This window comes from Microbacterium sp. T2.11-28 (genome assembly GCF_950097975.1).
GTDB lineage: Bacteria > Actinomycetota > Actinomycetes > Actinomycetales > Microbacteriaceae > Microbacterium.
This window is the reverse complement of record NZ_CATNHF010000028.1, coordinates 1-112,091: the sequence shown is the minus strand read 5'-3', so window position 1 is coordinate 112,091 and position 112,091 is coordinate 1. Positions and strand designations below refer to the sequence as shown.

Below are 112,091 nucleotides of genomic sequence, written 5' to 3'. Positions count from 1 at the left end.
GACGCTCGGCAGGGACTCACCCGATGCGGATCCGTGGAGGTCGTTCTGCTCCTGCGTGGTGAAGCCGAACGACGGCGTCTCGACGAATCCGGCAGCCGCGAGGGCGTTCGCGACGCGGCGGCGCGCCGCCTGCGCGGTGGTGAAGCCCCGACCCGACGGCGGGACGGGCAGGACCGAGGGGATGCGATCGTATCCGGTGATCCGGGCGACCTCCTCGACGAGGGTCCACTTGTCGGTCAGGTCCGGGCGCCACGACGGCGGGATGACGAGCCACGTTCCCGGCACCGCCTCCGACTCGGTCACCTCGGCGCCGATGGTCTCGAGGGCGCCGACGACCTCGGCGTCGGTGTAGTCGACGCCGATGAGGCCCGAAGCGAAGCCGCGCGGCAGGTCGATCCCCTCCACGAAGACCTCGGTGAACAGTGCGCCGCCGGTCTCGGTGTCGAGCGTGCCGCCGGCGTACTCGACCATGAGGTCGGCGACGCGACGAGCAGCGACGAAGGGCACGAGCGGGTCGACGCCGCGCTCGAACCGCTTGGACGCCTCACTGGGCAGCTTGTGCCGCCGCGCCGTGCGGGCGATCGTCACCGTGTCGAAGATCGCGGCCTCGATGAGCACGTTCCGCGTCGACGAGGTCATCTCGGTCGTGCCGCCGCCCATGACGCCGGCCAGGCCGATCGGCCCCGACTCGTCGGTGATGAGCAGGTCCTCGGTGTGGAGTGCGCGCTCCTTGCCGTCGAGCGTCGTGAGCTTCTCGCCCGCACGGGCGCGCCGCACGGTGATCCCGCCCGAGAGCGTGTCGAGGTCGTAGCCGTGGATGGGGTTGCCGAGCTCGAGCATCACGTAGTTGGTGATGTCGATGAGGATGCCGAGCGAGCGGATTCCGGCGAGCGTAAGGCGCGCGACCATCCACGCGGGGGTCGGCTTGGTCGGGTCGACGTCACGGACGACCCGCACGACGAACTCGCTCGCGCCCACGCGTCCGCGGACGGGCGCGTCGTCGACGACGGCCACCGGGAAGCCGCCCACGGGCTGTTGGAGCTCCTCGAACGGCCGATCGGCGGGGTCGCGGAAGACCGCTCCGGTGGCGTGCGCATACTCGCGGGCGACGCCGCGCAGGCTGAGCGCGTAGCCGCGATCGGGCGTCACGTTGATCTCGACGGCCACGTCGTCGAGTCCGAGGAGGGCGATCGCATCGGCGCCCACCTCCGGGTCGAGGCCCAGCTCCACCAGACGCAGGATTCCGCCGTGCTCCTCGCCGAGCCCGAGCTCCTTCGCCGACGCGATCATGCCGTCCGACACATGCCCGTAGGTCTTGCGCGCCGCGATCGGGAACGGACCGGGCAGCACCGCGCCCGGGAGGGTCACGACGACCTTGTCGCCCGCGAAGAAGTTCCGGGCACCGCAGACGATCCCGCGCACTCCTCCATGGGCCGGGCCCACATCGACCTGGCACCAGCGGATCGTCTTGCCGTTGGACTGCGGCTCCTCGACGAACTCCACGACCTGGCCCACGACGATCGGCCCGACGAGGCCGAAGCCGTGGACATCCTCCTCCTCGAAGCCGACCGAGACGAGCGAGGCCAGCACGTCCTCAGGGGTGGCGCCGGGCGCCACGTCGACGTACTCGCGGAGCCACGAAAGCGGGACGCGCATCAGACCACCATTCCGAACTGCTCGCTGAAGCGCACATCGCCCTCGGCCATGTCGCGCATGTCCTTCACATCGGAGCGGAACATCAGCGTCCGCTCGATCCCCATGCCGAAGGCGAAGCCCGAGTACTCCTCGGGGTCGATGCCGGCCGCGCGCAGCACGTTGGGGTTGACCATGCCGCAGCCGCCCCACTCGATCCATCGCGCGCCCCCCTTGAAGGTCGGGTGCCAGAGATCGAGCTCTGCGGAGGGCTCGGTGAAGGGGAAGTAGTTGGCGCGCAGACGCGTCTTCGCCTCGGCGCCGAACAGCGCGCGGGCGACATGGTCGAGGGTGCCGCGGAGGTTCGCCATCGTGATGCCCTTGTCGATCACGAGGCCCTCGAACTGGCTGAACACCGGCAGGTGCGTGGCGTCGAACTCGTCGGTGCGGTACACGCGGCCCGGGGAGACGATGTAGATCGGCAGGTCGCGCGTCAGCATCGAGCGCATCTGCACAGGGCTGGTCTGCGTGCGCAGCAGCAGGTGCGACGCGACCGGGTCGACGTAGAACGTGTCCTGCATCTGACGTGCGGGGTGGTCGGCGTCGAGGTTCAGCGCGTCGAAGTTGTACCACTCGTGCTCGAGCTCGGGCCCCTCGGCGACCTCCCATCCCATGCCGACGAAGATGTCGCCGATCTGGTCCTGCAGGAGTGTCAGCGGGTGGCGCGCACCGACACGGGCGCGCTGGGGCAGCGCGGTGATGTCGATGCGCTCGGCGTCCAGCTGCGCAGCCGTCTCCGCCTCGGCGAGGGCGGTCTCGCGAGCGGCGAGCGCCTGCGTCACGCGTCCCCGCGCCTGGCCGACGAGCTTGCCGAACTCGGCCTTCTTCTCGTTCGGCACGTGCCGAAGCTGCGCGTTGAGCTGGGCGAGGGGCGACCCCTCCGCCGTGTGGGCGGCGCGGGCGGCCTTGAGCTCGGCCGTCGTCGACGCGGCATCGATGGCCGCGAGGGCGGCGGCGACCGCCGCTTCGACGGCCTCGGGCGTGATCTCGGCCGGCTGGTTCTCGGGTGCGTCAGACACGAGAGACGAGTCTACCGGCGGGCGGTGTCCCGCCCGCGCCGCGTCAGACCGCGCCGCCCCCGCTCGTGCCGTCGTACTTCCCGAGGCCCCTCCGCGCCGCCGCGATGTCTGCTGCGCTCTGCGCGCCGATCACCTGTGTGTCGGTGATCTGGTGGGCGGCGACATCGGCGCGCGTCACACCCGGAGTCCGCGGCGACCGGCGCAGCCGGCGCTCCACCATGGTCGCGATCAGCGAGAGGAGGAGGCACAGCGCGATGTAGATCGTTCCGACGACGATCGTCATCGGGACGATCGGCGAGCCGTAGGTCGACTGCGAGCCCAGGTAGCGCGCGTAGAACAGCAGTTCGGGGTAGGTGATGATGAAGCCGAGCGCGGTGTCCTTCAGCGTGACGACCAGCTGAGCGATGATCACGGGCATCATCGCGCGGATGGCCTGAGGCAGGAGCACCAGACGCATGACGCCGGCTTTGCGGAGGCCGATCGCATACCCCGCCTCGGACTGCCCGCGCGGGAGCGACTCCACGCCGGCGCGGATCACCTCGGCCAGCACCGAGCCGTTGTAGGCCACGAGGGCGATCACCACGGCCCAGTACGACTCCATCCGGATGCCGAGGACCGGGAGGCCGTAGTACAGCAGGAACATGAAGATGAGGACGGGGACCGCCCGGAGGACCTCGACGACCGCGCCCACCGGGATCCGGATCCAGGCGTGATCGGAGAGCCGGCCGATGGCGAGCACGAAGCCGAGGGCGAGCGCGCCGATGGCGGCGACGCCGAACGCGGCGAGGGTGCGCCACGCCGAGAGCGCGATCTGGATCCAGACGTTCGTGTAGGTGAAGGCCTGCCACTTCTCGGCGGAGAACTGACCGGTCTCGATGAGCCGCCAGACGATGAAGCCGATGATGGCGGCGACCACCAGGACGGTCAGCACTCCCAGCACGCGGTTGCGCGCGATCGCACGGGGTCCAGGGACGTCGTACAGGACGGAGGTCATCGCGCCACCTTCCATCGGTTCTCGAGCGTTCGCTGGACGAAGGACAGCACCAGCACCAGGGCGACGAAGATCGCCATCACCCACAGGATGACGATGAACTGGTTCTCGCCGCGCTCGCTGAGGTAGTTGCGGATCGAACCGAGGTTGACGACCGAGAACCCGGCCGCCACGGTCGTGTTCTTCAGCAGCGCGATGAACACGCTCATCATCGGCGGGATGACGGAGCGGAACGCTTGCGGCATCACCACGAAGCCCATGACCTGCCCGAAGGTCATACCCAGCGCCCGTGCTGCCTCGGCCTGCCCGACGGGAACGGTGTTGATGCCCGAGCGGATGGTCTCGGCGACGTACGTCGCCGTGTAGATCCCGAGCGCGCTGATCGCGAGAGTGAGCGACACGTCGCCCGTCAGGCGGAGACCGAGGATCGGCGGAAGGGCGAACGCGAAGGCGAAGAAGACGAGGGTGAGCGGCGTGTTGCGGATGATGTTGACGTAGATCGTGCCGACCGCCCGCGCGACCGGGATCGGAGAGACGCGCATGGCGCCGACGATCGTGCCGAGGATCAGCGCCACCAGCCCGCCCCCGAAGAACAGGATGAGCGTGCCCACCAAGACCTCGCCCCACAGGTCGAGGTTGTTGGTGATGACGTCCATGCGCGCGCCTCTCGTTCGTCTTCGTCAGGGATGAGGTGCCGGGGCGGCTGCGCAGCCGCCCCGGCACGGGGATCAGTCGACCGCGGGCTGCTCGCCCGTGATGCCGGCAGGGGCGAGGTGCTCGTCGAAGAGCGCCTGCCACACGTCGCCGCCATCGGTGAACAGCGCGTTGATGTGGTCGAGCAGGGCCGTGTCGCCCTTCTCGAGACCCACGCCGTAGCGCTCCTCGCTGAAGACCTCTCCCGCGATCTTCAGCTCGTCGGGCTGCTGCGCGACGTACCCCGCCAGGATCGCCTGGTCGGTGGTGATCGCGTCGACGGAGCCGGCCAGCAACTGGTCGATGCACTGCGAGTAGGTGTCGTACTCGACGGTGTCTCCCGGGCTGTACTCGTCGCGGATCCGCTGCAGCGGCGTCGAACCCGTCACCGAGCAGACGATCTTCCCGGCGAGGTCGTCGGGACCCTCGATGTCGGTGTTGTCGGCGGCGACGAGCAGACCCTGACCGGTGATGAAGTACGGACCGGCGAAGTCGATCAGCTCCTTGCGGCTGTCGGTGATCGAGTAGGTGCCGACGTAGTAGTCGATGTTGCCGTTGACGATCTCCTGCTCGCGGTTCGCGGACGGGATCGTCTGATAGGTGATCTGGTCCTCGCTGAAGCCGAGCGACGCGGCGATCCACCGGGCGATGTCGACGTCGAAGCCGGTGCGCTCACCGGTCGCGGCGTCCTCGTAGCCGAGACCGGGCTGGTCGTTCTTGACGCCGACGATGACGCCGTCGCGGCCGGTCATGCGCTCGAAGGTGGGGCTGCCGTCCAGGCTCACGTCGGTCGCGACCTCCCACAGGGCGTCGCCGCCGTCGCCTTCGCTCTCCCCGCCCGGGCTGGTCGGGCTGCCGCTGTTGCACGCCGTCAGGGCGAGCGCGGTCATCGCGATCCCGGCGATGACGCCGGCGATGCGTGTCTTGCGCATGTGATCCTCCTGGTTTCGTATCTACGGGTGACCGCGCTGGTGCTGCGCGGACGTCTCAATGGGTCGGGTGTCAGTGCGTGATGAGCTTGGAGAGGAAGTCCTTGGCGCGGTCGCTCTTCGCGTTCGTGAAGAACTCGTCGGGGGCGGCCTCCTCGACGATCCGCCCGTCGGCCATGAACACGACGCGGTCGGCCGCCTTGCGCGCGAAGCCCATCTCGTGGGTGACGACGATCATCGTCATGCCGTCCTGCGCGAGACCGACCATGACGTCGAGGACCTCGTTGATCATCTCGGGGTCGAGCGCACTCGTGGGCTCGTCGAAGAGCATGACCTTCGGCTTCATCGCCAGGGCGCGCGCGATCGCGACGCGCTGCTGCTGTCCGCCGGAGAGCTGGGCCGGCAGCTTGTCGGCCTGGTGGGCGACGCCGACGCGGTCGAGCAGCTCCCTCGCGAGCTTCTCCGCCTCCGCCCGCTTCATGCCCTTGACCTTGATGGGTCCGATCGTGACGTTGTCGAGGATCGTGAGGTGCGCGAACAGGTTGAACGACTGGAAGACCATGCCCACGTCGGCGCGCAGCGCTGCGAGCGACTTCCCCTCCTTGGGCAGCTCCTTGCCGTCGACCGAGATCGTGCCGCTCGTGATGGTCTCGAGCCGGTTGATCGTGCGGCACAGCGTCGACTTGCCCGAGCCCGACGGTCCGATGACCACGACCACCTCGCCGCGGTTGACGGTGAGGTCGATGTCGCTGAGTGCCTGGAAGTCGCCGTAGTGCTTCTGCACGTTCTCGATGACCACCAGCGGGTCGCCGCGGCGGACGGAGATGTTGGACGTGGCCGGTGCTGCGTCGTGCTCAGAAGCCGTCATCCGGCCAGCGTATGCGGTCCGGGGTATCCCCACCGGGGTTTTCCGCAGCACCTTTACCGATCTGTAACAGGCCCGGAACGTGCGCAAGCGACGGCGGGGCTCCGTGTCACGAACGCCGGAAGAGCGACGCCACCCACGTGGCGAGTCGCCGCCACCACGGCGGGCGGGGCCCCTCGGTGCGCGCGTTGGACCGCGAGAAGGGGCTCATGAGCCGGCACCGGACCGCTGCGCGAACGCGCTCTCGTAGAGGCACACGCTCGCCGCCGTGGCGAGGTTCAGCGACTCGGCACGTCCGTAGATCGGCAGGCGCAGCGTGAGATCGACCAGTCCCAGAGCCTCGTCGTCGAGCCCGCGCGCCTCGTTCCCGAAGAGCCACGCCGTCGGCTCGGCGAGGGTGGGGCGGTGACCGAGGAAGTCCTGCCCGCCGACGTCCGCGGCCACGACCCGCAGGCCCGCGGCGTGCGCGCGCTCCACGACCTCAGCGAGGTCGGCGCCGACCGCGATCGGCAGATGGAAGAGCGACCCGGTGGTCGCCCGGACGACCTTCGGGTTGTAGGGATCGACCGTGCGACCGGTGAGGATGACGGCGTCCGCTCCCGCAGCGTCGGCGGCGCGGATGATGGTGCCGAGGTTGCCGGGGTCGCGGACCTCCTCGCACACGGCCACCAGCGCCGGAGCCGAGGCGAACACGTCCTTCAGCGCCGTCGGCGACTGGCGCGCGACGGCGACGATGCCCTGCGGCGTGACGGTGTCGGCCATCGCGTCGAGCACCGGCTCCGTGGTGAACTCGACCTCGATGCCGGCCTCCCGTGCCGCGTCACGCACGTCCTGATGCTTCTCCATGGCCGTCGGCGTCGCGAAGATCTCGACGATCGAGTCGGGACGGTAGGCGAGCGCCTCGCGCGCGGCCTGGGGCCCCTCCAGCAGGAACAGACCGGTCTCCTGCCGAGCGCTGCGCTTGGTCAGCTTGGCGACGGCGCGCACACGCGGCGAACGGGGGTTCTCGAGCACGGTCTCAGTGTAGGGGGACGGCGCGGCCGCGACCGGGAACGACGACAGGGCGCCCTCCGGATGGAGAGCGCCCTGTCGGAGAGCGTGCGACGCGCTTACGCCTTGGGGGCGTTGACGTCGGCCGGGAGCGCCGTGCGCGCGGTCTCGACCAGCGACGCGAAGACGGCCGGCTCGTTCACGGCGAGCTCGGCGAGCATGCGACGGTCGACCTGCACACCCGCGAGGCCGAGGCCCTGGATGAAGCGGTTGTACGTCAGGCCGTTCTGGCGGCTCGCGGCGTTGATGCGCTGGATCCACAGACGACGGAAGTCGCCCTTGCGCTTGCGACGGTCACGGTACGCGTAGACGAGCGAGTGGGTGACCTGCTCCTTCGCCTTGCGGTACAGGCGCGAACGCTGTCCGCGGTAACCGGAGGCGCGCTCGAGGATGACGCGACGCTTCTTGTGGGCGTTGACGGCCCGCTTGACTCTAGCCATTTCTTCTACTTATTCCTTACGTGCGGCGGCGTCAGATGCCGAGGAGCTTCTTGGCGACCTTCGCGTCGCCCGGGGCCAGGATCTTGTCGGCCGACAGACGGCGCGTGCGCTTGGTCGGCTTGCCCTCGAAGTTGTGGCGGAGGTTCGCCTGCTGCTTCTTGATCTTTCCGCTTCCGGTGACCTTGAAGCGCTTCTTGGCACCCGAGTGGGTCTTCTGCTTCGGCATGGTTCTTCCTTCGTTGTGGTTCCCGCAGGGCGGGAGTCTGTGGGGCGTCGCAGTCCGGAGGACTACTCGGCGGGTGCGGTCTCCGCGCCGGAAGCGGGAGCCTGTCCGCTGCGGGCCTCACGAGCGGCCTGCTTGGTCGCGGCGCGAGCAGCGTTCTGCTCCGTCTTGACCTCGGACTTGTTCTTGTGGGGCGCGATCACCATCACCATGTTGCGGCCGTCGATCGTGGGGTTGGACTCCACGGTGCCGAACTCGGCGACGTCCTCGGCGAACTTGCGCAACAGGCGCACACCCTGCTCGGGACGCGACTGCTCGCGACCACGGAAGAGGATCATCGCCTTGACCTTGTCGCCCGCCTGGAGGAAGCCCTCCGCGCGCTTGAGCTTGGTCGTGTAGTCGTGCGCCTCGATCTTCAGACGGAAGCGCACCTCCTTGAGGATCGTGTTGGCCTGGTTGCGACGTGCTTCCTTGGCCTTCTGCGCCGCCTCGTACTTGAACTTCCCGTAGTCCATGATCTTGACCACGGGAGGCTTCGAGTTGGGGGCCACCTCGACCAGATCGAGATCGGCCTCCTGAGCCAGACGCAGCGCCACCTCGATACGGACGACGCCGACCTGCTCACCCGCGGGTCCGACGAGGCGGACCTCGGGGACGCGGATGCGGTCGTTGGTGCGGGGATCGCTGATGTGCGGAACTCCTGTTCGTGCGGGGACTGCCACCGCGACACAGGGCTGTGTCGCGGGCGGAAGCTGATCACGTCCACCCGCACGATGCGCACATCGGCTGTCAGTGTTTCTGCACCCTGATCCACGGGGGACGACCCTGCGTGAGCGGGGCGGAGTGCGTGACCCGGTAGCCTGGAACGGCAAGCGCGGGTGGGATGTGATCCTCTTTCGATCCGGAGCAGAACACTCCGGTGCGCACCAAGTCTAGCAGAGAGCAGCACGTGGATACGATTCCGGGCGACCAGGCCGACCAGCGGAGCGATCGGGGCGACGATCCCCACGAGAACGCCCGGCACCAGCGGTGGGAAGAGCAGGAGCGTGCCGCCCAGGCCGCCACCCGCGACATCGCCGACGTGCCGGCGGTCGAGGTCATCACGACCGCGGCCGTGCACCTGATGAGCGCCGCCGCCGTGAAGGTGGGCCTCGCCGACTCCCCCGAGACGCAGACCGACCTCGACGAGGCGCGCAAGCTCATCAACGCCCTCGCGGGGCTGATCACCGCCGGCGCCCCCGAGATCAGCGACATGCACGCCCGCTCGCTGCGCGACGGCCTGCGCTCGCTCCAGCTCGCCTTCCGGGAGACCTCGACGATCCCCGATCCGATCGGCAAGGGCCCGGGCGAGAAGTACACCGGTCCCGTCACCTGACCGGCATCTCCTCCCCCGAGCTGCGCCGCCGTCAGGCCCGGAGCCGGCCCTCAGGAACTGCGGCGCAGCTTGACGGTCAGCGAGTCGGCGAGCACGGCGATCCGGTCGTCGGCCGCCCACCGCTGCGCGAGACGCGCGAGCACGGCGTCCAGCGCCTGCCGCTCCAGCCCGTCCATCAGCTCCAGCATGACGACGAGCTCGGGGCCGCGCAGCCGCGCGTCGGGATCACCCGCGGCGACGGCCACGTCGATCACGGCCAGCTCCGACGCCACGCTCTCCTGCAGGGCGGAGAAGACCTCGGGCGAGAGGAAGCTCGGCTCCCACGGCAGACCCTGGGCGATCGCCCACACCGCCGGACGGCGCACCACGAACTCGGTCGCGGCCGTCGGGTCCAGCACGATCAGGTCGGTGTCCTCCGCCGACGCGGACAGCGCCACGCGCACCGCGTCGACCGGGATCGGTCGCGCCGCGGCGTCCCACGACGCCATCGTCGAGACCGACGAGAAGACCGGCTGCACGCGGCGGCCGTCGGGGGCGGCGACCGTCACGATCGACAGCTCCTGCGTCTTGTCGACCGCCAGGCCGCTCGGGGCGATGCCCTCCTCGCCCTTCTCCGCGATCAGAGGGATCAGCACGCGCGCACCGCGGAGCGCATCGATCACCTCGACCTGACTGCCCTCGCCCGCACGGAAGCGCTGCAGGGCCGCGAGGAGCGCGGGATCGGCGGATCCGTCGTCGCCGGAGTGCGGGTTGTCCTCGAAGCGGCGCCCCGCCCAGGGGACGCCGGCCGAATCGCCCGCCGGGTGGCTGGCGTCGTCAGCCTGCGGCGACATCCAGCGCCTCGGCGAGCGTGAACGCCCCCGCGTAGAGGGCCTTGCCGACGATCGCACCCTCGACGCCGAGCGGGACGAGCGCGCGCAGCGCGGCGATGTCGTCGAGGCTCGAGACGCCGCCCGAGGCGACCACCGGCTTCGGGGTGCGGGCCACCATCTCGCGGAGGAGTTCGATGTTGGGGCCGCGGAGCGTGCCGTCCTTCGTGACGTCCGTGACGACGTAGCGGCTGCAGCCGGCGTCCTCGAGGCGGTCGAGGACCTCCCACAGATCGCCGCCCTCGCGGGTCCAGCCGCGCGCAGCCAGGGTCGTGCCGCGCACGTCGAGTCCCACGGCGATCGCGTCTCCGTAGCGGCCGATGACGTCGGCGGCCCACTCGGGGTTCTCCAGCGCGGCGGTGCCGAGGTTGATGCGGGTCGCCCCGGACTCCAGTGCGGCCTCGAGGGTGGCGTCGTCGCGGATGCCGCCGGACAGCTCCACCTGCACCCCGCGCAGCTGCTTGATGACCTTGCGCAGCACGGGAGTGTTGCTGCCGCGACCGAACGCCGCATCCAGGTCGACGAGGTGCACCCACTGCGCGCCCTGGTGTGCCCACTGCAGGGCAGCGTCGACGGGGTCGCCGTAGCTCGTCTCGGTGCCCGCCTCGCCCTGGGTCAGGCGGACCGCCTTGCCGTCGGCGACGTCGACGGCCGGGAGGAGGATCAGTTCAGGGGTGGACGCGAAATCGTTCATGGCTCCGGATGGTTCGTCGGGGCGCACGTCTTGCGCGCACGCACAAGGAGAGAGATTAGCCCCGCGGCAGCGATTCGACCCAATTCGCGAGGAGGCGGATACCCGCGGCTCCGCTCTTCTCCGGGTGGAACTGCGTCGCCGAGAGCGGTCCGTTCTCCACCGCCGCCAGGAACGGCGCTCCGTAGTCGCACCAGGTCACCGCCGGCTCACGGAAGGGCCGCATGACCTCGAGGGACCAGTGCTGGACGCCATAGGAGTGCACGAAGTAGAAGCGCTCGTCCTCGATCCCGCGGAAGAGGGTCGACCCCTCCCCCGGCCGCACGGTGTTCCATCCCATGTGGGGAAGCACCGGAGCGTCGAGCTCGAGCACGACCCCCGGCCATTGACCGAGGCCCTCGGTCGCATCGCCGCGTTCGACGCCCTGGTCGAAGAGGACCTGCATGCCCACGCAGATGCCGAGCACGGGCAGTCCGCCCGCCAGGCGGCGCTCGATCGCCTCGTCTCCGCGACTGGCGCGGAGCGCCTCCATCACGGCGCGGAAGGCACCCACCCCGGGCACGAGCAGTCCGGCCGCGTCCTGGATGAGCCCGCGGTCGGAGGTGAGCCGCGCGTCGGCGCCCGCCGCCACGAGCGCCTTGACGGCGGAGTGGACGTTGCCCGAACCGTAGTCGAGCACCGCGACCAGGGGCGCGTCGGTCACAGGGCGCCCTTCGTGCTCGGGATGCCGCGCACCAGCGGGTCGAGGCTCTTCGCCTGCCGGAACGCGCGCGCGAGCGCCTTGTACTCCGCCTCGGCGATGTGGTGCGGGTCGCGACCGCCCAGCACGGTGACGTGCATCGTCAGCCCGCCGTTGAAGGCGATCGCCTCGAACGTGTGCCGCACGAGCGACCCGGTGAAGTGGCCGCCGATGAGGTGGTGCTCGAAGCCCGCCGGTTCGCCGGCGTGCACCAGGTAGGGTCGGCCGCTGATGTCGACGACCGCCTGCGCGAGCGCCTCGTCGAGGGGGACCAGGGCGTCGCCGTAGCGGGAGATCCCCGCCTTGTCGCCCAGCGCCTGGCGGATCGCCTGACCCAGGACGATCGACACGTCCTCGACCGTGTGGTGCGCGTCGATGTCGGTGTCGCCGGAGGCGCGCACCGTGAGGTCGGTCAGGGAGTGCTTGGCGAACGCCGTCAGAAGGTGGTCGAAGAAGGGCACCGTCGTGTCGATGTGGCTCGTGCCGGTGCCGTCGAGGTCGAGCTCGAGCTCGACGGTGGACTCGCTCGTCGCGCGACGCAGCGTCGCCGTACGGGGGGTGCTCATGGCCCGATTCTACCGAGCGCCGCCCTCGGGACCGGCCACGGTGACGCCCCCGCGGTCGTGGGTGCTCTCAGAGCGCCGCCAGGGCCTCGAGGAAGGCCGTCGACTCCTCCTCGGTGCCGGCGGTGACCCGCAGGCTGTGCGGGATGCCGACGTCGCGGATCAGCACGCCGCGATCGTAGAGGCCCTGCCAGGTCGCCCCCGGGTCGTCCACGCCCGAGAAGAGGACGAAGTTCGTCCAGCTCTCGAACGGCGTGTACCCGAGCGCGTCGAGCGTCGCCGAGATCCGATCGCGCTGGGCGACGATCTCGTCGACCATGCCGAGCATCGTGGGGGCGTGCCGGAGGGCGGCCGTGGCGGCAGCCTGCGTGAGCGCGCTCAGGTGATACGGCAGCCGCACCAGACGCAGGGCGTCGATGACGCCGGGATCCGCCGCGAGGTAGCCCACGCGCGCCCCCGCGAAGGCGAAGGCCTTGCTCATCGTCCGCGAGACGACCAGCCGCTCGCGGCCCGGCAGCAGCGTGAGGGCGGACCTCTCCTCGCGCGGTGCGAACTCCTGGTAGGCCTCGTCCACGATCACGATGCCGCGGGCGGCCTCGTACACCGACTCGATGACCTCCAGCGACAGGGGCGTGCCGGTCGGGTTGTTGGGGGCGCAGAGGAACACGACGTCGGGGTCGGCGTCCGCGATCTGCGATGCCGCCGACTCCGGCGACACCGTGTAGTCGGGCTCTCGCGTGCCCGAGACGTACTCGGCACCCGTGGCACGCGTCAGCAGGGGGTACATCGAGTAGGTCGGCCCGAAGCCGAACGCACGACGCCCCGGCCCCGCGAACGCCTGCAGCAGGTGCTGCAGCACCTCGTTCGACCCGTTGGCGGCCCAGATCTGGTCACGTTCGAGGCCGTGTCCGAGGTAGTCGGCGAACCCCTCGCGCAGCGCGGTGAACTCCCGATCGGGGTACCGGTTGACCTCGCGCAGAGCGAGGGCGATGCCGTCGAGGATGTCGTCCGCGACCTCCTCGGGGACGGGGTGCGTGTTCTCGTTGACGTTGAGCGCCACCGGAAGGGGCGCCTGCGGAGCGCCGTACGGCGTCAGTCCGCGCAGATCCTCGCGCAGGGGCAGGTCCTCGAGACGGACGCGGCCGTCGATGGGTGAACTCACGCCTCCATGCTAGGACCGCTCACTCCTGCGTCGCGTACTCCGCGGGGATCGAGAGCTCCTGGCCGGCGTCGAGCTGTGCGGTGCCGAGGGCGTTCAGACGGACGATCGCGTCGACCACGTCGCGGGGGTCGGCCGCCGGTGCGACCTCCTGGGCGATGGACCACAGGCTGTCGCCTGGAAGGACGGTCACGGTCGCGAACTCGGTCGACGCCGCCTCGCGGTCGGCGGACGCGAGGGCGGCGCCCCCGGAGACGATCGCGATGCCCAGCGCGGCGACCGCCGGCAGGGCTGCGAGGAAAGCGACCACGCGCCGACCGCGCGTCGTCAGGCGCAGGCGGGTCGCCGGAGTCAGCGCGGATGCTGCGGCGATGTCGATGGTGGTCATGATTCCTCCCGGGGATCCGAGTTCGGAGTTCGGAACTTCGCACCCGACTCTCGGCCGGGAGGGCCGGGTGCGAAGTTCTCTTCCGAATCTATCTTCGATACAAGTATGGTGTCAAGGGCATCCGACATCGCAGATGAATCGAACGCGACACGCGATCGCCTCACGCTCGGCTGCGACGAGACCGGATACGGTTTCGATATCTAGACCCCATCACCCACCTCCGACATTCGAAGGCGCTGACCTTCCGGAGGACTCGAGAGGAGCGCGGCCATGGACGAGATCCGGTCGGCCAGGGACAAGCCCCAGACCCGTCGACGCAAGTCGCTCAGCGACAAGCAGCTGGCGATCCTCGAGGTCATCCAGCGATCGATCGCGCGTCACGGCTATCCGCCGAGCATGCGCGAGATCGGCGACGCCGTCGGACTCAAGTCGCTCTCCAGCGTCACGCACCAGCTCAACCAGCTCGAGCTCAGCGGCTACCTGCGCCGCGACCCCGGCAAGACCCGCGCGATGGAGGTGCTGATCGACCTGCCCGGCAGCGCCGCCGAGAACCCCGCAGACGAGGCGCCCGCGGTCGGCGACGCCGCGATGGTCCCCCTGGTCGGGCGCATCGCCGCCGGCGTCCCCATCACCGCAGACCAGCAGGTCGAGGAGATCTTCCCCCTCCCCCGTCAGCTCGTCGGCAAGGGCGACCTGTTCATGCTCCGGGTGAGCGGCGAGTCGATGATCGACGCGGCGATCTGCGACGGCGACTGGGTGGTCGTGCGCTCGCAGCCCGTCGCCGACAACGGCGACATCGTCGCGGCGATGCTCGACGGCGAGGCGACCGTCAAGACCTTCCGCCAGCGCGACGGGCACACCTGGCTGCTCCCCCGCAACACGGCCTTCGAGCCCATCCTCGGCGACGACGCCGTCGTCCTCGGCAAGGTCGTCGCCGTCCTGCGCGCGGTCTGACCGGGCCGGGCTCGGGCACGCGCCTCCCCGGCCGCGTCAGCTCAGCGCCGCCACCTTCGCGCGGACGCGCTCGGTCGCGACGACCACATTGCGCAGCGACTCCACGGTCTCGTCGTAGCCGCGCGTCTTCAGACCGCAGTCGGGGTTGACCCACACCTGCCGCAGCGGCAGCGCATCGGCCGCCCGCTCCAGGAGCTCGGCGACCTCGTCGACGGACGGCACGCGCGGGGCGTGGATGTCGTAGACCCCCGGACCGACGCCATGGGAGAACCCCGCCGCGGCGATGTCGTCGATCACCTCCCCGCGGCTGCGCGCCGCCTCGATCGAGGTCACATCGGCATCGAGGGCCGCGATCGCGTCGATCACGACGTCGAACTCCGAGTAGCAGAGATGCGTGTGCACCTGGGTGCGCGCGGCCGCCCCGCCCGTCGCGAGCCGGAAGGCAGCCACCGACCACGCCAGGTACGACGGCTGCTGCGCCGCCTTCAGGGGCAGGAGCTCGCGGAGGGCGGGCTCGTCGACCTGGATGATGCGGATCCCCGCATCCTCGAGATCGGCGATCTCGTCGCGCAGCGCGAGCGCGACCTGGTCGGCCGTCTCCGCGAGGGGCTGGTCGTCGCGGACGAACGACCAGGCCAGGATCGTCACCGGCCCCGTCAGCATTCCCTTCATGGGACGGGCGGTCAGGGACTGGGCGAAGCTCGACCATCCCACGGTGATCGGTGCCGGCCGCGAGACGTCGCCCCACAGGATCGAGGGCCGCGTGGCGCGCGATCCGTAGGACTGGACCCAGCCGTTGCGGGTGACCGCGAAGCCCTGGAGGTGCTCAGCGAAGTACTGCACCATGTCGTTGCGCTCCGCCTCTCCGTGCACGAGGACGTCGAGGCCGAGCTCCTCCTGCAGCTCCACGACGCGGGAGATCTCGTCCCGCAGGTAGCTTTCGTAGGCGGACGTGCCGAGCTCCCCACGCCCATGGCGGGCGCGCGCCCGGCGGATCTCCGCGGTCTGCGGGAACGAGCCGATCGTCGTCGTCGGAAGCAGCGGCAGTCCGAGGTCCTGCTGCGCCGCGGCCCGTTCTGCGTCGGAGGGCCGGGCGAGGTCGCCGGGCGACAGTCGGCCAAGGCGCGTCCGCACCTGTCCGTCGCGCACGCCCGGCGCCTCCCGGCGATCCGCCAGTGCGGCGTCGGCGTCGGCGATGTCGGCGGCGATCGCCTCCGCACCGAGCGTCAGGCCCCGGCCGAGCGTCGCCGCCTGCGCGGTCTTCTGGTCGGCGAACGCTAGCCAGGATCGCAGGCGCGGCGCCAGGTCCGGCTCGTCGGCGACGTCGTGCGGCACGTGCTGCAGCGACGTCGAGGTGCCTGCCGCCACCTGGCGCGCACCGAGCGAGCGCAGCTCCTGCAGCCGCTCCCACGCCGCGCGGAGGTCGCCTCGCCAGATGTTCCGCCCGTCGACGACACCGCCGACGAGGACCTTCTCGGCCAGGCCCGGCACCGGTGCGGGAACCGGGCCGCGATGCAGATCGAGGGCGAGGGCCTCGATCGGCGCGGCTGCCAGCGCGGCCCACGCCTCGTCGGACAGCGACGCGTAACCGGCGGCGACGAGCACACGCGGGCGGGAAGGGGCCGCACCCAGCGCCTCGTAGGCGCGCTCGGCGGCGCGGGTGAGCTCGGCGTCGGACGCTCCCAGCGCCTGGCTCACCAGAGCGTGCTCGTCCAGCTGCACCCACTCCGCACCGGCCTCGGCGAGGTCGGCGAGGATCTCCGCGTAGACGGGGAGGAGGTCGTCCAGCCGGTCCAGCGGCCGGAACCCCTCCGGCGCATCGGAGGACGGCTTGGCCAGGGCGAGGAAGGTCACCGGGCCCACGAGCACCGGCCGGGTGACGAACCCGGCGCTCCGGGCCTCGCGCACCTGCGCCGCGAACCGGTCGCCGGACGGGGAGAAGACCGTCTCGGGGCCGATCTCGGGCACGAGGTAGTGGTAGTTGGTGTCGAACCACTTGGTCATCTCCAACGGCGGTCGCTCGTCGTCGCCCCGGGCGATCGCGAAGTATGCGGCCAGCGGAATGCTGCCGTCGCGCTCGCGGAGGGCCTCGAACCGGTGCGGGATCGCTCCGACCGCGACGGCGAGATCGAGCACCTGGTCGTAGTACGAGAAGGACTCGGGGATCGACGAGTCGCCGGCGCCGAGGCCGAGCTCCACCAGGCGCGCCCGCGTCCGTCCGCGCAGCTCGGCCGCGGCAGCCTCGAGGTCCGGTTCGGAGAGACGACCCGCCCAGTGCGCCTCGACGGCCTGCTTGAGCTCGCGGCGGCGGCCGATGCGCGGGTAGCCGAGGATCGTGGCGGCGGGGAACGTCATGCGGGGGTCTCCTGTCGGTCGTCGAGGATGCCGGCCTCACGGAGGACCGTCAGCACCGTCTGGTGGTTGTTGAACGCGTAGAGGTGCACGCCCGGCGCGCCGCCCTCGATCACGGCGCGTGCCAGCGCAGCGGCGTGCGCGATCCCGATCGCGCGCTGCTCCTCGGCCGAGGTGGCGGCGTCGAGCGCATCGGCGAACGCGGCCGGGCGCGCCTCGCCGGTGAGCTCGAGCACGCGGGCGAGCCTCCCGGGCGAGGTCAGCGGCATGAGGCCCGGCAGGATCGGGATGTGCACGCCTGCGCGGCGGGCACGCGCGACGAAGCCGAGGTAGTCGTCGGCCTCGAAGAACAGCTGGGTGATGGCGAGGGTCGCCCCCGCCGCCTGCTTCGCCAGGAGCGCGTCGATGTGCTCGTGCGGATGCCGCGACCGCGGGTGCCCGTTGGGGAAGGCGGCGACGGAGATCTGCACGCGCTCGCGGGGCGCGACCGTGGCAGCGCCCGGCAGCCCCGGCACGTCCGCCTCGCTGTAGGGCGCACGCTCGGCCTGGACGCGGTCGATCAGCTGCACGAGCTGGGCGGCGCTCTCGAGGTCGCCGAGGAAGGCGTCTCCCTCCTGCGCCCCGGCGGGCGGATCGCCACGAAGGGCGAGGAAGCGCGTGATGCCCGCGTCGAGGAACTCGCGGATGAGGGCTCCCGCGTCGGCGTACGTGCTTCCGACGCAGGTCAAGTGCGCGAGCGGCGGCACCGCGGTCTCGCGGAGGATGTGCGTGAGGACCTCGAGGGACCGTCCTCCCGTGGAACCGCCCGCTCCGAAGGTCACCGAGATGAACTGGGGCCGGGCTTCTGCCAGACGCCGGATGGTCTCGTGCAGCGCCGGCATGCCGGCGGCGGTCCGGGGCGGGTAGACCTCGAAGGAGATCGGCACGGAAGGCGATGCAGACGCCTCGACGGCATTCGACATGACAGCTCTCGGTTCAGGCAGGCGGTGGATCAGGGGGCCGGTCGGCCGCGGCCGCACGCGGGTGCGGTCTGCGGGCGGGTGCCGGGCTCGGCTGTCGCTCCTGCCCGGAGCCGCACGGGGTGCGGTGGTCCGAGCCGTCCGTCCCCGTGAGGTTCCGGATCGTTGGCACCACTCTAGGACGCGGGAGCACGGCCGCTCGATCTGTGACGCCCTGTTTCACCGTCGCCCGGCACCGCTCGGCGTAGCGTGGGAGACATGGTCGTCACCCTTCCCTACGGATCCTGGCCCTCCCCCCTCTCCGCCTCGGCTGCGGCGGCATCCGCTCCCCGCTTCGAGGGCGCCGCCTTCGTGGGCGACGAGGTCTGGTGGGGCGAGTCGATCGCCGCGGAGGGCGGCCGCACGGCCGTGCGCCGTCGTTCGGGTGCCGGAGAGGTGGCCGATGTGCTCCCCGCTCCGTGGAACGCGCGCTCCCGGGTGCACGAGTACGGCGGCGGCGCGTGGACTGCGGACCCGGGCGGCCGGCTCTTCTTCGTCGAGAAGGCGGACCAGCGCATCTGGGCGCTTCAGCCCGGGGCGGAGCCGGTGCCGCTCACCTCCGACGCCGGCGACGTGCGCTACGGCGGATTGCGCTGGCAGGCGGGCACCCTGCTGGCGGTGCGTGAGGAGCACGCAGAGGCGGGGGGATCCACGCCGCGCCGATCGATCGTCTCGGTGTCGCCGGAGGGCCAGGTCAGGGAACTCGCGGCAGGCAGCGACTTCGTGGCCCAGCCCGCGCTGTCGCCGGACGGCCGCCACCTCGCCTGGATCGCGTGGAACCATCCCGACATGCCCTGGGATCGCACCGAGCTGCGGGTGGGACGGATCGGCGACGGCGCCGTCGCCGAGTGGACCGTCGTCTCGTCGGGCGCCACCGCCGCGCTGCAGCCCGAGTGGGAGGACGAGCGGACGCTGCTCTACGTGGACGACCCCTCGGGCCGCTGGAATGTCTTCCGCGTCACGCTCGGGAGCGACCCGGTGGTCGTCTCCGCGGCGCCCGCGGATACGGGCGGTCCCCTCTGGGTGCTCGGATCCCGCTGGTACGCGCCCGTGGGCGACGGCCGGCTGGTCGCGCTGCGCACGCAGGGTTCGGACGAGGCGGTCGTGCTGGACGCCGACGGCACCGCACACGCCCTGGACGTTCCGGTGCGCAGTCGTGCGCTGATCGAGGACGCGGCACGCGGCCACGTGCTCATCTCCGGGAGCGCCCCGGGCGTGACGGGGATCTGGTCGGTCGACGTGGCGTCGGGCGCGGTCGAGCTCGTGCGTGGGGGCGGCTTCGAGGGCGGGACACACTGGCTTCCCGACGGCCGCGCGGTGACCTTCGCCGGGCCCCACGGCCCGGTGCACGCGTTCGACTTCCCGCCCACCCATCCGGACGCCGTCGCCCCTGACGGCGAGCTCCCCCCGTACCTGGTCTGGGTCCACGGCGGCCCCACGGCACACGTCGGCGGGGTCGCCGACGCGAAGATCGCGTACTTCACCAGTCGCGGTATCGGGGTGCTCGACGTCAACTACGGCGGTTCCACGGGCTACGGCCGGGACTACCGCGAGCGCCTGCGGGGCCAGTGGGGCGTGGTCGACGTCGACGATGTCGTGGCCGCAGCGTCGGGCCTCGTCGCCGAGGGCGGCGCCGATCCCGCCCGCCTCGCGATCGAAGGCGGGTCCGCGGGCGGATGGACGGTGCTGGCCGCGCTGGTGGCCAGCGACGTGTTCGCCGCAGGGGTCTCGCGGTACGGCGTCGGGGACGCGCGCGCCCTCGCCGCCGACACGCACGATTTCGAGGCGCGCTATCTGGACGGGCTCATCGGTCCCCTGCCGGAGGCCGAGGAGCTGTACCTCCAGCGCTCCCCTCTCGGACGCGCCGACCGGTTCCGTGCGCCGCTGCTCCTTCTCCAGGGCGCGGAGGACGCCGTCGTCCCGCCGGCGCAGTCCGAGGCCATCCGCAGTGCCCTCGCCTCCCGCGGCGTGCCCCACGCGTACGTGCTGTACGAGGGCGAGGGGCACGGGTTCCGCCGGGCCGAGACGATCGTGCACGCGCTGGAGACCGAGCTGGCCTTCCTCGGCCGGGTCTTCGGCTTCGAGACCCCCGACGTGCCGGCGATCGACCTCGACTGACCTCTGCGGTCAGGCGAGGGCGTAGGGCGCGAGTTCTGCCGCGAGCCGCGGGTTGACGTGGGCGTGGACCGAGGTGCCGCCCTCCTCGTGCGAGGTCGAGACGATGTGACCCGACTCGTGCACGGCGTTGACGAGGTCGCCGCGGTCGTACGGCACGAGCGCGCGCACCTCCACGGCCGGAAGCGGGAGCGCCGCCTCGATCGCCTCGCGCAGCTCCGCGATCCCCTCGCCCGTCCGCGACGACGCGAACATCGCCTCCGGCTCGAGCCCCCGCAGCACCAGACGCGTGTCGGGGTCGACGAGATCCGCCTTGTTGAAGACGACGATCTCACGCGCCGAGCGCGCGCCGACGTCCGCCATCACATCGCGGACCGTCGCCAGCTGTGCGGCCGGGTCCGGATGCGAGCCGTCCACGACATGGACGATCACGTCGGCGTCGGCGACCTCCTCGAGCGTGGAACGGAACGCCTCCACCAGCTGGTGCGGGAGGTTGCGGACGAATCCGACCGTGTCGGTGAGCGTGTAGACGCGGCCGTCGGCCGCCTGCGCGCGGCGGACCGTGGCGTCCAGCGTGGCGAACAGGGCGTTCTCGACGAGCACGCCGGCGCTGGTCAGCCGGTTGAGCAGGCTGGACTTGCCGGCGTTGGTGTAGCCGGCGATGGCCACCGACGGGATCGTGTGCCGTTTGCGCTCGGCGCGCTTCGCCTCGCGGGCGGGCGCGAAGTCGCGGATCTGACGGCGCAGCTGCGCCATGCGGGTGCGGATGCGGCGGCGGTCGAGTTCGATCTTCGTCTCACCGGGTCCGCGCGATCCCATGCCGGCGCCGCCGGCGCCGACCTGTCCACCGGCCTGACGGGACATCGACTCGCCCCAGCCCCGGAGGCGGGGCAGCAGGTACTCGAGCTGAGCGAGCTCGACCTGCGCCTTGCCCTCCCGGCTCTTGGCGTGCTGGCTGAAGATGTCCAGGATCACCGTGGTGCGGTCGATGACCTTCACCTTCACGACGTCCTCCAGCGCGCGACGCTGGCTGGAAGCGAGCTCGGTGTCGGCGATCACCGTGTCGGCGCCGACCGCGGCGACCAGGTCGCGCAGCTCGGCCGCCTTGCCGCGGCCGATGTAGGTCGCCGGGTCCGGGTGCGGGCGCCGCTGCAGCACACCGTCGAGGACCACCGCGCCGGCGGTCTCGGCGAGCGCGGCGAGTTCCCGGAGGGAGTTCTCGGCGTCCTCGTGCGAGCCCTGCGCGTACACGCCGACGAGCACCACGTTCTCGAGTCGCAGCTGGCGATACTCGACCTCGGTGACGTCCTCGAGCTCGGTCGACAGGCCGGCGACCCGGCGCAGTGCCGCGCGGTCCTCGCGATCCCACTGGTCGCCGTCACCGTCGCCGTAGGCCACGGTCGCGGCGTCCTGGAGGGCCTGCGCCGACCCGAGCGCCTGCCCGGATCCGAAGACGCGCACCCCGGACCGCCCGTCGGCGTGTGCGAGCACGCGATCCACCGGGTCCACCGGCGTCTCGTCGGCGCTCTTCGGGGTGGTGGTGTCCGTCATGTGTTCCTTTCCTGTGGCGACCGCCTGTGGCAGGCGGCCCCCGTGCACTCTAGCCTCCCGCACTGGGAGGTCCTCCGCTACGCTCGAAGGCCATGGCGAGTGATCATTACTTCAGCGCGACCCCCGCCAGTCCCGAGAACCTCCGCCGCATCCGCGTCACGCTGGCCGGGCGCGACGTCGAGGTGACGACGGCGGGAGGGGTCTTCAGCCCGGATCACGTCGACTCGGGCACCGCGGTGCTCCTCGCCAACACGCCGCCCCCGCCGCCCGGTGGTCATCTGCTCGACCTGGGCAGCGGCTGGGGACCGATCGCCCTGTCGTTGGCGATCGAATCGCCTCGGTCCACGGTGTGGGCCGTCGACGTCAACGAGCGTGCTCTGGACCTCGTGCGGCGAAACGCCGACGCACTCGGTCTCCCCAATGTCAACGCCGTCCTGCCCGGGGATGTTCCCGCCGACGTCACCTTCCGCACGATCCGCTCGAACCCGCCGATCCGCGTCGGCAAGAACGAACTGCACGGCCTGCTGGAGCGCTGGATCCCGCGCCTGGACGAGCGCAGCGACGCGTGGCTCGTCGTGCAGCGCAACCTCGGCTCCGACTCCCTGCAGCGCTGGCTCGCCGCCACCCTCGACAAGGGGTACACGGTCACACGGGCCGCGACCGGCCGCGGCTTCCGCGTGCTCAAGGTGCGACGGCACGGGAGCCCGGCCACCGAGGCCATCCCACTGCCGGGCAGCGTCTGAGCGCGCCGGGGCCTCGCGCGCGCCGCGTCAGGCCAGGGCGACCTCTCCGGAGTACACGAGGGTCGCAGGGCCCGACAGGAGGACGTGCTCGCCGTCCTCGTGATGGGTGATGCGCACGCCGAGACGCCCGCCGGGCACGTCGACACGCCAGCGCTCCGGCGCCCGCTCGCCGGCCCACAGCCTCACGGCGAGAGCCGTTGCGGCGACCCCGGTCCCGCACGAGAGCGTCTCGCCGACGCCGCGCTCGAACACGCGCATGGTGACCGCGCCGACGCCGGCTTCGACGAGCGGGTCGGACGGGACGACGAACTCGACGTTCGCCCCGGACGGCGGCTCGGGCGCGAGCAGCGGCTGCACGGTCAGGTCGAGCCCGTCGAGCTCGGCCGTGCTGGAGAGGGCCACGACGACGTGCGGGTTGCCGACGTCGATGCCCTGCCCGGGCCGGGGGACGTCGAGACCGCGTGCCCGGACGGTGACGTCGTCGCCCTCCGGGTGCCACCGGCCGAGGTCGACCTCGAACCCGTCGTCGGAGCGCGTGAGGGTCTTCGTCCCCGCGCGGGTGCCGATGCGCAGCACCCCGCCCTGCGGCAGCTCGGCGAGGCCGCTGTCGACGAGGTAGCGGGCGAAGACGCGGATGCCGTTGCCGCACATCTCGGCAGCTGATCCATCGGCGTTGCGGTAGTCCATGAACCACTCGGCGTCGGGCGTGTCCGCTCCCTCGCGGAGCGCCGAGGAGCGCACGACGCGGAGGATGCCGTCGCCGCCGATGCCGAAGCGCCGGTCGCACAGCGCGGCGACCTGATCGTCGGTGAGGCTCAGCGCGCCGTCGACGTCGGGCACGATGACGAAGTCGTTGCCGGTGCCGTGGCCTTTGGTGAACGCGATCGTGGACACCCCGCAAGTCTAGGCGCGGCTGTCCCGGCCGGCGTCAGTCGGCGATGAGGCGCTTGCCGGTGTTCCAGGTCTCGAAGGGCTCGAACCCGAGCGAGGCGTAGAAGTCGTGCACCTCGACGTTCTCGGTGCGGACCATGAGCTGGACCTTCGGGCATCCCATGTCGATCAGCAGCTCCTCGGCGCGTTCGACGAGGCGGCGGCCGATGCCTTCGCCCCGGCGCGCGGGGCTGCTCGCCAGGTAGTAGAGCCAGCCGCGGTGCCCGTCGTAGCCGGCCATCACGGTGCCCACCAGAGTGGTGCCGTCGACGGCGACCAGGAACAGCTCGGGCTGCACGCGCAGCTTGCGGCTGATGTCCTGGTAGGGGTTGTTCCAGGGGCGGGTCAGCCCGGTCTCCTGCCAGAGCGAGACGACGGGCTCGGTGTCGGCGAGGTCGAACGGCCGGATCTGGAGTGTCATGCGGTCGAGTCTGCCAGGCGCCCGGCGTCGACGTCGGGCGGATGCCACGCCAGGCCCGGATATCTGCGGAACCACGAGACCTGCCGGCGGGCGAAGCGCCGGGTGAGGGCCTGGGTCTGTGCGATCGCCTCGGCCTGCGTGAGCCGGCCGTCGAGCTGCTCGATCGCCTGCGCGTAGCCGATGGCCCTGCCCGCGGTGGGACCGTGCTCGAGCCCCCGGCCCCGCAGGACGCGGACCTCGTCGAGCAGACCCTCCGCCCACATCCGCTCCACACGCCGGTCGAGGCGGTGGACGAGCTCAGCGCGGTCGACGTGTACGCCCAGCACCGTGGTGGGGTGGTGCCAGAGGACCGGCTCGGCCGGCAGCGACGCCCCGTGGGTGGCCTCGCCCTGCGCGATCACCTCGAGGGCGCGCACGATCCGACGGCCGTTGCGCGGATCGATGCGCGCGGCGGTCTCGGGGTCCACCGCCTGCAGCCGCCGGAACAGCGCTTCGGGGCCGGCCGCCCGGAGCTCGCCCTCGAGGGTGGCACGCGCAGCGCCGTCGCGGGGCGGGAAGCGGAAGTCGAAGATCACGCTGGAGACGTACAGCCCGGACCCGCCGACGAGGATCGCATCGCCGCCGCGGGCGAAGACGTCCTCGATCGTCTCTCGCGCGCGCTGCTGGTACCAGGCGACCGCGGCCTCTTCGGTCACGTCGAGTTCGTCGAAGAGGTGATGCGCGATCCCCCGTCGTTCGCGGAGCGGGAGCTTCGCCGTGCCGATGTCCATGCCGCGGTAGAGCTGCATCGCATCCGCGTTGACGATCTCCGCTGCCCGTCCCCGCGCGATCAGCGACGCCGCGAGCCGCAGAGACAGGTCGGTCTTGCCGGTGCCGGTCGCGCCGACGACCGCCCACAGCCGCGGCGCGGACGCGCCGGACGTGCTCACGCCCCCGGGGGACGCAGCGTGGGCAGGCCGAGCGAGACCGCCCGCGGCCCGGTCCCCGCACCCGACGGCGCGGGGACACCGCACGACTCCGCCTGCGCGCGGTCCCACGCATCGCCCGCGCGGGTGCGACGGATGCGCAGCGCAGCGCCATCGGGGCTGTCGGCCAGGAGGTGGAAGGGCGCCGCGTGGGTGATCACCACCGACACCGCATCGCCGGGCCTCGGCACGGGCGAGCCGTCGGGGACCTCGAAGTGCACCAGGCGGTTGTCCTCGGCGCGACCCGTCAGGCGCCGGGTCGCGGCGTCCTTCTTGCCCTCGCCGGTCGAGACCAGCACCTCGACCTCGCGCCCCACCTGCCGCTGGTTCTCCTCGAGCGAGATGCGCTCCTGCAGGGCGACGAGACGCTCGTACCGCTCCTGCACGACGGCCTTGGGCACCTGGTCGGGCATGGTGGCCGCCGGTGTCCCCTCCCGGATGGAGTACTGGAAGGTGAACGCGCTGGCGAAGCGCGCCTTCTCCACCACGCGCATCGTGTCTTCGAAGTCCTCGTCGGTCTCACCCGGGAAGCCGACGATGATGTCGGTGGTGATCGCCGCGTCGGGCATCCGCTCGCGGACGCGGTCGAGGATGCCGAGGAACCGCTCGCTGCGGTAGGAGCGCCGCATCGCCTTGAGGATGCGGTCCGAACCGGACTGCAGCGGCATGTGGAGCTGCGGCATCACGGCGGGGGTCTCGGCCATCGCGTCGATCACGTCGTCGGTGAAGGCGGCGGGATGAGGACTCGTGAAGCGGATCCGCTCGAGGCCGGGGATCTCGCCCGCGGCCCGCAGGAGCTTGCCGAACGCCTGGCGGTCGCCGAACTCGACGCCGTAGCTGTTGACGTTCTGGCCGAGGAGGGTGATCTCGACGGCGCCGTCGTCGACGAGCAGCTTGATCTCGCTCAGGATGTCGCCGGGACGACGATCCTTCTCCTTGCCGCGAAGGCTCGGGACGATGCAGAACGTGCAGGTGTTGTTGCAGCCGACCGAGATGGACACCCAGCCGCTGTGGATGGCGTCGCGCTTGGTGGGAAGTGTGGAGGGGAAGACCTCGAGCGACTCGAGGATCTCGAGCTCGGCGTCGCCGTTGTGCCGCGCCCGCTCGAGCATGCCGGGCAGGGAGCCCATGTTGTGGGTGCCGAACACGACGTCGACCCACGGCGCCTTGTCGAGCACGGCGTCCTTGTCCATCTGCGCGAGGCAGCCGCCGACCGCGATCTGCATGCCCTCGTGACGATCCTTGCGGCTCTTGAGGTGGCCCAGCGTTCCGTACAGCTTCCCGGCGGCGTTGTCGCGCACTGCGCAGGTGTTGATGACGACCACATCGGCTTCGACGCCGGCCTCCGCGCGCACGTATCCGGCGCTCTCCAGGGAACCCGAGAGGCGCTCCGAGTCGTGCACGTTCATCTGGCACCCGAAGGTGCGCACTTCGTAGGTGCGGGCGGTGCCGTCATCGGCCCGCGCCGCGGACGAGGGGGCGATGATCGTCGGTGCAGAGGACGGGGAAGTCATGATGGGACCATTCTACGAGTGACCACGGAAAGCCGTCCCGTGCGCCGCAGAGGTGCGCCGCCCGGCGTCAGTGGAAGCGCACCGAGGACGGGCGCGTCCCCGCCTCGTCGAGCGCCTGCCGCGCAGCGGACATCGCCGTGGCTCCCCCGAATCCTCGACGAGCCAGCTGCCCGTGCAGGCGTCGCAGTGCGGTGTCGCGGTCCAGCGAGCCCATGCTGCGTGCCTTCTGTCGTGCGAAGGCGAGGGCCCGCTCGGCATCGTCGTCGGGGAGCTCGGCCAGCGCCGCGTCGACGACCTCGCGCGGGACGCCGCGCGCGGTGAGCGTCTGAGCGACGGCCTGTCGTCCCTGCGCCTTGCGATCGGTCGCGATGTGCACCAGCTGCTCGGCGAGCCGTGCGTCGTCGAGGTACCCGTGGCCGAGGAACGCATCGACGGTCGCATCGATCTCGTGCTCTTCCAGATCGTGCCCCGCGAGCACGCCGCGCGCCTCCCGCACCGACATCGACCGGGAACGGAGCTTCCGCAGCAGAGCCGTCTCGGCCGATGCACGCAGCTCCGTCCGGTCCGCCTCCTCGTCGACGCCGTCGACGGGCGCCTCTTCGTGCTCGACGAGCCAGCTGCGGTGCCAGCGGTCGGCGCGTTCGTCCTCGTCGCCGCCCGCGCTCGGAATGCTGTGGCTGCCCGGCGTCGCACGGCCGTCCGGCTCCGCGGACCGGGTGGCCGGCTCAGACGATGTCACCGCGTCGATCCGCGTGGCCCCGCCGAACAGCGGGATGACGGGGGCGAGTCCGTCCCCCCGTCGGGACTCGCCCCCGTGGTCCCCCATGATCAGGCTGGCCGCCGGGCCGCGAGCTCGTCGCCCGCCGGCGTCTCGACGGTCTTCGGCTGGCCGATGCCGAGCTTCTGCTTGATCTTGCTCTCGATCTCGGCCGCCACGTCGACGTTCTTGATCAGGAAGTTGCGGGCGTTCTCCTTGCCCTGACCGAGCTGCTCCCCGTCGTACGTGTACCAGGCGCCCGACTTCTTGACGATCGCGTGCTCCACTCCGAAGTCGATGAGGCTGCCCTCGCGGGAGATGCCCACGCCGTACAGGATGTCGAACTCGGCCTGCTTGAACGGCGGAGCCATCTTGTTCTTCACGACCTTGACGCGCGTGCGGTTGCCTACGGCCTCGGTGCCGTCCTTCAGCGTCTCGATGCGGCGGATGTCGAGGCGGACGGAGGCGTAGAACTTGAGCGCCTTTCCACCGGCCGTCGTCTCGGGCGAGCCGAAGAACACGCCGATCTTCTCGCGCAGCTGGTTGATGAAGATCATCGTGGTGTTGGTCTGGTTCAGACCACCGGTCAGCTTTCGCAGCGCCTGCGACATGAGTCGCGCCTGAAGACCGACGTGGGAGTCGCCCATCTCGCCCTCGATCTCGGCCTTCGGCACGAGCGCGGCGACGGAGTCGATGACCACGAGGTCGATGGCGCCGGATCGGACCAGCATGTCGGCGATCTCGAGCGCCTGCTCTCCGGTGTCGGGCTGCGAGACCAGCAGCTGGTCGATGTCGACGCCCAGCTTGTGCGCGTAATCGGGGTCGAGCGCGTGCTCCGCGTCGATGAAGGCGGCGATGCCGCCCGCGCGCTGCACGTTGGCGATCGCGTGGAGGGTCAGGGTCGTCTTACCCGACGACTCCGGCCCGTAGATCTCGATGATGCGGCCACGCGGCAGTCCGCCGACGCCGAGGGCGACGTCGAGGGCGATGGAGCCGGTGGGAATGACCTCGACCGGGGCGCGCTCGTCGCTGCCCAGCCGCATGACCGAGCCCTTCCCGAACTGGCGGTCGATCTGGGCGAGGGCCGATTCGAGGGCCTTCTCGCGGTCTGCGGGTGATGGCATGACGTGCTCCTTCGTGGTCGCGTTTCCGTCGCCTGTAGGCTGTCGCGCTCCCCTCCGACGGAGGGAACGCTGCGACAAGGCGGAGGTGTCTTGATGACGCGGTCCACGCTACGGAGGAGGTCCGACATCGCGTCGGCTCACCTGCGCATCGGAGGACAACGTCTCTGCGATACCTCTTGTGCAGGAGACTACGCGCAATCGAACAGGTGTTCGATGCGACACGCGGAGGATCAGCGGCGCGGCTCGAGCCAGCCGGCGCCGTGACGACGGGAGAGCGGGACGTCGGTCTCGGCGCACAGCGCCAGCCAGACCTCGCGGGTGTCCACGCCGTCCTCGAGCGCCTGCGCGGCCGTCCGGTAGGACAGGGAGCTCAGCGAGAGGTCGCTGACCAGCGCATCGCCTCGCGCGCCGAACTCCGCCGCGACGGCACGGCCGAACTCGCTGCGACGCATCCGGAGCGCAGCCGCCTCAGCGAAGCGACAGCTCGGGCTGGGCGAAGTCCTCGCCCAGCGACGCGAGGTCGTCCGGCACCACGTCGGGGAAGGTCTGCAGACCCTCCAGCACGGAGATGCGGTCGCCCACCTCTCGCATGATGGTGGAGATGGGCACATCGAGCGCGTCGGCCACCGCGGCGAGGATCTCGCTGGAGGCCTCCTTCTGGCCGCGCTCGACCTCGCTCAGGTAGCCGAGGGCCACGCTTGCGCGGCCGGCGACCTGACGGAGGGTCTTGCCCTTCTGAAGACGCATGTCACGAAGGACGTCACCGATCTCTTGACGAACCAGGATCATGTCAGGCCCCCTTCTGTGACGATGAACCGCTGTCTCGGACCGACAACGGTACAGCACTTGGCTGTCACCCTAGACCCCGAGTGCTGGAGAAAGGGTGGGAATCGCTCAGATGTAACCGAGGGGAAACACCCCGTATTCCCTCCCGCGTCAGAGCGCGTCGAAGGCCAGGCGCAGCGCGAGCGTCGTCGCCTCGGTGCGGATCTCGTCCCGGTCGCCCGCGAGCACGAGCGATTCGACACGGGATCCGAGCGGTGTGGACACCGCGAGATGCACCGTTCCGACGGGCTGCCCGTCGGGCGAGACGGGGCCGGCCACGCCGGTGGTGGCGATGCCGACGTCGGCGGCCTCGCCGGCACGCCCGAGCACGCGCCGCGCGCCGTCGGCCATCTGCCGCGCCACCCGGGGATGCACCGGGCCGTGTGCCGCCAGGAGCGTGGCGTCGACGCCCAGGACCGTCTGCTTGACGTCGGTCGCGTATGCGACCACTCCCCCGCGCAGCACCGCCGACGCTCCGGGGACGGCGACCACCGCGGCGGCCACCAGACCGCCGGTGAGCGACTCCGCGACTCCCAGGGTCCAGCCGAGCTCCTTCAGGCGCGCCACGAGCCGCTCGGCGTCGGACAGCCGCGCGTGCGAGACGAGCGTCTCCTCCACGTCGTCGAGGTCGACCGCCTCGCGCGCCGCGCGCGCCTCCCGCCGCGTGGTCACCGCTGCTCCTTCCGATCCGCTCGCGCGCCGCGCAGCTCGGTGATGACGTAGTCGATGCCGCTGGCGACCGTCAGCGCCACCGCGACGGTCATGGCGACGGCGTTGACGACGTGGATCCACTCGCCGACCACGGTCCACAGCGGAAGCAGCGCGAGCGAGAGGGCGACCGCCTGCGCGACGGTCTTGAGCTTGCCCATCCACGCCGCCGCCACCACGTGGTCGCTCGCCACGACGAGGCGGTGCACGGTGATGCCCACCTCGCGCACCAGGACGACGACGGTGATCCACCAGTCCAGCTCGCCCAGGACGGACAGGCACACGAAGGCCGCACCCGTGAGGACCTTGTCCGCGATCGGATCGAGGAGCTTGCCCAGGTCGGTGACGATGTCGTGGCGGCGGGCCAGGTAGCCGTCGATGCCGTCGGTGGCGATCGCCACGATGAACAGGACCGCGGCCCACCACCGGAGGGGTCCGTCGGAGCCGCCGTCTGCCAGGAGCATCCACACGAAGACCGGTGCGCAGAGGATGCGGACGACGGTGATCGCGTTGGGGAGCTGGCGCGGAATCGTCACGACGCCGAGCCTATCCGAGGCGCCGCGCGGGCGACCGCGTCAGTCCCTGCCGGTGAGGCCCCATGCGTCCTCGTCGCCGGAATCGCCGTCCACGACCTCGTAGCCGTCGAACTGCGCGTCCACCGCATCCGCCGAGGCGGACGGGGGCTCCTCGCCCCGGAGGCGGGCCAGCACGCCCGGGAGCTGGTCGGGCGTCACCAGCACGTCGCGGGCCTTCGAGCCCTCGGACGGACCCACGATCTCGCGCGACTCCAGCAGGTCCATGAGGCGACCCGCCTTGGCGAATCCCACGCGCAGCTTGCGCTGGAGCATCGAGGTCGAGCCGAACTGCGTCGAGATGATCTGCTCGGCGGCCGCCAGGAGCAGGTCGAGGTCGTCGCCGATGTCCGCGTCGATCTCCTTCTTCTCGGCGACGGCGGCGACGTCGGAGCGATAGTCCGGCTGCGCCTGCTTCTTGACGTGCGCGACGACCTTCTCGATCTCGCTCTCGGCGACCCAGGCCCCCTGCACGCGCACCGCCTTCGAGGCGCCCATCGGCAGGAAGAGGCCGTCGCCCTGGCCGATCAGCCGGTCGGCGCCGGGCTGATCGAGGATGACGCGGGAGTCGGTGACGCTCGTGACGGCGAAGGCGAGACGCGAGGGCACGTTGGCCTTGATGAGGCCGGTGACCACGTCGACCGACGGCCGCTGGGTCGCGAGGACGAGGTGGATGCCGCTGGCGCGGGCGAGCTGGGTGATGCGGACGATCGAGTCCTCCACGTCGCGCGGCGCCACCATCATGAGGTCGGCCAGCTCGTCGACCACCACCAGCAGGTACGGGTAGGGCTTGAGGACGCGCTCGCTCCCGGCGGGGAGGTCGATCTCCCCGGCCACGACGGCGCGGTTGAAATCGTCGATGTGCCGGAAGCCGAACGATGCGAGGTCGTCGTACCTCATGTCCATCTCCTTCACCACCCACTGCAGCGCCTCCGCGGCCTTCTTGGGGTTGGTGATGATGGGGGTGATGAGGTGGGGGACGCCGGCGTAGGACGTCAGCTCGACCCGTTTGGGGTCGATGAGGACCATCCGCACGTCGCTGGGCTTCGCGCGCATCAGAAGGCTCGTGATCATCGAGTTGACGAAGCTGGACTTTCCGGACCCGGTGGAGCCGGCCACGAGGAGGTGGGGCATCTTGGCGAGGTTCGCGATGACGTAGCCGCCGCCGACGTCCTTGCCGACGCCGATCGTCATCGGGTGGGTCTGCGCGCTCGCGGCCGGCGAGCGCAGCACGTCGCCGAGGGTGACGATCTCGCGATCGGTGTTCGGGATCTCGACGCCGATGGCGCTCTTGCCGGGGATCGGGGCGAGGATGCGGACCTCGTTCGAGGCGACGGCGTAGGCGATGTTGTTGGTGAGTGCGGTGATGCGCTCGACCTTCACCCCCGGTCCGAGCTCGATCTCGTACTGCGTCACCGTCGGCCCGCGGGAGAAGCCCGTCACCCGGGCGTCGACGGAGAACTGCGAGAACACGCCCGTGATGGCGCGCACGACCTGGTCGTTCGCCTCGGAGCGCGCCTTGTGCGGTGTGCCGGCGGCCAGCGCGTCGACGGACGGCAGGCGGTAGGGCGTCGCGGGAGGACGGCCGTCGTGGTCGCCGCCCAGACCCGAGAGCCCCGGCAGCAGCCCGTCGTCGTGGACCTCCTCCGCGTCTTCGCGGATCCCGAGATCGGCGCCCCGCGCCGCACGGCGGGCGCCGGCGACGACACTCGGATCGATGACCTCGGTGGGAGCCTCCGACGGCGGCGGCGGCACCGGCGGAGCGGCGACGGCCTGCTCGAACCCGCCCGCGGGCGAGGCCTCCAGGAGGGCGGTGAGATCGTCGGACCCGAGGTGGCCGTCGACGTCCTCCTCGCGGCCGGACTTGTTGCGCCGCCACCACGGGAGGGCGTCGTCCTTCTCGTCGTCCTTCTCGAACGAGACGGCCGCGCCGTCCGCGGGCGCGGGACGCTCGGCGCGCTCCGCGCCGAACATCCACGCGTACAGATCGCCGAGGCGCTGTCCGATGCGGTTCGGCGGGGTCTTGGTGAGGATGAGCACGCTCAGCACCGCGATCAGCCCGAGGACGATGCTCGCCCCCACGGGGGTGAGGAAGGTGAGGGGCTCGCCGACCATCCAGCCGAACAGGCCCCCGGCCTCGCTGAGGGCCGGCAGTCCCGATCGGGGCTGCGGCCGCGACCCGAGCACATGGCAGAAGCCCGCGACGGCGAGCACGAACAGTCCGAACCCGATGCCGATGCGGCCGTTGTCGTGCACGGACGAGGGATGACGGAACAGCCACCCGGCCAGCAGCAGGAGCAGCACGGGGAGCACGAACGCCTCGCGTCCGACGAGCGCGCCCACCGTGTACGCGCTGATCGTCGTGCCGACGTCGGTGCCGATGAGGAACCACTCCACGACGGCGCCGGCGATCGCCAGCAGCACGAGCAGGAACGGGAACCCGTCGCGACGCTGATCCTTCTCGAGGGTCTCGGGCCCGAAGGCGCGGAACACGCCGCCGGTGGCGTGCGCGAGGCCCATCCAGGCGCGCACCAGCGCCGAGGGGCGATCCGGCTCGTCGACGTAGCGCTTGGGCGCCGGCGCCGGCTTCTTGGCGCGCGACGACCCGGAGCTCTTCGCGGGCGTGCGCGGGCTCGTGGTCGGGTTCGTGCTCCTGGCCATTCCCCCACGGTACGTCGCAGCGGCGACGTTCCCCCGTAGCGACGCGACCGTTGGGCCGGACGCGCACCGCGGTCAGCGCAGGCGCTTCACCATGGTGTCGCGCCCGACGCCGGCGGCGGTGACGGCGAAGCCCTCGCTGCGGTAGAGCGTGCGGGCGAAGTTGCCGCGCTCGACGGACAGGCTCAACCGGCCGAATCCCTCGGCGCGGGCGTGCTCGCACAGCCGCTGCAGCAGGGCGCGGCCCACACCGTGGGCCCGCCAGATCGGGCGGACGCCGATGATCAGCTCGGGCACCCCCGTCCCGACGTAGCCGAAGCCGGGATCGGTGCGCGGCAGCATCCGGTACCAGGCTGCTCCGATCGGAGCGTCCTGTGCGTCCACGGCTACGAAACCGGCATCGCCGGGGCGCATCCAGCCCGCGACGTAGCGGCTGTGCTCGGGGTACGAGAGGACCTCGTGGCGCGGACGGGCGCCTTCGGGACGCCAATTGGCGGCCTCGACGACCATGTCCGCCAGGAACGCGCCGTCGGCCTGGGTGGCAGGACGCAGGCGGAAGGCGACGGGCATGTCGCCGATTGTAGAAGGGCGGCGGCCCCGCTCGCGCGCGAACGGGGCCGGGGTGCTCACGCCTCGATGACGAGCGGCACGATCATGGGACGACGGCGCAGCGCCTGGTTCACCCAGCGGCCGATCGTCCGCCGCACGATCTGCGACAGCGCGTGCGTGTCGCGGACGCCCGATTGGGCGGCCTCGGTGAGCGCGGCCGCGATCTTCGGCTTCACCGACTCGAAGACCGCGTCGTCCTCGGCGAACCCACGAGCGTGGATCTCGGGACCCGTGATGATGCGGCCGGTCGCGGCGTCGACGACGACGATCACCGAGATGAAGCCCTCTTCGCCGAGGATGCGGCGGTCCTTGAGGTCGGCGTCGGTGATCTCGCCGACGGTGGATCCGTCGACGTACACGAATCCGAGGTCGAGCTGGCCGGCGACGCGGGCCACGCCGCCCTTCAGGTCGACGACCGTGCCGTTCTCGCCGAGGATGGTGTTCTCGGTCGGGACCCCCGAGTCCTGGGCCAGCTTGGCGTTGGCCATGAGGTGGCGGTACTCGCCGTGGATCGGCAGGACGTTGCGGGGCTTCAGGATGTTGTAGCAGTACAGCAGCTCGCCGGCCGCGGCGTGGCCGGAGACGTGGACCTTCGCGTTGCCCTTGTGCACCACGTTCGCGCCCAGCTTGGTGAGGCCGTCGATGACGCGGTAGACCGCGTTCTCGTTGCCGGGGATGAGGCTCGAGGCGAGGATGACGGTGTCGCCGGGCCCGGGCTCGATCGCGTGGTCCAGGTTCGCCATGCGCGACAGCACGGCCATCGGCTCGCCCTGCGATCCGGTCGACATGTAGACGATCCGGTCGTCGGGGAGGTCCTTGGCCTTCTTGTAGTCGATCAGCACCCCCTCGGGCACCTGCAGGTAGCCGAGGTCCTCGGCGATCGTCATGTTGCGGACCATGCTGCGCCCGAGGAACGCCAGACGGCGCCCGTGCGCGTGAGCGGCGTCGATGACCTGCTGGACGCGGTGGACGTGACTCGAGAAGCTCGCCACGATGACCCGACGCGGCGCCTTGGCGATGACCTGGTCGAGCACCGGCCCGATGGAGCGCTCGAGCGGCGTGAATCCCGGCACGTCGGCGTTCGTGGAGTCGACCATGAACAGGTCGACGCCCTCCTCGCCGAGGCGCGCGAACGCGCGCAGGTCGGTGATGCGCCCGTCCAGGGGCAGCTGGTCCATCTTGAAGTCGCCGGTGGCGAGCACCATGCCGGCGGGAGTGCGGATGGCGACGGCCAGTGCATCGGGGATCGAGTGGTTCACCGCGACGAACTCGAGGTCGAACGGACCGACCTGCTCGCGCTGCCCCTCGGTGACCGTCATCGTGTACGGCTTGATCCGGTGCTCCTTGAGCTTGGCCTCGATCAGCGCCAGGGTGAGCCCGGACCCGAGCAGCGGGATGTCGTTCTTCAGGCGGAGCAGGTACGGCACCGCGCCGATGTGGTCCTCGTGGCCGTGGGTGAGCACGACTCCGACGACGTCGTCCAGGCGTCCCTTGATGGGCTCGAAGTCCGGGAGGATGAGGTCGACGCCGGGCTGGTGCTCCTCGGGGAAGAGCACGCCGCAGTCGACGATGAGGAGCTTTCCCTCGTACTCGAACACGGTCATGTTGCGGCCGACCTCGCCGAGGCCGCCGAGCGGTGTGACGCGCAGGGTGCCGGGCTCGAGTGCGGGCGGTTCGGACAGGATGGTGGGCATGACACGCCTTTCGCGGGTGCCGTCTCGGCATCCGCTGTCGGTGAGGGATGCCGTGGGGCATCCGCTGTTCGGTTGTGGGGCTGGCCTCAGCGCGTGGTGCCGTGCACCTTGGGCAGCGCGCCGCCGGCGGCGGCGTTGCGATCGGGGCGGAAGTTCGAGAAGTCCGCACCCTCGACCTCGGTGACCAGAGCGAGCTCGTCCTCGATGACCGCTGCCTCCCACTCCTCCGGACCCACCAGCGGCAGGCGCACGCGGGGACTGGAGATGCGGCCGAGTCCGTGCAGGATGTACTTCGCGCTGACGGTGCCGGGGACATGGGTCATCACGGCGCGCACGAGCGGCTCGAGCTTGCGATGCGCGGCGGTGGCGGTGGCGAGGTCGCCGCTGTTGACGGCGTCGACGATCGTCCGGTAGGGCGCGGGGGCGATGTTCGCCGTCACGCCGATCAGACCGGTCGCGCCGATCGCGAGGTGCGGCAGCACGTTGGCGTCGTCGCCCGAGAAGTACAGGAGGTCGGTCTGGTTCAGCACCCGGCTGACCTCGCTGAAGTCGCCCTTGGCGTCCTTGATGGCGAGGATGTTCGGATGCTTGGCGAGGCGGAGGATCGTCTCGTACTTGATGGGCACGCCGGTGCGCCCGGGGATGTCGTAGAGGATCACCGGAAGATCGGTGGCGTCGGCGACCAGGCGGAAGTGGGTGAGGATGCCCGCCTGCGTCGGCTTGTTGTAGTACGGCGTGACGATCATGATGCCGTCGGCGCCGGCCTTCTCGCTGGCCCGGTAGAGCTCGATGGCGTGCGCCGTCTCATTCGAGCCGCCGCCGGTGATGATCTTGGCGCGACCGGACGACACGGACTTGCCGACCTCGACGAGCTTCAGCTTCTCGGCGTCCGTCAGCGTGCTGGTCTCGCCGGTCGTGCCGGTGACGACGATGCCGTCGGCGCCCGCGGTGATGACGTCGTCGATGTGCTTCTCGACCGCGGGCCAGTCCACCTCGCCGTCGGCGGTCATCGGCGTGACCAGCGCGACGAGCACCTGTCCGAAGGGATTGCCCGTGTGCGTCATGCGATCCAGGCTATCGGTTCGCCCGGACCGCCGCCGCGCGCGCTCCTCTTCGAGGCGCGTCAGCGGCCGGTGCGCGCCAGGCGGGCGGCGAGGCCGGCGGGGACCAGGCGCACCACCCCGACGAGCACCTTGTACCGCACCGACGGGATCGACACCGCCCTGCCGCGTGCGGCGTCGCGCAGCCCCTCCCGGACGACGTCGGGCGCCTGGAGCCACATCCAGCGCGGCACGCCCTCCTGCCCCGGCGGCAGGCCCAGCCGCTCATGGAAGTTCGTGTGGGTGAAGCCCGGGCACACGGCGGTGACCGACACCGGCGCGTAGGCGGCGTTCGCCCACCGGCTGAACGAGACGACCCACGCCTTCACCGCGCCGTAGGTCCCGCGCGGGAGGAAGGCGGCGACCGATGCGACGTTGACGATACGCCCGCCGCCGCGCGCCGTCATCGCCCGGAGTGCGGCGTGGGACAGCCGCATCGTGGCGCGGACGTGGAGATCGAGGTGACGCTCCTCGTCGGCGATGTCGTTGCGGACGAAGTCGAGGTCGAGGCCGAATCCCGCGTTGTTGACGAGGACGCCCACCGGGCGCGAGGGGTCCGACAGCCGGGCCTCGACCTCGGCGAGTCCCTCGACGCTCGTGAGGTCTGCGGCGATCACCTCGCAGGACACCCCGTGCTCTTCGCCGAGCTCCGCGGCCACCCGGTCGAGCGCGGCACGATCGCGCGCCACCAGCACGAGGTCGGCGCCGGACGCCGCGAGCTGACGGGCGAACTCGGTCCCGAGACCGGAGCTCGCCCCCGTGATGAGTGCCGTCTTCGCCATGGCGGTCAGCCTACGCGGCACCGCGCCCGGTCCCCGGCGTCAGCGGGCGTGGGTGACGAACCGGTAGCGGACGCCGGAGCGCGACTGCTGCCACTCCCCCTGCGCGACGACCGGCCACCCGCTGCGGGAGGGCGCCCGGGTGTCGCCGTCGACCTCGAGGTCGAGCTCGGTCACCTCCAGCACGTCGGCGCGGCCGATCGCTGCGCGGTACAGCTCGCCCCCGCCGATCACCCAGACGGTGGGCGCACCCTCGACGAGCGTCCACGCGGCGTCGAGGCCGGCCGCGCGCTCGGCGCCGTCGGCCGCCCAGTCGGGCGTGCGCGTGACGACGATGTTCCGCCGGCCCGGCAGCGGCCGGAAGCGCTCCGGGAACGACTCCCAGGTGCGGCGACCCATGATGACCGGCGCCCCCATCGTGACGTCGCGGAAGTGCGCGAGATCCTCGGGCACGTGCCACGGCATGCCCCCGTCCGCGCCGATGACCCCGCCCCGGGCCTCGGCCCAGATCATCCCGACACGAGGGATCCTTCCGGCGCGCGGTGCGCCGCCCTGGCCCGCATCGTCGTCGGCGGAGCCGGTCATACCGCGACGGCCCCGCGGATCGCCGGGTGGTGCTGGTAGTCCTCGACGATGAAGTCCTCGTACGTGTAGTCGAAGATCGACGCGGGCTTCCGGGCGAATCGCAGCGTCGGGTACGGGTACGGATCACGGCTCAGCTGCTCGCGCACCTGCTCGACGTGGTTGTCGTAGATGTGGCAGTCGCCGCCGGTCCAGACGAAGTCGCCCGGCTCCAGCCCGGTCTGCTGCGCGATCATGAGCGTCAGCAGGGCGTAGGAGGCGATGTTGAACGGCACCCCCAGGAACATGTCTGCGCTGCGCTGGTACAGCTGGCACGAGAGACGTCCGTCGGCCACGTAGAACTGGAACAGCGCGTGGCAGGGCGCCAGCGCCATGTCGGGGATGTCGCCGGGGTTCCACGCCGACACGATGAGTCGGCGCGAGTCGGGGTTCGTGCGGATCTGCTCGACGACCTGGGCGATCTGGTCGATGGAGCCGCCGTCGGGCGTGGGCCACGAACGCCACTGTACGCCGTACACGGGACCCAGCTCGCCCTCGGCGTCCGCCCACTCGTCCCAGATCGACACGCCGGCGTCCTGCAGCCACTTCACGTTGGACTCGCCGCGGAGGAACCACAGCAGCTCGTACGCCACCGACTTGAAGTGCACGCGCTTGGTCGTGATCAGCGGGAAGCCCTGCGACAGATCGAAGCGGATCTGACGGCCGAACACGCTCGTCGTCCCGGTGCCCGTGCGGTCGTCCTTATGGACGCCCTCGGCCAGAACGGCGCGCAGGAGATCCTCGTACGGGGTGGGAACGGAAGCCGCGTCGGTCACGCCTGCCACCCTACCGGCGCCCAGGGACACCGGGCTCTGTTACACGCGCGTCGTCATACCCGGCGCCGAGCGGACCGGGGCCCGCGCAGGCCCACTACGATGGGGCGTTGTGAATCTCGTCGGAGCCCTGCTGATCCTCACCGCCCTCCTGGCGGCGACGATCGCGCTCGGCGTGTACCTGCGCTGGCAGCAGAACCGCCCGCGACGCGAGAACCCCTCCGAGATCGTCGACCCGACCCGCTTCGGCGCCCCCGCCCGCGGGGAGGTCGCGACCCTGCTGCAGTTCAGCACCGAGATGTGCTCGCGCTGCCCGGGCGTGCACCGCACTCTCGGCGCCATCGCGGGCGAGCGTCCGGGGGTCGTGCACGTGGACGTGGACCTCACCCACCGCCCGGACATCGCGCAGCACTTCCGTATCCTGCAGACTCCGACGACGTTCATCCTCGACCGGGACGGGATCGTCCAGAGCCGCTTCGGCGGCGCCCCGAGCCGCCACGTCGTCGAGCTCGAGCTCGCGCGGGTGACGGCCGAGCCCGTTCCCGCCTGAACGGTTCCCTCCGGCACACGCCCGGTCTACGCTCGGGAGCAGGCGCACCCCGGCGCCGGCGAGCCACAGGAGGACACCGATGAGCGTCACGAGCGAAGCGACCACGAGCTGGAAGGGCAGCCTGTTCGAGGGCTCCGGTCAGATCGCACTCGAGAGCTCCAACCAGGGACCGTTCGCGGTCGACTGGAAGGCGCGCAGCGAAGGGTCGACGTCGGTCACGACGCCCGAGGAGCTGATCGCGGCGGCGCACTCCTCCTGCTTCAGCATGGCCCTCTCGCACGCCCTCACGGAGAACGGGACGCCGCCGCAGAGCGTGGAGACGACCGCCTCGGTCACCTTCATCCCCGGCACCGGGATCACCGGGTCGCACCTGAACGTCAGCGCCGTCGTCCCCGGGCTGTCGGCCGAGGACTTCGCGCGGATCGCCGACGAGGCCAAGGCGGGATGCCCGGTCTCGGCCGCGCTCGCGGGCATCGAGATCACGCTCGAGGCCACGCTTGGCTGATGGGGCGTCCGACGGCCGCGTCGTGGTGTCCGGCGCGTCGGGGCTGATCGGCCGCACCCTGGTCGCGTCGCTCCGCGCAGACGGAGTCCCGGTGACGACGCTGGTGCGACGTCCCGCCGAGCGCCCCGACGAGGTCGCGTGGGACCCGGCGACGCGCCGGCTGGATCCGTCGGTGCTGGCTGGCGCGCGCGCCGTCGTGAGCCTCAACGGCGCCAGCATCGGCCGCTTCCCCTGGACCAAGCGCTACAAGCACGAGCTGCTGTGGTCGCGCATCCAGCCCACGCAGACGATCGCGGCGGCGGTCCGCGCCCTGGGCGCCGGGGCACCGCACTTCGTGTCGGCGTCGGCGGTGGGCTACTACCCGTCCGCGCCCGGTGCCGTGCTGACCGAGGACGCACCGCGCGGCGACACCTTCCTGGCCGACCTGTGCGGCGAATGGGAGTCGGCCGCCCGCTCCGCCGGCGACGAGGCGCGCGTGGCACTCCTGCGGACCGCTCCGATCGTGCATCCCGAGGGCGTGCTGAAGCCGCTCCTGCTGCTGACGCGGCTCGGAGTCTCGGGACCGATCGGCTCGGGACGACAGGTGTGGCCGTGGATCTCGCTCGACGACGAGATCCGCGCGATCCGTCACGTCATCGACGCAGGGCTCGACGGCCCCGTGAACCTCACGGGTCCCCAGCGCGCCACAGCCAACGATCTCGGCTTCGCGCTGGCGCGGCGGATGAACAGGCCGTACGTGCTGCGGGCGCCGGTGTGGGCCATCAGGACCCTGCTCGGCGCGGATGCGACGGAGGCGCTGCTCACGAGCGACATGAACGTCGTGCCCGAGCGGCTGACGTCGTCGGGATTCACCTTCACCCACGACACCGTCGAGAAGGCCGTCGCCGCCGTCGTCCCGGCATGACCGCGCGTCAGGGCGCGCGACGCTCCAGGGCGATCGCCGTGCGCACGGCGTGCCGGGCCCGTCGCCGATCCCCGGCTCCGTCGTAGACCAGCCCCAGGCGGAACCACGCCCGCCAGTCGTCGGGGTGCGCCTCGACGTCGGCCCGATAGGCGGGGAAGAGCGCATCGGCCTGGGCGCGTTCCGGCCGGCCGCTCTGACGGACGTCGATCTCCTCGGCGGGCAGTCCGCCCTCGGCCTCGAGCCTGCGGGCGAGGGCCTGTGCGCGCATGCCGAAGCGCAGCTCGCGCCAGAGCCCCCACGCCCCGAGCACGGGAAGCAGCACGAGGGCTGCGCCCATCGCGACGGCGACCGGCTCTGCGGAGGTCAGGAGGAGGTACGCGCGCTGCGCGACGAGCACGATGTAGAGCGCGAGGGCGGCCGCCATGAGGGCGACCCCGACACGCGTGCTCATGCCCCGGTGGCGCGGGCGACCTGCCCCGGCACGCTGCCTTCCGCCACGGGCGCGGCGCCCCGCAGTCGCGGCGAGCGGAATCCGATGTCGATGAAGCTGTCGAGCCCGACGACGACCCCGCGCGCGTCCCGGGCGGCGTCGAGCGCCACCCGGATCCCGGGCGCGTACGCTGCCGCCGGGTCGACGGTGTCGTGGACGATGGTCAGCGATTCGCCCGCGCCCGACAGGATGGTCTCCTGACGCGCGATCACACCGGGCCGGCGCAGCGAGTGCACGGGCACGCTCGCCACCTGCTGCCCCCGGGCGCGCTGGTCGACATGGGGCGACTCCACCGGCCCCGTCTCGACGCGGGCCGCGGCGATGAGCTCGGCCGTGCGGACCGCCGTCCCGCTCGGGGAGTCGATCTTGGTCTCGCGGTGGGCCTCGATGATCTCGATCGAGGGGAAGAACGGTGCGGCCGCCGCAGCGAGCGCCGACCCGATCACGGAGCCGAGCGAGAAGTTCGGGATGAACACCACCCCGGTGCCCGCGGCGTCCACCAGGGGGCGCACGAGCGCGATCCGCTCCGACGACCAGCCCGACGTCCCCACCAGCACGTTGATCCCGCGCTCGATGGCGGTCCGGACCACGTCGATCGACACGGCGGGGACGGAGGCGTCGACGACGAGGTCGGCGCCCTCCATGTCGGCCAGGTCGCTGGAGGATCCCAGGACGGCGACCACCTCGAAGTCGTCGCTCGCGTCGATCACGTCGCGGATGATCCCGCCGAGCTTGCCGGTGCCGCCCACGAGGGCGACGCGAGTCGTCGTCATGCGTCCAGCCTAGACGGGCGGTGCGCCGCCGACCGGGAGGGCGCGGCGGCGGGGGTAGCCTCGTTCGCATGGTGTCTCTGCAGCCGCTGCCCGTCGATCACCCCCGCTCCCGCGCACTGCTCACCGACTACTTCGCCATGCGCGGGGAGTCGTTCCCGCAGGGACAGACGTACCGGCCGGTGTTCCCCGAGGCCGCGGTGTTCACGCCGCCGGCGGGCATCTTCCTCGTCGCGGTCGACGAGGGCGCCGACGTCGGCTGCGGCGGGATCCGGCGCATCGCCGACGGGCCGGACGGCACCCGCTACGAGGTCAAGCACCTGTTCCTGCGGCCCGAGACCCGTGGTCGCGGCTGGGGCCGCGTGCTGCTCGAGGCACTCGAGGATCGTGCGCGCGAATGGGACGCCGCGGACATCGTGCTCGACACCCATCACACCCTCGCGTCTGCCGGCGCGCTGTACTCGCGCAGCGGCTACCTCCCGATCGAGCCGTACAACGACAACCCGAACGCGACGGTGTGGTTGCGGAAGTCGCTGTCGGCCTGACCCGCGCCCCCGCAGACCAGCGACGCGCCCGATGGGCTGACGGTCGTCGTCGGCTCCGGCCGGCTGTGGCGACAAGAAGTGCCGTCTCATCGCGCGGGCCCTGCCAGGCCTCCGGGCTACTCGCCGAGCAGCTGCGCGATCGCGTGCGCGGACAGAGCCCGCAGCCACGCGTCGTCGGCGTCCCGCAGCAGCGTCGCGAAAGCCACGGCCCAGGCGCCTGCGCGGGCCCACATCGCGTCGTCATAGCCGTCGCCGAGGTCCGCGCGCAGTCGCACTCGCCCCGCGGGACCGAACGCCGTCCATGCCACGGCCAGGTCGCACGCGGGGTCGCCGGCGCACATGTCGCCGAAGTCGATCACGGCCTCCAGCCGCCCACCCCGGGCGATGAGGTTGCCGGGATGGACGTCGCCGTGCACCCAGACGTCGGGCCGCGACCACTCGGGCGCCGCCAGACCGGCGTCCCACAGAGCCGCGAGCCCCCGCGAGCCCGCCAGGCGCCCGCGGACGACGCCGTCGCGTTCGCGCAGCGGAACGCCCCGCACGGGGTTGCGCGGAGCGTCGGGCGGAGCCACGACGTGGAGTGCCCGCAACGCGGCGGCGACCTCCCCCGCGAGCGCGTCGCGCTCGGCCAGCGGGAGATCGGCCACACGCACCCCGTCGAACCACGGCACGATGCTCCAGCGCCACGGGTAGTCGTCGTCGGGCACGCCCACGGCGACCGGCACCGGCACGCGGACAGGCAGCGCCGGAGCCAGGATCGGGAGCCACCGCTGCTCGTTCTCCACGAGATGAGCGGCCGCCTCGCGCCGCGGCAGCCGGACAGCCAGATCGTCGCCGAGGCGGAAGACCTCGTTGTCCCAGCCGGAGGCGACGGCGCGCAGCTCGCCACGGAGCGCCGGATGCTGCGAAGCGAGGAGACGGTCGACGTCGGCGGCCGTCAGGGACACCTCGGCGGGCGGCTGCGGCATCCGCTCAGATCCGCGGGGTCTCGGGCAGGCCCGTGCGCAGCTCCATCGGCAGGTGGGCGAGATCGTTGTGCGACACGAGCGTCCACGGCCGGCCGGGGCGCTGGGCGAGCACGGTGAGGCCGCAATGGGCCTGGTTGAGCGTCAGCCAGCGCCACGCGGGTGCGTCGAGCACCTCCCGGACGAACCACGCGATGACGAAGTTGTGGGTGATGAGGAGCTCGTGCGCGTCGGACTTGCGGGCCAGGAACTCCCCCACCGCATCGGACATCTGCGCCGCTCCCGCGTCGGTCTCGGCCTCGCTGATCCCGCCGAAGAAGGCCTCGTAGACGGCGGGCGTGTCCGGCGTCATCCCCGTCGGGACGCAGTCGAACAGCAGGGACGAGGGCTCGGGGGCGACCGAGGGCAGCCGCTGCGCGACGGCGCGGGCGGTCTCGGCGGCGCGCTCGAGCGGCGAGTGCCAGACCGCCGACAGCGGGACGCCCGAAAGGCGGTCGGCGAGCAGCTCGGCCTGGCGGCGACCGCGCGGCGACAGCGGACCGTCCTCGAGGCCGTGCTCGGCGTCGAGGTGCTCGCCATGGCGCACGAGATAGAGATAGTGCGTCACGTCAGTCTCGATTCGAACGGATGTCGGGGGTCATCCCACCCTACGTCAGGTGCCGCCGGTCACTCCGAGGCGCGAGCGATCTCCGCAAGGTGGGTGCGGCTCAGACGCACACCGACCCCCTGCATGATCTCCTCCACATGGGACGGCGCGAACGCATTGACGATCGGGGCGACCACGATGCGCTGGGCGAGGAGCCACGCGATCGCCACGGCCGCCGTGGGAACGGCGAGCTCCGCGCCGATCCGATCGAGCGCGCGGAGCGTGCGGGTGCCGCGACGGTTCATCGACGCCGCCAGCTGCACCCCGCGGACCGTCGAGCCCACGCGATCGCGCGAGCGGTGCGCGCCGGTGAGGAAGCCGTGCTCGAGCGCCTGCGAGGCGGTCACCGCGATGTTCTGCGCACCGGCGACCAGACGGAGGTCGCCCTCGAAGTCGTGACGGCGGAGGATGTTGTACGGCGCGTCGAGCACCGTCAGGCGCGGGTACCCCGCCGACGACATGATCCGCGCCTCCACGAGCTGCGCCGCCGTGTGCCCGTAGCCGCCGAGAGCCCGGATCTTGCCCGCGTCGACCAGCCACTCCGCGGTGGCGAGGGTGTCTTCCAGCGCGGTCTTCGTGTCGGAGGTCGCGTCGAGGTAGAGGAGGTCGATCCGGTCGGTCTGGAGGCGGGTGAGAGAGGCCTCGACCGCCCGGATGAGGTTGACCGGCCCGAGGCCGGGGTGATCCGCGTTGGTGCCGACGCGGACGCCGACCACGAGCTGGTCGCGGGTCGCGCGGGCGCGCATCCATTGGCCGATGATGTACTCGCTGCGTCCGGCGCTGTATCCGTCGGAGGTGTGGAGCGCGTTGCCGCCCCGCTCCGCGTACGCGTCGAGGATGGCGTGGGCGGCGCCGGAATCGACGTGCCACCCGAACTCGCCGCCGCCGAGGACGAGGGGGAACACCCGGAGACCGCTCTCGCCGAGGGGCACGCGGAGGGCGTCGCCGACGGCGGGGCCCTGGACCGGGATCGGCGCGGAGGGATGGGCCGGCGCGTCGAGCGAGGTCATCGTCGCACCCTCGGACGAGGCGTCATGCGGCGTGGAGGACGTGGATCCCGCTCCGAAGAAGCCCATCTGCGCGCACCTCCTCACGATGTCGTGGAGATCCGTGGCGCCCACGCATCCCCCGATGCGTCACCTCCGAGAGTAGGCCAGCCCTGCGACACCGCAGCGCTTTGCGGCCAACGCGCGGTAAACATTGCATAACGCTTTGATCGCGGTGGCTCCCCGGCCGAGGCCGCCGCAATCTTTCGGCGGTCCATCAGCGATTTCGTGCGGGATCCGAACGAAAACGACGGATGCCCGCCGCGTCCCCGAGGGGAGGCGACGGGCATCCGTGGACCGTGGGCGATCAGCCCTCGGCGGGCGCGTCTCCCGGGCCCTCGCTGGCAGCAGCGGAGCTCTCCTGGTCGGCGGCCTCTTCGAGCACCGGCTCGAGCGACAGCTTGCCACGGTCGTCGATCTTCGTGATGCGCACGAGCAGCTTCTGCCCGACGCCCAGCACGTCCTCGACGTTCTCGACGCGCTTGCCGCCGGCGAGCTTGCGGACCTCGCTGACGTGCAGCAGGCCGTCCTTGCCGGGAAGGAGCGAGACGAACGCACCGAACGTGGCGATCTTCACGACCGTTCCGAGGAACTGCTCGCCGACCTCCGGGTTGGTGGGGTTGGCGATCGCGTTGACCTGGGCGCGGGCGGCCTCGGCCGACGGGCCGTCGGTCGCGCCGATGTAGACGGTGCCGTCCTCCTCGATGGAGATCTGCGCGCCGGTCTCGTCCTGGATCGCGTTGATCGTCTTGCCCTTGGGTCCGATGAGCTCGCCGATCTTGTCGACGGGGATCTGGACGCTGATCACGCGCGGCGCGGTCGGAGCCATCTCGTCCGGGCCGTCGATGGCGGCGTTCAGGACGTTCAGGATCGTGAGGCGCGCCTCCTTGGCCTGCGTCAGCGCGGCCGAGAGCACCGACGACGGGATGCCGTCGAGCTTCGTGTCGAGCTGGATCGCGGTGACGAACTCGCTCGTGCCGGCGACCTTGAAGTCCATGTCGCCGAGCGCGTCCTCGGCGCCCAGGATGTCGGTGAGCGCCGCGTAGCGGGTCTGGCCGTCGACCTGGTCGGAGACGAGGCCCATCGCGATGCCGGCGACGGGAGCGCGCAGCGGCACACCCGCGTTCAGGAGCGAGAGGGTCGAGGCGCACACCGAGCCCATCGACGTCGAGCCGTTGGAGCCGAGGGCCTCGGACACCTGGCGGATCGCGTACGGGAACTCCTCGCGGCTGGGCAGCACCGGCACGAGCGCGCGCTCGGCCAGGAAGCCGTGCCCGATCTCGCGACGCTTGGGGCTGCCGACGCGACCGGTCTCACCGGTCGAGTACGGAGGGAAGTTGTAGTGGTGCATGTAGCGCTTGCTCGTGACGGGCGACAGCGAATCGATCTGCTGCTCCATCTTGAGCATGTTCAGCGTGGTGACGCCCAGGATCTGGGTCTCGCCGCGCTGGAAGATCGCCGAGCCGTGGACGCGCGGGATGACCTGCACCTCGGCGTCGAGCGGACGGATGTCGGCCAGGCCGCGACCGTCGATGCGCACGCCCTCGCTGAGGATGCGGCCGCGGACGATCGTCTTCGTGACCGACTTGTACGCGGCACCGAACTCGAGCGTCGCGACGGCGGGCAGCTCGCCCGCCTCGACGGCGGCGAGCAGCTCGGCCTTGACGGCGTCCTTGATCGCGTCGTCGGCGTTCTGGCGCTCCTGCTTGTCGGCGATCTGGTAGACCGGCACGAGCTGGTCGTAGGCGCGGCCGGCGACGAAGTCGTAGACCTCCTGGCTGTACGCGGGGAAGACCGGGTACGGCTGGATCTCCTTGGCGGCGGTGTTCGCGACCACGTTCTGCGCGGCGACGAGCTCCTTGATGAAGGGCTTGGAGGCCTCGAGGCCCTGGGCCACGATCTCCTCGCTGGGCTTGACGGCGCCGGCCTTGATGAGGTTCCAGCTGTGCTCGGTGGCCTCGGCCTCGACCATCATGATCGCGACGTCGCCGTCGGGCAGGACGCGGCCGGCGACGATGAGGTCGAACACGGCCTCCTCGAGCTGGGTGACGGTCGGGAAGGCGACCCACTGGTCGGCGTGCTCGCCGTGACCCGGGATGAGCGCGAGGCGCACACCGGCGATCGGGCCGGAGAAGGGCAGACCGGAGATCTGGGTCGACAGCGAGGCCGCGTTGATGGCGAGCGCATCGTAGAACTCGCCCGGGGCGATCGACAGCACGGTCACGACGATCTGCACCTCGTTGCGGAGGCCGTCGACGAACGACGGGCGCAGCGGGCGGTCGATGAGACGGCAGACGAGGATGGCCTCGGTGGAGGGGCGTCCCTCACGACGGAAGAACGAGCCGGGGATCTTGCCGGCGGCGTACGAGCGCTCCTCGACGTCGACGGTCAGCGGGAAGAAGTCGAACCCTTCGCGGGGGTGCTTGCCGGCGCTGGTGGCCGACAGGAGCATCGTCTCTTCGTCGAGGTAGGCCGCGACAGCGCCCTGCGCCTGCTGCGCGAGGCGTCCGGTCTCGAACCGGATGGTGCGGGTGCCGAAGCGTCCGTTGTCGAGGACGGCTTCGGCGGCGGTGATTTCAGGACCTTCCAAGAGGTCTCTCCTTCTTTGTTTAGACTCGCACGCGCGTCTCGCGCACGAGGTCGATCGAAGGAGCAGGAACAGGCAGATCTCGACGCGCGACGCGGTCGCGGGACTCGTCAGCACTGGCCACCAGTCGAAAGCCACCGTTCGAGACGGGGACCCACCACAGGGGACCAGCTTCCTGCCGGCCTGCTCCAGGTTCTCAACCTGCGTTGAGAGCTCAGTGTGAAGTTGAGCGGATGCCGCAAGGCAACCTTCGCAAGCCTACCAGTCGCCCTCTGGCCTGCGTATCGTGGGGGCATGAGCAGTGATGACACCGCCCCCGGGGCGTCCGAGGACCTGAAGCGCAAGTTCAAGGAGGCGCTCGACAAGAAGAACGCACAGCACCGCGAAGGCGAGGCCCACCTGGACGGCGACTCCGCCGTCCACGGCACGCACGGTGCGATCACCAAGCGGGAGTTCCGCCGCAAGAGCGGCTGACTCGCGGCATCGACACGACGACGGCCCGGCGCTCGAGGAGCACCGGGCCGTCGTCGTGTCCATCCGGGGTACGTCAGCGGGTCGTCAGCGCCTCCGTCGGAGCGGGGCGCTCTGCGGCGCCGGCGTCGTGCTCGCCGTGACCGCCCTCGCCGTGGTCGCCCGACAGCGTGGACTCGTCGAACGGCAGCCGCCCGGCCAGCACCTCGCGGGCGCGGTCCCTGTCGATCTCGCGGGTCCACGTGCCGATGAGGAGCGTGGCCACCGCGTTGCCGGTGAAGTTCGTGAGCGCTCGTCCTTCGGACATGAAGCGGTCGATGCCGACGATGACGCCCACACCGTCCACCAGGTCGGGGCGGTAGGCCTGCAGACCGCCGGCGAGCGTGGCGAGCCCGGCGCCGGTCACGCCCGCGGCGCCCTTGCTCGCGATGATCATGAAGACCAGGAGACCGATCTGCTCCGGGATCGACATCGGCGCCCCCATGCCCGCGGCGATGAACAGCGACGCCATCGTCAGGTAGATCGCCGTGCCGTCGAGGTTGAAGGAGTACCCGGTGGGGACGGTGATGCCCACCACCGGCTTGGAGACGCCGACGTGCTCCATCTTGGCGATGAGGCGCGGCAGCGCCGACTCGCTGGAGGAGGTGCCCACGATCAGCAGGTACTCGCGGCCGAGGTACTTCATGAGCCGGAAGATGTTGATCTTCGAGACCGCCCACAGCAGCGTGCCCAGCACGCCGACGATGAAGAGGATGCAGGTGATGTAGAAGGCGATCATGAGGACGCCGAGGCTGACGATCGCGGCGGCCCCCGTCTTGCCGACCACGGCGGCGATCGCGCCGAAGGCGCCCACCGGAGCCAGCCAGAGGATCATGCCGAGGATGCGGAACACCAGCGTCTGCAGCTGCTTCACCGCGAACATGATCGGCTCGCCCTTGGAGCCCAGGCCCTGCAGGGCGAATCCCACCAGGAGCGCGATGAACAGCACCTGCAGCACGCTCTCGCCCGTGAAGGCGGAGAAGAACGTCGTCGGGATGATGCCGAGCAGGAACTCCGTCGTCGTCTTGGGCTCGCCGAGGTCCTTCGTGTCGTAGGTGGCGGACTGCATGTTCAGCCCTTCACCCGGGTGGATGAGGTTGCCGACCACCAGGCCGATCGCGAGGGCGAAGGTCGACATGAGCATGAAGTAGCCGAGGGCGAGGCCGCCGATCTTGCCGACGGTGGCCGCCTTCGCGATCGAGCCGACGCCGACCACGATCGTGCAGAAGATGATCGGCGCGATCATCATCTTGATGAGGCCGACGAATGCCTTGCCGAGGGGCTCGAGACTCACCCCGACCTCCGGCCAGACGAGCCCGATGGTCGCGCCGAGGACGACGGCGATGATGACCGACACGTAGAGCCAGGTGTGCCTGTCCCATGATCTGCCCGGCCGCCGGATGAAGTCGGGGATGCGGATCGATGTCGTGGAGAGGGCCATGTCTTCCTCCTGGGTGAACGGTCGTTGTTCGAGGCCGCCGACGTCGGCGGGATGCATCCAGGGTGTGCCGCGTTCCGGCCCGGGTCGATTTGTGGTCGTATTGGTCGCGGGCAGGCCCCGGCGGGCGATCGCCGGCGGAGACGGAGGGTGCGATGGCGCGAGGGATCGGGCGCAGTGCGGCGTCGCAGGTGTTCATCGCCCTGTCGATCGCCGTCGTCGTGACCGCCCTGCTGACGTCGGGCCTGCTCCTGTTCGAGGGCCAGCGCAGCGCGCGCGCCGAAGCGGAGCGGGTCACGCACGCGGTCGCCCAGACCCTCGCCGACTCCCCCGAGGTGCGCGCGGCGCTGGCCGCCGACGGCGCCCGGGCGACCCCGGTGCTGCAGCCGATCGCGACCGCCGTCATCGACGACGCCCCGGTGGACTTCGTGACGATCATGGATGCCGACGGCACCCGCGCCACCCACCCCGACCCCCGGCAGATCGGCCGCACCTACCTGGGCACCATCCCCGCCGCGCCTGTGCCGCTGACCGAGGAGTTCACCGGCACGCTCGGCCCGTCGCTGCGGACGATCGCCCCCGTCGAGCAGGACGGCCGGCTCGTCGGCTGGGTGTCGGTCGGGGTGACGGTGGAGACGGTGTCGGCGGCGATCGTGCCGCGTCTGCTCGCCGCCCTCGGCATCGGCGCCGCCCTCGTGATCGCCGGCGTCGCCGGGGCGCTCCTGGCGCGGCGGTTCACCCGCCGCCTCGCCGGCGACCTCCCCGCCGGAGAGATCCGCGACACCCTCGCCGCGGCGGAGTCGATGCGCACGCTGGGTGAAGCGCTGCGCGCCCAGACCCACGAGCACGGCAACCGCCTGCACGCGGCGGTCGCCCTGCTCGAGCTCGGTCGCACCGAGGAGGCGATCGACCTGCTGAGCGCCTCGGCCCAGCGCAGCCAGTCGCTCGTGGACCAGGTGACCGCCCGCTCCGAGGGCGATCCCACGGTGGCGGCGCTGCTGCTCGGCAAGACCGCGCAGGCGGCCGAGCGCGGCGTGGAGCTCACCGTCGACCTCGACCCCGGCGCCCCCCAGTCGCTGCTCCCGCCCATCGACCAGGTGGCACTGGTGGGCAACCTCCTCGACAACGCCGTGGACGCCGCCGCCGCGGGCGACGCGCCGCGGTGGGTGCGGGTGCGGCTCGCGCGCACGGCCGAGGCGGAGCTGGTGCTGGAAATCTCCGACAGCGGGCCGGGCATCCCCGCCCATCTGCGCTCGCGCGTGTTCGAGCGGGGCTTCTCCACCAAGCCGGCCGGTGCCGAGGGCCGCGGCGTGGGCCTGGCACTGGCACGGGCGCTGGTCGACGACATCGGCGGGTCGATCGTGATCGCCGCCCATCCGCCGACCACCTTCCGGGTCGTGCTCCCCACGGAGGCCTCATGATCCGCGTGCTGCTCGTCGACGACGACGCCCTCACCCTCGAGCTCCACCGCGGCTTCATCGCACGGCTGGAGGGCTTCGAGGTCGCCGGCGAGTGCACCGGGGCCCGCGCGGCGGTGGAGGCCGTGCTCTCGCGTCCCGACATCGACCTCGTCCTGCTGGACATGACGATGCCCGACGGCAGCGGGCTGGACGTGCTCCGACACGTCCGCGCGCGGGGAAGCGCGGTCGACGTGATCGCCGTGACGGGTGTGCGGGATGCCGAGGCGGTCCGCCAGACCGTGGGACTCGGCGTCGTGCAGTATCTCGTGAAGCCGGTGACCTATGCGGTGTTCGCGGACCGTCTCGCGCAGTACCGCGACTACCACCGCCGCACGCGGGAGTCGTCGGGCCCCTCGACGCAGGAGGAGATCGACGCGCTGCTGGCGGCGTCACGGGCGACCGGGACCATCCGTCTGCCGAAGGGCCTGGCGGCCGACACGCTCGAGCGGGTCACCGCCGCTGTCCGCGCCGACGGGGCGCTCTCAGCGCGCGAGGCGGCGGAGAAGCTGGGGATGTCGCGGGTCGCCGCGCGGCGGTACCTGGAGCATCTCGCGTCCGCCGGCCGCGTGGAGCGGGCGTCGCGCTACGGCGGTCAGGGCCGACCCGAGACGGAGTACCGCTGGCACCGGTGACGTGCCCGACAATGGACGGATGAGCCTGCCCCGTATCGCCATGCCCGCCCGCCTCTCGGACCCCGAGGGGGCGGACGCCCGCGTGGGGCTGGCCAACGCCATCTTCGACGACGTCGCCGAGCTCGTGCGCTCCGAGGACCTCGACGTCGTCGTCGTCCGCACGGCAGACCTGGCCGGCTTCGACGGGCTCGTCCTCCCCGGCGGCGGGGACGTCGATCCGGCCCGCTACGGGGGCGACACCGGGGCGGCCGTCTACGACGTGAACCCCGCGCAGGACCAGCTCGATCTCGACATCCTCGCCGCGGCGCTCGCCCGCGGCATCCCGGTGCTCGGCGTCTGCCGGGGACTCCAGGTGATCAACGTCGCCCTCGGGGGCACGCTCGTGGAGGATCTGCCCGCCTCATCGGTCCTCCACACCCCCGCGTCGGACGGCGACGGCGGGCTGGCCTGGACCTGGCACGACGTGACGGTGGCCGAGGGCTCGCACCTGCACGCGGCCACCGGCGCGACCACCATCCCGGTCGCGTCGGGACACCATCAGGCCATCGGCCGGCTCGGCAGCGACCTGGTGGCCACCGCCGTCGCCGACGACGGCGTGATCGAGGCGGTCGAGCACACCGGCGCCCCCGTCCTGGCGGTGCAGTGGCACCCCGAGGCCGAGGGCACGCCGGTGGCGCTGGCGGCCGCTCCGTTCGCGGCGTTCGCGGACCTGGTCCACGCCCGGATGGCGTCGCCGGCGGTCGGCTGACCGTCCTGCGGGCTACTCCCCCGCCAGGCCGCCCAGCAGGTGGCCGAACGAGCGCCCCTCACCGAGGTAGCTGTCCGGATCGAACGGATCGGACGCGGTCGCCGCCTCCCGCCGCGCGATGGCCTCGGCGAGCTCGCGTGCGCCGCGCTCGACGCGGGCGCTCAGCGGCGCGACCTCGTCGGCCGCCGCACCCCAGTCGCTCGACGCGGCGAACACGCCGGTGGAGACGGGCTCCGCGTGGAGATAGGTGAACAGCGGGCGGATCGCGTAGTCGATCGCCAGCGAGTGGCGGGCCGTGCCGGCGTTTGCGCCGATCAGGACCGGCGTGCCGGTGAGCGCGTCGGGGTCGAGCACGTCGATGAACGACTTGAACAGCCCCGAGTAGCTCGTCGAGAAGATCGGCGTCACCGCGATCACGGCATCGGCCGAGACGACGGAGTTGATGGCCGACTCCAGCGCGGGCGGCGCGAATCCGGTGAGGAGGTTGTTCGCGATGTCGTGCGCGTGATCGCGCAGCTCGATGGTGTCCACCGACGCCTCGATCCCGCGGGCCGACAGCTCGGCGACCGTGGCCGCCGCCAGCCGGTCGGCCAGCATCCGCGTCGAGGAGGGGTTGGAGAGACCTGCCGAGATGACGGAGATGCGCCGCGCGGTCATCGTCCCGCTCCCACACCGAATGCCGCACCCGCGGGGGCCGGCGTGTCCTGGTAGGGCGAGGGGCCGCTGAGGTTGTCGCCGCGGTTGGCCCGCGGGCGGGCTTCGCGAGCCGGGCCGTCGCCGTAGGCCGCGCGGACCAGCGACGCGTGCGTCGGGGCGTCGGGGACGTTCGCCGGGCGGTCGGCCGCGAACTCCTTGCGGAGCGCGGGGACGACCTCGCCCCCGAGGAAGTCGAGCTGCTCGAGCACCGTCTTCAGCGGCAGTCCCGCGTGGTCGACGAGGAAGAGCTGACGCTGGTAGTCGCCGAACAGCTCGCGCATGCCGGCGTAACGGTCGATGACCTGCTGCGGCGATCCGACCGTCAGCGGCGTCATCTCGGAGAAGTCCTCGAGCGTGGGGCCGTGACCGTAGACGGGGGCGTTGTCGAAGTACGGACGGAACTGCGCGACGGCGTCCTGCGAGTTCTTCGCCATGAACGCCTGACCGCCCAGACCGACGATCGCCGTCTCGGGGGCGCCGTGACCGTAGTGCTCCCAGCGCTGGCGGTACAGCGCGATGAGGCGCTGATAGTGCTCCGCAGGCCAGAAGATGTTGTTCGCGAAGAAGCCGTCGCCGTAGTAGGCGGCCTGCTCGGCGATCTCGGGGGTGCGGATCGAGCCGTGCCAGACGAACGGCGCGACGCCGTCCAGGGGCCGCGGCGTGGAGGTGAAGCCCTGGAGCGAGGTGCGGAACTTGCCCTCCCAGTCGACGACGTCCTCGCGCCACAGCTTGTGCAGCAGGGCGTAGTTCTCGATCGACAGCGGGAGGCCCTGGCGGATGTCCTTGCCGAACCACGGGTAGACCGGGCCCGTGTTGCCGCGTCCGAGCATGAGGTCCATGCGCCCGCCCGACAGGTGCTGCAGCATGGCGTAGTCCTCGGCGATCTTCACCGGGTCGTTGGTCGTGATGAGGGTCGTGGCGGTCGACAGCACCAGGCGCTCGGTCTGCGCGGCGATGTAGGCGAGGGTCGTGGTGGGCGAGCTCGACCAGAACGGCGGGTTGTGGTGCTCGCCGAGCGCGAAGACGTCGAGTCCGACCTCTTCGGCGTGCTTCGCGATCTCGACCGTCGCGCGGATGCGCTCGGCCTCGCTCGGGGTGTGCCCGGTGGTGGGATCCTGAGTGATGTCGCTGACGGTGAAGATGCCGAACTGCATGCCCGGCCAGGTGGTGGTGGTTGTCTCGCTCACGGTCTCTTCCGCTTCCTGGATGCTCGTGGCATCCGATACATGCAAGTGAATGTATCTCCTACAACACGGTGGGGTCCAGAGTATTCCCGGCGGAATCGCCGATGTGGGTCGTCACCGCGTGCGGCGGCTCGGTCGCCCGTCGCTGGAACTCCAGGATGGCCGGATTGAGGACCACGCCGTCTCGGATCTCGACCGCTCGCGCGATCGTCTCGCTCTGCGCCCACAAGGACGGTCCGGCCATCACTGTCGGCACGAACCGCAGCAGCGCGTCGCTGATCTCCCAGCTCGCCGAGTTCCACAGGTAGGACGGACTGTGGTCCACCGCGTAGTAGTTCACCCCGCCGCCCACGGTGAACATCGGATCGGCGAAGCTCGTCATCCGCGCCCACTCGAACGCCATGCCCTCGTCGCAGGAGACGTCGACGATCAGGCTTCCGGGCCGGAACGCGGCCAGGTCGCTCTCCCGGAGGTAAAGCAGCGGACGGTTCGGGTCCTGGAGCGTGCAGTTCACGACGATGTCGCTCTCGGCCAGGAACGGCGCCAGCGGGACGCGTCCCTCGTCCGTGAGGACCTCGCTCGAGTACGGACCCTCGTCGTGGTCGAACTGGATCATGTGCGCCGCGTGGATCGGCGCGGCGACCGACGCGGTGCGGCGATTCGTGAGCACCCGCACCTCCTGCACGCCCTGCGCACGCAACGCGGTGACGGCACCGCGCGCGGTGGCACCGAAGCCGATGACGACGGCGGTGAGGCGGCGGCCGTAATCGGCGGTCGAGCCGCACAGCTGCAGGGCATGCAGCACGGAGCAGTACCCGGCGAGCTCGTTGTTCTTGTGGAAGACATGCAGCCCGAACGCCCCGTCGGAGCCCCAGTGCTGCATCGCCTCGAAGGCGATCACGGTCAGCCGTTCGTCGATCGCGAGCTGGGTGAGCTCCGGGTCCTGCACGAGGTGCGGCCACCCCCACAGCACCTGCCCCTCGCGGAGCTCCCGCACGTCCGCCGCCTGGGGCTTCGGGAGCAGCACGACATCGGCCTCCGCGATGACCGCGTCCCGGGGAGCGATCCTCCCGACGAGGGGACGCAGCTCATCGTCGGAGACACCGAAACGCCTCCCGTAGCCGGCCTCGAGGAGAAGCCGCGGCCGCAGCTCCTCGGGGATCCGGTCCAGGTGCGCCGGGTGGAGCGGCACGCGCCGCTCGTCGGGCTTTCGCGACGTGCCGACGACCCCGAGAGTCAGTCCGGTGGTCTGGGTCATGATCGTCCTCATCCCGTCAGCGGATCGGACAGACCCGAGGGTGCTGACGCTACACCCCGCCTCGCCGTCCGCCGTGCCGGTAACGAACGGCAACACGCGCACCCCGGGCCGCGCCGGGTGCCTATCCTCGCCTCATGCCGGATCTGAACCTGCCCGTCCTCGACCTCTCGCTGCTCGATCAGGGCCCGGACGCCGCCGCCCGCTTCCGGCGGAGCTGCGCCGAGCGACCCACGAGGTCGGCTTCTTCTACCTCACGGGGACCGGCGTGACCCCCGCACTGGAGCAGCGGCTGCATCGGGCGGCGCGCGACTTCTTCGCTTTGCCCGAGGCCGACAAGCTCGCGATCGAGAACGTGCGGAGCCCGCATTTCCGGGGCTACACCCGCATCGGCGGCGAGCGCACGCAGGGGCGGGTGGACTGGCGCGAGCAGATCGACATCGGCCCCGAGCGCGAGGCCGTCGCCGACCCGGACGCCCCCGACTTCGCACGTCTCATCGGACCGAACCTGTGGCCTGCGGCGCAGCCGGAGCTGCAAGAGGTCGCCGCCGAGTGGCAGGCGCATCTCACCGAGGTCGCCCGCACCCTCCTGCGCGCCTGGGCGCTCGCGCTCGGCGCCGACGAGGACTACTTCGACCGGCACTTCGGCGAGCCCTCGACCCTGCTGAAGATCGTCCGCTACCCGGGGACCGACGCGCCCGAGCCCCAGCAGGGCGTCGGCGCGCACAAGGACTCGGGCGTCCTCACCCTGCTGTGGGTCGAGCCCGGCGCGCGCGGGCTCCAGGTCGAGCGCGACGGCGCCTGGGTCGACGCTCCCCCGGTGCCCGGCGCCTTCGTGGTCAACATCGGCGAGATGCTCGAGTACGCGACCGGCGGCTACCTCATCGCCACGAACCACCGCGTGGTCTCGCCGCGCTTTCCCGAGGACCGCATCTCGGTGCCGTTCTTCTTCAACCCGGCGCTCGGCAGCCGGCTCCCGGTGATCGAACTGCCCGCCGAACTGGCGGCAAAGGCACGAGGCGTGACACAGGACCCGGCGAATCCGATCCACGCGCTGTACGGCGAGAACGCGCTCAAGTCGCGCCTGCGCGCGCACCCCGACGTCGCCGCGATCCACCACGCCGATCTGGTCGCAGCCCGAGCATCCTCGGCGGGCGCTTAGCCGCGACATCCACTCGCCGCACGGGCGGATGTCGCACTTTCTGCCGCTACCGGCGCGCCCAACCGGCACAAAGTGGGACACGGCCGCACGCCGTCCGGGAATGACGAAGGCCGCCCCACACCCGGGGCGGCCTTCTCAAGAATGTTCTGCGCGATTGAACGCTGGCAGCGATGCCTTAGCGGCGGAGTCCGAGACGCTCGATCAGCGCGCGGTAGCGCGAGATGTCGATGTCCTGGAGGTAGCCGAGCAGACGACGGCGCTGACCGACGAGCAGGAACAGCCCACGACGCGAGTGGTGGTCGTGCTTGTGCTCCTTGAGGTGCTCGGTGAGGTCCTTGATGCGCTGCGTCAGCATCGCGACCTGCACCTCGGGGGATCCGGTGTCACCGGGGTGCGTCGCGTACTCTTCGATGATCGCCTTCTTGACGTCTGCATCCAGTGCCATAGGTGATCCCCTCTCTCTTCGTTGCGCGGCGCCCGACGCCTGATGCGTGGGCTCTCTTTATCCGCGGCCGATCGAACGGCAACCTGACGAGTCTACCAGCGATTAGGCTCGACGAGTGCCCCGCTCCGCCCCGCCCGCCTCCGCCCGCCGAGGCGCCGGGGGCCGGCGATGAGGGCGCGTCTCAGCCGGGACTCCTTCCTCGATCTGCGGCCGTTCCGCCACAGTCCGGCGTTCACCCGGATGTGGATCGGCTCGACGCTCGCGGGCCTCGGCGGGCAGCTGACGATCGTGGCCGTCATGCTGCACATGTTCGACCTCACCGGCTCGACCTTCGCCGTGGCCATGATCGCCGTCGCCGGGCTGCTGCCGATGGTGATCGCGGGCCTGTACGGCGGGATGCTCGCCGATGCGTTCGACCGCCGACGGGTGGCGCTCGTCGCGGCATCCGTCACGTTCGTCTCCACCCTGCTGCTGGCCGTGCTCGCGTGGGGACAGTTCGAGACCGTCTGGTGGCTCTACGCGCTCAGCATCGTCAACTCGGCGGCGAACTCGATCGTCATGGCCGCGCGGCAGTCCATCGTGCCGCGCCTGCTCCCCCGCGAGCTGCTGCCGGCGGCCTCCGCGCTCGGCGGGATCACGATGGGGATCATGGTCATGGGCGGGCCGGCCCTGGCCGGGGTGCTCGTCGCCTTCACGGGCTACGCGTGGACCTACTCGATCGACGTCGTCCTCATGCTCGCCAACTTCCTCGGCCTGCTCACCCTGCCCGCCATCCTCCCCGAGGGCGTGGTCGTGCGTCCGGGATGGGCGTCGTTGCGCGACGGATGGCAGTTCCTGCGTCGCGCGTCGAACATCCGCCTCCAGTTCCTGCTCGACATCATCGCGATGACGTTCGGCCAGCCGATCGCGCTGTTCCCCGCGATCGGGGCGCTGCTGCTGGGCGGCGGGGCGATCACGACGGGGCTGCTCACCGCCTCCATCGCCGCGGGCGCCTTCCTCTCGAGCGTGTTCTCGGGGCCGGTCGGACGCGTGCGCCGGCAGGGCCTGGGCATCGAGCGCGCCATCATCGCCTACGGGGCGGCCATCGCTCTGTTCGGCGTGGCGCTCGGCCTGGGCGCGCTCGGGGCGTTCGCTCCCCCCGTCGTCGACGAGGCGCACGCGAACGTGACCGTGATCGCGCTGGCCATGCTCGCACTGGCGGCAGCGGGAGCCGCGGACAACATCAGCTCGATCTTCCGCAACACGATGGTGCAGGCGGCCGTGCCCGACGCCGTCCGCGGGCGGCTCCAGGGCATCTTCATCGTCGTCGTCGCCGGTGGGCCGAGGCTCGGCTCGCTGTACGCGGGGACCCTGGCGACCCTCTCGGCGCTGTGGTTCCCCCCGCTGCTCGGCGGCGTGGTCATCATCGTGCTCGTGGCGATCCTCGTGCGCCTGAGTCCCCGCTTCCGCGCCTACGACGCGCTCGAGCCCACCCCCTGACGCGGCCGCTCGGACGGCGGGTCAGTACTTCGAGGGGACGCCGAGGTACTCGTCGAGCGTGAGTCCTGAGGACTTCAGGTGCGTGGCCACCGAGACGCCGACGTGCCGCAGGTGCCACGGCTCGTACGCGTAGCCGGTGACCGACGTCTTGCCCTTCGGGTAGCGGACGATGAAGCCGTAGCGGTGCGCGTTCTTGGCGACCCATCGGCCCGCGCGGGTGTCGCCCCACGACTGCGAGATCGAGTTGACGTCGATCGCGAGACCCGTCTGGTGCTCGCTGTGCCCCGGTCGGGCGGAGCGCTTCTCCGCCGTCGCGAATCCGTACTGACGGATCTTCGCCGCGTACACCGACTTCTGCGAGGCGTAGGAGCGGAAGCCCGAGATGATCCGCAGCGACACCCCGTCGCGCGCGGCCGCCGCGCGCATTTTGGCGAACGCGCGCGTGAGCTCGGGGCGCAGCCCGTTGCCGTAGCTGGAGGGAAGCGGCAGCGACTTGTTCACGATGAGGATGTCGCGGATGCGCATCGGCTTGCCCGGCGAGTGCGTGGAGACGGCGGGAGCGCCCGCGGCTCGCCACTGGGCCGCCGTGACCGGGGTCAGGTAGCCCTGCGAGCGGTGGTAGATGGTGCGGCCGATCGACAGCCGGATGAACGAGTCGCCGGGGATGCGGGTGCGGATCTCCGGCCGCGGCTTGCCGATCGACGCATACTGCGCCGAGGTCAGCCGCACGATCTGGTCGACCGAGCGGTCGCCCTTCCTGTGCGGCCACGTGATCAGAGCGTGGACGGGGCTGTAGGAGGTCTTGACGTACACGGTCGGCGCAATGGCGACGCGCGGCTTGCCGGCGGCGGCGTACGCGACCGTCGAGACGGCCCGTTTTGCACCCGCGGTGCTGATGAAGTAGATGTTCTGCGACCACCGCGCGCGGTAGTAGCCGCCGTACACGACGGTCAGCGGCGGACGGCTCGCCGCGGCGTACTGCGCCGCGGTGAGCTTATGACGGTCTCCGTCGGGCGTGCGGACGTAGCGATCGACCGCGCTCGAGGCGTAGCGCCAGTAGCGGGAGGTCGGGACGTGGGCGACGGTCGCGACCCGAGGCTCCCCCGCCGCGGCGAACTGCGCGCGGGTGAGCGTGCGCACCCGGTCGACCGCGGTGTCGCCGCTGCGCTGCGGGAAGGTGATGAGGGCGTACCGGGACGCCGACCAGGAGGTCTTGACGTAGCGGATCGGAGCCGGCCGCTTCGCCACGCCCTTCGCCTTCCACGCGCTCAGCGTGAGCTCCTTCACGACCCCGTCGGTCCAGGACTCGTAGACGGTTGAGGTCCAGGGGACGCTGAAGTAGCCGTAGACGGTGGGCGACGGCGTGGGAGTGGGCGACGGAGTGGGAGTGGGCGACGGCGTCGGCGTGGGAGTCGGCGTGACGGTCGGGCTCGGGCTGACGGTCGGCTCGGCGGTCGCGCTCGCGGTCGGCTCCGGCGACGGACCCTCGTCCTCCGCGGAGGCGGTCACGGGAGCGGCGGCGAGCGCGACGATCACCGCCGTGGTGACGGCGAGCAGGCGCACACGGGCGAGCAGCGACATGGGATCAGGCCTTCGGGTACCCGGGATGTGGCGCCAGACTACACGTCCACCCGCCCCCCCACATGCGGACGGGGTGGATGCCGATGCGGCATCCACCCCGTCTGAGGCCCTGTGGACTCAGGCCTGCAGCGAACCCTGGAGGTCGAGCGTGATGGTGACGTCCTTGCCGACGAGCACCCCGCCGGTCTCGAGGGCGGCGTTCCAGGTGAGGCCGAAGTCCTCGCGGTCGATGACGGTCTTCGCCGTCGCGCCGGCCTTGTAGTTGCCCCACGGGTCGGTGCCGAAGCCGCCGAACTCGAGCTCGAAGGTGGCGGGCTTGGTGACGCCGCGGATCGTCAGGTCGCCGTCGACGAGGAAGTCCCCGCCCTCGTAGCGGACACCGGTGGAGACGAAGTCGAGCGTCGGGTAGGTCTCGGTGTCGAAGAAGTCGGCCGAGCGGAGGTGGTTGTCGCGGCCCTCGTCCTTCGTGTCGATGGAGGCGACGTCCACGGAGGCCTCGACGCGGGCCTCCAGCGGGTTCTCCGGCGCGATGATCGTGGCGCTCTTCAGGCCGAACGTCCCGCGCACCTTCGAGATCATCATGTGGCGCACGCTGAAGGAGACTTCGCTGTGCGAGGGGTCGAGCACCCAGGTGCCCGCCTTGTAGCCGGGGATCTCGAGCGTGGTGGTGGTGGTGGTGTCGGTCATGTCATTCCTTCGCAGAGGTGGAAACGGTCTGGCACGGTGAAACGCCGCGCGCCAGGATCTATTCCCGCGAATAAAAAAACGTCCCGCGACCGACGTGCGATCGCGGGACGAACGAGTGGGGGCGGCCGCCGTGCGGCGCGCCGCCCCCACTCGGATCGAACGACTCAGCCGACGGCGAGCAGGTCGATGATGAAGATCAGGGTCTTGCCGCCGAGGAAGTGGCCGCCGGCGGGGCCGTAGGCCAGGTGCGGCGGGATGACCAGCTCTCGGCGGCCGCCCACCTTCATGCCCGGGATGCCGTCCTGCCATCCCTGGATGAGACCGCGGAGCGGGAACTGGATGCTCTCGCCACGGCCCCAGGAGGAGTCGAACTCCTCCCCGGAGTCGTACTCGACCCCGGCGTAGTGCACGGTGACGGTGTCGCCCGGCTGGGCCTCGGCGCCGTCGCCCACGATGAGGTCGCGGATGACGAGGTCGGAGGGGGCGGGGCCGTCGGGGGCGTCGAACTCGGGCTTGGTGCGCTCATCAGTCATGCCTCCATCCAAGCACGCCGCGCCCATCGGGTCACCCGGTGCGGCCCGGCGGCGACCACCCTTGACAGCGGATCGAGCCCGTGGGGACAATGGGGCAGATCAACTCAGCGCTCGGTCGACACGCAGGCATCGCCGCGGCACCGGGCGCTGAGTCTTGCTACCGGGGGGCGGCGTCCCGGCTCAGCAGCGCCGAGCGCGCACCGATCGTCCGGGTCAGGAAGACCCGCTCGTCGTGCGCGGCGGCGGCGTCCCTCCCGCTCAGCGCGCGCTGGCGCGCCGCCGCGAGCGCGGTCGCCTCGTGGATGAAGTCCGCCATCAGGGGCCGTCGGTCGCCGGGGAGCGTGCGCGCCCACGCCATCGCGTGCCGACGTCCGCGCGCCGTCGCGAGCATCTCCACCTCGGCCCCGCTGAACCACCCGGCGGCGGCGTACTCCCCCAGACGGTCGCGGGTCAGCCGAGCCTCTTCACGCCGCAGCATCAGCACGCCGCCCACGAAGGCCAGGAAGAGCGGGACCTGGAGCGTGGCGTACAGCGCGAAGAAGTCCGCGAACATCGCGGACCCGTTCCACACCGCGTGGAGCACGGCCGCCCCCAGCATCCCGAGCAGCCAGGGTCCGAGCGCGCCCGAGGTCGACGCCCCGCTCCGCGCCGCCCGGCCGAGGGCGTAGCCGGTGACGGCCGTGAACATCACGTGCGCGAACGGCGACAGCACGCCCCGCAGCACGAAGGTGAAGGTGACCTCGGTGACGCCGCCCTCGATGAGGCTCGTGGCGAAGTAGAGGATGTTCTCGGTGAACGCGAACCCGGCGCCCACGAGGGCGCCGTACACGACGCCGTCGACCGGGCCGTCGAACGCGCGCCGGCCGAAGACGAAGAGGAGAAGCACGCCCAGCCCCTTGGCGACCTCCTCCACCACGGGCGCCTGGACGACGGCCGAGAACGCGTCGCCGAGGGCGGGGTCGACGACGACCATCGCCGGGGACAGCGCGAGGTCGACCAGCAGCGCCAGGCCCACCGCCCCGACCGCTCCCCACGCCACGGCCGCGATCACCAGGCCGCGCGGTTCGGGCTCCCACCGGTCGATGAGCCGCACCGCCAGCAGCACCCCGGCCAGCGGGATGACGGCGAGGACCATGCCGATCGCCGAGGCGGCCACCCCCAGGAAGGTGACGAGGTAGGCGGCCAGCCCGAACGCCATGACGGTCAGGAGCGCGAACAGCCAGATCGGCGCCGCTCTGCCGGCGCGCACCGGAACGGGGAGGGACGGCGATGCGGTCGCGTGCGGCACCGCCGCCGGTGATCCGTGAGGGGGCTGAGCGAATGCCGAGGGGAAGGCCATGACGCTCAGCCTAGGGTCGGCTCCCCCGTGCGCGCCGATGCGCCGGGTAGCCTGGGGGGATGCGCTTCGCCCACGTGACCTCGGCCGCGTCCGTCGATCCGCGGCTCGCCGTCGTCCGCGGAGACGAGGCGCTTCCGGTCGCCCCGCTGTTCGCCGGCGCCCCGGACGACCTGCAGAGCCTCATCGAGGGCGGCGACGTCCTGCTGAGCCGGGTGCGCGAGGCGGTCGCGTCGGCCACCGGCTGGCAGCCGGTCGCGGACCTCGGCTTCGCCACGGCGGTCAGCCGGCCGCCCGTGGTGCTCGCGGTCGGGCTGAACTACGCGGCGCACTCGAGCGAGCTGGGGTTGAAGGCCGACAAGGCGCCCACGGTGTTCGTGCTGTGGCCGGGATCCCTGACCGGTCACGACGCCACGACGACGTGGCCGCGCTCGCTCAGCGAGTCCGTCGACTACGAGGCGGAGCTCGGAGTGATCATCGGGACCGCCGCGAAGGACGTCGCCGAGGCGGACGCGCTCTCCCACGTCTGGGGCTACACGGTGGTCAACGACATCACCGCGCGGGACATCCAGTTCTCGGAGGCGCAGTGGTCGCGCTGCAAGTCCTTCGACGGGTTCACCCCCACCGGACCTGTCGTCGTCACCGCCGATGAGATCGCCGATCCGCAGGACCTCCACATCTGGGCCGTCGTGGACGGGCAGACGGTGCAGGACGCGACCACGGGTCAGATGATCCGGTCCGTCGCCACCCTCGTGTCGCACCTGTCGCAGTCGGCGACGCTCCTGCCCGGCACGCTCATCTCCACGGGCAGCCCCGGCGGTGCCGGGTACTCGCGCGATCCGCAGATCTTCCTCCGCGACCGCTCGACCGTGACCGTCGGGATCGACGGGATCGGCGCACTCACGACCCACTGCCGCATCCTCGGCTGAAATGCGGCAACGGGCGGCGCCGTGCGGCACCGCCCGTTGCTGAGGCCGAGGTGTCAGCGCGACTGCTCGAGCACCTCTTCGCACGAGAGCGTCACACCGTTGACCTCGACGGTGCCGGCACCCCCGTTGTCGATGCACGCCTGGATCTGGGTCGCCAGGTCGCCTCCGACGTTGACCCAGAAGCTGATCACGACGATCGCGATGATCGTGCCGACGACCAGCAGGACGGAGCTGATGATGATGGCGGCGAGGGCGAAGCCGTTCTTCTGCCCGGCCTTGCGGCTCTGCACCAGCGCGACGATGCCCAGCACGAGCGCGATCAGCTGCAGGAAGAAGGACAGCACGAACGCGACGATGCCCATCGTGCGACCCGGGATCGGCGTTCCCGGCGCCGGCGCCTGACCGTATCCCGCGTTGTAGGCGGGCGCCGCCGGCGGCGCGGCCGGGTAGGCGGGGGTCTCGTAGGCCGGCGGCTGCGGCGGGTTCTGCGGGTCGGTCATGGGGCTCTCTCCTCACGTCGCCGGACGTCCCGGCATGGCGACGCTATCGGCATCCGACGGCCCGGCGCAAAGGACCGCGCCGATCAGCCCTCGACGAGGTTCTCGGCGGGCTGGACCACCGGGATCGCCTGCGTGATCGCCTCGAGACCGGACAGGCGGGCCGGCGACAGCTGCTTGTCCACTTCTTCGCGCGTCATGAGGCCCGCCTCGACGACGAGGTCGCCGACGTTGCGGTGGGTGAGCAGTGCGGTCTTGGCCAGCGCCGCCGAGGCCGCGTAGCCGATGAAGGGCGTGAGCGCCGTCACGACGCCGACCGACGCGCCGACCATGGCGCCCAGCCGCTCGCGGTTGGCGGTGATGCCGTCGACGCAGTTCACGCGCAGGGTGCGCATTCCGCGGCGCATCCACGTGATGGACTGGAAGATCGAGTGCGCGATGACCGGCTCGAACGCGTTCAGCTGCAGCTGGCCGCCCTCGACGGCCATCGTGACGGTGAGGTCCGCGCCCGCCACGGCGAACGCGACCTGGTTGACGACCTCCGGGATCACCGGGTTGACCTTGCCCGGCATGATGCTCGATCCTGCCTGACGCGCCGGCAGGTTGATCTCGCCCAGCCCCGCCTGCGGTCCCGACGACAGCAGCCTCAGGTCGTTGCAGATCTTGGAGAGCTTGATCGCGTTGCGCTTGAGCGAGGAGGAGAACGACATGAACGACCCGGTGTCGCTCGTCGCCTCGACCAGGTCGTCGGCCGTGGCCAGATCGAGCGCGGTGATCTCGCGGAGGTGCCGCAGCACCGCGGCCGCGTAGTCCGGGTGCGTGGTGATGCCGGTGCCGATGGCCGTCGCGCCCATGTTGATCTCGTAGAGCAGGTAGGCGTTCTCGGTGAGGCGCTGGTGGTCGTAGCCGAGGGTCGTGGCGAAGCCGTGGAACTCCTGGCCGAGCGTCATGGGCACGGCGTCCTGCAGCTGCGTACGGCCGATCTTGAGGATGTCGTGGAACTCCACCGCCTTGGCCAGGAAGGACTGCCGCAGGAGATCCAGCTCCTCCAGCAGCGACTTGAGGTCCAGGCTCAGTCCGATCTTCACCGCCGTGGGGTACACGTCGTTGGTCGACTGGCTGCGGTTGGTGTGGTCGATCGGCGACAGGTAGGCGTAGTCGCCCTTCTCGCGGCCGGCGAGTTCGAGCGCGATGTTGGTGATGACCTCGTTCGCGTTCATGTTCGTGGAGGTCCCGGCGCCGCCCTGGATCACCCCCACGACGAACTGGTCGTGGAACTCGCCGTCGATGACGCGCTGGGAGGCGCGATCGATGAGGTCGGCGCGCTCGGCGTCGAGGACGCCGATCTCGAGGTTCGCCCGCGCAGAGGCCTGCTTGACCATCGCCAGCGCCTTCACGAGATCCGCGTACACCGAGATCGGCCGTCGCGAGATCGGGAAGTTCTCCAGCGCCCGGGCGGTGTGGATGCCCCAGTACGCGTCGGCGGGGATCTCGAGGGATCCGAGGGAGTCGGTTTCGGTGCGCGTCGTTGCGTCCAGAGCCATGTGTGGGAGTCCTTGTGGGTCTCGAGGGGGGTGGCGGATCAGCTTCGAGCCTAGTCGCGCAGCGCCGGGGCGACGATGTACTCCGTGTACATCGTCGCCCCGGCGTTGTACGAGACGGCGCGTGGCGCCGTCAGCGGCCGAGCGGCGTCATGTCCGCGTACCGGTCCCCCACGGGCGCCGCGAGGGCGTCGAGGCGCGCGCGCTGCTCCGCGGTGAGCACCACCGCATCGGCCGCCACGTTCTCCTCGAGGCGCTCGACCCGGCGCGTGCCCGGGATCGGCGCGATGTCGTCGCCCTGGGCGAGCAGCCAGGCGAGCGCCACCTGCGCGGGAGTGGCACCCGCGTCCGCCGCGACGGCCTCCACCGCCTCCACGATGCGGAGGTTCTGCTGGAGCGCACCGTCGACGAACCGCGGGTTCGAGCGGCGGAAGTCGCCCTCGGCGAGCTGATCGGTCGATCGGATCGCCCCGGTGAGGAAGCCGCGGCCGAGCGGCGAGTACGGCACGAAGCCGATGCCCAGCTCGCGCAGCGCCGGCAGGAGCTCGGCCTCCGGGTCCCGCGTCCACAGCGAGTACTCCGTCTGCACGGCGGTCACCGGGTGCACCGCGTGCGCGCGGCGGATCGTGGACACGGCCGCTTCCGACAGCCCGTATCCGAGGATCTTGCCCTCCTTCACGAGCTCCGCCAGGGCGCCGACGGTCTCCTCGATCGGCGTGTCCGGGTCCATGCGGTGCTGGTAGTACAGGTCGATGCGGTCGGTGTTCAGCCGCCGCAGCGATCCCTCCACCGAGAGACGCACGTTCTCCGGCGACCCGTCGAGGCCGGGGGCGTCGCCGGCGGTGTGGCGGATCGTCCCGAACTTGGTCGCGATGACGGCGTCGTCGCGACGGCCGGCGAGCGCCCGGCCCAGCAGCTCCTCGTTGACGTACGGCCCGTAGATCTCGGCCGTGTCGAGGAAGTTCACGCCGAGCTCGAGCGCGCGGTGGATCGTCCGGATCCCCCCTTCGTCGTCCTCGCGGGCACCCGCGTAGAACGCGCTGATGCCCATGAGTCCGAGTCCGAGGCGGCCGATCTGCGGTCCACGGGAACCGAGGCGGATGGTCTTCATGCGGTCTTCTCCTTCTGCCGGTAGACGGCGATCTTGTAGTCGATGGCGGCGAGGCTCGCCGTGATCTCCTCCAGCTGGGCGAGGACGCCGCGGCGATGACGCAGCAGCAGCTCCAGCCGAGCGTCGACGGTGTCCTCGCCCGCGCGCACGAGCTCGGTGTACGCCCGGATCGTGGCGATGGGCATCCCCGTCGATCTCAGGCGGGTGAGGAACTGCACCCAGCCGATGTCCGCGTCGCTGTATCGGCGGTGCGTCGACGAGGCGCGGTCGACGGGCGTCAGCATGAGACCGGCCCGCTCGTAGTACCGCAGCGTGTGGGTCGTCAGGCCGGTCGCCGCGGCGGCGTCCGAGATCGAGAGTCCGTCGTGGAGGAGGGTCATGTCCTCACGGTAGAACTTAGAGTGCGCTCTCAGTCAACCCGGGTCTCTCCGGAGCGCCGCGCGCCGCGAGCGACCGACCGGAACCGGATGCCCGTTACGGCTCGACGCCCACCATGGCGGCGCTGCGCTCCCACAGACGGGCCGCGAGCTGCGGATCCGCGGCGAGGCGGTGCGTCCGCGAGATGCGGTTCTCGGCGTAGTACGCGCCCGGTCGCCAGTCGGCGCCGGGGCGACCCAGGGCGAGCCAGGTGAGCCGTGATCCCCCGACCTCCACGGGGGTGAGCAGGCGCCGGGTGAGCGGATTGGTGTACATCCAGCGCCACGGACCGCGCGCGGCCGACGCGAAGCCGCTGGCGATGGCCCCGGGGTGGAAGGCGACGGCGGAGAGCCCGCTCGGGCCCAGGCGGCGCTGCAGCTCCGCGGTGAAGAGGATGTTCGCGAGCTTCGCGTTGCCGTACGCCGTCGACGAGGAGAACCGGCGCTCGGCGTCGAGGTCGTCGATGTCGAAACGGGAGAAGCGCCGCGCCGCGACGCTGGAGGTCTGGATCACCGACGCGCCGCTGTCGAGGAGACGGTCCCGCAGCAGCAGCGTGAGGAGGAACCCCGCCAGGTGGTTCACCTGGAAGGTGAGCTCGTGCCCGTCGACCGTGCTCCGCCGCCGGTCGATGATCCCGCCGGCGTTGTTGGCGAGGACGTCGATGCGCGAGTACCGCGCGCGCAGATCTGCGGCGAGCGCCCGCACCTCGTCGAGGACCGCGAAGTCGGCGACGAACCGGTCGACGCCGAGCTCGTCGGCGATGCGCGCGGTCTTGTCGGGATCGCGCCCGACGACCACGACCTGCTGACCCGCCGCGTGCAGCTGACGCGCGGCCGCGGCGCCGATGCCGTCGCTGGCGCCGGTGATGACGATCGTGCGGCTCACCGGCCGGCACCCGCCGCGGCGGGGGCCCCGCCCGCGGGCCTCATACGGTCGGCTTCCGCGAGAAGGCCTCGAGCCGCTCCTCCGGTGTCAGCCGCGCCATCGCCGCGACCCACTCCGGCGAGAAGTACTCGCTCGTCTCCGCCTCGACCACCGGCACCACGGTATGGGTGATCGCGTCGTCGTAGACGTGCACGAGGTGGAAGGACTGCCCGGCATCCATGCCGTTGACCGATGCCGGCGGCCGCTGGAGGTTCATCGTGTAGCAGGTGGCGGCGGCGACGCTCACCGGGATGCCGGCGAAGGTCCCGCTCGTCGAGTAGTGCAGGTGCCCCGCGAGGATCGCGCGCACGTCGGAGCCGGCGAGCACCTCGGCCAGCTCGGCCTGATGGCGCAGCTCGAGGATGTCGAAGAAGGGGATGTGACTCGGAAGCGGCGGGTGGTGCAGGGCGACGACGGTGCCCAGCGGCGCGGGCTCGGCGAGCACCTTCGAGAGCCAGGCGAGCTGATCCGCATCGAGGTCGCCGTGATGCCAGCCGGGCACGCTGGAGTCCAGGGCGATCAGCCGCAGTCCGCCGAGATCCCACACCCCGGTGACCGGCTCCTGGGTGGATGCGCCGTCCAGCAGCCCGGCCCGCAGCGCCGGGCGCTCGTCGTGGTTCCCGGCGACCCAGATCACCGGCGCCCCGAGCGCGCCCGCGAACGGCTCCACCGTCGCGCGCAGCGATCGGTAGGCGTCGGGCTCGCCGAGGTCGGTGAGGTCGCCCGTGACGACGATGGCGTCGGGGCGGACGCCGGTGCGCGTGACCGCCGCCATCGTCGCCTCGAGGTTCGCGGCGGTGTCGTAGCGGCCCCCCAGCGGCCGGTTCGCGGCCAGCAGGTGGGTGTCGCTCAGGTGCACGATCGTGCGTCGCGCGGGAGGATGCACACCGAACTGGGGGTGCGCACCGGGCAGGGTGGGGGCGCTGTCCATGTCGGTCAGCCTACGCGGGGCCCAGGACGCGCGATCGCGCCCGGGGCAGGTCGCCGCAGGCCGGGTGCGGGACTCGGTGCAGCACTCAGTGCAGGACGATCAGGAGGAGGCCGGCGAGCACCGCCAGGCCCGACACGGCGAACGAGCCGTACGCGGCGACGAGCGCGACCGACTTCTGCCCCTCGGTGAGCGGGCTCTTGCGCGCGGCCTTCGCTGCCGCCTTCGCGGCGCGGTTCGCCTCCTTCTCGGAGATGATCGTGATCGCGTCGGTGAACTCCGCCGGCGCGACGACCGGGGCGCGACCGGCGCGGACGAGCAGCCGCAGTCCCAGCGCGTAGAACCCGACGACGAGGGCGGCGCCGGCCAGGGCCGCGGCGAACACCTCGAGGAAGGCGAACCAGTCGATCGTGACGCTCACTTCTTGTCGCCCTTCGTGCTCGCCTTGCCCGCCGTGGCTGCGCGCTCGGCCGCTTTGCGGTCCTCTGCGGCGCGCTTGGCGTCGGCCTTGGCCTTCGCCTTGCGGGCCGCCTTCTCACGGGCCTCCTGCTCCGCCTTCTGCCGCGCCTGCTCGCGGAGGATCGCCCGCTGACGGCGGGTGGGCGGCGGATTGCGCTTGACCTTCACGGCATGACCCGAGTCGGCGACCTCGCTCATCGCGTTGCCGGCGTGGACGGCATCGCGACGCGACCGCCAGAAGATGGCCAGCACGATGGCGACCGCGACCACGGCGCCCACGAGGACGCCCCACACCGGACCGAGCCACACGACGACGAGCGCGGCGGCGGCGCCGACGGCACCCGCCGCCGGCAGCGTCAGCAGCCAGCCGACGGCGATGCGCCCGACCGTGCGCCAGCGGACCGTCGAGCCGCGACGGCCCAGGCCGGAGCCGATGACGGAGCCCGACGCGACCTGGGTCGTCGACAGGGCGAAGCCGAAGAAGCTGGAGGCGAGGATGGTGGCCGCCGTCGAGGACTCCGCCGAGAAGCCCTGCGCGGGCTTGACGTCGGTGAGGCCCTTGCCGAGCGTGCGGATGATCCGCCAGCCACCCATGTAGGTGCCCAGGGCGATGGTGAACGCGCAGGCGAAGATGACCCAGAACTGCGGGTCGGCGTGCTCGCGGTCCTGCATGCCGGCGGTGATGAGCGCGAGGGTGATGACACCCATCGTCTTCTGGGCGTCGTTGGTGCCGTGGGCGAGGGCGACCAGGGAGGACGTGAAGATCTGCCCCCACCGGAAGCCGTCGCGGCCGTCGGGCTTGTTGTCGTAGCGCCGCGTCGCGGCGTAGGCGATCTTGGTGACCGCGAAGGCGATCACCCCGGCGGTGAACGGGGCGATGACCGCCGGGAGCACGACCTTGCTGAGGACGACGCCGAAGTCGATCGCCGCGGCGCTCGCTCCCACGAGCGTCGCACCGATGAGCCCGCCGAAGAGGGCGTGCGACGAGCTCGAGGGCAGACCCAGGAGCCAGGTCAGCATGTTCCAGGTGATGGCGCCGATGAGACCCGCGAAGATGATCGGCAGGAAGGTGCCCGGATCGATGCCGGACTCGTTGATCATGCCGTGCGAGATCGTCTTGGACACCTCGGTCGACAGGAACGCGCCCACCAGGTTCAGGACGGCGGCCAGGAGCACGGCCACCTTGGGCTTGAGCGCACCGGTGGCGATGGGCGTGGCCATCGCGTTCGCGGTGTCGTGGAACCCGTTGGTGAAGTCGAAGAACAGTGCCAGTGCGATCACCAGCACCACGATGAAGACTGCGGCTTCCACAGTTCGCTTTCCGTAGAGGGGTGTGGGGATGCCGACGGGCGTCGGCGGTGCGAACGAAGAGTTCACCGTGGGTTCATGTTCCGGCAACCGGACGAGGGAAATCCTCGCACATCCGAGGGCGATCGCAGAACCCGGGGGCGCCGTGCTCGAACGGTCCGTTAGCGTGGGGATGGTGAGCACGTCGCAGCCTCCCGTCGCCCCTGCCCGCCCCCGCACCCGCAGCCATCACGGCGACGAGTTCGCCGACGCCTACGACTGGCTGCGCGCGAAGGACGACGCGGAGGTGATCGCGCACCTGGAGGCCGAGAACGCCTACACCGACGAGCGCACCGCTCACCTGGAGGGACTGCGGACGCGCCTGTTCGAGGAGATCAAGGGACGCACGCTCGAGACGGACCTCTCGGTCCCGTCACGGCGGGGTCAGTGGTGGTACTACGGACGCACCGTCGAGGGCAAGCAGTACGGCATCCACTGCCGCGCCCCGCTCGCCTCGCCTGACGACTGGACGCCGCCCGAGCTGTCGGCCGACACGGCGGTCCCCGGCGAGGAGGTGCTGCTCGACGGGAACGTCGAGGCGGACGGTCACGAGTTCTTCTCGCTCGGCAGCCTGGAGGTCTCCACCGACGGCACGCGCCTGCTGTACGGCGTCGACGTGGAGGGCGACGAGCGGTACACGCTGCGCATCCGCGACCTCGTCCGCGGCGTCGACCTCGCCGACGTCGTCGAGAACACCTCCGCGGGCGCCACCTTCTCCCCCGACGGACGCCACATCGTCTACACCACGGTCGACGACGCGTGGCGACCCGACACCGTCTGGCTGCACGAGGTGGGCACCGACGCCTCCTCCGACGTGCGGCTGTTCCACGAGCCCGACGAGCGCTACTGGGTCGGCGCCGGGTTCACGCGCAGCGATGCCTACCTCGTGATCGAGGTCGGCTCCTCCATCACCTCGGAGGAGTTCCTCGTTCCCGCCGACGACCTGCGCGCCGAGCCGCGCGTCGTCTGGCCGCGCACCGAGGGCGTCGAGTACTCGACCACCCACGCCGTCGTCGGCGGCGAGGACGTGCTGTACGTGCTGCACAACCGCGACGCCCTGGACTTCGAGCTCGTGCGCGTCGCGGCCTCCGACCCGCAGGGCGAGCGGACCCCCGTGCTCCCGCACGTCCCCGGCCGGCGTCTGCTGGACGTGTCCGCGTTCCGCGACTGGGGGGTCGTGGCCTACCGCCGCGAGGGCCTCCCCCGGCTCGGCGTGCTCGACTACGAGAGCAGCGCGGTGTCGGAGATCGACTTCGACGAGCCGCTCTACTCCGTGGGCACGGCCGGCAACCCCGAATGGGCGCCGCCCGTGCTGCGCCTGGGCTACGGCTCGTTCACCACCCCGGGCACCGTCTACGACTACGTCGTCGCCACCGGGGAGCTCCTGCTGCGCAAGCGGCAGCCGGTGCTCGGCGGCTACGACGCGGCCGACTACGGCCAGCAGCGGGTGTGGGCCACGGCGGACGACGGCACCCGCGTGCCGGTCTCCCTCGTCTGGAAGCGCTCCTTCGGCGACCCCGGCGCAGCGCCGCGGCCGGTGCACCTCTACGGATACGGCTCGTACGAGCACTCGATCGAGCCCGGGTTCTCGGTGGCCCGGCTGTCGATGCTCGATCGCGGCGTCGTCTTCGCCGTCGCCCACGTGCGCGGCGGCGGCGAGCTCGGCCGGCAGTGGTACGAGGACGGCAAGCTGCAGCACAAGCGCAACACCTTCACCGACTTCGTCGCCTGCGCGCGCCACCTCGTGGACGAGGGCTGGACGACACCCGACCTGCTCGTCGCCGAGGGAGGGTCTGCCGGCGGCCTGCTGATGGGCGCCGTCGCCAACCTGGCACCGGAGCTGTTCGCCGGCATCCTCGCCGACGTGCCGTTCGTCGATGCCCTGACGACGATCCTCGACCCCTCGCTCCCGCTGACGGTGATCGAGTGGGACGAGTGGGGCGATCCCCTCCACGACGCCGACGTCTACGCGTACATGAAGTCGTACTCGCCGTACGAGAACGTGCGGGAGGGCGTGCGGTATCCCCGCATCCTCGCCACGACCTCGCTCAACGACACCCGCGTGCTGTACGTCGAGCCCGCCAAGTGGGTGGCGCGGCTGCGCGAGGTCGGCGCCGATGCGCTGCTGCGCTGCGAGATGGTCGCCGGGCACGGCGGCGTGAGCGGCCGCTACAACGCCTGGCACCAGCGGGCGTTCGAGCTCGCCTGGCTCCTCGACGTCCTCGGCCTCGCCGACTGACGCCCCCCGCCGGCTGCGGCCGCGCCGGCCGCGCCCCGCGCCGGCCGCGCCCCGCGCCGGCCCGCTGCCTGTCCCACTTGCGGCGGTCCATGTCCCACTCTCGGCGGTTGATGTCCCACTTTCGGTCGGTTCGTCGGCTCGGATACGACCGAAAATGGGACATGCGTCCAGCCGAGCGTCCCAGCGGAGCGTCCCAGCGGAGCGTCCCAGCGGAGCGTCCCAGCGGAGCGTCCCAGCGGAGCGGGTCAGGCGAGCGGGGTCCAGCCTGCTCGCATCAGCGCAGCGCGGACCTTCTGCACCGCGGCGGCGCCGTCGCCGGCGAGGTGGTGGGAGAGGATGCGGACGAGGTCCACGCCGTGCGCCCGCACGGCATCCCAGCGGTCGGCGTCTCTCGCGAACTGGCCCGGGTCTGCGGCGTGCACACGACCGTCGTACTCCACCCCCACCCGGCGCTGCGGGTAGGCGAGGTCGAGCTCGGCGACGAATGTGCCGCGCTCGTCATACAGGTTCCACGCCGTGTGGGGCTCAGGCAGACCGGCATCCCGCAGGAGGAGCCGCAGCCGCGTCTCCCGTGCCGACCTGACACCGCCTCGCACATCGTCCAGCGCGCGGGAGAGGATGCCCCGGCGCACATCCCCCATCCGCACCACCTCGTCGCGGAGCTCCGCCACGGTGATCGGCGGCCGCGCACCGCTCACCAGGAAGTCCGCCGCGGCGACGAGGTCTCCATGCGTCCAGAGCGTCCTGCACTGTCGCCAGGCGCGCGCGGGATCCTCCACCGGCATCCCGTCGACATCGCGTACGACCGGCACACGTGTCTGAAGCCGGTGTCCGACGACTCCGACCGTCCGGGGCTCGCGGCTCGGCCGATGCGCCGAAACATGGATGCGGGGCACGTAGGGCCAATCCGGCATGGGTGCGCCGTGGAGCAGCAGGGCGGTCTCGTGGCTGAAGAACTGACCTTCGCGCAGTCGTGGCGCGTAGGCGCGGCACAGATCGATCATCGTCGTCGACGCACTTGCACTTCGCGCGCGGACGCCGTGGAACGGACGCGCCAGCGAGCGCCCTCGCAGCCGGCCCGGGGCGACCCCCGCCTCGGCCGCCTGCGCGACGGTGAAGGAGGCGGGCAGGGCGAGCGGCAGCGATGGACGAGAGGCCATGCCCCTCAGGGTGCTGACAGCGCCGTACGCGCATCGCGCACTTCCCAGGGGTCAGCGGACGATCCGCTCCGCTCGGCCCTTGGGGAGGAGGCGGCGCCACGAGGGCATGTCCCACTTTCGGTCGTGTGTGCCTGGCGGAACCAGCCGAAAGTGGGACATGCCACACCGGAAGTGGGACACGCCCGGTTGAAAGTGGGACATGCCCCGAGGACGGGGTGGGCGGCTCAGCCGAAGAGGGCGGCGGCCTCTTCGTAGCGGTAGAGCGGGACGGTGTTGAGCTCGCCCAGCGCCTCGGCGAAGGGGACGCGGACGATGTCGGTGCCCTTCATGGAGACCATCTGGCCCCAGGCGCCCTCGACGGCGACGTCGGCCGCGTGCAGGCCGAGCCGGGTCGCGAGGACCCGGTCGAAGGCCGACGGGGATCCGCCGCGCTGGATGTGGCCGAGCACGGTGGCGCGGGTCTCGATGCCGGTGATGCGCTCGATCTCGGGCGCGAGCACCTCGCCGATGCCGCCGAGGCGCGGACGGTTGAAGGCGTCGAGCCCCTTGTCGGAGTAAGCCTCGTCCTGACCGAGGAGCTTGAAGCCCTCGGAGACGACGACCAGCGGCGCACGGCCGCGGTCGTGCGCCTTCTGCACCTGGGCGGCGATGTCCTCGAGCGACATCGGCACCTCGGGGATGCAGATGACGTGCGCGCCCGCCGCGATGCCCGAGTGCAGGGCGATCCAGCCCACGTGGCGACCCATGACCTCGGCGACCATGCAGCGCTGGTGCGAGTCGCCGGTGGTGCGCAGGCGGTCCATCGCCTCGGTGGCGATGTTGACGGCCGTGTCGAACCCGAACGAGTAGTCCGTGGCGCGCAGGTCGTTGTCGATGGTCTTCGGCACGCCGAGCACGTTGATGCCGTCGCCGTAGAGACGGTTGGCGGCGGCCAGCGTGCCTTCGCCGCCGATGGCGACGATGCCGTCGATGCGGTGGCCGTACAGCGTCTTGGCGATGTTCTCCGCTCCCCCGCGAGGACCCTCGTAGGGGTTGGTGCGGCTCGTGCCGAGGATCGTCCCGCCGACCTTGGACAGGCCCTTCACCTCGTGACGGGTGAGCGGGAAGAAGTCGCCGTCGACGACGCCGCGCCAGCCGTCGCGGATGCCCACGAACTCAATGTTGTGGGTCGTCGTGCCCTTGAGCACGAGGCCGCGGATGACGGCGTTCAGCCCGGGGCAGTCGCCGCCGCTGGTGAGGATGCCGATCTTCATGGGGAGATCCTTCGGTGTTCGGGATGTGGAGCTGAGGGCGACGCTGCCCCCCTGACACTACCGCCGGGGCCGACCGCCGTGCCACTGCGGCCGCCGTCGATAACCGGCGCCGCGACCCGCATGGATCGTGGCGCCGGTGACCGTGATCAGAACGCGCCGAGCGCCTGCCGCAGGAGGTGCATGAGCGCCGACAGCTGGACCGAGTCGCTCGAGGTGGGGTCGACCTGATCGCCGTCGAGCGCCCGCTGCGCGAGGCCCTGCTTGGAGTCGATCAGCTCGGCGATCTTCGTGTCGATCGTGTGCGCGGCGATGATCCGCCACGCCGTCACCGGCTCGTCCTGCCCGATGCGGTGCACCCGGTCGATCGCCTGGGTCTGCTCGGCCGCCGTCCACGACAGCTCGGCGAGCACGACGTTCGAGGCCGCCTGCATGTTCAGGCCGACACCTGCCGCGGTCAGCGAGCACACGGCGATCGCGACGTCGGCGTCGTTGTTGAAGGCGTCGATGGCCTGCTGGCGCACCGGCGTCGTCTGGTCGCCGCGGATCGAGACCGTGCGCAGCCCTGCGGCCGCGAAATGGGCCTCGGCGGCGTCCATCACGTCGATGTGCTTGGCGAAGAAGACGACCTTGCCGACCGAGCGCTGCAGCTGCACCGCGTAATCGGCCGCGAGCAGCGCCTTGGCCTGGCCGATCTTCCGGACCATGGTGAAGACGTTGTCGCTGCCGCTGCCGGCCGCCTTGGACTCCTCGAGCTCGCCGTGGGCGACGAGGCGCACGATGTCCTCGTCGATGTCGTCGAGGACGACGCGGTCGCCGCGGGCCTCGATGATGCGCCGGTACTTGGCGGCCAGCCGCTGACCGAGCTCCTGCTCGGCGGCGCGGATGGAGCGGCCGAAGTCGTCGTCGAGCTCGACCGGCAGATCGGCGACCAGCTTGTCCGGCAGGTCCGCCGCGACGTCCTTCTTCTTGCGACGGACGATGCCGAGCGAGATGACCGCCTCGCGCGCCTCGGGATAGAACGCCTTGTCCGCCGGGGTGAGACCGGTGGCGTCGAGCTTCTGCATGAGCAGCGGCCCGGGCTTCTCGCCGTTGGTCCAGCCGAGGAAGCGCCAGATGGCGTCGAAGTCCTCGACGTCGTTGATGAGCGGCGTTCCGGTGAGGGCGAGCATGAGCGGATCGCGGACCTGCTCGCGGATGCGGGCGGCGAGCGCGAGCACGTTCTGCGAACGCTGCGAGGTGAGGTTCTTGATGAAGTGCGCCTCGTCGACCACCATGCCGCGCAGGCCGAGGTCGCCCAGCCACGAGAGATGCCGGTCGAGGACCTCGTAGTTCACGATGAACACGTCGGCGAACGCGTCGACCGTGTCGCCGTCGCCGTGGATGACCGTGGCGCGGCGATGCGGCGTCCAGCGCTCGACCTCGCGGGCCCAGTTCATCTTCACGACGTTGGGCACGACCGCCAGGAGCGGATAGGCGTCGGCGACCGACGCGGCCAGCACCGACTGCGCGGTCTTGCCGAGGCCCGGCTCGTCCGCCAGGAGGAAGGACCGGTGACCGCCGCGGACCGCCTCCAGGAAGCGGGACTGGTGGGCCATGATCTCCAGGCCCTTGGGCGAGAGCCGGTCGAACTCCGGCATCGGCGGCAGTTCCATCGAGGCGGCACCGCCGCCGGCACCCATCTCGAACGCCTTGTACAGGGGTCCCATGAGCTCCCAGCCGTCGAGCCGGCGACGCACGTTTTCGACGGGGGCGCGCAGGGCGAGGTCGGGCGCCAGGAACGGGTTGGCCTCACGGCGCGCGTCGATCTGCGGCGGCACGACCTGGCGCTCGGCGAGCGCGGCCGGCACGACCGGCGCATGGACCGGCGCGACATCGGTGATGATGAGCTCGTCCTCGGCGAGCTCCGCGCCCGACTCGAGCAGCCAGTCGCGACGCATGCGGCGGGCCACAGGCGACGTCGCCTGGTCGACTTCGAGCAGCTGGATGAGCGAGGTGTCGCGGGCGGCGGTCTTGGCGAGGATGGTCGCGACGCCGTCGAGCCGCTTGAGCAGCTCGGCGCGGGTGGCCGCAGGGATCTCCGCCTCGGCCTTGACGCGGGCGCGCTCCTCGCGGACCAGGAAGGCGATGACCTGGAACTTGACCCGGTTGGTGGGGCCGAGCTTGCCGCGCTGGGCTTTGGCCTCGACCTCGCGGACCTTGCGGGCGAGGATCGGGATGAGCGGCGCGTCGTCTTCGCGACGGGCCGACGAGCCGCGGCGTCGACGGGACGACGCCTTCGAGGCGGCGATGGGTGCCGTGGTCGGCATGCTCCTCCTGAGCGTGTGGACCGGCGGATGCCGGTGCTGCCCGGTCGTACCGCGACCGGGCGGTGGAGTCCGCGGCGGAGTGCCGCGGTATGAGTCCCGGGTCCCGTCCTGCCGGCTGCGGGCACTCGCTTCTGCGAGCTGCGGCGACGGCGGGGTGGGATCCCTCGCCGCCATTGTAGCGCCTGAGGTCAGCGCGTCGTGCGAAGTCGGAGACTGTTGAGCACCACGAACACGCTCGAGAACGCCATCGCGGCCCCGGCGATCATCGGGTTGAGCAGGCCGAGCGCCGCCAGCGGCAGGGCGGCGACGTTATAGGCGAAGGCCCAGAACAGATTGCCGCGGATGATGCGCATCGTGCGCCGGCTCAACGCGATGGCGGTGACGACCGGGGCGAGACCCGAGCCGGCGAGGGAGATGTCGCTGGCGTGCAGCGCGGCGTCGGTGCCGCCGCCCATGGCCAGGCCGAGGTCGGCCGTGGCCAGGGACGCGGCGTCGTTCACGCCGTCGCCGACCATCGCGACGCGGTGGCCCCGCGCCTGCAGGCGCTGGATCTCCGCGACCTTCTGCTCGGGGAGCACGCCCGCGACGACGGTGTCGATGCCCGTGGCGCGCGCGACCTCGCGGGCGGCGCCGGCGTTGTCGCCGGTGAGCAGCACGACCTCCAGGCCGAGGTCCTTGAGCCGGCCGACGGTGGCCGCGCTGTCGGCACGGACGGTGTCGGCGACGCCGATGACGGCGCGGATCGCCCCGTCCCACCCGGCGACCACGGCGGTCCCGCCGGCGTCCTCGACGTCGGCGACCGCCTGCGCGACCGCCTGCGGCAGGTCGCCGCCGACGATCTCGGCGGCGAAGGCGGTGCGACCGGCGAACGCCGCGCGGCCCTCGACCGTCCCGGTGACCCCTCGGCCGGCGAGTCCGGCGAAGTCCGCCACGTGCGAGGGGCGGGGCGCGAGGGTGGCGAGGGCGCGGGCGACCGGGTGCTCCGACGCGGTCTCCAGCGACCCGACGATCCGCGCCACATCGGCGAGGTCGGTCTGCGCGACGGTCGACACGGTCGCGACCGTCATCCGGCCTTCGGTGACGGTGCCGGTCTTGTCGAGCACGATGGTGTCGATCCGCTCGGCACCCTCGAGAGCCTCGGGACCGGTGATCAGGACGCCCAGCTGCGCGCCGCGTCCGGTGCCGACCAGGATCGCGATGGGGGTCGCCAGGCCCAGCGCGCACGGGCAGGCGATGATCAGCACCGCGACCGCGGCCGTGAAGCCGGCTGCCGCGGGCTGACCCGCCGCGATCCAGGCGATCAAAGTGATCACGGCGAGCGCGATCACGACGGGGACGAAGACGGAGGAGATGCGGTCGGCGAGACGCTGCACGCGACTCTTGCCCGCCTGCGCATCCTCGACGAGCCGCGCGAGGTGCGCGAGCCGGGTGTCGTCGCCGACGGAGGTCGCGGTGACGAGCAGACGCCCGTCGACGGCGATGGTGCCCCCCGTGACCTCGTCGCCGAGAGCGACGTCGACCGGGGCCGACTCACCGGTGATCATGCTGAGGTCGACCGAGGCGCGGCCGTCGCGGACGCGTCCGTCGGTGGCCACCTTCTCCCCCGGCCGCACGACGAACACGTCGCCGACCTGCAGCCGTTCCACCGGGATGCGCGCGCCGTCCGCGAGCTCGACGTCCTTCGCGGCCAGCTCCATGAGGGCGCGCAGGGCGGCACCGGCACGCCGCTTCGAGCGCTGCTCGATGAAGCGTCCGAGCAGCAGGAACACGGTGACGGCGGCGGCGACTTCGAAGTAGACGAGCGAGGTCGCATCGTGGGGCACCCCGAAGAGTGTCACCTCGTGCGTCATGCCGATGGTGCCCGCGGCCCCGAACAGCAGAGCCCAGGTGCTCCAGAGGAACGCGGCGCCGGTGCCGAGGGTGATGAGCGTGTCCATCGTCATCGCACCGTGGCGGGCGTTCGCGAACGTCGCGCGGTGGAACGGCCAGCCGCCCCAGATCACGATCGGCGCGGTGAGCACGAGCGAGACCCACTGCCAGCCCGGGAACTGCCAGGCGGGGACCATCCCGAGCGCCACGACCGGCACGGCGAGCGCGAGGCTCACGAGCAGGCGCGTCCGCAGGGTCACCGCGCCGGGGCGGTCCTCGACGTCGTCGACGTCGTCCTCGGCGCCGACCTCGTGATCGACGGCGGGGTCGCGGTCCGCGCCCGCGGCGGCCTCCGCACGCTCGGGACGCGTGCGCAGGCGGCCTTCGTAGCCGGCTTCGCGCACGGCGTCGACCAGTCGCGCGGGGTCGAGGCCCGCCGGGTAGGTCACCCGCGCCGACTCGGTGGCGAGGTTGACGGACGCCGTCACGCCCTCCACGCGGGTCAGTCGCTTCTCGACGCGCGCGACGCAGCTCGCACAGGTCATGCCCTCGATGTCGAGCACGGCGTCGCGCTGCGGGGGCTGGACGGTCTGCGACACGATGTCGGCTCCTCGGTGGTCTCTGGTGATGCGGCCGCCGCGCGTCAGGCGCGGCCGACGAGCGTGTATCCGGCCTCGACGACCGCTGCGGCGATGGCCTCGTCGGCGGGCGCGTCCGGGCCGGTGGTCACCGTGAGGGTCTTCGCGGTCACATCGACCGCGGTGTCGGTGACGCCGTCGACGGCGCGGACCTCGCGGGTCACCGCCGCGGCGCAGTGGCCGCACGTCATGCCGTCGACGAGATAGGTCTGGGTGGTCATGGCTGCTCCTCACAGGGTCAGGGGTGATAACAGGATACCCCCCTGGGGTATTCCGCGGCGTACGCTGGAGGCATGTCCCACATCTCCGAGCGCGCGCTGGCGGCCACCCTCGACCACGCGATCCTCAAGCCCGAGCTGACCCGAGCCGACGTCGACGCCGAGCTCGACATCGCCGCGGAGTGGGGCGTGTTCAGCGTGTGCGTGCGGCCGAGCGACATCCCCCACGCCGTCTCCCGACTGTCGGGCACCGGCGTCGCGGTGGGCACCGTGATCGGCTTCCCGCACGGCACCACCTCGACCGCGGCGAAGGTCGCGGAGGTGCGTCAGGCCCTGTCCGACGGCGCCGTCGAGTTCGACATGGTCGTCAACATCGGCGCGCTGCGGTCGGGCTTCGACGACGTCGTGGTCGACGACATCCGCGCCGTCGTGGCGGCCGCCGACGGCCGCATCACCAAGGTGATCCTCGAGACCGCCCTCCTCGACGAGGAGCAGATCGCGCGCGGAAGCCGCCTCACCGAGGCCGGCGGCGCCGACTTCGTGAAGACGTCCACCGGCTTCGCGGGCGGCGGCGCCACCGCGGCGCACGTCCGGCTGATGCGCGACAGCGTCGGCGAGGGCGTCCAGGTGAAGGCATCGGGCGGTGTGCGCAGCTACGCGGACGCCCTCGCGATGCTCGAGGCGGGCGCCACCCGGCTCGGCACGAGCGGCAGCGCCGTCATCCTCGGCGAGGCGCGACGCGTCGACGCCGGCGAGGACGCGACCGGCGCCGTCGACAGCTCGTCGTACTGAGCGGACGACGGGTCAGCCCGCGAGCGCCTCGCGCACGCGCGTGACGTCGTCGGCCATCTGCGCGGTCAGCGCCTCGATGCCCTCGAAGGCGACCATGCCCCGGATGCGGTGCGTGAACTGCACCTGGACGCGGTGGCCGTAGAGGTCCAGCCGGGTCTCGTCGAGGACGTACGCCTCGACCTGCCGCGTCGGCACGTCGTCGAAGGTCGGATTCGTGCCGACGGAGATCGCCGCCGGATACCGGGTCACCGCCGGCGTCCGGGCGTCGATCGGCCCCTCGTCGATCAGCCAGCCGGCATACACCCCGTCTGCGGGCACGAAGCCCTCGGCGTCCGCGGACAGGTTGGCCGTCGGATATCCCAGCTCGCGGCCGCGCTTGAGTCCGTGGACCACCTCCGCGCGCATGGTGTGCGGGCGTCCCAGCAGGCGGGCGGCTCCCTCCACGTCGCCCGCGTTCAGCAGGTCGCGGATCCAGGTCGACGAGACGCGGCGGCCGGCGCCCTGCACGTCGCCGACGATGTCGACGCCGAAGCCGAGCTCGCGCCCGAGCGCGGCGAGGGTGTGCGGATCGCCCTCGCCGCCGCGGCCGAAGCGGAAGTCGTCGCCGACCATCACCGTGATCGCGCCCAGCGCGCCGACGAGGAACCGCTCGACGAACTCGCGGGCCGGGACGGCGGCGAGCTCCTCGTCGAAGCGCAGCACCAGCGTCGCATCGACCCCCTCCTCGGAGAGGAGGTCGAGCTTCTGCTCCAGGCTCGACAGCGGGTCGGGGCACAGCTCCGGCCGCAGGAGACTCAGCGGGTTGCGGTCGAAGGTCACCGCGACGACGCGGGCACCGGCGCCCGCAGCCTCGATGCGCGCACGCGCCACGACGGCGCGATGCCCCGAGTGCACGCCGTCGAACTTGCCGATGGCGACCACGCTCGGGCCGAAGCCGGCCGGCACCTCGGCCGGATCACGGAAGACGATCACCAGGACGACCCCTCCTCGACGGCGACGGCGGCCTCGACGCCCTCGCGACCGCCCTTCACCAGCCACCACAGTCCGAGCACCGGCAGGATCAGCGGCACCCAGAAGTAGCCGTAGCCGTAACCCGACCAGACGGTCGCATCGTGGGCGAACAGCGCGGGCGCGACGAAGCTGAGGGTGCCGACGATCAGGACCCCCGCGAGCTCCACGCAGATGGCGATCCAGGCGACGAGGTACCAGCCCCGCGAGCCGGCACGGACGAGGGCGACGGTCGCGACGATGTAGACCGCCGCCGCGAACGCCGACAGGGTGTACGCGACGGGCGCGGCCTCGAAGTCCTCGATGATCTGGACGAGGGATCGCCCGGTGGCGGCGAGTGCCATGATCGCGTAGACGATCACGAGGACGCGGCCGATACCGGTCATCCGGGGACGAGGCGAAGACATGACTCGTCCATGATAGGTCGGCGCGGCGGGGCCGGAGCCCGCGCCGCCGCTCAGCCGATCTGCACGGTCCAGATCACGTGCATGCGCCACACCATGACCGCCACGGCCAGCGCCGCGATGCCCATGATGACGGTGCTCCATCGGCTGCGCTCGATCAGCGCCCAGGCGACGGCGGCCGGAGGCAGGAGCACCGCCGAGACCAGGTAGACCCAGAACTCCAGCGCGCTCCCGGTGGGGGCGTTGCCTGCGAACGGCGCGATGACCGCGACGACCACCTGGCCGATCAGCAGCAGGAGCAGAAGCGCCAGACTGCCGACGGTCACGTCGCCCGGCCGACGGCCCGCGAGACCGGCCACGGTGCACAGGAGCCCCGCCGCGACGGCGACCGCGACCTGGGCGATGGTGAACCACAGGATCACGTGGACTCCTCCTCGGCCATGTTCATGATGCTCTTCACATCGCCGCCGCGCCGCTCGACGATGCCGACCAGGCGTCCGTCCGGGTCGATCGCCGCCGGGGTCGGGTGCGCCCCGTCGAGGCGGTCCGCGGCCCCGCCCAGCCGCTTGCCGTGTCGCAGGTCCCGTGCCTCCTCGGCGGTGACGGCGAATGCGCCGAGTACCGCGGCGGCGACCTCCGCGGCGCCGAGCACGGGGGTGTCCGGGGCGATGTCGGGTGACGCGGCCGTCACCTCGAACGGACCGATCCGCGTGCGTCGCAGCGCCGTGAGGTGCCCGCCCACGCCGAGGGCGGCGCCCAGGTCGCGGGCCAGGGCGCGGATGTAGGTGCCGCTGGAGCAGTCGACGACGACGTCGAGGTCCACGGTGCCCGGCGAGCGACGCACGGCCCGCACGTCGAACCGCGAGACGGTGACCTCTCGGGCCTTCAGGGCGACCTCCTCCCCCGCCCGCGCCAGGTCGTAGGCGCGCCTGCCGCCCACCTTGATCGCCGAGACGGTGCTCGGGACCTGCGAGATGGAGCCGGTGAGGCCGGCGATCCCCGTCGCGATCGCGTCGTCGGAGACCGCGTCGACGAGCGCGTCATCGGCGCGCGCCGTCTCGACGCCGTCGGCGTCGTCCGAGTCGGTGGACACGCCCAGGCGGATGGTCGCCTCGTAGGTCTTGTCGAGCCCGACGATGAAGGTGAGGAGCCGCGTGGCGCTGCCGACGCCGAGGATCAGCAGGCCCGTGGCCATGGGGTCGAGCGTGCCGGCGTGGCCGATCTTGCGGGTGTCCAGCGCACGGCGGGAGCGGGCGACGACGTCGTGACTGGTGATCCCGGCCGGCTTGTCGACCAGGAGGATGCCGCGGGGACCCATCAGCAGAAGTCCTGGTAGACGCGTCGCGGCGCGTCGGGATCGGTGTTGTCGACGATCGCCGAGGCGGCGTGGCGCGGATCGGCCTCGCGCAGGTAGAGGTCCTGGCCCCCGCGATAGCGACGGTTGCTCTCGGCGGCGGGATCCGGATCGCTCCCGTCGCGAGCGGCCATGCGCGCGTACCGGACATCGAGCGGCGCGTCGAGCCACACCGACCAGTGCCAGATGCCGCGCAGCTCGGGACGGTTCAGGAAGATCCCGTCGACGATCAGCACGGCGTCGCGGGGCGCGGTCACCCATTCGGATTCCACGGGCTCGTCCCGCGCCACGTCGAACGCGGCCAGCTGGAACCCGGCGTCGGTCATCGCCCCGGAGCGGAAGGGATCGACGAGCACGCGGCGGAACGTCGCCTCGTCGTAGGAGTCCCGATAGAAGCCCTCGGGCGACGTGCGCCCGCGGGCGTAACGCTCCGCCCGCGGGCGGTGGAAGCCGTCGATCGAGGCTCGGAAGACCGCCGAGCCGTCCTCGGCGAAGACGGATGCCAGGTTGTCTGCGAAGCGCGTCTTGCCGGCACCGTCCTCGCCGTCGACGGCGATCATGATGCGCCCCCGCGGGTAGTCTCGGCGCACCTCGTCGCGCAGCGAGCGCCAGAGCGTGGAGGCGGGGGTGACGGGCAGTCGCATGGCATCCAGCCTACGGCCGCGCGGCGATCCGCCGCCGTAGGGTGGAGGAGTGCCCGACCTCGCCACCCCGCTCAGCGCGTGGTTCCGGGCTCATGCGCGCCCCCTCCCGTGGCGCGCGCCCGGCTTCGGGGCCTGGGGCGTGCTCGTCAGCGAGTTCATGCTCCAGCAGACGCCCGTGAACCGCGTGATCCCGCACCTCGAGGCGTGGCTCGCCCGCTGGCCGGCGCCGGCGGCGCTCGCCGCGGACGCGCCCGCCGAGGCCGTGCGCCAGTGGGCCAACCTCGGCTACCCGCGCCGGGCCCTCTGGCTCCACCGGGCGGCGGTCGAGATCCGCGATCGGCACGACGGCGTCGTGCCGCGGGACGTCGCCGCGCTGCTCGCGCTGACGGGGATCGGCGACTACACGGCGCGGGCGGTCGCCGTCTTCGCCTACGGGGACCGGCATCCCGTCGTCGACACGAACACGCGACGGGTGCTCGCCCGCGCCGTCGGAGGCCGCTCCCAGCCCGGTCCCCCCGCGCGGCGCGACCTCGCGGCGATGGAGGCGATCCTTCCGGCGGACACCGCGGAGGCGGCGATCGTCAACGCCGCCGCGATGGAGCTCGGCGCCGTCGTCTGCACCGCGCGCTCCCCCCGCTGCGACGCGTGCCCCATCGCCGACCGCTGCGCGTGGCGTGCCGCCGGCTACCCCGACACCGGCGACGAGCGCCGGCGCCAGGCGCGCTACGAGGGCAGCGACCGGCAGGCGCGCGGCGCGGTGCTGCGCGCGCTTCGGGCCGCGGCCCCGGCGGCCGTGCCCCTCGACGACATCGTCCCCGATTGGCCGGACGCCCCGCAGCGCGACCGCGCCATCGACTCCCTCATCGTGGACGGGCTCGCCGAGGCGCGCGGCGGGTTGCTGTCGCTCCCGGGCCATCCCGTCGGCGACGCACCTTCCGTTCGCGCCGAGGACTGACCCACCCCGTCGCCGGGATTTTGCACGGACCGAGGACGCGCCGCGCACGGCCGGCGCGGTCTAGTGTCCGCCCCATGAACAGTCTCGTCGTCTTCGAATCGCAGTTCGGCAACACGGAGCAGGTCGCCCAGGCCATCGCACGCGGTCTGCGCGAGCGCGGGCGCGCCCAGGTGGTCGCCGTCGACGAGGCGCCGGCCGCGCTCGCCGACGACCTCGACCTGCTCGTCATCGGCGGCCCGACGCACGCCTTCGCCATGTCGCGGCCGGACAGCCGGGCGGCGGCGCTGTCGGACGGCGCCGACGCCACGGAGACGGGCGTGCGCGAATGGCTGAGAACGCTGCCCTCGCCGCTGCCCGTGCCCCGCGTCGTCACGTTCTCGACACGTCAGGGGCATTCTTTCCTGACCGGTTCCGCCGCGAAGTCGGCGGCGAAGGCGCTCCGCTCGCACGAGAGCGTCGCCGCCGAGGTGGTGGACTTCTTCGTCGCCGGCAAGCACGGCCCCCTCGAGGAGGGCGAACTCGTCCGGGCCACGGAATGGGGACGTCACCTCGTCGAAGCGTGAGGGCAGTGCCCGCCGTCGACCTCCCGGCGGATCGGGCGGGCCCTGTCAGTCCTCTTCGTCGGCGTCGTCAGTGGTGTCGGCGTCGTCTGCGGTGTCGGCGTCGTCGTCCTCGCGCGGCTTGACGTAGGGGTCCTCGTCGCCCGCGTAGTGCGCGCCCGTCGCGAGGCCGGCCACGGCGGCGTCGCGCTCGCGCGCCTCGCGCAGGAGGTCCTCGATGTGCCCGGCGTTCTCGGGCAGTGCGTCGTGGATGAACTCGAGCGTGGGCGTCAGCCGCACGCCGAGGCGACGGCCGACCTCGCTGCGGAGCATGCCGGTCGCCGAGGTCAGTGCAGCGGCCGAGTCGGCGCGCTCCTGGTCGGAGCCGTAGACGGTGTAGAACACCGAAGCATGCTGGAGATCACCGGTGACGCGCACATCGGTGATCGTCACGAACCCGAGGCGCGGGTCGCGCAGCCCCTTGTCGAGCCGCTCCGCGATGAGCACCCGGATGCGGTCTGCCAGTCGCGCCTGACGTTCCGAACTCATGTCCTTCTCCTTCTCTTTCCCTCCCTGCCACGTGGCGGAGCGGGTCGGCCGCCGCGGAGGCGGAGACCGGAGGACTCGGATGCCCGACTGAGGCAATTGGGGTAGGGGCCCCACTCTTGCCGAAGGCGGGCATCCGAGTCCGGAGGTCACCGCCGCAGCGACGACCGTGACAGATCAGCCGCGCGGCTTCTCGACCATCTCGGTGGTCTCGATCTCGTCGCCGATCTGGATGTCGTTGTACTTGCCGAGGCCGATACCGGCTTCGAAGTCGGTACGGACCTCGGTGACGTCGTCCTTGAAGCGACGCAGCGACTCGATGGCGAGGCCATCGGCGAGGACGACACCGTCGCGGATGACGCGCGCCTTCGCGTTGCGCGTGATCGTTCCCGAGCGGACGATGACACCGGCGATGTTGCCGAACTTCGAGGAGCGGAACACCTCGCGGATCTCGGCCACACCCGACTGGACCTCTTCGTACTCCGGCTTGAGCATGCCCGTGAGGGACTGCTCGACGTCATCGATCGCGTTGTAGATGACGGAGTAGAAGCGGATGTCGACACCCTCGCGGGCGGCGCGCTCGCGCGCCTTCGCGTCGGGTCGCACGTTGAAGCCGATGACGATCGCGTTGTCGATCGTCGCCAGGTTCACGTCGGACTCGGTGATCGCACCCACGCCGCGGTGGATGATGCGCAGCTGCACCGAGTCGTCGACCTCGATCTTGAGGAGCGACTCCTCCAGCGCCTCGACGGCACCGGACACGTCGCCCTTGATGATGAGGTTGAGCGACTCGACCTTGCCCTCTTCGAGAGCGCGGGTGAAGTCCTCGAGCGAGATGCGCTTGCGGGCCTTGGCCAGCTGGGCGTTGCGCTCGGCCGCCTCGCGCTTCTCAGCGATCTGGCGGGCCGTGCGGTCCTCCTCCGTGACGATGAAGGTGTCCCCGGCGCGCGGCACCGAGTTCAGACCCTGCACCTGCACGGGACGCGACGGGTAGGCCTCCTCGACCGGGTCGCCGTTCTCGTCGATCATCGCGCGGACACGGCCGTACGCCGTGCCGGCGACGATCGCGTCTCCGACGCGCAGCGTTCCGGACTGGATCAGGACGGTCGCCACCGAGCCGCGGCCCTTGTCGAGCTTGGCCTCGATCGCGACGCCTCGCGCCGCCTTGTTCGGGTTGGCCGTGAGGTCCAGTCCCGCGTCGGCGGTGAGCAGCACGGCGTCGAGGAGGTCCTGGATGCCGATGTTCTGACGCGCGGAGACGTCGACGAACATGACGTCGCCGCCGTACTCCTCGGCCACGAGGCCGTACTCGGTGAGCTGCTGACGCACCTTGGCGGGGTTCGCCTCGGGCTTGTCGATCTTGTTCACCGCCACGACGATCGGGACACCGGCCGCCTGCGCGTGGTTCAGCGCCTCCACCGTCTGCGGCATGATGCCGTCGTCGGCGGCGACCACGAGGATCGCGAGGTCGGTCACCTGCGCACCACGGGCACGCATGGCGGTGAACGCCTCGTGACCCGGGGTGTCGATGAAGGTGACGGCCCGCTCGATGCCCTCGTGCTCGGTCCACACCTGGTACGCACCGATGTGCTGCGTGATGCCGCCGGCCTCGCCCGCCACGACGTTCGTCTGGCGGATGGCGTCGAGCAGTCGCGTCTTACCGTGGTCGACGTGGCCCATGACGGTCACGACGGGCGGACGGATCTCGAGGTCGTCCTCGCTCTCGGCCTCCAGCTCCGCCTCGAGGTCGAGACCGAAGCCCTCCAGAAGCTCCTTGTCCTCGTCCTCGGGCGAGACCATCTGGATCTTGTAGCCGAGCTCCGCGCCGAGGACCTCGAAGGTCGCCTCGTCGAGCGACTCGGTGGCCGTGGCCATCTCACCCAGGTTGAAGAGGATGGTCACGAGCGTGCCGGGCTGGACGGTGTAGCCGTTCAGGGCCTCGAGCTTGTCCGCGAAGTCGGCGATCGAGGCGCCGCGACGCAGACGGATGATCTCGCCGTTGCCGCGCGAGACGTTGACGCCGCCGACGACCGGCGCCGACCGCATCTCGAACTCCTGCCGCTTCGCCCTGCGCGACTTGCGCTGCTTGGACTTGCCGCCGCCCTTGCCGAAGGCACCGGCGGTACCGCCGCCGGGGCCGCGGCCACGACCGCCGCCACCGCCGGGACGACCGGCGAACCCGCCACCGGGAGCACCCGCGCCGGGCGCGCCGGGACGCTGGAAGCCGCCGCCGGCACCGCCGGGACGACCGGGGCCGCCGGGACGCTGCTGGAACGGGGCGCCGGGACGACCGCCGCCGCCGGGACGACCCGCGCCGCCCGGACGCGGAGCGCCGGGACGGGGGGCACCGGGGCGCGGAGCCTGCGGACGCGGGATGTTGCCGGGGGTCGGACGCTGGCCCATGCCCTGCGCCGAGGCGAAGGGGTTGTTGCCGGGACGGGGACCGGCGGGACGCTGGCCCATGCCCTGCGAGGACGCGAACGGGTTGTTGCCGGGGCGCGCGCCACCGGGGCGGGGCGCGGCGGGCGACGCCGCACCGGGCGTCGCGGAGCCGGGGGTCGCCGGGGCGGCCGGAGCCGCCGAACCGGGCGCGGCCGGGGCCGCCGGAGCAGCCGGGGCCGGGGCGGCCGGAGCCGGGGTCGCCGCAGCAGCGGGGGCCGCAGCCGCGGGAGCAGCCGGGGCCGCGGGCGCAGCGGGGCGCGCGGGACCGGGCTTGGCTCCCGGCGCCGCGGGCTTGGCGGCGGGGCGCGCCGGGGCAGGCGTCGCTCCGGCGGGCTTCGCGGAGCCCTCCGCCTCGAGGGCGGCACGGAGCTTGCGAGCCACGGGGGGCTCGATGGTCGACGAGGGGCTCTTGACGAACTCGCCGAGCTCCTTCAGCTTCGCGAGGGCGACCTTACTGTCGACGCCGAGTTCGGAAGCGATCTCGTGTACGCGTGGTTTTGCCACAATTCTCCTGTCTGGGGCCTACCCCGGACAGGGCAGACCGTTACGTGCGGACGGGTCTCATTTCGAGCCGTTCACTTTGAGTCCATAGCCGTTCAGCCGTTTCGCTGGTGGGTGGTTTGAAAGGTCTGCATGTCAAGCTGGCCTGACACGCGCAGTGCACGTCCGAAGGCGCGGCGCCGGATGGCGGTGTCCACGCACGCATCCGTGTCATGCACCCACGCGCCCCGGCCCGGGAGAGAGGCTTTCTCGTCTGCGACGAGGACGCCGTCTCGGGCGACGACCCTCAAGAGCGAGGATCGAGGGGCACGCGCGCGGCATCCCACGCACGTTCGAACAGGTTCCATCCTACCCCCTCTCACCGCGGTGAGATTTCGACTCCGTCGCTGCGCTCCCTCGCTCAATCTGGAGTCGATGACGCGTCAACGCCGCTCCGCGGCATTGATCCGTCACGACTCCAGGATGCTGTCAGGCTGGATGTCGATCTTGGCGCCGGTCAGCTTGGCGGCGAGCCGGGCGTTCTGGCCCTCCTTGCCGATCGCGAGCGACAGCTGGTAGTCGGGCACGAGCGCACGGACGGCCTTGCTGTTCGCGTCGAGGATGAAGCTCGACGTCACCTTCGCCGGCGAGAGCGCGTTGGCGACGAACTTCGCGAGTTCGGCGTCGTAGTCGACGATGTCGATCTTCTCCCCGCCGAGCTCCTCGGTGACCGCGCGCACGCGCCGGCCCAGCTCGCCGATGCACGCGCCCTTGGCGTTGATGGCGGGATCGTTCGCCTTGACGGCGATCTTCGTGCGATGACCGGCCTCGCGTGCGAGGGAGACGATCTCGACGAGACCCGAGGCGATCTCGGGCACCTCGAGGGCGAAGAGCTTGCGCACGAGGCCGGGGTGGGTGCGCGAGACCGTGATGGCCGGGCCCTTGGTGCCCTTGGCGACCGAGGTCACGTAGACGCGGATGCGCGAGCCGTGGGCGTAGTCCTCGCCGGGGACCTGCTCCTCGGGCGGAAGGATGGCCTCGATCGTGCCGAGGTCGACGTGCACCATGCGGGGGTTCGGACCCTGCTGCACGACGCCGGCGACGATGTCGCCCTCCTTGCCCCGGAACTCGCCCAGGATCGCGTCGTCGGCGATGTCGCGCAGGCGCTGGCTGATCACCTGCTTGGCGGCGAAGGCGGCGATGCGTCCGAAGTCCTCGGGCGTGGACTCCTCCTCGCCGATGACGGCGCCCTCCTCGTCGAGCAGGGGCACGAACACGGCGACGTGACCGGTCTTGCGGTCGAGCACCGCGCGGGCGCCCTCGGGGAGCTCACCCGTCGGGGAGGTGTGCTTGGCGTAGGCGGTGAGGATCGCCTGCTCGATGATCCGCACGAGCTCCTCGAAGGGGATCTCCTTCTCTCGCTCGACCGTGCGCAGCAGTCCCAGATCGATGTCCACAGGTGCCTCCCTCTTCAGATGTCCTGCCCCGGCGTCACCGCCGCGGCATCCACACAACGTTACCCGATGCCCGGCGCGGTCGTCCTGGCATCGCGCGCCAGGGATGGCCATACTGACCCGATGGCCGCACGCCGCCGGAGAGCCGCAGTCGGTCTCGGCGTTCCAGGCGTTCACGATCTCGGCGGCCTCGCGCGTGGGGGTGGGCAACATCGCCGGCGCCGGCACCGCGATCGCCGTCGGCGGCCCGGGCGCGGTGTTCTGGATGTGGCTGATGGCGTTCATCGGCGGCGCGTCGAGCTTCATCGAGTCCTCGCTCGCCCAGCTGTTCAAGACCCGGGACCGCGGGAGCTTCCGCGGCGGGCCCGCCTCCAACGTCGCGCTGACCGTGATCGTCTTCCTGCTGGCGTTCTCGTCGATCCTGGGCAACTACTACTACGGCGAGTCCAACATCGAGTTCATCACCCGCAGCCCCGGCGTGCTCACGGGGTACCGGGCCGTGGTCGTCGTCGCGGTCCTCGCGGGATCGGTGGCCTCGGCGGACCTCGTCTGGAACCTCGCCGACGGCGTCATGGGGCTCATGGCCCTCATCAACCTCGTCGCCATCGCCCTGCTGTCGCCGATCGCCTTCCGGCTGCTGAAGGACTACACGGCGCAGCGGCGCGAGGGACGCGACCCCGTCTTCACCCGGGACCGGCTGCCCGGCGTGACGGGGATCGAGTGCTGGGAGGACGAGCTGACGGTCACGGGACCGATCGACGTCCCGGTCCAGCGCCGGCAGGACCGGAAGCATCGCGATCACCTCCACTCCCCCGACGAGCGGTGAGATGAGTACCGTGGTCGCATGACCACCGGTGCGGGCTCCCGAGCCGCCGCCAAGCACGCGGCCCGGGAGGCCCGCTCCTCCACCGCCCTCCGCGCGCTCGCGCGGGGCGGGTACGCCGCCAACGGCGTCGTGCACCTCATCATCGGGGCGATCGTCATCGCCGTCTCCCGCGGCGCCGGCGGCGAGAGCGATCAGGCGGGCGCGTTCAAGGCGATCGCGACGATTCCGCTCGGCTTCGCCGCGCTGTGGCTGCTGGCCGTGCTCCTCGCCGCCCTCGGTCTCTGGCATCTGGCCAACGGCGTGCTCGCCAGCCGCGGGTCCGACGTCAAGAAATGGGCGGTGAGGATCGGCGAATGGGGTCAGACCCTCGTCTTCCTCGCGATCGCCGCCATCGCGGTCGCCGTGGCCCTCGGGGCTCGTCCGGACGCCGAGGAGTCCGCGCAGGCGGCCAGCCGCGGCATCCTCGTCATCCCCGGCGGACCCTGGCTGCTGGGGCTCGTGGGCGCGGGCCTCGCCGTGGGCGGCGTCTCGTTCATCGTCATGGGCGTGCGGCGCTCGTTCCGCACCAAGGTGGAGATCCCTCCGGGGCCGATGGGCGGCGCCGTGACCGTGCTCGGGATGATCGGGTTCCTCGCGAAGGGGTTCGCGCTGCTGGCCGTGGGGATCCTGCTGATCGTCGCAGCCGTCCGCGTGGAGCCGGAGGCCGCCGGAGGACTCGACGGCGCGGTCCGCGCGCTGCTGGAGATGATGGCGGGACCGCTCCTCGTCTTCGCGATCGGCGTCGGCCTGCTCGCCTACGGGGTCTTCTGCTTCCTCCGAGCCCGCTACGCCCGCCTCTGAGCCCGCTACGCCCGCCTCTGAGACGGGGCTGCGGGCGGGGCAGCCGGCGGCGCGCTCGCCAGGGAGTTGACCGCGCGGATGAGGTGGAAGAGCTGCCCGACGCGGAACTGGTCGTAGCTCATGATGAGGCGCGGCAGGTCGACCCGGTCGTCGTCCTGCACCTCCCGCCGTCGCGGGCCCGAGCGCTCGATGCGCCCGGTGGTGAGCAGGTGCCCGAACCGTTCGTTGAGCTCCGCCACCTCGGCGTCGGTGGGCTCGGCCCGCAGTCGCAGGACCAGGCGCTGCCCGATCCAGCGGAGCGAGTCGTAGTTGCGCCAGAAGCCGGTGACCTCCTCGGCGGCGCGCTCCACCGAGTCGGTGACGAGCACGCGGTCCAGGTCGTCGGGCGAGATCACGCCGGAGGGGATCAGGTGCTCGTCGGCGAACTGCTGGAGGCCCCGCCAGAAGTGCCCGCCCGGCTCGTCGAGCAGGACGATCGGCGTCGGCTCGGCCTTGCCGGTCTGCTGGAGCGTGAGCAGCTCGAACATCTCGTCGAGCGTGCCGAACCCGCCGGGCATGCACACGAAGCCGCTGGACTCCTTGACGAGCATGAGCTTGCGCGTGAAGAAGTACTTCATGGCGACGTTCCGGGAGTTCGCGCCGACGATCGCGTTGGGCTTCTCCTCGAACGGCAGCCGGATCGAGACCCCCAGGGAGTGCTCGGCGCCCGCGCCCTCCGCGGCGGCCTGCATGATGCCGGGCCCGGCGCCCGTGACGACCATCCAGCCGCGGCGGGCGAGCTCGCGGGCGAGGTCGACGGTCGTCGTGTAGAGCGGGTCGTCCGGCCGCGTGCGCGCCGAGCCGAACACGGTCACCTTCGGGATGTCGCGATACGGGGCGAACAGCCGGAACGCCAGGCGCATCTCGGACAGCGCGGCAGACGTGATCTTCAGGTCGAGGCGGCTGGTGTCGTCGAGTCCGAGGCCCACCCCCGTCACGAGGATCCGCGACACCAGCTCGGTGTCGTCGGTGATGCCGGCGTCGGCCAGGAGCCGGCGGACGTCTTCGGTGACCTCGGGCGGAATGGTGCTGTCCGTCATGGTGCCAGGGTGCCACGTCCGGGAGCCGGAGGGTGAACATCGGCGCAACTCCCGGGGATCCGTCAGGACGCGCGTGTCAACCCCCTGGGGCGCCGCGCGGGCCGGTGGGAGCCTCGGTGCATGACGGACGAAGACGCGCCCCGCGGCGACAACGAGGTGACCGGGCCCGAGGCCCTCGCACGGGTCAAGGAGCTCGTCGAGGACATCGACTTCACGATGCTGACGACCCACGACGAGGCGGGCAACCTGGTCAGCCGGCCGATGAGCACCCGGGAGATGGACGACGCGGGCGACATCTGGTTCTTCACCTCCGACGACACGAAGAAGGTCGACGAGGTCGAAGCCGACCACGCGGTGGGACTCGCCTACCTCGACGCGAAGGGCATGCGCTTCGTCTCGGTGGCCGGCGCGGCGCGCGTGGTCCACGACCGTTCCCGGATGGAGCAGCTGTACACACCGTCGCTCGACATCTGGTTCGAGGACGGTCTCGAGACCCCCGGGATCGCCCTGCTGCGGGTGACGCCCCGGGAGGTCGAGTTCTGGGAGCCGGCGCACGGGAAGATCGTGATGGCCGCCGGGATGCTCAAGGCCCTCCTCACGCGGGACACGCCGGACGACACCATGCGGCACGGACGTATCTCCTGCTGAAGCCTCCCCACCCGGAGCGGCGCCCCGCTAGCGTGAGGCTGTGACCGACCGCACGAGACCCCGCGACATCATCGCCTCCTCCCGCCGCGCCGACCCCGGTCTCATCGGCCTCCTCGGGTTCGTCATCGCCACCCTCACGGCCCAGCTCGAGCACCTCGGAGTGCAGACGGAGAGCTCGGTCTTCTGGGTGGGCGCCGTCTTCGGCGGCGTGGTGCAGGTGATCGCCGGGATGCTGTCCTACTTCGTGGGCGACGACTTCCACTTCCTCGTCTACAACGCGTTCGGCTGGTACTGGATCTGCATGCCCGGGTTCCTGCTCGGCGGCGAGCTCGGCTTCTTCGAGGTGACGGGCACTCCCCGGGGCGTCTTCTCCCTGATGTTCGCGATCATCGCCCTCGGCTTCGTGTTCGCCGCCGCGACCCACAACACGGTGCTCCCCGTCACGCTCGTGTGCGTGTCGGTCGGGCTCGCGCTCGAGTCGGTCAGCGCGTTCGCGGGGATCGAGGCGCTCGGGATCGCCGGCGCGATCGTCCTGCTGGGCGCCTCGGCGCTGGCGACCTACATGCTCGTCGAGAAGTTCTACTGGCGCACGATGGGCCGGCGCGTCGTGCCGCTCGGACCGCCGTGGATCGCGGGCGGCGCGGACCGCGAGCCCTGACGCCCGTCAGCGCGCGAGACGCGCGACGGCCTCGGCGACGGGGACGACCTCGCGCTCTCCCGAGCGACGGTCCCAGACCTCGACCTCGCCGTCGGCCGCACCTCGGCCGACGATGACGATCCGCGGCACGCCGACGAGCTCGGCGTCGGCGAACTTCACTCCGGGCGACACCTTGGGCCGGTCGTCGTAGAGCACGTCGAACCCGGCCGCCTCGAGGTCCGCCGACAGCGTCTCGGCGAGCTCGAACGCCGCGCCGTCGCGACCGGTCCCGACGACCAGCACGTCGAAGGGCGCGACCCACGACGGCCACACGAGGCCTTTGTCGTCGTTGTTGAGCTCGGCGATGATCGCGAGGATCCGCGTGACCCCGATGCCGTAGGAGCCCATCGTGACGGTGACCTGCTTGCCGTTCTCGTCGAGCACCTTCAGCCCGAGGGTCTCGGCGAAGAAGCGGCCGAGCGCGAAGACGTGCCCGATCTCCATCCCGCGAGCAAGCTCGACCGGTCCCGAGCCGTCGGGGGCCGGATCGCCGGGGCGGACGCTCGCGACCTCGACGAAGCCGTCGTTGCCGAAGTCGCGGCCGGCCACGACCGAGTGCGCGTGCTTCTGGTCGATGTTGGCGCCCGTGATCCACGAGGTGCCCTCCACGACCCGGGGATCGAGGAGGTAGCGGATGCCCGTGGCAGACTCCTCGCCGAGGATCGCACCCTGCGGCGACCAGGGGCCGATGTAGCCCTTGACCAGCAGCGGGTGGCGCTCGAAGTCCTCGGGGGTGGCCGGCTCGACCGCGGCGGGGGCGAAGGCCACCTCGGCGCGCTTGTCGTCGATCTCGCGGTCGCCGGGGAGGCCGACGACCACCAGCTCGCGCGAGCCGTCGAGGTGGGTCAGGGCGAGGACGACGTTCTTCAGCGTGTCGGCCGCGGTGAACTCGCCGTCGAGCACGGCGTTGGCGTGCGCGACGAGCGTGTCGATCGTCGGCGTGCCGGGAGAGTCGAAGATCACGGGATCGGGCAGGCCGTCGAACGGGACGGGGTCGGGGGCGACCGTCGTGAACGCCTCGACGTTGGCCGCGTAGCCGCCGGCCGAGCGCACGAACGTGTCCTCGCCGACCGGGGTGGGGTGGAGGAACTCCTCGGAGCGGGCCCCGCCCATCAGCCCGTTGTCGGCGGCGACGATGACGTATTCGAGTCCGAGCCGCTGGAAGATGCGCTCGTAGGCGTCGCGCTGCGCCTGGTAGGAGCGGTCCTGTCCCTCATCGGTGTAGTCGAACGAGTACGCGTCCTTCATCGTGAACTCACGGCCGCGCAGGAGCCCGGCACGGGGACGGGCCTCGTCGCGGTACTTGTCCTGGATCTGATAGATCGTCAGCGGCAGGTCCTTGTAGGACGAGTAGAGGTCCTTCACGAGGAGCGTGAACATCTCCTCGTGGGTCGGCGCGAGCAGGTAGTCGGCCCCCTTGCGGTCCTGCAGCCGGAAGATGCCGTCGCCGTAGGAGGTCCACCGGCCCGACGCCTCGTACGGGTCGCGCGGCAGGAGCGCGGGGAAGTGCACCTCGAACGCCCCGGCGGCCGCCATCTCCTCGCGGATCACGGCCTCGATCTTGGCCTTCACGCGCAGGCCGAGCGGCAGCCAGGTGAAGATCCCCGGTGCGGCGCGGCGGATGTACCCGGCGCGCACGAGCAGGCGATGGCTCGTGACCTCGGCATCCGCGGGATCTTCACGGAGCGTGCGGAGGAAGAAGTTCGACAGACGTGTGACCACGAGGGTCTAGCTTACGGGGCGGGGAGCCTCACGCCTTCGAGTACTGCGGCACGGAGACCGCCTGGAACTGTGAGCACTGCCGGATGTCGCAGAGCGAGCACTCGGTGCCCCGGCGGTAGTGCTCGTGGGCGTCGCGGTCATGGCCGCACTGGCACTGATCCGAGAGCGCGTCGTCGCGCTTGCGTCCCCACACGTGCGTCCTCCTGAGTCCGGCGTCCGATCGCGCCCGCTGGGGCCATCGTACCGCTCTCGGAGCGCCTCGCACCTGGGAGTGTCCTCCATCCGGCGGACACGCGGAGGGCGGGTGTCGGCCATCCGGCGGACAGGGCGCGGCCCGGCTTAATCGGACTGCTGTCGGCCGTTTATCCGGCCGAAACACGACGGCGGGAGCATCGAGGAAGAGATCCACCGCAACGGCACCATCCCTGCTCCCCCTCCCGCAGTGCATCGCAACGGACCGATCCTCCGTCGACGAGAGTCCGGGGAAACCAGGGCGTGAGATCGCAACGCCGCGCAGGAGATCGGTTCTGCGTGCCAACTGAACAGCTCTGGTCATCACGTCCTGTCTCATCTCTGCGAAAGGCGCCCTCCCCCATGACCGATCTGCACTCCCCCCGAATCTCGATCATCGTCCCGGCACGCAACGAGGCGAAGAACCTCGAGATCGTCCTCCCCCAGCTGCCCGAGGTCCACGAGATCATCGTGGTCGACGGCCACTCCGTCGACGGGACGGCCGAGGTGGCGCGGCGCGTCCGACCGGGTGTCGACGTCATCACCCAGACGCGGCGCGGCAAGGGCAACGCCCTGGTCTGCGGCTTCGAGCGCGCCACCGGCGACATCATCGTGATGTTCGACGCGGACGGCTCGGCGGACGCCGCCGAGATCCCCCGCTTCGTCGACGCGCTCGTGCGCGGAGCGGACGTCAGCAAGGGCAGCCGGTACATGGCGGGCGGCGCCAGCGAGGACATCACGCTGCACCGCAACCTCGGCAACCGGATGCTGAACCTCCTGACCAACGCCCTCCTCGGAACGCGGTACACCGACCTCTGCTACGGCTACAACGCGTTCTGGCGCCGCGTGCTGCCGGCACTCGAGCTGCCCCCGGTCCACCTGGCCGACGGGGCGGAGGCCATGGCGTGGGGCGACGGCTTCGAGATCGAGACCCTGCTCAACTGCCGGTTCGCGCAGAACCGGCTGCGGGTGGTCGAGGTCCCGAGCGTCGAGCTGTCGCGGATCCACGGCGAGAGCAACCTCCACGCCATCTCGGACGGTCTGCGGGTGCTCAGGACGGTCCTCGACGAGCGCCGTCGGTGGCGCACCCGCACCCGCCTGGAGCCCGCGCTCCTGGAGGCGGCCATCGAGCCCAGCGGGGCGATGGGCTGAGTCCATGTCGATCGCCGTGGTCATCTGCGCGTACACGCTCGACCGGTGGGATCAGCTCGTCCTCTCGGTCGAGTCGGTGCGCGCACAGCAGCCGGCGCACGAGACGATCCTCGTCGTCGACCACAACGACGCGCTCCGCGCCCGCGCCGTCGAGCGCTGGCCCGATCTGACGGTCATCGCGAACGTCGGTGCCCAGGGCCTGTCCACCGCGCGCAACACGGCGCTGGCGGCGACCGATGCCGAGGTGGTCGCGTTCCTGGACGACGACGCCTGGGCCGACGAGGGCTGGCTCGCCGGTCTCACGGCGCCCTTCGACGACCCCGCCGTCGTCGCCACGGGAGGCCGTGCACTGCCGATCTGGCCCGGCGCGGCCCCGGCCGTGCTGCCCCCCGAGCTCCTCTGGATCGTCGGCTGCAGCTACCTCGGACTGCCCGAGGACGACGCCGACGTGCGCAACGTCATGGGGTGCTCCATGGCCTACCGCACGGCGCCCCTCCGCGCGCTCGGCGGGTTCAACCCGGACACCGGGCGGGTCGGGCGCCTGCCCATCGGGTGCGAGGAGACGGAGGTCTGCATCCGGCTGCGCGCGGAAGATCCCGCACGGCTGATCCGCTACGTTCCGGGAGCGATCGTCCACCACCACGTCAGCGCCGATCGCGTCCGGCTGCGCTACGTCGCCCACCGCAGCTGGTGCGAAGGCATCTCCAAGGCGGCGATCAGCCGCACCGTCGGACGCCAGAGCGCCCTCGCCTCCGAGTCGGCCTATGTCACCGGCGTGCTTCCGGCCGGCATCGTCCGCCAGCTCGGCGACGGTCCCGGCGGATGGATCGGCGCGGGCGCCATCGCCCTCTCGGTGGCCCTGGCGGCCGCCGGATTCCTGCGCGGACGGCTGTCCCCGCGCCCGGTGTCGGCACGTCGCCCCCTGATCGCGGAGCCGGCGGGGACATGACCTCCCACCCGCCGCGCGCTCTGCGACCGCCCGCCCCCGCAGCCCCGGGGACGCGCGAGTCGGCCGGGAGCCGCGCGGCGCGCACCATCTCGCGGGACGCCGCCTGGCTGTTCACCGGGTACGCCGTCGGCAGCGGGTCGGGAGTCCTCTTCTGGGCCGTCGCCGCCGTCGTGCTCCCGCAGACGACGCTGGGCGTGGAGGCCTCGCTGCTGTCGATCGTCATGGCGGCGGCCGCGTTCGCCGCCGTCGGTCCGGGAAGCGCGCTCGTCGTGCTGCTGCCGCCGGGCGGGCCTGCCTCTGCCGCTGTGATGTCGCGCGCGGTCGCCGTCACCGCGGGCACCGCCGTGGTCGCCGGGGCGGGCGCGGGCCTGCTCGCCGGCAGCCTCCTGCCGGGCGACCAGCCGGCACCCGTCGTCGTAGTGATCGTGACGGTCGCCACCGTGGTCTGGGCGCTCTTCAACCTGCAGACGCAGGCCCTGGCCGGGGCGGGGTCGGCGCGGGCCACGGCCTGGCTGAGCGCGGTGGCGGGGGCGGGGAAGGTCGCCCTGGTCGGCGCGATGGGCGTGCTCGCGCCGGACCAGCCCTACCTCCTGCTGATCGCGACCCTCGCGCCGGCCCTGGTCGCCACGGCCGTCAGCCTGCTGGTCGTCGCGCCTCGGGCGCTCGCCGCCCTCCGCACCGCAGGCGACCCCGGCCGGCACTGGGACCGCGCCCTGTCCCGCGCGTTCGTCCGCTTCACGGCGCAGAACGCCGTGGCGACCGGATCCGTCCTCGCGCTCGGGCTGTCGCTCTCGTTCCTCGTGACGGTGCTCTCCTCGCCGGCCGAGGGCGCCGTGTTCGCCCTCAGCTACCAGGTGAGCGTCGCCCTGGACCTCATCGGCGTCGGGGTGGCCACCTCGCTCGCGCGCAACGCGTCGATCGACTACGACGCGAGCGCGGAGGCGACCCGGCACCTCGCCGCGAGGGTGTCGCGCATCGTGCTGCTGCTCGGCGCCGCCGCCACCGCCGCGGCGCCGCTGGTGATGTGGCTGCTGGGCGACGACTACGCCCCCGCGCAGGGCCTGCTCATCGTCGCCGCCCTCGTCCTCGCGAGCGCGCTGCGCCCCCGCTACGACCTGTGGTCGGCCCTGCTGCGCGCCCGCCAGCGCGTCGCGCCCGTGATCGCCGCCAACGGCGTGTGGATCCTGCTCGTGCTCGCCGGCTGCGCGACGCTCATCCCCGTCCTCGGCGCCGCCGGCGCCGCGCTGTCTCTGCTGATCGGCGCCGGGGCCCTCGCCCTCATCGGCACCTGGGCGCCCGCCCGCATCGGGGCGGCGCCGGGTCCCGTCTCCCCCGCGCACGCGCCTTCGCCCGCTGCTCCCGCCGCCGCTGCTCCCGTTCCCGCTGCTCCCGCCGCCGCTGCTTCCGTCCCCGCTGCTCCTGTCCCCGCTGCTCCTGTCTCTGGAGGCTCCGCATGACGACACTGCTCCTGTCCGCCGCCATGCCCCTGCACGGCGAGGTCGAGCGCGAGGAGGCGACCTGGGTCGGACTCCTCGACGCCGACCGGCTCACCCCGGCGACCGACACGCTGCTCCTCGACGGCGGCGAGCGCTTCGATCGCGCTCGCCTGCTCGTGCGCGACGACGCCGGCATCCGCGGCTACGTCGCCGTGCCCGTCTCGGACGGCGCCGCCGATGCGGCGGTCGTCCGGGAGGCGGTGGACGCGCTGCCGCCCGCCGCCGGGCTCCCCGAGCCCGCCGTCGTGCCGGTCACGGTCGTCGTGTGCACGCGGGAGCGCCCCGAGACGCTCCGGGAGACGCTGCACTCCCTCGGGGCGCTCGAGTGGGAGGCCCTCGAGGTGGTGGTCGTCGACAACGCACCGGCCACCACGCGCACCGCCGAGCTCGTCGCGCGCGAGCACCCCGACTTCCGCTACGTGCGCGAGGACGCCGCAGGGCTCTCCCACGCGAGGAATGCCGGGCTGCGGGCCGCGACCTCGTCGATCGTCGCCTTCACCGACGACGACGTCATCGTCGACCCGCAGTGGGTCCGCCGGCTCGCGGCGGGCTTCGCCGTCGGCGACGACGTCGGCTGCGTGACCGGGGCCGTCCCCAGCGGCGAGCTCCGCAATGCGGTGCAGAGCTACTTCGACGCGCGGGTCAGCTGGTCGAAGCTCATCGTGCCGCGCGTCTTCCGCCTGAGCGACCCGCCCGCCGACCTGCCGATGTTCCCCTTCTGCGTCGGCGAATTCGGCACCGGAGCGAACTTCGCGGTGCGCCGGGACACGATGGTCGGTCTCGGCGGCTTCGACTCGGCGCTGGGCGCCGGGACAGGCACCCAGGGCGGCGAGGACCTCGACATGTTCCTGCGGATCCTCTACGCGGACGCGGCGATCGTCGTCGAGCCGGCGGCGATCGTCTGGCACCGGCACCGCGCGGACCTCGCGGCGCTGACGGCGCAGGCCGTCGGCTACGGCCGGGGCTTCGGGGCCTGGGCCACGACGGTGGTGCTGGACCCCAGGATGCTCGGCGCCGCGGTGCGTCGCGCCCCGCGTGCCGTCTCCCGCCTGCTGCGCAAGCCCATGACGACCGTCGACGGCGCCGCGACGACGCGGGCCGCCTCGGAGGCCGACCGTTCCGTCGCCCGCCGCGAGCTGCGGAGCATCCTGGGCGGCCCGGCCAGCTACCTGCGCGAGAGCAGGCGCCAGCGCGACGCGGGGGTCTACGCGGGTCCGTCCTCGCGCGGGGCGGTGCTGGAGCGGCGGCTGTGGGCGGCGATCGCCGCCGCCGCGGGCGTGCTGGGCCTGCTTGCGGCCCTCCCGCTTCCCACCGGCCTCTCCCTCGCCCTGCTCGCCTGCTTCGTGCTCGTGGGCCCCGGGGCGGTGGTCCGCGCCTGGGTGCCGCTCTCACCGCCGCTGACCTCTCTGGCCGTGCCGGCCCTGGGGCTCACGGCGATGATCCTCCTGGTCACCGCCTCGGCCTTCGCCGCCTGGTGGCAGCCGGCACTCGCGCTCGCGGCGATCTCGGCGGCCACGCTCGCCGTGGCTGCGGCGACCTTCCGTGCGGGGGTGCGGGCATGACGGCGATCATCACCCGTGCGGCGCCGAGCTCGGCCGCCCCCGCGCCCCGCCGCGAGACCCGTCGCCCCCCGACCTGGACCGTGCCCGCCGCGCTGGTGGCGGCAGCGGGAGCGGCCTGGGCCGTCTCTGCGACGACCATGCGGGATGCGCCCTGGAGCATGTTCGGGCTGCTCACGGCGGCGAGCCCGCTGTTCGCGGCATCGATCGTCCTGGCGGCGCTGGGGTTCTGCCTCGCCATCGCGCTGCAGGCCCGCCGCAGCGCGGTGGCCGCGCTCGTGATGACGGTGGTCGTCATGAGGCTGCCGATGACCGTGGGGGTCGCCGAGCCGTCCTACTCCTGGACGTACAAGCACTTCGGGGTGGTCGACTACATCCAGCGCTACGGGGCGGTCGACCAGACGATCGACATCTACCACAACTGGCCGGGGGCCTTCGCGCTGGTGGCGTGGCTGAACGACGTCACCGGAACCGACACGACGAGCGTGGCGCTGTGGTTCCCGGTCGTCGTGCAGCTGGCGATCGTCTATGCGGTGTACCACCTGTGCCGCTCCCGCGACATGCCCGTGTGGACCTCGCTCGTCGCGGCCTACCTCGCCCACGCCGCCAACTGGGTGGCGCAGGACTACATGTCGCCGCAGGCGATCGCCTTCACCCTGGGGATCGTGGTGCTCGCCCTGCTCCTGTCCTCGACCCGCTCCCGCGCCGCCGCCTGGGTCGCGGTGGCGATCTTCGCCGGGATCGTGGTCACCCACCAGCTGACGCCGTTCTGGCTGATCGCGGCGACGGCCGCGCTGACGATCCTGGGGAGGATCCGCCCGCGCTACCTGGTCGCGGTCCTCGTCGCCCTCGCCGTCGGCTACATGCTGCTGCACCTGGACGTCCTCTCGCGCTTCGGGAGCCTGCTGAACTTCGATCTGCTCGCCAACCTGCAGACGCGCTCGCAGCAGTCGGGCGGGACGCCGAGCATCGGCCAGTCCGTCAACTCGCTGGCGGCGCGCATCGTGTCGGGGGCGGTGTGGGTGTCGGCGGGAGCGGTGATCGTCCGGCGCTTCATCCGGCATCCGCAGCAGCGGCGCGAGACGCTGACCGTGGCGACGATCGCCTTCTCGCCGCTGCTGATCCTCGTCGGTCAGGGGTACGGCGGCGAGGCGATCTTCCGCGTCTTCATGTACTCGCTCCCGGGGTGCGCGATGATCCTCGCGCCGGGGGTCACCGCGCTCCTCCAGGCGAGGAGACGCGGTCGCACGGTCCGCACGTCGAGCGCGTGGGGACGACGCTCGACGGCGATCGTCGGCGTCGCCGCCATGACGCTGCTGTCCGCGCAGGCGTACTACGGGGGCTGGTTCGCGAACCTGGTGACGACCGAGTCCGTCGACGTGGCGACCCGCATCCTGACCGAGGAGGACCCGAGCACCCTCACCATCGGCGTCGCGCCGGGCGCTCCCGGACGGCTCGTGGCCGAGTACGCGGACTTCGTCCGCAGCAGCGCCGTGTTCGACACGGGCATCGACACGTGGCTGAACTCGTGGTGGGAGGACGAGGACTTCTCCGACCCGACGCGCATGAACCGGATGACCGAGACCCTGCTGGCGAGCGGCCAGCGCTCCATCATGCTCATCACCCGGCAGATGCGCTACTACAACGACTACTACGGCACGCTGCCGGCGGGGTCGCTCGACAACCTCATCGCCATCGTCGACGCGGACCCGCGCTGGATGCTCGAGTACTCCAGCGACGACATCCTCATGTACCGACTCGACGACGGGGCCGGCGGATGAGCGCGACGGCACCCCTCGCCCCGGCGGCGCCGACCACGCCCGCGCCGGTCACCCCTGAGCGGCCGCACCGGGCGCCGGCGTCCGCGGCGCGGGCCATCGCCACCACCTACGGCGCGCGCGCCGCCACCCTCGTCGCCTACGTCGCCCTGCTGCCGGTGGTGCTGCAGGCGGTCGGGCCGGACGCGTACGGCCTGTACGCGCTCACGGTGGCGCTCGGCGCGATCTTCCAGCAGGACCTCGGGATCGGCGACGCCACGACGCGCTTCATCGCCCATGCGCATCCCGCCGGCGACGCGGAGCGCATGCGGCGGATCGCCGCGGCGAGCGCGGGGTTCTACCTCGTCGCCGCGCTGGTCATGGGAGCGGCGGTCGCGATCTCCCTCACCCTCACGATCGGCGCCGCAGCGGTGCCGCCGTCGCTGCACGACACGGCGTGGGTGCTCGTGGTGCTCGGCAGTGCGAACGTGTTCCTCCTCCTCGCCCTCTCGCCCGCCCGGCAGGTCCTCGCCGGCGTCGGACGGATCGACGACGTCAACGTCGCGATGATCGTCCAGGCGATCGTGCGCGTCGTGCTGACCCTCGCGGTCTGCGCGCTGGGATGGGGCATCGTCGCCGTCGCCGTCGCCGATCTCACCGCGACGCTCGTGCTGGGCGGCCTGGCGCTGTGGCTGCGCCGCCGGCGCGCGCCCGCTCTGACGGTGCGCGTCGCCGACTTCCGCTGGTCGACGTTCCGCGAGCTGTTCGCCATGAGCGCGCAGCTGATGGTGATCGGGCTCTCCGCGGTGGTCGTCACCCAGATCGGCGGCGTGCTGACCGCCGTGCTGCTGCCGCTCGCCTTCACGGCGCTGTTCACGGCGGGGCAGCGGATGTACCTCGTCGTCAAGGAGGTCACCTCGTCGCTGTCGACGGCCCTCCTGCCGATGGCCGCGATGCAGGAACGCACCGGCGGCGCCGACGCGCACCGGACGCTGTACCTCACGGGCACCCGCTACGCGAACATGCTGATGACGATCGTCCTCGTGCCGGCGGTGCTGTTCATGCCGGTCGTGATGGCGAGCTGGATCGGGGCGGACGGTGCCCCAGCCGCGCTGGTCGCCCAGATCCTGATCCTGTCGCTGTTCGCCAACAACAACCACCTGCTGGCGATGCCGATCCTTATCGCGCAGGGCCGGGTGCGGCCGTACGCGATCCTGCATGCCGTGTGGGCGGTGACCGGCACCGCGCTCGCCTTCGTGCTCGGATCGGCGCTGGGGCTGCCGGGGATCGCCCTCGGCATCGTCCTGCCGATCGTTCTGCTGGAGCCGGTGTACGTCGCCGTCGTGCTGCGCCGGGTGGGCGCCCGAGGCCGCGACTTCATGGTGCAGTGCCTGCTGCGACCGCTCCTTCCGGCCCTCCCCTTCGCCGCCGCCCTGAGCGCGGCCGCGGCGCTGCTGCGGCCGGACCTCGCCGGAGCCGCGCTCCTGAGCCTCGCGTGGGCGCTCGCCCTGGGAGGCGTCTACCTCATGACCGACGCCCCGGCACGACGGGCGCTCAGCCGCCTGACGCGCCGCGGCGCGACCGAACGACGGGAGAACGCGCGATGACCGCCTACATCGAGCGGATGCAGCAGGCCTCCTTCGACGCCCTCGCCCGTCTGCACGAGGGGGTGGACGAGCTCATCCTCACCGACTTCCCCGATTACGAGAACATCGGCGACTCCCTCATCGCGCTCGGCCAGGCGGAGTTCTGGCGCCGTGCGGGCATCCGCGTCGCGGCGACCCACTCGTGGATGACGATCGACGACCGCGTCCACTCCTCGACGATCCCCGTGGCCATCCAGGGCGGCGGCAACTTCGGCGGGCTCTACCCGCAGCACTCCGCGCACCGCTACCGTCTCGCCGAGCACCTGCGGGAGGACACGCTGCTCATCCAGGAGCCGCAGTCCGTGCATTTCGCGAGCGCCGACGATCACGACCAGTTCCGCCGGCGCATGGCCACGCGCACCGCACTGCGCCTCGCCGTACGCGACCGCACCTCGCTCGCGACCGTCGCACCCTCGGTGCCGGGAGCCTTCCTGGCACCCGACAGCGTCCACATGCTCGGCGCGCTGGACGCGCCCGCGCCGGTGCAGGACCTGCTGTTCGTGCTCCGTCGCGATGCCGAGAGCGCCCTGGTCGGGCGCGCCGGCCCGGGAGGCGGCCCGCACAGCGATGCCGCCGCGGACAGCGTCGACTGGCCCGCGATGACGCTCGGCGACCGCGCCCGCCGCCGTCTCACCCGCATCGTCCGCGAGGGGGCCCTCACCCGCCGCACGAACCGGACGACGGCGCGGTGGTTCGCCGACGCCGAGACCCGGCTCGAGACCGGCATCGCGCTGCTGAGCGCCGGCGAGACGATCGTCACCGATCGCCTGCACGCGATGCTCCTCGCCCTGCAGATGGGCAGGCGGGTGATCGCCATCGACAACGCGAACGGCAAGCTCAGCAGCTACGTCGACACCTGGATGACCGACCTCGACGCGCCGCTGCAGCTGGTCTCCGACCTCTCCGCAGCGCGCGAGGCGGTGCACTGACCCATGTCCCGCACCCTCGCCCTCGCTCCCCCGTCGGATCTGCGCCCCGGCGGGGCCGGCGCCTCGCCCGCGGCCGGTCGGGTGCGGACGGCGGACCGCATGTCGGCGCGGACGCGGATCGCCGTGCTCCTGCAGCCGCTGCGCGTGCCGCCCCGCCGCGAGGTCGTCGACCGCGTGCGCGCCCTGTTCGCCCTGGGGGCCGCCGCGCGCGCCGGGCGCGCCTTCACCGGGGAGCGATGGGCCTACGACCCGTCGACCGTCGATGAGCGGGCCGAGCGCGCGGTGCGGGAGCTTCCCGCCGCGTGCGGCACCGAGGCGGGACTCCCGCGCCTGCGTGAGCATGCCGACCCGTCGTCGCCCCTGACGGTCTTCCTCGGCGACGATCGCATCGCCGTGCACGTCGATCACCGCATCGGAGACGGATTCTTCGCCGTCATGGCCGTGGCGGCGCTGTTCGCCGACGCGCCGATGCCGCGGGTCTTCACGAGCGCCGTCGACCGCGATCCGCTCCCCGCCGCACTGGCCTCGACGTTCGGCCGCCACCCGTCGCGCGTCGCGCGGATCGTGCGCGACAAGATCGTGACCACGCCGCCGCCCTACCGCTACGGGGTCGCGCACGTCCCGGCGGCGCGCGGCTCGCTCGATCTGCACACGGCCGCCATGCCGCGCGAGGCCCATCACGCCCTGGCCGCCTGGAGCCGGCTCCGCACGCCGCGGGTGCCGCCCACGGTCGCGCTGCTCGCCGCCTTCCGCGCCGCCCTGCTCGCCGAGGGGGTCGCCGCCGACGACACCGGCGTGGTGCTCGTGGACCTGCGGCGCTATCTGCCCTCCGGCCGTGCGACGCTCGGCAACTTCGTCACCGGCCACCCCGTCGACCTCGCCCGGGGCGTCGATCTCGCCGGTGCCGCGCTCACCCGCGACCTGCACGCCGGCCGGCCGCTCGCCGCGCTCGCCTCGGCACGGATGCCGGGGCGCCCGGCGCCGCGGGAGGCGCCGTCCGTCCCGTCGACGGCCGTGCCGATCGTGAGCGACATGGGGTTCCTGCGCGCCCTCGAGACCCTGCCGTGGGCCGGCGACGGGCGCCCGGCCGCCGTCGCCGTGTCGGTCGACCCCGCCTCGCGCAACGGGATCACCGCCCTCACCAGTGTGCTGCGCGGCCGCTTCGGCGTCTCCGTCAGCTTCGATTCGACCCTGTTCCCCGCCGAGCGCGTGGCGGCCGCCGCCGAGCGGCTCTGCGCCGATCCCCTGGAGCTGCTGCCCCGATGAGCACCACCCTGCATCCCCCCGCCCCCGCCGCCGAAGCCCTCGCACCCCCGCCGCGGACCTCCCGCGCGATCCGGGTGCTGATCGCCGTCGCCATCGTGCTGGTCGTCCTCCTGGTCGCGGCGGTGACCTGGCTGCTCCCGTTCGCCTTCGCCGACGGGCCGCGCACCCTGTCCGAGGACTTCGACGGGCCCGCGGGGTCCGCACCGGATCCGTCCGTCTTCTCCCTGGACACCGGGGGCGGCGGCTGGGGCAACGGGGAGCTGCAGGACTACACCACGGATGCCGTCGCGCTGGACGGGGAGGGCGCGCTCGTCATCACCGCCACGATCCCGCGCGACGGCAGCCCGATCACGTCGGGCCGCCTGACGACCAAGGGCTCCTTCTCGTTCCAGGCGGGACGGCTGGAGGCCAGGATCAAGCTGCCCGAAGGACAGGGCCTCCTTCCCGCCTTCTGGCTGCAGGGCGATTCCGTGGACGTCGTGGGATGGCCCGGGAGCGGGGAGATCGACATCGTGGAGACGCCGTCGACGACCGCGACCAGCTCCCACCATGTCCACGGTCCCGTGACGTTCACCAAGAAGTGGTCCATCGGGGAGGGCGTCCGCCACGACGCCCTCCTGTCGGACGACTACCACGTCTACGGGGTCACCCGCGGTCCGGGCCTCATCGAGCTGACCATCGACGACGAGGTCATCATGACCGTCACCCCCGACGACATGCCCGAGGGCGGAGCGTGGGTGTTCGACCTCCCGATGCACATGCTGTTCACCCTGGCGGTGGGCGGCAACTGGCCGGGCGACCCCGACGAGACCACCCCGGAGGTCGCCGAGATGAAGATCGACTGGATCCGCTTCACACCGGCCGGCTGATCCCCGCGGTCATCCGGCGCGCACGGCGCTGCGGGCGAACCACCCCGGCGCGGTGTACAGGAGCCGGGTCACCGGGAGGGCCTCGGCCGCCCGGGCGATGACGAGGCTCGCGGCGACGGCGAGCCCGGCCATGAGGAGCGGCAGGACGGGCGCGAGCGCCGCGACCGCCGTCGCCAGCGACGTCGTCCCAGCGGCCTGGAGCGCGGTGGTGATCGCCGACAGCACGAGCACATGGGTGACGTAGACCTGAAGGGTGCGGCTGCCGAGGTGGGCGAACGGGCGCCCGAGCGCGCCGGCGAGGCCCGGGCGGCCGGGGGCGATGATCCGCGCCAGCCCGAGCGTGGCGAGCGCTCCTGCGGCCGCGACCGGCAGCGCCGTGGAGACGTCGACCGCGACCCCGGTGACGGACCGGAGTGCGAGCCCCGCCACGAAGACCGCGAACAGCCCCGCGGTGGCCCAGGGCGTCAGCCGCTCGACCAGTGCCAGGAGGCGGTCCCGGAACATCACGCCCACGAGGAAGAAGACGTAGTAGCGCAGGATGCCGTCGTAGGCGACGTTGCCGGTCGTGAACCCGGAGTGGAGGACGAGCGAGCACAGGGTCGCCACGCCCAGGGCGGCCAGGCGCGCCACCGGTCCGGTCGCGAGCTTGGTGACCACGAGGAAGACGACGAGGGCGAAGAGGAACCAGAGCCCGTTCGACGGGCGGACCACCGAGAGCACCAGGTCGATCCAGCTCGACTGGTTCAGCTCGATCGGCTCGGGCATGACGCGGTAGTAGAGGAACCGCAGCACCGTCCACAGCACGAACACCCAGACGAGCACGGCCAGACGCGTCGTCCACAGCGCCCGCCAGGGGCGCCGGAGCGCCCCCACCGCCAGGGCACCGGCGAGCAGGAAGAACAGCGGCATGCGCAGGAGGGCGAACGCCAGATTGAGGTCGGTCCACCAGGCCGGCGCAAGCCCGGTCGGGACCGCGAACATCCCGGCGTGGAAGAGGACCACGAGCGTGATCGCGATGCCGCGTGCGACGTCGATCCAGGCGATCCGCCCGGTGTCGCGCTGCGTTCCGACCTCGTCCGACATGGTGCGACGCTAGCCGCGTCGCGGGCCGCGCCACAGGGGGCGAAACGCAACTTCTCGGGCCTTTTACCGGCCCGAAACGACCCTCGCGCGACCTACACTGGGGCGCGTGCCCGCTCGCCGATCCCGACTCGTCCCGACCGAGGTCCGCGCAGAGCTGGCCGCCTCCCTCGCCGCGCTGCGCGCGAGCCTCGAGCTCGTGGCGACCTTCCCGCCCGACGTGGAGCGCGAAGCGGCGGCAGCCGCCGGCGACGTGCCGACCGACCCCGCCGAGGCCGGGCTGGCCGACCTCCGCGACCTCCCCTTCCTCACCATCGACCCCGCCGGGTCGACCGATCTCGACCAGGCGCTCCACCTGGAGCGCACCCCGAGCGGCGGCGTGCTGCACTATGCGATCGCCGACGTCCCGGCCTACGTCGCTCCCGGCGGCACGGTCGACGTGGAGGCGCGCGGGCGGGGCCAGACGATGTACGCGCCCGACGGCCGCATCCCGCTGCATCCACGCGTCCTCAGCGAGGACGCAGCCTCGCTCCTCCCGGAGCAGGACCGTCGCGCGTTCGTCTGGCGCTTCGTCCTCGACGAGGGCGCGCGGCCCGTCGAGACCACGCTGACCCGGGCGATCGTCCGCTCACGGCGGCAGTGGAGCTACGAGGAGGCCCAGCGCGCGATCGACGACGGCTCCGCGCCCGCCTCCCTGGCCGCGATGCCGTGGTTCGGGGAGCAGCGCGCCGCACGGGAGCGCGAGCGGGGCGGCGCGAGCCTGAATCTGCCGGAGTCCCGCATCGTCGCCGAGGGCGACGGCTACCGCCTCGAGCGCAGCGAAGGCGTGCCGCTCGAGGATCACAACGCGCACGTGTCGCTGCTGACCGGCATGGCGGCGGCGGAGATCATGCTCCGCGGCGGCGTCGGGATCCTCCGCACGATGCCGCCGGCCGCCGACGAGGACGTCGAGGAGTTCCGCGCGCAGACGGCGGCTCTGGGTCTGCCGTGGCACCCCGGCACCCCCTACGGCGAGTACCTGCGCGGCCTCGACCGCTCCCCCGCCGCTCGCGCGGTCAAGGAGTACGCCGCGGGCCTGTTCCGGGGCGCCGGCTACGCGGCGTTCGACGGCGAGCTGCCCGACGAGACCGAGCAGGCGGCCATCGGGGCGCCCTACGCGCACACGACCGCGCCGCTGCGGCGTCTCGTCGACCGCTGGGCGCTCGTGGTGTGCGAGGCGCTCGCGAACGGCAGGGACGTCCCCGGCTGGGCGCGGGAGAGCCTCGCGGAGCTTCCGGGCCTGATGAGCCGCAGCGGACAGCGCGCGAGCCAGCTCACCGCGGGGGCGCTCGACCGCGTCGAGGCGGCGGTCCTCCACGGCCGGGAGGGTCAGGAGTTCGACGCGAGCGTGCTGAGCGTCCGCGGTGACGGGCTGCGGGTGCAGCTGCAGGACCCGCCGGTCGACGCGAAGGTGGCCGGGGCCGACGCCGCCGCCGGCAGCGTCGTGCGGCTGCGGCTCACGCGGGCCGACGTCGCCGAGGGCGCCGTCGAGTTCTCCCTCGTCGGCGCCACGGCTTCGCAGGAGGAGCGATGACCACGGTCCTCCTCACCGGATTCGAGCCCTTCGGGGGCGACGCCGTCAACCCGAGCGGCGATGCGGTGCGGACAGTCGCCGAGACCTGGGAGGGGCCCGAATCCCTCGTCGTCGAGGTGCTCCCGGTGACGTTCACCGGCGCGGCGGAGCGTCTGCGGGCGCTCATCGAGGTGCACCGGCCCGACGTCGTCATCGCCGTCGGCCTCGCCGGGGGCCGGGCGGCGGTCGGAGTCGAGCGGATCGCCGTGAACCTCGCCGACGCGCGGATCCCCGACAACGCCGGGGCACAGCCGATCGACGAGCCGAGCATCGACGGCGCCCCGGCCGCCGCCTTCGCGACGCTCCCCGTCAAGGCGATCGCCGCCGCGATCCACTCGGCCGGCATCCCCGCCGAGGTGTCGCACACGGCGGGGACGTTCGTGTGCAACCACGTGTTCTTCACGGCCCTCGACGCAGTGCCCGCGGGGGTCCCGGCGGGCTTCCTGCACGTGCCGTGGGCCGTCGGCCAGGCACCGGTGATCCCTGGCCGGGAGCGCGCACCGGAGCTGCCCGCCGCCGACCTCGCCGCGGCGGTGCGGAGCGCGATCCGCACGACGCTGGACGCTCCGACGCCCGACGCCTCCCGTCCGGGCGCGTCCTCGCGGGACGTCCTCCCCGGCGGCACCCTGCACTGACCCCGCCCGCGCGACCCCCTCCGCCCCGCGCGACCCCCTCC

Annotated in this window: 110 protein-coding genes and 1 pseudogene (1 of these 111 running past the window's edge); 34 read left to right on the top strand and 77 right to left on the bottom strand. The window is 71.8% G+C overall.

Going from position 1 to position 112,091, the window contains the following annotated elements; translation table 11 throughout:
- The 10 genes from pheT to infC form a co-directional block, all read right to left on the bottom strand.
- Positions 1-1,656, bottom strand: the 5' portion of a protein-coding gene (pheT, locus tag QQZ13_RS11680) for a phenylalanine--tRNA ligase subunit beta (RefSeq protein ID WP_284529359.1). 864 nt of this gene lie to the left of the window's left edge; the window shows 1,656 of its 2,520 coding nt (coding positions 1-1,656); its start codon is at positions 1,654-1,656; its stop codon lies off the left edge, out of view.
- Positions 1,656-2,711, bottom strand: a complete 1,056-nt coding sequence (gene pheS, locus QQZ13_RS11675) for a phenylalanine--tRNA ligase subunit alpha (RefSeq protein ID WP_284529357.1) — start codon at positions 2,709-2,711, stop codon at positions 1,656-1,658. The genes pheT and pheS overlap by 1 nt, the downstream gene beginning before the upstream one ends.
- A 43-nt stretch (positions 2,712-2,754) precedes the next feature.
- Positions 2,755-3,705: an amino acid ABC transporter permease gene (locus QQZ13_RS11670; RefSeq protein ID WP_284529356.1), complete on the bottom strand. Its 951-nt coding sequence runs from the start codon at positions 3,703-3,705 to the stop codon at positions 2,755-2,757.
- Positions 3,702-4,358, bottom strand: a complete 657-nt coding sequence (locus QQZ13_RS11665) for an amino acid ABC transporter permease (protein WP_284529355.1) — start codon at positions 4,356-4,358, stop codon at positions 3,702-3,704. Before QQZ13_RS11665 ends, QQZ13_RS11670 begins: the two co-directional genes overlap by 4 nt.
- Positions 4,359-4,430: 72 nt before the next feature.
- Positions 4,431-5,327, bottom strand: coding sequence for a glutamate ABC transporter substrate-binding protein (locus tag QQZ13_RS11660; protein ID WP_284529351.1), 897 nt, complete (start codon positions 5,325-5,327; stop codon positions 4,431-4,433).
- A gap of 70 nt (positions 5,328-5,397) precedes the next feature.
- Positions 5,398-6,126, bottom strand: coding sequence for an amino acid ABC transporter ATP-binding protein (locus QQZ13_RS11655; protein ID WP_284529596.1), 729 nt, complete (start codon positions 6,124-6,126; stop codon positions 5,398-5,400).
- A 270-nt stretch (positions 6,127-6,396) separates the two neighbouring features.
- Positions 6,397-7,203, bottom strand: coding sequence for an RNA methyltransferase (locus tag QQZ13_RS11650; protein WP_284529350.1), 807 nt, complete (start codon positions 7,201-7,203; stop codon positions 6,397-6,399).
- Between the two features lie 95 nt (positions 7,204-7,298).
- Entirely contained in the window at positions 7,299-7,679 is a 381-nt protein-coding gene (rplT, locus tag QQZ13_RS11645) for a 50S ribosomal protein L20 (protein ID WP_284529348.1), read from the bottom strand.
- Between the two features lie 31 nt (positions 7,680-7,710).
- The gene (gene rpmI / locus QQZ13_RS11640; protein ID WP_005048908.1) at positions 7,711-7,905 is read right to left on the bottom strand and encodes a 50S ribosomal protein L35; all 195 of its coding nucleotides are present in this window, start codon (positions 7,903-7,905) and stop codon (positions 7,711-7,713) included.
- A gap of 62 nt (positions 7,906-7,967) precedes the next feature.
- Positions 7,968-8,624, bottom strand: a complete 657-nt coding sequence (infC, locus tag QQZ13_RS11635) for a translation initiation factor IF-3 (protein ID WP_284529343.1) — start codon at positions 8,622-8,624, stop codon at positions 7,968-7,970.
- A gap of 236 nt (positions 8,625-8,860) precedes the next feature.
- Here infC and QQZ13_RS11630 point away from each other — a divergent pair, with 236 nt between their 5' ends.
- A complete protein-coding gene (locus tag QQZ13_RS11630) occupies positions 8,861-9,277 on the top strand; it encodes a DUF1844 domain-containing protein (protein ID WP_284529595.1) in 417 nt (138 codons plus the stop codon).
- 50 nt (positions 9,278-9,327) lie between these two features.
- Here the strand turns inward: QQZ13_RS11630 and QQZ13_RS11625 are convergent, their stop codons facing one another.
- From QQZ13_RS11625 to QQZ13_RS11600, 6 genes are all read right to left on the bottom strand, one after another.
- The gene (locus QQZ13_RS11625) at positions 9,328-10,110 is read right to left on the bottom strand and encodes an SseB family protein (protein WP_284529342.1); all 783 of its coding nucleotides are present in this window, start codon (positions 10,108-10,110) and stop codon (positions 9,328-9,330) included.
- A complete protein-coding gene (gene priA / locus QQZ13_RS11620) occupies positions 10,094-10,840 on the bottom strand; it encodes a bifunctional 1-(5-phosphoribosyl)-5-((5-phosphoribosylamino)methylideneamino)imidazole-4-carboxamide isomerase/phosphoribosylanthranilate isomerase PriA (protein WP_284529341.1) in 747 nt (248 codons plus the stop codon). Before priA ends, QQZ13_RS11625 begins: the two co-directional genes overlap by 17 nt.
- Before the next feature lie 55 nt (positions 10,841-10,895).
- Complete coding sequence (gene hisH / locus QQZ13_RS11615) at positions 10,896-11,540, bottom strand: imidazole glycerol phosphate synthase subunit HisH (protein WP_284529340.1); 645 nt, start codon at positions 11,538-11,540, stop codon at positions 10,896-10,898.
- On the bottom strand, positions 11,537-12,142 hold the full coding sequence (gene hisB / locus QQZ13_RS11610; RefSeq protein WP_284529338.1) for an imidazoleglycerol-phosphate dehydratase HisB: 606 nt from the start codon (positions 12,140-12,142) through the stop codon (positions 11,537-11,539). The genes hisH and hisB overlap by 4 nt, the downstream gene beginning before the upstream one ends.
- A 67-nt stretch (positions 12,143-12,209) precedes the next feature.
- Positions 12,210-13,301 (bottom strand): histidinol-phosphate transaminase, encoded by a 1,092-nt coding sequence (locus QQZ13_RS11605; protein ID WP_284529337.1) that lies wholly within the window; start codon positions 13,299-13,301, stop codon positions 12,210-12,212.
- Between the two features lie 19 nt (positions 13,302-13,320).
- Positions 13,321-13,686 (bottom strand): LysM peptidoglycan-binding domain-containing protein, encoded by a 366-nt coding sequence (locus tag QQZ13_RS11600; RefSeq protein ID WP_284529336.1) that lies wholly within the window; start codon positions 13,684-13,686, stop codon positions 13,321-13,323.
- Positions 13,687-13,956: 270 nt separating this feature from the next.
- On the opposite strand from QQZ13_RS11600, the gene lexA reads away from it, so the two are divergent.
- Positions 13,957-14,640, top strand: coding sequence for a transcriptional repressor LexA (lexA, locus tag QQZ13_RS11595; protein WP_284529335.1), 684 nt, complete (start codon positions 13,957-13,959; stop codon positions 14,638-14,640).
- Positions 14,641-14,676: 36 nt separating this feature from the next.
- Here lexA and metE read toward each other — a convergent pair whose 3' ends face one another.
- Together metE and QQZ13_RS11585 are read right to left on the bottom strand one after the other, a co-directional pair.
- On the bottom strand, positions 14,677-16,995 hold the full coding sequence (gene metE / locus QQZ13_RS11590) for a 5-methyltetrahydropteroyltriglutamate--homocysteine S-methyltransferase (protein WP_284529334.1): 2,319 nt from the start codon (positions 16,993-16,995) through the stop codon (positions 14,677-14,679).
- Positions 16,992-17,954, bottom strand: a complete 963-nt coding sequence (locus tag QQZ13_RS11585) for a methylenetetrahydrofolate reductase (RefSeq protein WP_284529333.1) — start codon at positions 17,952-17,954, stop codon at positions 16,992-16,994. Before QQZ13_RS11585 ends, metE begins: the two co-directional genes overlap by 4 nt.
- Positions 17,955-18,209: 255 nt before the next feature.
- Here QQZ13_RS11585 and QQZ13_RS11580 point away from each other — a divergent pair, with 255 nt between their 5' ends.
- Complete coding sequence (locus QQZ13_RS11580; protein WP_284529332.1) at positions 18,210-20,108, top strand: prolyl oligopeptidase family serine peptidase; 1,899 nt, start codon at positions 18,210-18,212, stop codon at positions 20,106-20,108.
- 9 nt (positions 20,109-20,117) lie between these two features.
- Here QQZ13_RS11580 and hflX read toward each other — a convergent pair whose 3' ends face one another.
- Positions 20,118-21,656 (bottom strand): GTPase HflX, encoded by a 1,539-nt coding sequence (hflX, locus tag QQZ13_RS11575; RefSeq protein ID WP_284529331.1) that lies wholly within the window; start codon positions 21,654-21,656, stop codon positions 20,118-20,120.
- Between the two features lie 92 nt (positions 21,657-21,748).
- Between hflX and QQZ13_RS11570 the strand changes: the two genes are divergently transcribed.
- Complete coding sequence (locus tag QQZ13_RS11570) at positions 21,749-22,399, top strand: class I SAM-dependent methyltransferase (RefSeq protein ID WP_284529330.1); 651 nt, start codon at positions 21,749-21,751, stop codon at positions 22,397-22,399.
- Between the two features lie 27 nt (positions 22,400-22,426).
- On the opposite strand, the gene dapF is transcribed toward QQZ13_RS11570, so the two are convergent.
- The 17 genes from dapF to QQZ13_RS11485 all read right to left on the bottom strand — a co-directional run bounded on the left by dapF (position 22,427) and on the right by QQZ13_RS11485 (position 38,461).
- Complete coding sequence (dapF, locus tag QQZ13_RS11565; protein ID WP_284529329.1) at positions 22,427-23,293, bottom strand: diaminopimelate epimerase; 867 nt, start codon at positions 23,291-23,293, stop codon at positions 22,427-22,429.
- Between the two features lie 34 nt (positions 23,294-23,327).
- Positions 23,328-23,750, bottom strand: coding sequence for a GNAT family acetyltransferase (locus QQZ13_RS11560; RefSeq protein ID WP_284529328.1), 423 nt, complete (start codon positions 23,748-23,750; stop codon positions 23,328-23,330).
- A complete protein-coding gene (gene miaA / locus QQZ13_RS11555; protein ID WP_284529326.1) occupies positions 23,747-24,679 on the bottom strand; it encodes a tRNA (adenosine(37)-N6)-dimethylallyltransferase MiaA in 933 nt (310 codons plus the stop codon). Before miaA ends, QQZ13_RS11560 begins: the two co-directional genes overlap by 4 nt.
- A complete protein-coding gene (gene miaB, locus QQZ13_RS11550; RefSeq protein WP_284529325.1) occupies positions 24,676-26,229 on the bottom strand; it encodes a tRNA (N6-isopentenyl adenosine(37)-C2)-methylthiotransferase MiaB in 1,554 nt (517 codons plus the stop codon). The genes miaA and miaB overlap by 4 nt, the downstream gene beginning before the upstream one ends.
- 67 nt (positions 26,230-26,296) lie before the next feature.
- Entirely contained in the window at positions 26,297-27,055 is a 759-nt protein-coding gene (locus tag QQZ13_RS11545) for a regulatory protein RecX (RefSeq protein WP_284529324.1), read from the bottom strand.
- A gap of 2 nt (positions 27,056-27,057) precedes the next feature.
- Complete coding sequence (gene recA, locus QQZ13_RS11540; RefSeq protein ID WP_284529323.1) at positions 27,058-28,110, bottom strand: recombinase RecA; 1,053 nt, start codon at positions 28,108-28,110, stop codon at positions 27,058-27,060.
- Positions 28,111-28,340: 230 nt separating this feature from the next.
- On the bottom strand, positions 28,341-28,562 hold the full coding sequence (locus QQZ13_RS11535) for a DUF3046 domain-containing protein (RefSeq protein WP_284529322.1): 222 nt from the start codon (positions 28,560-28,562) through the stop codon (positions 28,341-28,343).
- A 16-nt stretch (positions 28,563-28,578) separates the two neighbouring features.
- Complete coding sequence (locus tag QQZ13_RS11530) at positions 28,579-28,899, bottom strand: helix-turn-helix domain-containing protein (RefSeq protein WP_284529321.1); 321 nt, start codon at positions 28,897-28,899, stop codon at positions 28,579-28,581.
- 147 nt (positions 28,900-29,046) lie between these two features.
- On the bottom strand, positions 29,047-29,523 hold the full coding sequence (locus QQZ13_RS11525) for a CinA family protein (protein WP_284529594.1): 477 nt from the start codon (positions 29,521-29,523) through the stop codon (positions 29,047-29,049).
- An 80-nt stretch (positions 29,524-29,603) separates the two neighbouring features.
- Positions 29,604-30,179: a CDP-diacylglycerol--glycerol-3-phosphate 3-phosphatidyltransferase gene (gene pgsA / locus QQZ13_RS11520; RefSeq protein ID WP_284529319.1), complete on the bottom strand. Its 576-nt coding sequence runs from the start codon at positions 30,177-30,179 to the stop codon at positions 29,604-29,606.
- 39 nt (positions 30,180-30,218) lie between these two features.
- Positions 30,219-32,876, bottom strand: a complete 2,658-nt coding sequence (locus QQZ13_RS11515; RefSeq protein ID WP_284529318.1) for a DNA translocase FtsK — start codon at positions 32,874-32,876, stop codon at positions 30,219-30,221.
- A 72-nt stretch (positions 32,877-32,948) separates the two neighbouring features.
- A complete protein-coding gene (locus QQZ13_RS11510; protein ID WP_284529317.1) occupies positions 32,949-33,443 on the bottom strand; it encodes a GNAT family N-acetyltransferase in 495 nt (164 codons plus the stop codon).
- 56 nt (positions 33,444-33,499) lie between these two features.
- Positions 33,500-35,176, bottom strand: a complete 1,677-nt coding sequence (locus QQZ13_RS11505; protein WP_284529315.1) for a ribonuclease J — start codon at positions 35,174-35,176, stop codon at positions 33,500-33,502.
- Positions 35,177-35,262: 86 nt separating this feature from the next.
- Positions 35,263-36,240, bottom strand: coding sequence for a 4-hydroxy-tetrahydrodipicolinate synthase (gene dapA / locus QQZ13_RS11500; protein WP_284529313.1), 978 nt, complete (start codon positions 36,238-36,240; stop codon positions 35,263-35,265).
- Positions 36,241-36,299: 59 nt separating this feature from the next.
- On the bottom strand, positions 36,300-37,058 hold the full coding sequence (locus QQZ13_RS11495; protein ID WP_284529312.1) for an SDR family oxidoreductase: 759 nt from the start codon (positions 37,056-37,058) through the stop codon (positions 36,300-36,302).
- Positions 37,059-37,097: 39 nt separating this feature from the next.
- The gene (locus tag QQZ13_RS11490) at positions 37,098-37,583 is read right to left on the bottom strand and encodes a dihydrofolate reductase (RefSeq protein ID WP_284529593.1); all 486 of its coding nucleotides are present in this window, start codon (positions 37,581-37,583) and stop codon (positions 37,098-37,100) included.
- A 53-nt stretch (positions 37,584-37,636) separates the two neighbouring features.
- Positions 37,637-38,461 carry a thymidylate synthase gene (locus QQZ13_RS11485; protein WP_284529310.1) on the bottom strand — a complete coding sequence of 275 codons (825 nt, stop codon included), beginning with the start codon at positions 38,459-38,461 and terminating at the stop codon, positions 37,637-37,639.
- A gap of 100 nt (positions 38,462-38,561) precedes the next feature.
- On the opposite strand from QQZ13_RS11485, the gene QQZ13_RS11480 reads away from it, so the two are divergent.
- The 3 genes from QQZ13_RS11480 (at position 38,562) to QQZ13_RS11470 (ending at position 40,408) form a co-directional block, all read left to right on the top strand.
- Positions 38,562-38,999, top strand: coding sequence for a thioredoxin family protein (locus tag QQZ13_RS11480; protein ID WP_284529308.1), 438 nt, complete (start codon positions 38,562-38,564; stop codon positions 38,997-38,999).
- A 79-nt stretch (positions 39,000-39,078) separates the two neighbouring features.
- Positions 39,079-39,504: an OsmC family peroxiredoxin gene (locus QQZ13_RS11475; RefSeq protein WP_284529307.1), complete on the top strand. Its 426-nt coding sequence runs from the start codon at positions 39,079-39,081 to the stop codon at positions 39,502-39,504.
- Complete coding sequence (locus QQZ13_RS11470; protein WP_284529302.1) at positions 39,497-40,408, top strand: TIGR01777 family oxidoreductase; 912 nt, start codon at positions 39,497-39,499, stop codon at positions 40,406-40,408. The genes QQZ13_RS11475 and QQZ13_RS11470 overlap by 8 nt, the downstream gene beginning before the upstream one ends.
- 7 nt (positions 40,409-40,415) lie before the next feature.
- On the opposite strand, the gene QQZ13_RS11465 is transcribed toward QQZ13_RS11470, so the two are convergent.
- Positions 40,416-40,859, bottom strand: coding sequence for a hypothetical protein (locus QQZ13_RS11465; RefSeq protein ID WP_284529299.1), 444 nt, complete (start codon positions 40,857-40,859; stop codon positions 40,416-40,418).
- Positions 40,856-41,671 carry a 4-hydroxy-tetrahydrodipicolinate reductase gene (gene dapB / locus QQZ13_RS11460; RefSeq protein ID WP_284529298.1) on the bottom strand — a complete coding sequence of 272 codons (816 nt, stop codon included), beginning with the start codon at positions 41,669-41,671 and terminating at the stop codon, positions 40,856-40,858. The genes QQZ13_RS11465 and dapB overlap by 4 nt, the downstream gene beginning before the upstream one ends.
- Before the next feature lie 68 nt (positions 41,672-41,739).
- On the opposite strand from dapB, the gene QQZ13_RS11455 reads away from it, so the two are divergent.
- The gene (locus tag QQZ13_RS11455; RefSeq protein ID WP_284529293.1) at positions 41,740-42,213 is read left to right on the top strand and encodes a GNAT family N-acetyltransferase; all 474 of its coding nucleotides are present in this window, start codon (positions 41,740-41,742) and stop codon (positions 42,211-42,213) included.
- Positions 42,214-42,329: 116 nt separating this feature from the next.
- Here the strand turns inward: QQZ13_RS11455 and QQZ13_RS11450 are convergent, their stop codons facing one another.
- The 4 genes from QQZ13_RS11450 to QQZ13_RS11435 all read right to left on the bottom strand — a co-directional run bounded on the left by QQZ13_RS11450 (position 42,330) and on the right by QQZ13_RS11435 (position 47,460).
- Positions 42,330-43,181: an aminoglycoside phosphotransferase family protein gene (locus QQZ13_RS11450; RefSeq protein ID WP_284529291.1), complete on the bottom strand. Its 852-nt coding sequence runs from the start codon at positions 43,179-43,181 to the stop codon at positions 42,330-42,332.
- A gap of 4 nt (positions 43,182-43,185) precedes the next feature.
- Positions 43,186-43,785, bottom strand: coding sequence for a histidine phosphatase family protein (locus tag QQZ13_RS11445; protein WP_284529290.1), 600 nt, complete (start codon positions 43,783-43,785; stop codon positions 43,186-43,188).
- A gap of 59 nt (positions 43,786-43,844) precedes the next feature.
- The gene (locus QQZ13_RS11440; RefSeq protein ID WP_284529592.1) at positions 43,845-44,900 is read right to left on the bottom strand and encodes an aldo/keto reductase; all 1,056 of its coding nucleotides are present in this window, start codon (positions 44,898-44,900) and stop codon (positions 43,845-43,847) included.
- Positions 44,901-45,177: 277 nt separating this feature from the next.
- Positions 45,178-47,460, bottom strand: coding sequence for a polyribonucleotide nucleotidyltransferase (locus tag QQZ13_RS11435; protein ID WP_284529288.1), 2,283 nt, complete (start codon positions 47,458-47,460; stop codon positions 45,178-45,180).
- A 291-nt stretch (positions 47,461-47,751) separates the two neighbouring features.
- Between QQZ13_RS11435 and QQZ13_RS11430 the strand changes: the two genes are divergently transcribed.
- Positions 47,752-47,931: a DUF5302 domain-containing protein gene (locus tag QQZ13_RS11430; RefSeq protein WP_284529287.1), complete on the top strand. Its 180-nt coding sequence runs from the start codon at positions 47,752-47,754 to the stop codon at positions 47,929-47,931.
- A 73-nt stretch (positions 47,932-48,004) separates the two neighbouring features.
- Here QQZ13_RS11430 and QQZ13_RS11425 read toward each other — a convergent pair whose 3' ends face one another.
- The gene (locus tag QQZ13_RS11425; protein ID WP_284529286.1) at positions 48,005-49,408 is read right to left on the bottom strand and encodes a cation:dicarboxylate symporter family transporter; all 1,404 of its coding nucleotides are present in this window, start codon (positions 49,406-49,408) and stop codon (positions 48,005-48,007) included.
- A gap of 152 nt (positions 49,409-49,560) precedes the next feature.
- On the opposite strand from QQZ13_RS11425, the gene QQZ13_RS11420 reads away from it, so the two are divergent.
- From QQZ13_RS11420 to QQZ13_RS11410, 3 genes are read left to right on the top strand one after another with little or no spacing between them, the layout of a single operon-like run.
- Positions 49,561-50,826: an ATP-binding protein gene (locus QQZ13_RS11420; protein WP_284529284.1), complete on the top strand. Its 1,266-nt coding sequence runs from the start codon at positions 49,561-49,563 to the stop codon at positions 50,824-50,826.
- Positions 50,823-51,497 carry a response regulator gene (locus tag QQZ13_RS11415; protein ID WP_284529283.1) on the top strand — a complete coding sequence of 225 codons (675 nt, stop codon included), beginning with the start codon at positions 50,823-50,825 and terminating at the stop codon, positions 51,495-51,497. Before QQZ13_RS11420 ends, QQZ13_RS11415 begins: the two co-directional genes overlap by 4 nt.
- 19 nt (positions 51,498-51,516) lie before the next feature.
- Positions 51,517-52,245 (top strand): gamma-glutamyl-gamma-aminobutyrate hydrolase family protein, encoded by a 729-nt coding sequence (locus QQZ13_RS11410; protein WP_284529282.1) that lies wholly within the window; start codon positions 51,517-51,519, stop codon positions 52,243-52,245.
- A gap of 12 nt (positions 52,246-52,257) precedes the next feature.
- On the opposite strand, the gene QQZ13_RS11405 is transcribed toward QQZ13_RS11410, so the two are convergent.
- The 3 genes from QQZ13_RS11405 to QQZ13_RS11395 form a co-directional block, all read right to left on the bottom strand.
- On the bottom strand, positions 52,258-52,902 hold the full coding sequence (locus QQZ13_RS11405; protein ID WP_284529281.1) for an FMN reductase: 645 nt from the start codon (positions 52,900-52,902) through the stop codon (positions 52,258-52,260).
- Positions 52,899-54,095: an LLM class flavin-dependent oxidoreductase gene (locus QQZ13_RS11400; RefSeq protein WP_284529591.1), complete on the bottom strand. Its 1,197-nt coding sequence runs from the start codon at positions 54,093-54,095 to the stop codon at positions 52,899-52,901. Before QQZ13_RS11400 ends, QQZ13_RS11405 begins: the two co-directional genes overlap by 4 nt.
- Before the next feature lie 91 nt (positions 54,096-54,186).
- Positions 54,187-55,383 carry a N(5)-(carboxyethyl)ornithine synthase gene (locus QQZ13_RS11395; RefSeq protein WP_284529280.1) on the bottom strand — a complete coding sequence of 399 codons (1,197 nt, stop codon included), beginning with the start codon at positions 55,381-55,383 and terminating at the stop codon, positions 54,187-54,189.
- Positions 55,384-55,517: 134 nt separating this feature from the next.
- On the opposite strand from QQZ13_RS11395, the pseudogene QQZ13_RS11390 reads away from it, so the two are divergent.
- Positions 55,518-56,542, top strand: a pseudogene (locus QQZ13_RS11390) (isopenicillin N synthase family dioxygenase).
- 175 nt (positions 56,543-56,717) lie between these two features.
- Here QQZ13_RS11390 and rpsO read toward each other — a convergent pair.
- Entirely contained in the window at positions 56,718-56,987 is a 270-nt protein-coding gene (gene rpsO / locus QQZ13_RS11385; RefSeq protein ID WP_284529279.1) for a 30S ribosomal protein S15, read from the bottom strand.
- A gap of 168 nt (positions 56,988-57,155) precedes the next feature.
- On the opposite strand from rpsO, the gene QQZ13_RS11380 reads away from it, so the two are divergent.
- Complete coding sequence (locus QQZ13_RS11380; protein ID WP_284529278.1) at positions 57,156-58,466, top strand: MFS transporter; 1,311 nt, start codon at positions 57,156-57,158, stop codon at positions 58,464-58,466.
- Positions 58,467-58,487: 21 nt separating this feature from the next.
- Here QQZ13_RS11380 and QQZ13_RS11375 read toward each other — a convergent pair whose 3' ends face one another.
- From QQZ13_RS11375 to QQZ13_RS11360, 4 genes are all read right to left on the bottom strand, one after another.
- Positions 58,488-60,047 (bottom strand): D-alanyl-D-alanine carboxypeptidase family protein, encoded by a 1,560-nt coding sequence (locus QQZ13_RS11375; protein ID WP_284529277.1) that lies wholly within the window; start codon positions 60,045-60,047, stop codon positions 58,488-58,490.
- 117 nt (positions 60,048-60,164) lie between these two features.
- Positions 60,165-60,734 (bottom strand): YceI family protein, encoded by a 570-nt coding sequence (locus tag QQZ13_RS11370; protein WP_284529276.1) that lies wholly within the window; start codon positions 60,732-60,734, stop codon positions 60,165-60,167.
- A 164-nt stretch (positions 60,735-60,898) separates the two neighbouring features.
- On the bottom strand, positions 60,899-61,267 hold the full coding sequence (locus QQZ13_RS11365) for an FKBP-type peptidyl-prolyl cis-trans isomerase (RefSeq protein WP_284529274.1): 369 nt from the start codon (positions 61,265-61,267) through the stop codon (positions 60,899-60,901).
- 157 nt (positions 61,268-61,424) lie between these two features.
- Positions 61,425-62,606: a PrsW family intramembrane metalloprotease gene (locus QQZ13_RS11360; RefSeq protein ID WP_284529273.1), complete on the bottom strand. Its 1,182-nt coding sequence runs from the start codon at positions 62,604-62,606 to the stop codon at positions 61,425-61,427.
- A gap of 59 nt (positions 62,607-62,665) precedes the next feature.
- On the opposite strand from QQZ13_RS11360, the gene QQZ13_RS11355 reads away from it, so the two are divergent.
- Positions 62,666-63,532 (top strand): fumarylacetoacetate hydrolase family protein, encoded by an 867-nt coding sequence (locus QQZ13_RS11355; RefSeq protein WP_284529272.1) that lies wholly within the window; start codon positions 62,666-62,668, stop codon positions 63,530-63,532.
- 53 nt (positions 63,533-63,585) lie between these two features.
- Here QQZ13_RS11355 and QQZ13_RS11350 read toward each other — a convergent pair whose 3' ends face one another.
- From QQZ13_RS11350 to QQZ13_RS11315, 8 genes are all read right to left on the bottom strand, one after another.
- Complete coding sequence (locus QQZ13_RS11350; protein ID WP_284529271.1) at positions 63,586-64,032, bottom strand: DUF4190 domain-containing protein; 447 nt, start codon at positions 64,030-64,032, stop codon at positions 63,586-63,588.
- Positions 64,033-64,115: 83 nt separating this feature from the next.
- Complete coding sequence (locus QQZ13_RS11345; protein WP_284529270.1) at positions 64,116-65,573, bottom strand: aspartate ammonia-lyase; 1,458 nt, start codon at positions 65,571-65,573, stop codon at positions 64,116-64,118.
- 130 nt (positions 65,574-65,703) lie between these two features.
- Positions 65,704-66,681, bottom strand: a complete 978-nt coding sequence (locus tag QQZ13_RS11340; protein WP_284529269.1) for an aldo/keto reductase — start codon at positions 66,679-66,681, stop codon at positions 65,704-65,706.
- Entirely contained in the window at positions 66,678-67,061 is a 384-nt protein-coding gene (locus tag QQZ13_RS11335) for a MerR family transcriptional regulator (RefSeq protein ID WP_284529268.1), read from the bottom strand. The genes QQZ13_RS11340 and QQZ13_RS11335 overlap by 4 nt, the downstream gene beginning before the upstream one ends.
- Before the next feature lie 94 nt (positions 67,062-67,155).
- Complete coding sequence (locus QQZ13_RS11330; protein WP_284529267.1) at positions 67,156-67,983, bottom strand: SDR family NAD(P)-dependent oxidoreductase; 828 nt, start codon at positions 67,981-67,983, stop codon at positions 67,156-67,158.
- A 40-nt stretch (positions 67,984-68,023) separates the two neighbouring features.
- Positions 68,024-68,953, bottom strand: coding sequence for a phosphodiesterase (locus tag QQZ13_RS11325; protein WP_284529265.1), 930 nt, complete (start codon positions 68,951-68,953; stop codon positions 68,024-68,026).
- Positions 68,954-69,038: 85 nt separating this feature from the next.
- A complete protein-coding gene (locus QQZ13_RS11320; protein ID WP_284529264.1) occupies positions 69,039-69,371 on the bottom strand; it encodes a peptidase in 333 nt (110 codons plus the stop codon).
- Entirely contained in the window at positions 69,368-70,720 is a 1,353-nt protein-coding gene (locus tag QQZ13_RS11315) for an inorganic phosphate transporter (protein WP_284529263.1), read from the bottom strand. Before QQZ13_RS11315 ends, QQZ13_RS11320 begins: the two co-directional genes overlap by 4 nt.
- 172 nt (positions 70,721-70,892) lie before the next feature.
- Between QQZ13_RS11315 and QQZ13_RS11310 the strand changes: the two genes are divergently transcribed.
- Positions 70,893-72,995 carry a S9 family peptidase gene (locus QQZ13_RS11310; RefSeq protein ID WP_284529262.1) on the top strand — a complete coding sequence of 701 codons (2,103 nt, stop codon included), beginning with the start codon at positions 70,893-70,895 and terminating at the stop codon, positions 72,993-72,995.
- Positions 72,996-73,240: 245 nt separating this feature from the next.
- On the opposite strand, the gene QQZ13_RS11305 is transcribed toward QQZ13_RS11310, so the two are convergent.
- From QQZ13_RS11305 to QQZ13_RS11285, 5 genes are all read right to left on the bottom strand, one after another.
- Positions 73,241-74,155 (bottom strand): hypothetical protein, encoded by a 915-nt coding sequence (locus QQZ13_RS11305; RefSeq protein WP_284529260.1) that lies wholly within the window; start codon positions 74,153-74,155, stop codon positions 73,241-73,243.
- A 224-nt stretch (positions 74,156-74,379) separates the two neighbouring features.
- Positions 74,380-75,408, bottom strand: a complete 1,029-nt coding sequence (locus QQZ13_RS11300; RefSeq protein ID WP_284529258.1) for an ATP-dependent 6-phosphofructokinase — start codon at positions 75,406-75,408, stop codon at positions 74,380-74,382.
- A gap of 146 nt (positions 75,409-75,554) precedes the next feature.
- Positions 75,555-77,714: a DEAD/DEAH box helicase gene (locus QQZ13_RS11295; protein ID WP_284529255.1), complete on the bottom strand. Its 2,160-nt coding sequence runs from the start codon at positions 77,712-77,714 to the stop codon at positions 75,555-75,557.
- Positions 77,715-77,902: 188 nt separating this feature from the next.
- Entirely contained in the window at positions 77,903-80,182 is a 2,280-nt protein-coding gene (locus QQZ13_RS11290; RefSeq protein WP_284529254.1) for a cation-translocating P-type ATPase, read from the bottom strand.
- A gap of 44 nt (positions 80,183-80,226) precedes the next feature.
- A complete protein-coding gene (locus QQZ13_RS11285; RefSeq protein ID WP_284529253.1) occupies positions 80,227-80,442 on the bottom strand; it encodes a heavy-metal-associated domain-containing protein in 216 nt (71 codons plus the stop codon).
- A 72-nt stretch (positions 80,443-80,514) separates the two neighbouring features.
- On the opposite strand from QQZ13_RS11285, the gene deoC reads away from it, so the two are divergent.
- A complete protein-coding gene (deoC, locus tag QQZ13_RS11280) occupies positions 80,515-81,231 on the top strand; it encodes a deoxyribose-phosphate aldolase (RefSeq protein ID WP_284529252.1) in 717 nt (238 codons plus the stop codon).
- Between the two features lie 12 nt (positions 81,232-81,243).
- Here deoC and QQZ13_RS11275 read toward each other — a convergent pair whose 3' ends face one another.
- The 5 genes from QQZ13_RS11275 to QQZ13_RS11255 all read right to left on the bottom strand — a co-directional run bounded on the left by QQZ13_RS11275 (position 81,244) and on the right by QQZ13_RS11255 (position 84,641).
- Entirely contained in the window at positions 81,244-82,203 is a 960-nt protein-coding gene (locus tag QQZ13_RS11275) for a bifunctional riboflavin kinase/FAD synthetase (protein WP_284529250.1), read from the bottom strand.
- Entirely contained in the window at positions 82,200-82,625 is a 426-nt protein-coding gene (locus QQZ13_RS11270) for a hypothetical protein (RefSeq protein ID WP_284529249.1), read from the bottom strand. The genes QQZ13_RS11275 and QQZ13_RS11270 overlap by 4 nt, the downstream gene beginning before the upstream one ends.
- Positions 82,626-82,696: 71 nt before the next feature.
- Positions 82,697-83,065: a hypothetical protein gene (locus tag QQZ13_RS11265; protein WP_284529248.1), complete on the bottom strand. Its 369-nt coding sequence runs from the start codon at positions 83,063-83,065 to the stop codon at positions 82,697-82,699.
- Positions 83,062-83,961 carry a tRNA pseudouridine(55) synthase TruB gene (truB, locus tag QQZ13_RS11260; RefSeq protein WP_284529246.1) on the bottom strand — a complete coding sequence of 300 codons (900 nt, stop codon included), beginning with the start codon at positions 83,959-83,961 and terminating at the stop codon, positions 83,062-83,064. The genes QQZ13_RS11265 and truB overlap by 4 nt, the downstream gene beginning before the upstream one ends.
- Positions 83,961-84,641: a uridine kinase gene (locus QQZ13_RS11255; RefSeq protein ID WP_284529245.1), complete on the bottom strand. Its 681-nt coding sequence runs from the start codon at positions 84,639-84,641 to the stop codon at positions 83,961-83,963. The genes truB and QQZ13_RS11255 overlap by 1 nt, the downstream gene beginning before the upstream one ends.
- Positions 84,642-84,690: 49 nt before the next feature.
- Here QQZ13_RS11255 and QQZ13_RS11250 point away from each other — a divergent pair, with 49 nt between their 5' ends.
- Positions 84,691-85,596 (top strand): A/G-specific adenine glycosylase, encoded by a 906-nt coding sequence (locus tag QQZ13_RS11250; protein ID WP_284529244.1) that lies wholly within the window; start codon positions 84,691-84,693, stop codon positions 85,594-85,596.
- A 74-nt stretch (positions 85,597-85,670) separates the two neighbouring features.
- On the top strand, positions 85,671-86,159 hold the full coding sequence (locus tag QQZ13_RS11245) for a flavodoxin family protein (RefSeq protein WP_284529241.1): 489 nt from the start codon (positions 85,671-85,673) through the stop codon (positions 86,157-86,159).
- Positions 86,160-86,204: 45 nt separating this feature from the next.
- On the opposite strand, the gene rbfA is transcribed toward QQZ13_RS11245, so the two are convergent.
- The 4 genes from rbfA to nusA form a co-directional block, all read right to left on the bottom strand.
- Positions 86,205-86,684, bottom strand: coding sequence for a 30S ribosome-binding factor RbfA (gene rbfA / locus QQZ13_RS11240; RefSeq protein ID WP_284529239.1), 480 nt, complete (start codon positions 86,682-86,684; stop codon positions 86,205-86,207).
- Positions 86,685-86,858: 174 nt separating this feature from the next.
- Positions 86,859-89,627 carry a translation initiation factor IF-2 gene (gene infB / locus QQZ13_RS11235; RefSeq protein ID WP_284529238.1) on the bottom strand — a complete coding sequence of 923 codons (2,769 nt, stop codon included), beginning with the start codon at positions 89,625-89,627 and terminating at the stop codon, positions 86,859-86,861.
- 92 nt (positions 89,628-89,719) lie between these two features.
- Entirely contained in the window at positions 89,720-89,971 is a 252-nt protein-coding gene (locus QQZ13_RS11230) for a YlxR family protein (RefSeq protein ID WP_284529235.1), read from the bottom strand.
- Positions 89,972-90,073: 102 nt separating this feature from the next.
- A complete protein-coding gene (gene nusA, locus QQZ13_RS11225) occupies positions 90,074-91,060 on the bottom strand; it encodes a transcription termination factor NusA (RefSeq protein WP_284529232.1) in 987 nt (328 codons plus the stop codon).
- 103 nt (positions 91,061-91,163) lie between these two features.
- Between nusA and QQZ13_RS11220 the strand changes: the two genes are divergently transcribed.
- Positions 91,164-91,883 carry an alanine:cation symporter family protein gene (locus tag QQZ13_RS11220; RefSeq protein ID WP_284529229.1) on the top strand — a complete coding sequence of 240 codons (720 nt, stop codon included), beginning with the start codon at positions 91,164-91,166 and terminating at the stop codon, positions 91,881-91,883.
- Between the two features lie 18 nt (positions 91,884-91,901).
- Positions 91,902-92,723 carry a DUF1206 domain-containing protein gene (locus tag QQZ13_RS11215; protein WP_284529226.1) on the top strand — a complete coding sequence of 274 codons (822 nt, stop codon included), beginning with the start codon at positions 91,902-91,904 and terminating at the stop codon, positions 92,721-92,723.
- A 5-nt stretch (positions 92,724-92,728) separates the two neighbouring features.
- On the opposite strand, the gene QQZ13_RS11210 is transcribed toward QQZ13_RS11215, so the two are convergent.
- Positions 92,729-93,802: a TIGR00730 family Rossman fold protein gene (locus tag QQZ13_RS11210; protein ID WP_284529225.1), complete on the bottom strand. Its 1,074-nt coding sequence runs from the start codon at positions 93,800-93,802 to the stop codon at positions 92,729-92,731.
- A gap of 120 nt (positions 93,803-93,922) precedes the next feature.
- Here QQZ13_RS11210 and QQZ13_RS11205 point away from each other — a divergent pair, with 120 nt between their 5' ends.
- The gene (locus tag QQZ13_RS11205; RefSeq protein WP_284529224.1) at positions 93,923-94,450 is read left to right on the top strand and encodes a pyridoxamine 5'-phosphate oxidase family protein; all 528 of its coding nucleotides are present in this window, start codon (positions 93,923-93,925) and stop codon (positions 94,448-94,450) included.
- A 40-nt stretch (positions 94,451-94,490) separates the two neighbouring features.
- The gene (locus QQZ13_RS11200) at positions 94,491-95,108 is read left to right on the top strand and encodes an acetate uptake transporter family protein (RefSeq protein WP_284529222.1); all 618 of its coding nucleotides are present in this window, start codon (positions 94,491-94,493) and stop codon (positions 95,106-95,108) included.
- A 6-nt stretch (positions 95,109-95,114) separates the two neighbouring features.
- Here the strand turns inward: QQZ13_RS11200 and QQZ13_RS11195 are convergent, their stop codons facing one another.
- Both QQZ13_RS11195 and QQZ13_RS11190 read right to left on the bottom strand, forming a co-directional pair.
- Positions 95,115-96,869: a proline--tRNA ligase gene (locus QQZ13_RS11195; RefSeq protein WP_284529214.1), complete on the bottom strand. Its 1,755-nt coding sequence runs from the start codon at positions 96,867-96,869 to the stop codon at positions 95,115-95,117.
- Positions 96,870-96,897: 28 nt separating this feature from the next.
- A complete protein-coding gene (locus tag QQZ13_RS11190) occupies positions 96,898-97,062 on the bottom strand; it encodes a hypothetical protein (protein ID WP_284529207.1) in 165 nt (54 codons plus the stop codon).
- Between the two features lie 401 nt (positions 97,063-97,463).
- On the opposite strand from QQZ13_RS11190, the gene QQZ13_RS11185 reads away from it, so the two are divergent.
- From QQZ13_RS11185 to QQZ13_RS11145, 9 genes are read left to right on the top strand one after another with little or no spacing between them, the layout of a single operon-like run.
- On the top strand, positions 97,464-98,252 hold the full coding sequence (locus QQZ13_RS11185) for a glycosyltransferase family 2 protein (protein ID WP_284529206.1): 789 nt from the start codon (positions 97,464-97,466) through the stop codon (positions 98,250-98,252).
- 4 nt (positions 98,253-98,256) lie between these two features.
- Positions 98,257-99,201 (top strand): glycosyltransferase family 2 protein, encoded by a 945-nt coding sequence (locus tag QQZ13_RS11180; protein WP_284529204.1) that lies wholly within the window; start codon positions 98,257-98,259, stop codon positions 99,199-99,201.
- Positions 99,198-100,658, top strand: a complete 1,461-nt coding sequence (locus tag QQZ13_RS11175) for a hypothetical protein (protein WP_284529202.1) — start codon at positions 99,198-99,200, stop codon at positions 100,656-100,658. The genes QQZ13_RS11180 and QQZ13_RS11175 overlap by 4 nt, the downstream gene beginning before the upstream one ends.
- Positions 100,655-102,259 carry a glycosyltransferase gene (locus QQZ13_RS11170; protein ID WP_284529200.1) on the top strand — a complete coding sequence of 535 codons (1,605 nt, stop codon included), beginning with the start codon at positions 100,655-100,657 and terminating at the stop codon, positions 102,257-102,259. The genes QQZ13_RS11175 and QQZ13_RS11170 overlap by 4 nt, the downstream gene beginning before the upstream one ends.
- Entirely contained in the window at positions 102,256-104,037 is a 1,782-nt protein-coding gene (locus QQZ13_RS11165; RefSeq protein ID WP_284529198.1) for a hypothetical protein, read from the top strand. Before QQZ13_RS11170 ends, QQZ13_RS11165 begins: the two co-directional genes overlap by 4 nt.
- Positions 104,034-105,620, top strand: a complete 1,587-nt coding sequence (locus tag QQZ13_RS11160) for an oligosaccharide flippase family protein (RefSeq protein WP_284529197.1) — start codon at positions 104,034-104,036, stop codon at positions 105,618-105,620. The genes QQZ13_RS11165 and QQZ13_RS11160 overlap by 4 nt, the downstream gene beginning before the upstream one ends.
- Positions 105,617-106,588 carry a polysaccharide pyruvyl transferase family protein gene (locus QQZ13_RS11155; RefSeq protein ID WP_284529195.1) on the top strand — a complete coding sequence of 324 codons (972 nt, stop codon included), beginning with the start codon at positions 105,617-105,619 and terminating at the stop codon, positions 106,586-106,588. Before QQZ13_RS11160 ends, QQZ13_RS11155 begins: the two co-directional genes overlap by 4 nt.
- Before the next feature lie 3 nt (positions 106,589-106,591).
- The gene (locus QQZ13_RS11150; RefSeq protein WP_284529193.1) at positions 106,592-107,854 is read left to right on the top strand and encodes a hypothetical protein; all 1,263 of its coding nucleotides are present in this window, start codon (positions 106,592-106,594) and stop codon (positions 107,852-107,854) included.
- Positions 107,851-108,723 (top strand): glycoside hydrolase family 16 protein, encoded by an 873-nt coding sequence (locus QQZ13_RS11145; protein WP_284529192.1) that lies wholly within the window; start codon positions 107,851-107,853, stop codon positions 108,721-108,723. Before QQZ13_RS11150 ends, QQZ13_RS11145 begins: the two co-directional genes overlap by 4 nt.
- Before the next feature lie 9 nt (positions 108,724-108,732).
- Here the strand turns inward: QQZ13_RS11145 and QQZ13_RS11140 are convergent, their stop codons facing one another.
- Positions 108,733-109,806, bottom strand: coding sequence for an acyltransferase family protein (locus QQZ13_RS11140; protein WP_284529190.1), 1,074 nt, complete (start codon positions 109,804-109,806; stop codon positions 108,733-108,735).
- Positions 109,807-109,912: 106 nt separating this feature from the next.
- Between QQZ13_RS11140 and QQZ13_RS11135 the strand changes: the two genes are divergently transcribed.
- Positions 109,913-111,376 (top strand): RNB domain-containing ribonuclease, encoded by a 1,464-nt coding sequence (locus QQZ13_RS11135; protein ID WP_284529188.1) that lies wholly within the window; start codon positions 109,913-109,915, stop codon positions 111,374-111,376.
- Complete coding sequence (pcp, locus tag QQZ13_RS11130; RefSeq protein WP_284529186.1) at positions 111,373-112,050, top strand: pyroglutamyl-peptidase I; 678 nt, start codon at positions 111,373-111,375, stop codon at positions 112,048-112,050. Before QQZ13_RS11135 ends, pcp begins: the two co-directional genes overlap by 4 nt.
- Positions 112,051-112,091 lie beyond the last annotated feature (41 nt).

Excerpts from the sequence above, each read along its gene's own strand:
- QQZ13_RS11670 (WP_284529356.1), bottom strand. The coding sequence starts at position 3,705 with ATGACCTCCGTCCTGTACGACGTCCCTGGACCCCGTGCGATCGCGCGC.
- QQZ13_RS11665 (WP_284529355.1), bottom strand. The coding sequence starts at position 4,358 with ATGGACGTCATCACCAACAACCTCGACCTGTGGGGCGAGGTCTTGGTG.
- QQZ13_RS11660 (WP_284529351.1), bottom strand. The coding sequence starts at position 5,327 with ATGCGCAAGACACGCATCGCCGGCGTCATCGCCGGGATCGCGATGACC.
- rplT (WP_284529348.1), bottom strand. The coding sequence starts at position 7,679 with ATGGCTAGAGTCAAGCGGGCCGTCAACGCCCACAAGAAGCGTCGCGTC.
- rpmI (WP_005048908.1), bottom strand. The coding sequence starts at position 7,905 with ATGCCGAAGCAGAAGACCCACTCGGGTGCCAAGAAGCGCTTCAAGGTC.
- QQZ13_RS11625 (WP_284529342.1), bottom strand. The coding sequence starts at position 10,110 with ATGTCGCCGCAGGCTGACGACGCCAGCCACCCGGCGGGCGATTCGGCC.
- priA (WP_284529341.1), bottom strand. The coding sequence starts at position 10,840 with ATGAACGATTTCGCGTCCACCCCTGAACTGATCCTCCTCCCGGCCGTC.
- hisB (WP_284529338.1), bottom strand. The coding sequence starts at position 12,142 with ATGAGCACCCCCCGTACGGCGACGCTGCGTCGCGCGACGAGCGAGTCC.
- QQZ13_RS11600 (WP_284529336.1), bottom strand. The coding sequence starts at position 13,686 with ATGACCACCATCGACATCGCCGCAGCATCCGCGCTGACTCCGGCGACC.
- lexA (WP_284529335.1), top strand. The coding sequence starts at position 13,957 with ATGGACGAGATCCGGTCGGCCAGGGACAAGCCCCAGACCCGTCGACGC.
- metE (WP_284529334.1), bottom strand. The coding sequence starts at position 16,995 with ATGACGTTCCCCGCCGCCACGATCCTCGGCTACCCGCGCATCGGCCGC.
- QQZ13_RS11585 (WP_284529333.1), bottom strand. The coding sequence starts at position 17,954 with ATGTCGAATGCCGTCGAGGCGTCTGCATCGCCTTCCGTGCCGATCTCC.
- QQZ13_RS11580 (WP_284529332.1), top strand. The coding sequence starts at position 18,210 with ATGGTCGTCACCCTTCCCTACGGATCCTGGCCCTCCCCCCTCTCCGCC.
- hflX (WP_284529331.1), bottom strand. The coding sequence starts at position 21,656 with ATGACGGACACCACCACCCCGAAGAGCGCCGACGAGACGCCGGTGGAC.
- QQZ13_RS11570 (WP_284529330.1), top strand. The coding sequence starts at position 21,749 with ATGGCGAGTGATCATTACTTCAGCGCGACCCCCGCCAGTCCCGAGAAC.
- QQZ13_RS11560 (WP_284529328.1), bottom strand. The coding sequence starts at position 23,750 with ATGACACTCCAGATCCGGCCGTTCGACCTCGCCGACACCGAGCCCGTC.
- miaB (WP_284529325.1), bottom strand. The coding sequence starts at position 26,229 with ATGACTTCCCCGTCCTCTGCACCGACGATCATCGCCCCCTCGTCCGCG.
- QQZ13_RS11545 (WP_284529324.1), bottom strand. The coding sequence starts at position 27,055 with ATGGGGGACCACGGGGGCGAGTCCCGACGGGGGGACGGACTCGCCCCC.
- recA (WP_284529323.1), bottom strand. The coding sequence starts at position 28,110 with ATGCCATCACCCGCAGACCGCGAGAAGGCCCTCGAATCGGCCCTCGCC.
- QQZ13_RS11535 (WP_284529322.1), bottom strand. The coding sequence starts at position 28,562 with ATGCGTCGCAGCGAGTTCGGCCGTGCCGTCGCGGCGGAGTTCGGCGCG.
- QQZ13_RS11530 (WP_284529321.1), bottom strand. The coding sequence starts at position 28,899 with ATGATCCTGGTTCGTCAAGAGATCGGTGACGTCCTTCGTGACATGCGT.
- QQZ13_RS11515 (WP_284529318.1), bottom strand. The coding sequence starts at position 32,876 with ATGGCCAGGAGCACGAACCCGACCACGAGCCCGCGCACGCCCGCGAAG.
- QQZ13_RS11510 (WP_284529317.1), bottom strand. The coding sequence starts at position 33,443 with ATGCCCGTCGCCTTCCGCCTGCGTCCTGCCACCCAGGCCGACGGCGCG.
- QQZ13_RS11505 (WP_284529315.1), bottom strand. The coding sequence starts at position 35,176 with ATGCCCACCATCCTGTCCGAACCGCCCGCACTCGAGCCCGGCACCCTG.
- dapA (WP_284529313.1), bottom strand. The coding sequence starts at position 36,240 with ATGACGCACACGGGCAATCCCTTCGGACAGGTGCTCGTCGCGCTGGTC.
- QQZ13_RS11495 (WP_284529312.1), bottom strand. The coding sequence starts at position 37,058 with ATGGCGAAGACGGCACTCATCACGGGGGCGAGCTCCGGTCTCGGGACC.
- QQZ13_RS11475 (WP_284529307.1), top strand. The coding sequence starts at position 39,079 with ATGAGCGTCACGAGCGAAGCGACCACGAGCTGGAAGGGCAGCCTGTTC.
- QQZ13_RS11465 (WP_284529299.1), bottom strand. The coding sequence starts at position 40,859 with ATGAGCACGCGTGTCGGGGTCGCCCTCATGGCGGCCGCCCTCGCGCTC.
- dapB (WP_284529298.1), bottom strand. The coding sequence starts at position 41,671 with ATGACGACGACTCGCGTCGCCCTCGTGGGCGGCACCGGCAAGCTCGGC.
- QQZ13_RS11455 (WP_284529293.1), top strand. The coding sequence starts at position 41,740 with ATGGTGTCTCTGCAGCCGCTGCCCGTCGATCACCCCCGCTCCCGCGCA.
- QQZ13_RS11450 (WP_284529291.1), bottom strand. The coding sequence starts at position 43,181 with ATGCCGCAGCCGCCCGCCGAGGTGTCCCTGACGGCCGCCGACGTCGAC.
- QQZ13_RS11440 (WP_284529592.1), bottom strand. The coding sequence starts at position 44,900 with ATGGGCTTCTTCGGAGCGGGATCCACGTCCTCCACGCCGCATGACGCC.
- QQZ13_RS11430 (WP_284529287.1), top strand. The coding sequence starts at position 47,752 with ATGAGCAGTGATGACACCGCCCCCGGGGCGTCCGAGGACCTGAAGCGC.
- QQZ13_RS11425 (WP_284529286.1), bottom strand. The coding sequence starts at position 49,408 with ATGGCCCTCTCCACGACATCGATCCGCATCCCCGACTTCATCCGGCGG.
- QQZ13_RS11420 (WP_284529284.1), top strand. The coding sequence starts at position 49,561 with ATGGCGCGAGGGATCGGGCGCAGTGCGGCGTCGCAGGTGTTCATCGCC.
- QQZ13_RS11415 (WP_284529283.1), top strand. The coding sequence starts at position 50,823 with ATGATCCGCGTGCTGCTCGTCGACGACGACGCCCTCACCCTCGAGCTC.
- QQZ13_RS11410 (WP_284529282.1), top strand. The coding sequence starts at position 51,517 with ATGAGCCTGCCCCGTATCGCCATGCCCGCCCGCCTCTCGGACCCCGAG.
- QQZ13_RS11405 (WP_284529281.1), bottom strand. The coding sequence starts at position 52,902 with ATGACCGCGCGGCGCATCTCCGTCATCTCGGCAGGTCTCTCCAACCCC.
- QQZ13_RS11400 (WP_284529591.1), bottom strand. The coding sequence starts at position 54,095 with ATGCAGTTCGGCATCTTCACCGTCAGCGACATCACTCAGGATCCCACC.
- QQZ13_RS11395 (WP_284529280.1), bottom strand. The coding sequence starts at position 55,383 with ATGACCCAGACCACCGGACTGACTCTCGGGGTCGTCGGCACGTCGCGA.
- rpsO (WP_284529279.1), bottom strand. The coding sequence starts at position 56,987 with ATGGCACTGGATGCAGACGTCAAGAAGGCGATCATCGAAGAGTACGCG.
- QQZ13_RS11380 (WP_284529278.1), top strand. The coding sequence starts at position 57,156 with ATGAGGGCGCGTCTCAGCCGGGACTCCTTCCTCGATCTGCGGCCGTTC.
- QQZ13_RS11375 (WP_284529277.1), bottom strand. The coding sequence starts at position 60,047 with ATGTCGCTGCTCGCCCGTGTGCGCCTGCTCGCCGTCACCACGGCGGTG.
- QQZ13_RS11370 (WP_284529276.1), bottom strand. The coding sequence starts at position 60,734 with ATGACCGACACCACCACCACCACCACGCTCGAGATCCCCGGCTACAAG.
- QQZ13_RS11365 (WP_284529274.1), bottom strand. The coding sequence starts at position 61,267 with ATGACTGATGAGCGCACCAAGCCCGAGTTCGACGCCCCCGACGGCCCC.
- QQZ13_RS11360 (WP_284529273.1), bottom strand. The coding sequence starts at position 62,606 with ATGGCCTTCCCCTCGGCATTCGCTCAGCCCCCTCACGGATCACCGGCG.
- QQZ13_RS11355 (WP_284529272.1), top strand. The coding sequence starts at position 62,666 with ATGCGCTTCGCCCACGTGACCTCGGCCGCGTCCGTCGATCCGCGGCTC.
- QQZ13_RS11350 (WP_284529271.1), bottom strand. The coding sequence starts at position 64,032 with ATGACCGACCCGCAGAACCCGCCGCAGCCGCCGGCCTACGAGACCCCC.
- QQZ13_RS11345 (WP_284529270.1), bottom strand. The coding sequence starts at position 65,573 with ATGGCTCTGGACGCAACGACGCGCACCGAAACCGACTCCCTCGGATCC.
- QQZ13_RS11340 (WP_284529269.1), bottom strand. The coding sequence starts at position 66,681 with ATGAAGACCATCCGCCTCGGTTCCCGTGGACCGCAGATCGGCCGCCTC.
- QQZ13_RS11335 (WP_284529268.1), bottom strand. The coding sequence starts at position 67,061 with ATGACCCTCCTCCACGACGGACTCTCGATCTCGGACGCCGCCGCGGCG.
- QQZ13_RS11325 (WP_284529265.1), bottom strand. The coding sequence starts at position 68,953 with ATGGACAGCGCCCCCACCCTGCCCGGTGCGCACCCCCAGTTCGGTGTG.
- QQZ13_RS11305 (WP_284529260.1), bottom strand. The coding sequence starts at position 74,155 with ATGGCCTCTCGTCCATCGCTGCCGCTCGCCCTGCCCGCCTCCTTCACC.
- QQZ13_RS11300 (WP_284529258.1), bottom strand. The coding sequence starts at position 75,408 with ATGAAGATCGGCATCCTCACCAGCGGCGGCGACTGCCCCGGGCTGAAC.
- QQZ13_RS11295 (WP_284529255.1), bottom strand. The coding sequence starts at position 77,714 with ATGCCGACCACGGCACCCATCGCCGCCTCGAAGGCGTCGTCCCGTCGA.
- QQZ13_RS11285 (WP_284529253.1), bottom strand. The coding sequence starts at position 80,442 with ATGACCACCCAGACCTATCTCGTCGACGGCATGACGTGCGGCCACTGC.
- deoC (WP_284529252.1), top strand. The coding sequence starts at position 80,515 with ATGTCCCACATCTCCGAGCGCGCGCTGGCGGCCACCCTCGACCACGCG.
- QQZ13_RS11270 (WP_284529249.1), bottom strand. The coding sequence starts at position 82,625 with ATGACCGGTATCGGCCGCGTCCTCGTGATCGTCTACGCGATCATGGCA.
- truB (WP_284529246.1), bottom strand. The coding sequence starts at position 83,961 with ATGGGTCCCCGCGGCATCCTCCTGGTCGACAAGCCGGCCGGGATCACC.
- QQZ13_RS11255 (WP_284529245.1), bottom strand. The coding sequence starts at position 84,641 with ATGCGACTGCCCGTCACCCCCGCCTCCACGCTCTGGCGCTCGCTGCGC.
- QQZ13_RS11245 (WP_284529241.1), top strand. The coding sequence starts at position 85,671 with ATGAACAGTCTCGTCGTCTTCGAATCGCAGTTCGGCAACACGGAGCAG.
- rbfA (WP_284529239.1), bottom strand. The coding sequence starts at position 86,684 with ATGAGTTCGGAACGTCAGGCGCGACTGGCAGACCGCATCCGGGTGCTC.
- QQZ13_RS11230 (WP_284529235.1), bottom strand. The coding sequence starts at position 89,971 with ATGGAACCTGTTCGAACGTGCGTGGGATGCCGCGCGCGTGCCCCTCGA.
- QQZ13_RS11220 (WP_284529229.1), top strand. The coding sequence starts at position 91,164 with ATGGCCATACTGACCCGATGGCCGCACGCCGCCGGAGAGCCGCAGTCG.
- QQZ13_RS11215 (WP_284529226.1), top strand. The coding sequence starts at position 91,902 with ATGACCACCGGTGCGGGCTCCCGAGCCGCCGCCAAGCACGCGGCCCGG.
- QQZ13_RS11210 (WP_284529225.1), bottom strand. The coding sequence starts at position 93,802 with ATGACGGACAGCACCATTCCGCCCGAGGTCACCGAAGACGTCCGCCGG.
- QQZ13_RS11205 (WP_284529224.1), top strand. The coding sequence starts at position 93,923 with ATGACGGACGAAGACGCGCCCCGCGGCGACAACGAGGTGACCGGGCCC.
- QQZ13_RS11185 (WP_284529206.1), top strand. The coding sequence starts at position 97,464 with ATGACCGATCTGCACTCCCCCCGAATCTCGATCATCGTCCCGGCACGC.
- QQZ13_RS11180 (WP_284529204.1), top strand. The coding sequence starts at position 98,257 with ATGTCGATCGCCGTGGTCATCTGCGCGTACACGCTCGACCGGTGGGAT.
- QQZ13_RS11175 (WP_284529202.1), top strand. The coding sequence starts at position 99,198 with ATGACCTCCCACCCGCCGCGCGCTCTGCGACCGCCCGCCCCCGCAGCC.
- QQZ13_RS11170 (WP_284529200.1), top strand. The coding sequence starts at position 100,655 with ATGACGACACTGCTCCTGTCCGCCGCCATGCCCCTGCACGGCGAGGTC.
- QQZ13_RS11165 (WP_284529198.1), top strand. The coding sequence starts at position 102,256 with ATGACGGCGATCATCACCCGTGCGGCGCCGAGCTCGGCCGCCCCCGCG.
- QQZ13_RS11160 (WP_284529197.1), top strand. The coding sequence starts at position 104,034 with ATGAGCGCGACGGCACCCCTCGCCCCGGCGGCGCCGACCACGCCCGCG.
- QQZ13_RS11155 (WP_284529195.1), top strand. The coding sequence starts at position 105,617 with ATGACCGCCTACATCGAGCGGATGCAGCAGGCCTCCTTCGACGCCCTC.
- QQZ13_RS11150 (WP_284529193.1), top strand. The coding sequence starts at position 106,592 with ATGTCCCGCACCCTCGCCCTCGCTCCCCCGTCGGATCTGCGCCCCGGC.
- QQZ13_RS11145 (WP_284529192.1), top strand. The coding sequence starts at position 107,851 with ATGAGCACCACCCTGCATCCCCCCGCCCCCGCCGCCGAAGCCCTCGCA.
- QQZ13_RS11140 (WP_284529190.1), bottom strand. The coding sequence starts at position 109,806 with ATGTCGGACGAGGTCGGAACGCAGCGCGACACCGGGCGGATCGCCTGG.
- pcp (WP_284529186.1), top strand. The coding sequence starts at position 111,373 with ATGACCACGGTCCTCCTCACCGGATTCGAGCCCTTCGGGGGCGACGCC.